Origin of the sequence: Leptolyngbya sp. PL-A3 (assembly GCF_039962325.1) — a bacterium.
Lineage (GTDB): Bacteria > Cyanobacteriota > Cyanobacteriia > Elainellales > Elainellaceae > Vacuolonema.
The window spans coordinates 57,672-148,836 of the sequence record NZ_JAMPLB010000015.1; the positions used below are offsets into that span (position 1 = coordinate 57,672).

At 51.1% G+C, this 91,165-nt stretch carries 86 protein-coding genes and 1 pseudogene; 32 read left to right on the plus strand and 55 right to left on the minus strand.

The window, feature by feature from the left end; all coding sequences use genetic code 11:
• Positions 1–82: 82 nt before the first annotated feature.
• The 5 genes from NDI52_RS13440 to NDI52_RS13460 all read left to right on the plus strand — a co-directional run bounded on the left by NDI52_RS13440 (position 83) and on the right by NDI52_RS13460 (position 4,595).
• Positions 83–304, plus strand: coding sequence for a hypothetical protein (locus NDI52_RS13440; RefSeq protein WP_190774429.1), 222 nt, complete (start codon positions 83–85; stop codon positions 302–304).
• Positions 276–1,805 (plus strand): hypothetical protein, encoded by a 1,530-nt coding sequence (locus tag NDI52_RS13445; RefSeq protein WP_190774430.1) that lies wholly within the window; start codon positions 276–278, stop codon positions 1,803–1,805. The genes NDI52_RS13440 and NDI52_RS13445 overlap by 29 nt, the downstream gene beginning before the upstream one ends.
• Positions 1,806–1,962: 157 nt before the next feature.
• The gene (locus tag NDI52_RS13450; protein ID WP_190774431.1) at positions 1,963–2,886 is read left to right on the plus strand and encodes a glycine betaine ABC transporter substrate-binding protein; all 924 of its coding nucleotides are present in this window, start codon (positions 1,963–1,965) and stop codon (positions 2,884–2,886) included.
• Between the two features lie 66 nt (positions 2,887–2,952).
• On the plus strand, positions 2,953–3,921 hold the full coding sequence (locus tag NDI52_RS13455) for an ATP-binding cassette domain-containing protein (RefSeq protein ID WP_190774432.1): 969 nt from the start codon (positions 2,953–2,955) through the stop codon (positions 3,919–3,921).
• Positions 3,921–4,595 (plus strand): ABC transporter permease, encoded by a 675-nt coding sequence (locus tag NDI52_RS13460; RefSeq protein WP_190774433.1) that lies wholly within the window; start codon positions 3,921–3,923, stop codon positions 4,593–4,595. Before NDI52_RS13455 ends, NDI52_RS13460 begins: the two co-directional genes overlap by 1 nt.
• 269 nt (positions 4,596–4,864) lie before the next feature.
• Here the strand turns inward: NDI52_RS13460 and NDI52_RS13465 are convergent, their stop codons facing one another.
• The 3 genes from NDI52_RS13465 to cbiB all read right to left on the minus strand — a co-directional run bounded on the left by NDI52_RS13465 (position 4,865) and on the right by cbiB (position 6,524).
• On the minus strand, positions 4,865–5,044 hold the full coding sequence (locus NDI52_RS13465; protein WP_190774434.1) for a DUF4278 domain-containing protein: 180 nt from the start codon (positions 5,042–5,044) through the stop codon (positions 4,865–4,867).
• Positions 5,045–5,103: 59 nt separating this feature from the next.
• Positions 5,104–5,280 (minus strand): DUF4278 domain-containing protein, encoded by a 177-nt coding sequence (locus NDI52_RS13470; RefSeq protein ID WP_190774435.1) that lies wholly within the window; start codon positions 5,278–5,280, stop codon positions 5,104–5,106.
• 257 nt (positions 5,281–5,537) lie between these two features.
• Entirely contained in the window at positions 5,538–6,524 is a 987-nt protein-coding gene (gene cbiB / locus NDI52_RS13475) for an adenosylcobinamide-phosphate synthase CbiB (protein WP_190774445.1), read from the minus strand.
• Between the two features lie 718 nt (positions 6,525–7,242).
• Between cbiB and bchL the strand changes: the two genes are divergently transcribed.
• From bchL to NDI52_RS13490, 3 genes are all read left to right on the plus strand, one after another.
• Entirely contained in the window at positions 7,243–8,109 is an 867-nt protein-coding gene (bchL, locus tag NDI52_RS13480) for a ferredoxin:protochlorophyllide reductase (ATP-dependent) iron-sulfur ATP-binding protein (RefSeq protein WP_190774436.1), read from the plus strand.
• 172 nt (positions 8,110–8,281) lie between these two features.
• On the plus strand, positions 8,282–8,725 hold the full coding sequence (locus NDI52_RS13485; RefSeq protein WP_190774437.1) for a DUF5331 domain-containing protein: 444 nt from the start codon (positions 8,282–8,284) through the stop codon (positions 8,723–8,725).
• A 96-nt stretch (positions 8,726–8,821) separates the two neighbouring features.
• Complete coding sequence (locus NDI52_RS13490) at positions 8,822–10,228, plus strand: ferredoxin:protochlorophyllide reductase (ATP-dependent) subunit N (protein WP_190774438.1); 1,407 nt, start codon at positions 8,822–8,824, stop codon at positions 10,226–10,228.
• A 167-nt stretch (positions 10,229–10,395) separates the two neighbouring features.
• On the opposite strand, the gene NDI52_RS13495 is transcribed toward NDI52_RS13490, so the two are convergent.
• Positions 10,396–12,447 (minus strand): hypothetical protein, encoded by a 2,052-nt coding sequence (locus tag NDI52_RS13495; RefSeq protein ID WP_190789224.1) that lies wholly within the window; start codon positions 12,445–12,447, stop codon positions 10,396–10,398.
• 226 nt (positions 12,448–12,673) lie between these two features.
• Between NDI52_RS13495 and NDI52_RS13500 the strand changes: the two genes are divergently transcribed.
• Positions 12,674–13,204 (plus strand): DUF2243 domain-containing protein, encoded by a 531-nt coding sequence (locus NDI52_RS13500; protein ID WP_242045974.1) that lies wholly within the window; start codon positions 12,674–12,676, stop codon positions 13,202–13,204.
• A gap of 10 nt (positions 13,205–13,214) precedes the next feature.
• Positions 13,215–13,436: a hypothetical protein gene (locus NDI52_RS13505; protein ID WP_190774441.1), complete on the plus strand. Its 222-nt coding sequence runs from the start codon at positions 13,215–13,217 to the stop codon at positions 13,434–13,436.
• A 254-nt stretch (positions 13,437–13,690) separates the two neighbouring features.
• Here the strand turns inward: NDI52_RS13505 and NDI52_RS13510 are convergent, their stop codons facing one another.
• The gene (locus NDI52_RS13510) at positions 13,691–13,831 is read right to left on the minus strand and encodes a hypothetical protein (protein WP_190774442.1); all 141 of its coding nucleotides are present in this window, start codon (positions 13,829–13,831) and stop codon (positions 13,691–13,693) included.
• A 58-nt stretch (positions 13,832–13,889) separates the two neighbouring features.
• Between NDI52_RS13510 and NDI52_RS13515 the strand changes: the two genes are divergently transcribed.
• Positions 13,890–14,651, plus strand: coding sequence for a class II aldolase/adducin family protein (locus tag NDI52_RS13515; protein WP_190774443.1), 762 nt, complete (start codon positions 13,890–13,892; stop codon positions 14,649–14,651).
• A gap of 691 nt (positions 14,652–15,342) precedes the next feature.
• Here the strand turns inward: NDI52_RS13515 and NDI52_RS13520 are convergent.
• Complete coding sequence (locus NDI52_RS13520; protein WP_190771035.1) at positions 15,343–16,689, minus strand: DEAD/DEAH box helicase; 1,347 nt, start codon at positions 16,687–16,689, stop codon at positions 15,343–15,345.
• A gap of 663 nt (positions 16,690–17,352) precedes the next feature.
• Here NDI52_RS13520 and NDI52_RS13525 point away from each other — a divergent pair.
• Positions 17,353–17,508 (plus strand): hypothetical protein, encoded by a 156-nt coding sequence (locus NDI52_RS13525; RefSeq protein WP_190771034.1) that lies wholly within the window; start codon positions 17,353–17,355, stop codon positions 17,506–17,508.
• A gap of 703 nt (positions 17,509–18,211) precedes the next feature.
• Here NDI52_RS13525 and NDI52_RS13530 read toward each other — a convergent pair.
• Positions 18,212–19,015 (minus strand): annotated as a pseudogene (locus NDI52_RS13530) (AAA family ATPase); the annotation flags it as partial.
• A 1,124-nt stretch (positions 19,016–20,139) separates the two neighbouring features.
• Here NDI52_RS13530 and NDI52_RS13535 point away from each other — a divergent pair.
• The 4 genes from NDI52_RS13535 (at position 20,140) to NDI52_RS13550 (ending at position 25,306) form a co-directional block, all read left to right on the plus strand.
• Positions 20,140–20,394: a hypothetical protein gene (locus NDI52_RS13535; protein WP_190771033.1), complete on the plus strand. Its 255-nt coding sequence runs from the start codon at positions 20,140–20,142 to the stop codon at positions 20,392–20,394.
• Between the two features lie 180 nt (positions 20,395–20,574).
• Positions 20,575–21,861 (plus strand): exonuclease SbcCD subunit D, encoded by a 1,287-nt coding sequence (locus tag NDI52_RS13540; protein WP_190771032.1) that lies wholly within the window; start codon positions 20,575–20,577, stop codon positions 21,859–21,861.
• A gap of 172 nt (positions 21,862–22,033) precedes the next feature.
• Positions 22,034–24,103, plus strand: coding sequence for an FAD-dependent oxidoreductase (locus NDI52_RS13545; protein ID WP_190771031.1), 2,070 nt, complete (start codon positions 22,034–22,036; stop codon positions 24,101–24,103).
• Between the two features lie 366 nt (positions 24,104–24,469).
• The gene (locus NDI52_RS13550) at positions 24,470–25,306 is read left to right on the plus strand and encodes a Tab2/Atab2 family RNA-binding protein (RefSeq protein WP_190771030.1); all 837 of its coding nucleotides are present in this window, start codon (positions 24,470–24,472) and stop codon (positions 25,304–25,306) included.
• Between the two features lie 188 nt (positions 25,307–25,494).
• Here NDI52_RS13550 and NDI52_RS13555 read toward each other — a convergent pair whose 3' ends face one another.
• The 5 genes from NDI52_RS13555 to NDI52_RS13575 all read right to left on the minus strand — a co-directional run bounded on the left by NDI52_RS13555 (position 25,495) and on the right by NDI52_RS13575 (position 33,161).
• On the minus strand, positions 25,495–27,834 hold the full coding sequence (locus NDI52_RS13555; protein ID WP_348256439.1) for a zinc metalloprotease HtpX: 2,340 nt from the start codon (positions 27,832–27,834) through the stop codon (positions 25,495–25,497).
• A 341-nt stretch (positions 27,835–28,175) separates the two neighbouring features.
• The gene (prfC, locus tag NDI52_RS13560) at positions 28,176–29,804 is read right to left on the minus strand and encodes a peptide chain release factor 3 (RefSeq protein WP_190771028.1); all 1,629 of its coding nucleotides are present in this window, start codon (positions 29,802–29,804) and stop codon (positions 28,176–28,178) included.
• A gap of 257 nt (positions 29,805–30,061) precedes the next feature.
• Positions 30,062–30,964, minus strand: coding sequence for a sulfotransferase family 2 domain-containing protein (locus NDI52_RS13565; RefSeq protein WP_190771027.1), 903 nt, complete (start codon positions 30,962–30,964; stop codon positions 30,062–30,064).
• A gap of 343 nt (positions 30,965–31,307) precedes the next feature.
• Positions 31,308–31,523 carry a photosystem I reaction center subunit IV gene (locus NDI52_RS13570; protein WP_190771026.1) on the minus strand — a complete coding sequence of 72 codons (216 nt, stop codon included), beginning with the start codon at positions 31,521–31,523 and terminating at the stop codon, positions 31,308–31,310.
• A gap of 207 nt (positions 31,524–31,730) precedes the next feature.
• Entirely contained in the window at positions 31,731–33,161 is a 1,431-nt protein-coding gene (locus NDI52_RS13575) for a 1-acyl-sn-glycerol-3-phosphate acyltransferase (RefSeq protein WP_190771025.1), read from the minus strand.
• Positions 33,162–33,604: 443 nt separating this feature from the next.
• On the opposite strand from NDI52_RS13575, the gene NDI52_RS13580 reads away from it, so the two are divergent.
• Positions 33,605–34,870, plus strand: coding sequence for an FkbM family methyltransferase (locus NDI52_RS13580; protein WP_190771024.1), 1,266 nt, complete (start codon positions 33,605–33,607; stop codon positions 34,868–34,870).
• Between the two features lie 429 nt (positions 34,871–35,299).
• On the plus strand, positions 35,300–36,862 hold the full coding sequence (locus NDI52_RS13585) for a polysaccharide biosynthesis protein (RefSeq protein WP_190771023.1): 1,563 nt from the start codon (positions 35,300–35,302) through the stop codon (positions 36,860–36,862).
• 178 nt (positions 36,863–37,040) lie between these two features.
• On the opposite strand, the gene NDI52_RS13590 is transcribed toward NDI52_RS13585, so the two are convergent.
• Entirely contained in the window at positions 37,041–38,015 is a 975-nt protein-coding gene (locus NDI52_RS13590; protein ID WP_190771022.1) for a cysteine synthase A, read from the minus strand.
• A gap of 330 nt (positions 38,016–38,345) precedes the next feature.
• Complete coding sequence (topA, locus tag NDI52_RS13595) at positions 38,346–41,060, minus strand: type I DNA topoisomerase (RefSeq protein ID WP_190771021.1); 2,715 nt, start codon at positions 41,058–41,060, stop codon at positions 38,346–38,348.
• Positions 41,061–41,505: 445 nt separating this feature from the next.
• On the opposite strand from topA, the gene NDI52_RS13600 reads away from it, so the two are divergent.
• Positions 41,506–43,074, plus strand: coding sequence for an NAD(P)H-quinone oxidoreductase subunit N (locus NDI52_RS13600; protein WP_190771020.1), 1,569 nt, complete (start codon positions 41,506–41,508; stop codon positions 43,072–43,074).
• A 222-nt stretch (positions 43,075–43,296) separates the two neighbouring features.
• Here the strand turns inward: NDI52_RS13600 and NDI52_RS13605 are convergent, their stop codons facing one another.
• The gene (locus NDI52_RS13605; RefSeq protein ID WP_190771019.1) at positions 43,297–44,658 is read right to left on the minus strand and encodes an aminopeptidase P family protein; all 1,362 of its coding nucleotides are present in this window, start codon (positions 44,656–44,658) and stop codon (positions 43,297–43,299) included.
• A 553-nt stretch (positions 44,659–45,211) separates the two neighbouring features.
• Between NDI52_RS13605 and NDI52_RS13610 the strand changes: the two genes are divergently transcribed.
• Positions 45,212–45,781 carry a GNAT family N-acetyltransferase gene (locus NDI52_RS13610; RefSeq protein ID WP_190771018.1) on the plus strand — a complete coding sequence of 190 codons (570 nt, stop codon included), beginning with the start codon at positions 45,212–45,214 and terminating at the stop codon, positions 45,779–45,781.
• Between the two features lie 360 nt (positions 45,782–46,141).
• Here the strand turns inward: NDI52_RS13610 and NDI52_RS13615 are convergent, their stop codons facing one another.
• Complete coding sequence (locus NDI52_RS13615) at positions 46,142–46,558, minus strand: hypothetical protein (protein ID WP_242035609.1); 417 nt, start codon at positions 46,556–46,558, stop codon at positions 46,142–46,144.
• A gap of 645 nt (positions 46,559–47,203) precedes the next feature.
• Here NDI52_RS13615 and NDI52_RS13620 point away from each other — a divergent pair.
• Entirely contained in the window at positions 47,204–47,860 is a 657-nt protein-coding gene (locus tag NDI52_RS13620; RefSeq protein ID WP_190789222.1) for an alpha/beta fold hydrolase, read from the plus strand.
• Positions 47,861–47,942: 82 nt separating this feature from the next.
• Here NDI52_RS13620 and NDI52_RS13625 read toward each other — a convergent pair whose 3' ends face one another.
• Positions 47,943–48,380, minus strand: a complete 438-nt coding sequence (locus tag NDI52_RS13625) for a VOC family protein (RefSeq protein ID WP_190771016.1) — start codon at positions 48,378–48,380, stop codon at positions 47,943–47,945.
• A gap of 143 nt (positions 48,381–48,523) precedes the next feature.
• Here NDI52_RS13625 and NDI52_RS13630 point away from each other — a divergent pair, with 143 nt between their 5' ends.
• Positions 48,524–49,282: a TIGR00297 family protein gene (locus NDI52_RS13630; RefSeq protein ID WP_190771015.1), complete on the plus strand. Its 759-nt coding sequence runs from the start codon at positions 48,524–48,526 to the stop codon at positions 49,280–49,282.
• A gap of 244 nt (positions 49,283–49,526) precedes the next feature.
• Here NDI52_RS13630 and prfA read toward each other — a convergent pair whose 3' ends face one another.
• From prfA to rplC, 31 genes are all read right to left on the minus strand, one after another.
• A complete protein-coding gene (prfA, locus tag NDI52_RS13635) occupies positions 49,527–50,630 on the minus strand; it encodes a peptide chain release factor 1 (RefSeq protein WP_190771014.1) in 1,104 nt (367 codons plus the stop codon).
• 87 nt (positions 50,631–50,717) lie between these two features.
• Positions 50,718–50,966: a 50S ribosomal protein L31 gene (gene rpmE / locus NDI52_RS13640; protein ID WP_190771013.1), complete on the minus strand. Its 249-nt coding sequence runs from the start codon at positions 50,964–50,966 to the stop codon at positions 50,718–50,720.
• Between the two features lie 90 nt (positions 50,967–51,056).
• Positions 51,057–51,470 (minus strand): 30S ribosomal protein S9, encoded by a 414-nt coding sequence (gene rpsI / locus NDI52_RS13645; protein ID WP_190771012.1) that lies wholly within the window; start codon positions 51,468–51,470, stop codon positions 51,057–51,059.
• The gene (gene rplM / locus NDI52_RS13650) at positions 51,470–51,922 is read right to left on the minus strand and encodes a 50S ribosomal protein L13 (protein WP_190771011.1); all 453 of its coding nucleotides are present in this window, start codon (positions 51,920–51,922) and stop codon (positions 51,470–51,472) included. Before rplM ends, rpsI begins: the two co-directional genes overlap by 1 nt.
• Before the next feature lie 44 nt (positions 51,923–51,966).
• Positions 51,967–52,878 carry a tRNA pseudouridine(38-40) synthase TruA gene (gene truA / locus NDI52_RS13655; RefSeq protein ID WP_190771010.1) on the minus strand — a complete coding sequence of 304 codons (912 nt, stop codon included), beginning with the start codon at positions 52,876–52,878 and terminating at the stop codon, positions 51,967–51,969.
• A 20-nt stretch (positions 52,879–52,898) separates the two neighbouring features.
• Positions 52,899–53,249 (minus strand): 50S ribosomal protein L17, encoded by a 351-nt coding sequence (rplQ, locus tag NDI52_RS13660; protein ID WP_190771009.1) that lies wholly within the window; start codon positions 53,247–53,249, stop codon positions 52,899–52,901.
• Positions 53,250–53,339: 90 nt separating this feature from the next.
• Entirely contained in the window at positions 53,340–54,290 is a 951-nt protein-coding gene (locus NDI52_RS13665) for a DNA-directed RNA polymerase subunit alpha (RefSeq protein ID WP_190771008.1), read from the minus strand.
• Between the two features lie 159 nt (positions 54,291–54,449).
• Entirely contained in the window at positions 54,450–54,845 is a 396-nt protein-coding gene (rpsK, locus tag NDI52_RS13670) for a 30S ribosomal protein S11 (RefSeq protein ID WP_190771007.1), read from the minus strand.
• A 151-nt stretch (positions 54,846–54,996) separates the two neighbouring features.
• Entirely contained in the window at positions 54,997–55,380 is a 384-nt protein-coding gene (gene rpsM / locus NDI52_RS13675) for a 30S ribosomal protein S13 (protein WP_190771006.1), read from the minus strand.
• Between the two features lie 88 nt (positions 55,381–55,468).
• Positions 55,469–55,582, minus strand: a complete 114-nt coding sequence (gene rpmJ, locus NDI52_RS13680) for a 50S ribosomal protein L36 (RefSeq protein WP_190771005.1) — start codon at positions 55,580–55,582, stop codon at positions 55,469–55,471.
• A gap of 112 nt (positions 55,583–55,694) precedes the next feature.
• Positions 55,695–55,919, minus strand: a complete 225-nt coding sequence (infA, locus tag NDI52_RS13685; protein ID WP_036002386.1) for a translation initiation factor IF-1 — start codon at positions 55,917–55,919, stop codon at positions 55,695–55,697.
• A gap of 187 nt (positions 55,920–56,106) precedes the next feature.
• Positions 56,107–56,661, minus strand: a complete 555-nt coding sequence (locus tag NDI52_RS13690; protein ID WP_190771004.1) for an adenylate kinase — start codon at positions 56,659–56,661, stop codon at positions 56,107–56,109.
• Positions 56,661–57,965 (minus strand): preprotein translocase subunit SecY, encoded by a 1,305-nt coding sequence (secY, locus tag NDI52_RS13695; protein WP_190771003.1) that lies wholly within the window; start codon positions 57,963–57,965, stop codon positions 56,661–56,663. The genes NDI52_RS13690 and secY overlap by 1 nt, the downstream gene beginning before the upstream one ends.
• Before the next feature lie 98 nt (positions 57,966–58,063).
• Positions 58,064–58,510, minus strand: a complete 447-nt coding sequence (gene rplO, locus NDI52_RS13700) for a 50S ribosomal protein L15 (protein ID WP_190771002.1) — start codon at positions 58,508–58,510, stop codon at positions 58,064–58,066.
• A 67-nt stretch (positions 58,511–58,577) separates the two neighbouring features.
• Positions 58,578–59,093: a 30S ribosomal protein S5 gene (rpsE, locus tag NDI52_RS13705; RefSeq protein WP_190771001.1), complete on the minus strand. Its 516-nt coding sequence runs from the start codon at positions 59,091–59,093 to the stop codon at positions 58,578–58,580.
• Between the two features lie 69 nt (positions 59,094–59,162).
• Positions 59,163–59,525, minus strand: coding sequence for a 50S ribosomal protein L18 (rplR, locus tag NDI52_RS13710; RefSeq protein ID WP_190771000.1), 363 nt, complete (start codon positions 59,523–59,525; stop codon positions 59,163–59,165).
• 2 nt (positions 59,526–59,527) lie between these two features.
• On the minus strand, positions 59,528–60,067 hold the full coding sequence (gene rplF / locus NDI52_RS13715; protein WP_190770999.1) for a 50S ribosomal protein L6: 540 nt from the start codon (positions 60,065–60,067) through the stop codon (positions 59,528–59,530).
• Between the two features lie 85 nt (positions 60,068–60,152).
• Entirely contained in the window at positions 60,153–60,554 is a 402-nt protein-coding gene (gene rpsH, locus NDI52_RS13720; protein WP_190770998.1) for a 30S ribosomal protein S8, read from the minus strand.
• Between the two features lie 23 nt (positions 60,555–60,577).
• A complete protein-coding gene (gene rplE, locus NDI52_RS13725) occupies positions 60,578–61,120 on the minus strand; it encodes a 50S ribosomal protein L5 (RefSeq protein WP_190770997.1) in 543 nt (180 codons plus the stop codon).
• Positions 61,121–61,166: 46 nt separating this feature from the next.
• Positions 61,167–61,514, minus strand: a complete 348-nt coding sequence (rplX, locus tag NDI52_RS13730) for a 50S ribosomal protein L24 (protein ID WP_190770996.1) — start codon at positions 61,512–61,514, stop codon at positions 61,167–61,169.
• Positions 61,514–61,879 carry a 50S ribosomal protein L14 gene (gene rplN, locus NDI52_RS13735; protein WP_190770995.1) on the minus strand — a complete coding sequence of 122 codons (366 nt, stop codon included), beginning with the start codon at positions 61,877–61,879 and terminating at the stop codon, positions 61,514–61,516. Before rplN ends, rplX begins: the two co-directional genes overlap by 1 nt.
• Positions 61,880–61,897: 18 nt before the next feature.
• On the minus strand, positions 61,898–62,149 hold the full coding sequence (rpsQ, locus tag NDI52_RS13740) for a 30S ribosomal protein S17 (RefSeq protein WP_190770994.1): 252 nt from the start codon (positions 62,147–62,149) through the stop codon (positions 61,898–61,900).
• Between the two features lie 6 nt (positions 62,150–62,155).
• A complete protein-coding gene (rpmC, locus tag NDI52_RS13745; protein ID WP_190770993.1) occupies positions 62,156–62,383 on the minus strand; it encodes a 50S ribosomal protein L29 in 228 nt (75 codons plus the stop codon).
• A 3-nt stretch (positions 62,384–62,386) separates the two neighbouring features.
• Positions 62,387–62,806 carry a 50S ribosomal protein L16 gene (gene rplP, locus NDI52_RS13750; RefSeq protein WP_190770992.1) on the minus strand — a complete coding sequence of 140 codons (420 nt, stop codon included), beginning with the start codon at positions 62,804–62,806 and terminating at the stop codon, positions 62,387–62,389.
• A 46-nt stretch (positions 62,807–62,852) separates the two neighbouring features.
• Entirely contained in the window at positions 62,853–63,608 is a 756-nt protein-coding gene (rpsC, locus tag NDI52_RS13755) for a 30S ribosomal protein S3 (RefSeq protein WP_190770991.1), read from the minus strand.
• A gap of 51 nt (positions 63,609–63,659) precedes the next feature.
• Entirely contained in the window at positions 63,660–64,025 is a 366-nt protein-coding gene (rplV, locus tag NDI52_RS13760; protein WP_190770990.1) for a 50S ribosomal protein L22, read from the minus strand.
• 19 nt (positions 64,026–64,044) lie between these two features.
• Positions 64,045–64,323, minus strand: coding sequence for a 30S ribosomal protein S19 (rpsS, locus tag NDI52_RS13765; RefSeq protein WP_190770989.1), 279 nt, complete (start codon positions 64,321–64,323; stop codon positions 64,045–64,047).
• Between the two features lie 75 nt (positions 64,324–64,398).
• Positions 64,399–65,262 carry a 50S ribosomal protein L2 gene (rplB, locus tag NDI52_RS13770; RefSeq protein WP_190770988.1) on the minus strand — a complete coding sequence of 288 codons (864 nt, stop codon included), beginning with the start codon at positions 65,260–65,262 and terminating at the stop codon, positions 64,399–64,401.
• A 78-nt stretch (positions 65,263–65,340) separates the two neighbouring features.
• The gene (locus NDI52_RS13775) at positions 65,341–65,643 is read right to left on the minus strand and encodes a 50S ribosomal protein L23 (RefSeq protein ID WP_190770987.1); all 303 of its coding nucleotides are present in this window, start codon (positions 65,641–65,643) and stop codon (positions 65,341–65,343) included.
• Complete coding sequence (gene rplD / locus NDI52_RS13780; protein WP_190770986.1) at positions 65,630–66,268, minus strand: 50S ribosomal protein L4; 639 nt, start codon at positions 66,266–66,268, stop codon at positions 65,630–65,632. The genes NDI52_RS13775 and rplD overlap by 14 nt, the downstream gene beginning before the upstream one ends.
• Before the next feature lie 71 nt (positions 66,269–66,339).
• Positions 66,340–66,981: a 50S ribosomal protein L3 gene (gene rplC / locus NDI52_RS13785; protein ID WP_190770985.1), complete on the minus strand. Its 642-nt coding sequence runs from the start codon at positions 66,979–66,981 to the stop codon at positions 66,340–66,342.
• Between the two features lie 578 nt (positions 66,982–67,559).
• Here rplC and NDI52_RS13790 point away from each other — a divergent pair.
• The 6 genes from NDI52_RS13790 to lptC all read left to right on the plus strand — a co-directional run bounded on the left by NDI52_RS13790 (position 67,560) and on the right by lptC (position 75,542).
• The gene (locus tag NDI52_RS13790) at positions 67,560–68,036 is read left to right on the plus strand and encodes an NAD(P)H-quinone oxidoreductase subunit N (RefSeq protein WP_190770984.1); all 477 of its coding nucleotides are present in this window, start codon (positions 67,560–67,562) and stop codon (positions 68,034–68,036) included.
• Between the two features lie 84 nt (positions 68,037–68,120).
• Positions 68,121–69,485: a circadian clock protein LdpA gene (locus NDI52_RS13795; RefSeq protein WP_190770983.1), complete on the plus strand. Its 1,365-nt coding sequence runs from the start codon at positions 68,121–68,123 to the stop codon at positions 69,483–69,485.
• Positions 69,486–69,644: 159 nt separating this feature from the next.
• Positions 69,645–71,480, plus strand: a complete 1,836-nt coding sequence (locus tag NDI52_RS13800) for a R3H domain-containing nucleic acid-binding protein (RefSeq protein ID WP_190771039.1) — start codon at positions 69,645–69,647, stop codon at positions 71,478–71,480.
• 307 nt (positions 71,481–71,787) lie between these two features.
• On the plus strand, positions 71,788–73,386 hold the full coding sequence (gene metG / locus NDI52_RS13805) for a methionine--tRNA ligase (RefSeq protein WP_190770982.1): 1,599 nt from the start codon (positions 71,788–71,790) through the stop codon (positions 73,384–73,386).
• A gap of 103 nt (positions 73,387–73,489) precedes the next feature.
• The gene (locus NDI52_RS13810; protein ID WP_190770981.1) at positions 73,490–74,092 is read left to right on the plus strand and encodes an NYN domain-containing protein; all 603 of its coding nucleotides are present in this window, start codon (positions 73,490–73,492) and stop codon (positions 74,090–74,092) included.
• A gap of 292 nt (positions 74,093–74,384) precedes the next feature.
• On the plus strand, positions 74,385–75,542 hold the full coding sequence (gene lptC / locus NDI52_RS13815; RefSeq protein WP_277874834.1) for an LPS export ABC transporter periplasmic protein LptC: 1,158 nt from the start codon (positions 74,385–74,387) through the stop codon (positions 75,540–75,542).
• Between the two features lie 118 nt (positions 75,543–75,660).
• Here the strand turns inward: lptC and NDI52_RS13820 are convergent, their stop codons facing one another.
• Positions 75,661–76,974, minus strand: coding sequence for a D-alanyl-D-alanine carboxypeptidase (locus NDI52_RS13820; RefSeq protein WP_190770979.1), 1,314 nt, complete (start codon positions 76,972–76,974; stop codon positions 75,661–75,663).
• Positions 76,975–77,269: 295 nt separating this feature from the next.
• Here NDI52_RS13820 and NDI52_RS13825 point away from each other — a divergent pair, with 295 nt between their 5' ends.
• The 3 genes from NDI52_RS13825 to NDI52_RS13835 all read left to right on the plus strand — a co-directional run bounded on the left by NDI52_RS13825 (position 77,270) and on the right by NDI52_RS13835 (position 79,596).
• Positions 77,270–77,947 (plus strand): cofactor assembly of complex C subunit B, encoded by a 678-nt coding sequence (locus NDI52_RS13825; RefSeq protein WP_190771038.1) that lies wholly within the window; start codon positions 77,270–77,272, stop codon positions 77,945–77,947.
• An 83-nt stretch (positions 77,948–78,030) separates the two neighbouring features.
• Complete coding sequence (locus tag NDI52_RS13830) at positions 78,031–78,540, plus strand: DUF456 family protein (RefSeq protein WP_190770978.1); 510 nt, start codon at positions 78,031–78,033, stop codon at positions 78,538–78,540.
• Positions 78,541–78,894: 354 nt separating this feature from the next.
• Complete coding sequence (locus NDI52_RS13835; protein WP_190770977.1) at positions 78,895–79,596, plus strand: HAD family hydrolase; 702 nt, start codon at positions 78,895–78,897, stop codon at positions 79,594–79,596.
• A gap of 151 nt (positions 79,597–79,747) precedes the next feature.
• Here the strand turns inward: NDI52_RS13835 and NDI52_RS13840 are convergent, their stop codons facing one another.
• Complete coding sequence (locus NDI52_RS13840) at positions 79,748–80,353, minus strand: CPP1-like family protein (RefSeq protein WP_190770976.1); 606 nt, start codon at positions 80,351–80,353, stop codon at positions 79,748–79,750.
• Positions 80,354–80,741: 388 nt separating this feature from the next.
• On the opposite strand from NDI52_RS13840, the gene NDI52_RS13845 reads away from it, so the two are divergent.
• Positions 80,742–81,461 carry a response regulator transcription factor gene (locus NDI52_RS13845; RefSeq protein ID WP_190770975.1) on the plus strand — a complete coding sequence of 240 codons (720 nt, stop codon included), beginning with the start codon at positions 80,742–80,744 and terminating at the stop codon, positions 81,459–81,461.
• 724 nt (positions 81,462–82,185) lie between these two features.
• On the opposite strand, the gene NDI52_RS13850 is transcribed toward NDI52_RS13845, so the two are convergent.
• The 5 genes from NDI52_RS13850 to NDI52_RS13870 all read right to left on the minus strand — a co-directional run bounded on the left by NDI52_RS13850 (position 82,186) and on the right by NDI52_RS13870 (position 90,763).
• Positions 82,186–82,611 carry a hypothetical protein gene (locus NDI52_RS13850; RefSeq protein ID WP_190770974.1) on the minus strand — a complete coding sequence of 142 codons (426 nt, stop codon included), beginning with the start codon at positions 82,609–82,611 and terminating at the stop codon, positions 82,186–82,188.
• A 380-nt stretch (positions 82,612–82,991) separates the two neighbouring features.
• Positions 82,992–84,275, minus strand: coding sequence for a hypothetical protein (locus NDI52_RS13855; RefSeq protein WP_190770973.1), 1,284 nt, complete (start codon positions 84,273–84,275; stop codon positions 82,992–82,994).
• A gap of 583 nt (positions 84,276–84,858) precedes the next feature.
• A complete protein-coding gene (locus tag NDI52_RS13860) occupies positions 84,859–85,671 on the minus strand; it encodes a DUF2382 domain-containing protein (protein WP_190770972.1) in 813 nt (270 codons plus the stop codon).
• Positions 85,672–86,026: 355 nt separating this feature from the next.
• Positions 86,027–87,007: a DUF2382 domain-containing protein gene (locus NDI52_RS13865; RefSeq protein WP_190770971.1), complete on the minus strand. Its 981-nt coding sequence runs from the start codon at positions 87,005–87,007 to the stop codon at positions 86,027–86,029.
• 999 nt (positions 87,008–88,006) lie between these two features.
• Positions 88,007–90,763 (minus strand): CBS domain-containing protein, encoded by a 2,757-nt coding sequence (locus tag NDI52_RS13870; RefSeq protein ID WP_190770970.1) that lies wholly within the window; start codon positions 90,761–90,763, stop codon positions 88,007–88,009.
• Positions 90,764–91,165 lie beyond the last annotated feature (402 nt).

A 91,165-nucleotide genomic window follows, 5' to 3' on the forward strand; every position in this document is an offset into this window, starting at 1 on the left:
GGCTTTTCTTAGGCCGCAGCGAAACGGAACACGAGTACAAGCCGTATCAAAAAAATGTGTGGTAAACGCCCCTGCCCCGATTATGCCCACCTTTTTGGGGAAGCTGCTAGTCTTCCATCATCTTCAAAAGGCCGTCATCCGCTCCCTGAGAATTCACTATTTAGAGCATTCCGCCTCTGAAGAAATTAGACACCGCCTCTCTGTTACAGCCAATGGCCTGCTCTGCCCCTTACAATTTAATCTTCCTCACTCTTCCACCCTTGATCCGCTAAAGTATGACGTCTCGGCCCTCAAAACCTTCTAAGCGCTGGCAACCGATTGATCGCATTGCTCTCATACTCATCATGATTTTTAGCCTTTTGATCGGAGGTTTGTCCCTATCAGGGGATCACACCGCGCCACGGGTGCGGGATTTTAGTTGGGGCGATCGCCAAATCGGAGCCGAAGACCGTGCCTTTTTGCTCACCTTTAGCCGTCCTATGGATCATGAAAGCGTGGAGCGAAATCTCAAGATTGATCCTCCCCTGGCGGGCAAGATGAGCTGGGCCGGTCGCCGTATGGCTTACACTCTGGAAAACCCTGCCCCTTATGGCACCCAGTTCAAGCTGCAATTGCAGGGAGCGCGAGATCTCTACAGCAAAAACAGGGATGGCCGGGAAATGTTGCTGTACGAAAGCACGTTTCAGGGCCGCGATCGCGCTCTGGTTTACCTGGGGGTGGAAGGCGATCGCGCTGGACGTCTCATCCTTAATAACTTCACTCGCAAAGAAGAGATAATATTGACCCCGCCGGATCTGGTCGTGATGGACTATGAGCCCTATCCAGCAGGCGATCGCATCCTTTTCTCTGCCACACAACGCAACTCCAACGATCCCTTTGGGTTGGATCAGAAGGTTTACACCGTCACAACAGGCATCCACATCAGCGCGCCAACCATAGGGCCGGGTGTGGAGGGCGATCGCCCCAAACCCAAAAGCAGCCCTCAACCGGCCGGTGTGATTGAACTCGTGCTGGATAACCGCGAGTATCAGAACTTGAAGTTTGACCTGGCCCCCAGTGGAGAATTTGTCGTCGCTCAACGAGCCAACCGCCAGAACCCTTCCGAATTTGGCCTCTGGGTGATCTATCCCGGCAAGGAACCCGAACGGGTTGAAACGGAACCCGGTGGCGATTTCCTGGTTGCTCCTGACAGTACCTCTGTTGCCATGGCCCAGGGGGAAGGGATGGCAATTCTGCCACTCCAGTCTGGAGCAGACCCGCTGGACTTTTTGCCTAAATTTGGCATGGTGCTAAGCTTCTCCTCCGATGGCTCAGCCGCCACCATGGTGAAATTCAACCGTGACCCTGAGAACCCTACCGAGTCGCTATTCCTGGTCACCAGCCAGGGTACCGAGAAGGATTTGCTCACCACCGATGGTTCCATCCTGACGGCTCAGTTTGATCCCAGCAAAACCTGGCTTTACTGCCTGGTTACCAAGTTATTGCCAGGTGATCAGTTTATTGAACAGCCTATTCTGACCACGGTGAATACAAAGAGTGGTGAACGGATCGATCTGCTCAAGCTACCCCTTCAGCGAGATATTCAAATGAGCCTTGCCCCTGACGGCTTGGGCTTACTATTCGACCAGACTGTCACGGCGGATAGCCCCGACAACCAGGAGGCCCTGCGGGGTTCTGATGGCTCGGCGATCGCCACCAGCCGCCTCTGGTTCTTCCCCATCCTCAAAGACAAGGACGGAAAGCCTACCGCTGTTGAACCCCAGCAATTACCCCTGGTTGGATTACGCCCTCAGTGGTTGCCCTGAACCAGGCCTGTCCGTATGATGAATAAGACTTGAGGGTAGGAATACGTCTGTCCCCTGTTTTGCGTTTCCAGCGTAGAGGCGATCGCCCAAACTGTCCGTCGTTCTGATTCCTGACCCCATCTGTAATTCCCCCTTCCCATTGCTCCAGGAGTTCGATATGCGATTTTTTCGGCGCTTTTTGATCCTGCCTCTGCTGGCGCTTATGACCGCTACCTTCATCGTGGCCTGCACCGGAGGTAGTTCTAATACCAGCAATAATGCCGCCTCATCCGGGCCTATCCGCGTAGGGTCTAAAGACTTTACTGAACAGTTCATTATTGGCGAAATGTACGCCCTGGCACTGGAGAAAGCCGGGTTCCAGGTCGAACGTAAGCTAAATCTGGGCGGAACCCCAGTCGCTCAAGCGGGTTTAGTCAACGACGAAATTGATCTGTATCCTGAGTACACCGGAACGGGGTTACTCACCGTTCTAAAACGCCCTGCCAACAGCGATCAACAACAGGTCTTTGATACCGTCTCGAAAGCCTACAAAGAGCAGTTCAATTTGGTGTGGCTAGACCCTGCTCCAATGAACAACACCCAGGCATTGGCCATGACCCGCGAGAAAGCCGATGAGCTGGGCATCAAAACCATTTCCGATATGGCGGCCAAGGCGAGCTCCTTAACCCTTGTCGGCCCACCCGAATTTCAGGCTCGAGAGGATGGTCTTCCCGGCATCCAGAAAGCGTATGGCGATTTTCAACTGAAGGAATACAAGGCCGTTGATCCTGGGCTGCGCTATAAGGCGATCGTTGATGGCGAAGCGGATGTGGCAGTTGCTTTTGCCACCGATGGAGAAATTAGCGCCTTCAATCTGGTTCTCCTGGAAGACGACAAGAAGCTGTTCCCTCCTTACCAGGTTGCTCCCGTTGTTCGGCAGTCTGCCATTGATGCCAACCCTCAGCTGGCCGATACGCTGAACGCTCTCGCTCCTAAGCTCACCGATGAAGTGATGCAACGCCTTAACTACGAAGTAAGCGGCAACCAAAAAGAGCCTGCGGATGTCGCGAAAACGTTTTTAACAGAAGAGGGGTTGCTTTAGCGTTTGATTTTTCGCGCGCCAGTACGAAAAATCAAACTTGAGTACACACGTTGAGGTCAACCTACTGTGAGCGCAATTCAGTTTAATCAAGTCTCACTGCGGTTTCCGGGGGCATCTCGACTGGCCGTCAATGAAGTGACCTGCGAAATTGAAGCCGGCAAACTCGTCGTGTTGCTGGGGCCGAGTGGTTGCGGCAAAACCACTCTGCTCAAGATGGTGAACCGGCTCTATGAGCCCACCTCTGGCACGATTTACCTGGATGGGCAGGATATCCGGCGAATGAAAGCCACAAGCCTGCGGAAACAAATTGGTTACGTCATCCAGCAATCGGGTCTCTTCCCCCACATGACGGTGGCCCAAAATATTGCCGTGGTGCCCAAGTTATTGGGTTGGTCACGTCCCAAAATTCAAGAGCGGGTGGATGAGTTACTCACGCTCGTAGCATTGGATCCAGGGGATTTTCGCGATCGCTATCCCGCTCAACTCTCAGGTGGTCAGCAGCAGCGGGTGGGTGTGGCCCGTGCTCTGGCCGGTGATCCGCAGGTCATTTTGATGGACGAACCGTTTGGGGCGATCGATGCCATTACCCGCACCGCATTGCAGGATGAGATTTTGCGATTGCAACGACAACTCAAGAAGACGATTCTATTTGTCTCTCACGATGTTGAAGAAGCGTTGCGCCTGGCTGACAACATTCTGATTATGCGGACCGGGCAGGTCGTGCAATATGACACCCCGTTCCACATCCTGACGCAACCAGCAGATTACTTTGTCCACGAGCTGATGGGAGCTGATGACATGGTGCGGCAACTCAGCCTGCTGCGTGTGGAGACGGCCATGATGGATATGCCCCCCAACTACGCCCACACCGATGCCGAACCCACCATTACCCGCGACGACAGCCTGCGCCATGCGCTTTCCCTCATCCTCCGGACGGGGGCCCGTCGTTTGACTGTGCTAGAAGACGGCAATGCCGTTGGGTTCCTGACTCTGGAGCACATTCGCGATTCAGCCAGTGTCGGGGCAGGTGCTTGATGGGTTACATTCTCCAAAATCCCGCCGTGGTCTGGAAGTTGGTGCTGGAGCACCTGAGCATGACGCTGTTGACGTTGGCGATCGCCGTCCTCGTCGCCCTCCCCCTGGCCCTGCTCATCTACCGCTACCGCTGGCTCAATGTACCCGTTCTCGGCACCCTGGGCATCCTCTATACGGTTCCCAGCCTGGCCCTGATCATTCTGCTGGTGCCCTTTTTTGGGTTGAATGATCGCTCAGTGATTGCAGCGATGGTGATCTACACCCAGGTCATTCTGGTGCGAAATTTGGTGGTAGGCTTGCAGGCCATTTCCCCATCCGTCATTGAGGCAGCACGGGGGATGGGGATGAGTGTGTGGCAGCGCTGGTGGCAGGTGCAGGTACCGCTAATTCTGCCCATTTTCTTAGCAGGACTGCGGTTGTCGGCAGTGGTGGCGATCGCGATCGCCACCATCGGAGCCAAGTTTGGTGCGGGGGGGCTGGGCACGCTACTCTTCGATGGCATTGCTCAAGCCGGACGCTATGACAAGATCTGGGCAGGGGCGATCGCTGTCTCGGTTCTAGCCTTTGCCCTCAATGGCGCATTGCTCTCACTAGAATGGGCCACTAACCCAACCCGGAAGCTTTACAAAGGCTCCCGTCGCTCCCAACAACACCTCGCCTCCGCAACAGAATAAGAACGGAATTGTCATAGACCCGTGGATGGGATGTGGTGAGAGGAGCGCTTCGTATCCCTCTCACCACATCCCATCCACATAGCCATACACTACGAAGCGATCAAAAAAGAGCGCAGCTTTTCTCCTAATTGACCCAAGAAAAAAGCCTGAGATACCTCTCAGGCTCGTGTGTGTTCAGAGTAGGAGCAGTTGATTGTAGACGCACAGCGCACTTGCCTTAGCGGATGCCGATTGGATGGGGGTTCTTTGCATCAGCATCGCAGGCAATATCAGGTACTCGGTTCAACACCGCGATACTTCAGATTGGATACAACCCCAGTCCGTTGGGCAACCGTTGTTTGCTGGACCTTAAAGCGGTTACTCACGGAGAGAGCAGTCTGATCCGTTTCGGTGAGCTCAATGGCAGGGGTCGTGATTCTGTAGGAAATCGCTCGGTAGGAAAGGTGCATGGTGAGAACTCCGAGATTGAGGGGGGCAAAGCGGAAACTGGAGAACGCGGAGAATGGGGTTAGGCGTTGTAGTCGATACCACGATATTTGAGAGGAGCGGAATTTTGGTGCTGGACGACTCTGGCTTGTAAGACTTTGTAGGGGTTACCCAGGAAGCGGGCCGTTTGAGTCGTCTCACCCGGTTCGACTACAGGAGATTTAGATTGGTATGAAATGCCACGGTAGGAAAGGTTCATGAGGGCTTCTGGTGTTTGATGGGGGGTGTTTTAAGGCGTTGGGTTTAGCTGGCGGGGGTTGCCGTTCTCTGACCATGACGTTAGTTTGCCGCTTAAGCCCGGTTTGAACCACCGGCGTTTAGGAAGTTAAGCCAGAAGTTAAGAGAATTTTGAATACCTCAATTTGGGATAAGACCAAGAGCTCATTTTGTCGTGCGCTATGCGTACGACAAAATGTTTTTTTTGGGGCGCGCCTCGCGCGCCTCCCGAAAAAGCCCTTAACCCAAACTCAGATTGAATAAGGCGTTTCCGGAGATAAGGGCGATCGCCCCACTCAGCCATCCCAGAAATGCCCACCGTGTCAATCTCATTGCCTGATGAATAATCTGCGTTGTAATGGGCTGTGTGCCATCACCTAACAGTGGCTTCTGTTTAACGATCCCTCGATAGACATTCGTGCCACCCACCTGCACTCCCAACGCTGCGGCATAAGCACACTCACTCCAACCTGCATTGGGACTTGGATCTTGAGGTGCATCGCGGCGGCAAATGCGAAGTACATGCCCCGGTCGGCCAGAGAGTAGTGCAATGGTCAGAACCGCGAGACGACAGGGAATCCAGGTCAGTCCATCTTCAAAGCGGGCGCTACTCCACCCCAAATAGGTGTAGGGGGCTTCTCGGTACCCCACCATAGAATCGAGAGTACTGGCGGCTTTATAGGCCAAAGCTAAAGGTGCCGGGCCTGTGGGCAGGAAAAGCCCAGCGATCGCCCAAAATAACGGCCCCATCACTCCATCCGTTGCGTTTTCCGTCACGGTTTCCAGCACCGCCCGCCGCACTTCTGTTTCTGATAGCTGAGCGGTATCTCGGCCCACATAGCGGCTCAACGTCAACCGCGCTGTTTCCAAATCACCTGCATCAAGGGGCCGCAAAACGTCTTCTGCGGCTGCTCTTAAGCTGCGTCCAGCAAAGCAACTGGCGAGTAACACGCTTTGCACAGCCAGGCCAAAGAAGGGATGCAGTTGGTGAGCAGCGATGATGATCAGCCAGGCGATCGCGCCACTCCCCACCACCAGCAACAGGGTTAAACCGACACCAGCTATTCGTTGGGCTGCTGGATTATCGAAGGTTTTCAGCACCCATCGGCTGTATTGGCCAATTACCCAGCCCATCACCTGCACTGGATGCAACCATCCCCATGGGTCGCCAATCAGGTAATCCAACAAAGCGGCAATGCCCAAGGAAAAGACAGCGCCTTGTGCCAAATTACTCTGGGCAGGCTGTAGAAAAGCCTCTATTCCAGCAAAACCAGTCAAAATACTCAACGCGTCTCCTTCTCCAGACCCTGCATCTCAAAAAATTCATCATAATTTACAGGGAATTCTGAAATGCCCATTTTTCGTCGTTTTTAAGGACAGGTTGACCGACGATCCTCAGCAAAGTTAAGGATGATTTTTGCGGTTCATCCCTCTGGTTCGAAGCTATAGGGAAAGGGCTGTCTCCTTGAATAGGAAGGGATCCAGGGCGATCTGAAGTGGGGGGCGATCGCTTCATTCAAAGACTGGCTCAGCCGCTTGAAGCTCTTCGAGAGCATGGCAGCTAGGCTCTAGACGAAAATCAATCGTAATTCTAAAGATTTGAAGCTTTAATCTATTTGTCTATTGTTCCTCTTTCTACAAAAGGAAGACACAAAGAGATTCTGTTTATCGCTTAAGCTCTAATAAACTCTCTTGCACCTTTAATGAGCTTCAATGTACTTGATGCTGCTTTTTGCTTCCATTTGCTCGCATTTCCAAATTTCAGTACCCTTCCCACAGCCCATTCTTCCGTGAATAATGCAAAGTGTGACCGGAAGGTTAAAGGACTAAATGGTTTTTCCATTTACACCCGCAGGCTTTCCCGATTGCTTCCGGGAAAGTCTGCACTCTCTCCTCTCTCTAATCCCCTCAATCGCCCTCTACACGTACTACGGAGAACCCGCTCGTGAAACTAGCCGTCTATGGAAAAGGTGGAATCGGTAAATCCACGACCAGTTGCAATATCTCCGTTGCACTGGCACGGCGAGGCAAGAAGGTTCTACAAATCGGATGCGACCCGAAGCACGATAGCACCTTCACCCTGACAGGCTTTTTGATTCCCACCATCATCGACACCTTGCAGGAAAAGAATTTCCACTACGAAGATATTTGGCCCGAAGATGTGATCTACAAGGGCTATGGCGGTGTGGATTGTGTTGAGGCCGGTGGCCCTCCTGCTGGGGCTGGTTGTGGCGGTTATGTAGTCGGTGAGACAGTGAAGCTCCTGAAAGAGCTCAACGCCTTTGACGAGTACGATGTCATTCTGTTCGATGTGTTGGGTGACGTGGTGTGCGGTGGTTTTGCGGCACCTCTCAACTACGCTGACTACTGCATGATCGTGACTGATAATGGCTTTGATGCGCTATTTGCCGCCAACCGGATTGCAGCCTCTGTCCGAGAAAAAGCCCGCACGCATCCATTGCGTTTGGCCGGGTTGATCGGTAACCGTACTGCCAAGCGCGACCTGATCGACAAATACATCGAAACCGTTCCCATGCCAGTGCTGGAAGTGTTGCCGCTGATTGAAGACATTCGCGTATCGCGGGTCAAAGGCAAAACTTTGTTTGAAATGGCAGAATCTGATCCCTCGCTCAACTATGTCTGTGACTTCTATCTGAACATTGCAGACCAAATTTTGGCTTCCCCAGAAGGAGTTGTTCCTAACGATTCTCCCGATCGCGAGCTGTTCAGTTTGCTATCTGATTTCTATCTCAATCCAGAAAAGCACGCTCCAAAAAGCGAGAGTGAAGACATGGATTTGATGATGGTTTAATCCTTACGATTGGTTGCGGTTATGTTCAAGCCTGAAACCAATTCAATGCAAAATCTTAGAGGTGTTTGAGAAGCGATTTTTTTCGTACTTCCAGTGCATAAAAATCAATTCCTTACGGAACTTCTCAAACATAATCTTAGATAGTTCCTTTGCTTGTTAATGGTTCAGGTGCGTGAATATTCAATACTTGCGTCAATCTCTAAAACGTCGTTGGCTAAGCTACTACCAGGAAAATCGTGAATGGATTGATCAGCTGGGGGTTTGGGTCGATTGCGGAGGCCAACGCCGTCCCTCCTCCAGTTTCATTTTGGGAACTCTGGCATCCCTCGAACCCCAACTCACTCAACTCCTTCCCCTGGTCGTTAGCCTTAGCAATAATCCCGATCGCATCATCCTGGCCCTGGGTCTAAACTTCAACCCTAACGAGGAATTACAAACCCTCCAGGCCGTTGAGGAAGAAAACAAACCCGTTAAGATGCTTCCGTCCCAATCCCCTCCCGCCCTCGAACCTCTCGAATCTGCAAAATCCCAAAAGCTACCCTCTCTGATCGATGAATCTTGCGAAGGTGCCCGGTATAGCGGAGCAGCTCGCGATCGCGAATCCAGCAAAAAGTAGGGGACAGAAGGAGCAGGAGGCAAGGAAGCGAAAGGTAGAAGAAAAAGAATTTACTCATCCACGCATTGACTCATCCACCCCAAGGATTCCAACACTATGACCCTTGCTGACGCTCAACCCCAAGCTCTCAACTTTGACTGTGAAACCGGGAACTATCACACCTTCTGCCCGATTAGCTGTGTAGCGTGGCTTTACCAGAAGATTGAGGATAGCTTCTTCCTGGTAATTGGGACTAAAACCTGCGGCTACTTCCTGCAAAACGCGATGGGGGTGATGATTTTCGCAGAGCCTCGTTATGCAATGGCGGAGCTGGAAGAGGGTGATATTTCCGCACAGTTGAATGATTACGACGAGCTGAAGCGGTTGTGTGACCAGATTAAGCGCGATCGCAACCCCTCCGTTATCGTCTGGATCGGCACCTGCACCACCGAAATTATCAAGATGGATTTAGAAGGGCTGGCTCCCAAGCTGGAGGCAGAAATTGGCATCCCCATCGTGGTTGCCCGTGCCAATGGGTTGGATTACGCCTTCACCCAGGGCGAAGATACGGTGCTGGCTGCGATGGCGGCCCGTTGTCCCAGTCAGGCTCCCGCCTCTGAGGAAGAGAAGGAGGAACGGGGTGGTTTGCAAAAGCTGCTGAACTTTGGCCGCAAGAAAGAAGACGTCGCGGCTGAAGCCTCCGAATATGTGGATCATCCATCTCTGGTCTTGTTTGGCTCTCTGCCCGATCCCGTCGTCACCCAGTTGACGTTGGAATTGAAGCGGCAAGGTATCAAGGTTTCTGGTTGGCTCCCGGCCAAGCGCTACACAGAGCTACCGGTATTGGAAGAAGGCTCCTACGTGTGCGGCGTCAATCCCTTCCTGTCGCGCACAGCAACCACCCTCATGCGTCGCCGTAAGTGTAAGCTCATCGGTGCGCCGTTCCCCATCGGCCCGGATGGTACTCGCGCCTGGGTGGAGAAAATCTGCTCCGTGTTTGGGGTTGAACCGAAGGGCCTGGATGAGCGGGAAGCTCAGATTTGGGACAACCTGGAAGATTACCTGCAACTGATTCGCGGCAAATCCGTGTTCTTCATGGGCGATAATCTGCTAGAAATTTCTCTGGCCCGCTTCCTCATTCGCTGCGGTATGACGGTGCCCGAAATTGGCATTCCCTACATGGATAAGCGCTATCAGGCTGCGGAACTGGCTCTACTCGAGCAAACCTGCCGCGATATGGGCGTGCCCTTCCCCCGGATTGTGGAGAAGCCCGACAACTACAATCAGGTGCAACGCATCCATGACCTGAAGCCGGATCTCGTGATTACGGGCATGGCCCACGCCAACCCCCTGGAAGCCCGTGGTATCAATACCAAGTGGTCGGTAGAATTCACCTTCGCCCAAATTCATGGCTTCGGCAACGCCCGAGACATTCTGGAGTTGGTAACACGTCCCCTACGCCGTAACACCGCTCTCAAAGATTTGGGTTGGGACAAGCTGGTGAAAGAAGACGCAACCGTTTAATCGCATCCAAAATCTGAGAAGCCGTAGTTCTGTGAGAGCTGCGGCTTCTTTTTGTCGCCCCCTAGTACTCTGTCAAGAAGTTTTTGAGGGGTCTGCGACCCCTCAAAAAATCCTCAAGTTTCATGTTCAAGTGTGGGATAACCCCACACTTGAACATTGACAGACCACTAGCCTAAACGTTGCAATTGCTGGCGAATGCGCTGTTGCAGTGCAGGAACTTGTTGTTGCAGTTCGGCAATCTCGCGCAGGAGGCGATCGCACTCATCTTCCAATTCTTGAATTTTCGCCACAAACCGTCGCCGTAAATTGCCTTCCTCTCCATCACGGCCTAAGGGATTAAGTTTGTCAGCCGCTTCCTGTTGTTGTTGAGCGAAGCGTTCTTGCTGTTGAGTCCGATGTTTCACTTCTCGTTCAATTTGGCGTACTTGTTGGTAGAGATCGAGAATATCGTGCAGTCGCTCGTAGAAGTTTTTATCGATAAATTTTTCATCCAAATACCGTTGCAAAGTTTCATAGCTGAGATCGCTAACACGTTCCTGCCGGGCAATCTGTTGCCGTTCTTTTACAATGAACGTTTGTGAGCTGCGAGCTGGGACAGTCATGCGCCAGCGTTGAAATTCTGCCGTTATTTCAACAGGCTCAGGAGTATCAAATAATGTGTTCTGGGGATGAATCCGCTGTTCGATCACCAACTTGATGGGATAGGGATTGCGGTTTTCGATGGTGTAAGTGGTTTGCGTGATGCGATACCAATCGTGGATCAGGTAGTCATTCTGGCCGAAGGCGATCGCCGCTGTCTCTTCCTGGCTACTCACATCGGGCGTTATTTGGACCCCCAAATCCACTGCATAGGGCACAAAAAATTCTCCCTGATCTGACGTAAATGCCAGTACCGCTTCTCCTACATAATTATCGGCTTCCAAAACGGTGGCAGGGCCACGCTCCAGAATGAGCCCTGTCGTGTTGGTCGCAGAAATCGTGACAACCGGATGATCGGGCAGTTTTTCAGAGTTGAACAAATGCTGTTTCCGTCCTGCCAGTGTCGCCCCGAGGATCGGCACCATAGCGCTTTGACCTCGCTTGATGGTGACTGGAATGCCTACGTCGTACTGAAATAACTCGCCTCGGGCAACACCTGTTGCCTGCACTTGCGTAGCATTCTCCAAACTACGTCGCATGGGAGCTGCTGGCGCTGACGACGCCTTACCCATGAAAGAACGGCTCATCTCAAAGTCGATACTGGGTTCCTCAAAAGCATAAAAAGCATCAGGAGCATCAGGAGCCATTGATGCGGGAGCCATCAAAGCTTCCTGAAACATCACAGGACCAGGAACCGTACGCTCCTCGTCCTGTATTTGAGGGCGATCGATAAAGCGTGGTGTGTAGAGGTCGTAGACGAAGCTGATGGGTTGCCCAGCAATCAGTGTCAACGAGACGTTTTCCAAATCTTCGTCCAGCTGGTTATCAACAATGCCCCAACCTTGAATCAACAGTTGCCCCGTTTCGGCATTGCCTGCGCCACCTTCAGGAGCTTGATCAGGGGTATAGACCAGACGATAGCTAACGCGCCAGGTTGGCGTGGGAGCGACGTAGGTTACCAGCAGATTTTCATTGGGGCGATCGAGCAGCACCGTCACACTACGCTTGTCTTCACGGGCCTGGCTCAGTTCCAGCACATAGCGCAAGTCATTGCCGCTCTGGGGGTCGAGAATATCTAACCCTCGCACTTGGGACAAGGGGTAGGTGCGCAAGTTCGGGGTACTATCCGCTTCAGCACCCACCGTCATGATCGAAATTAGCGTGCTCTCCGGCTGCGCCTCCAGTTGGTCCACACCGACCAGGCAACCACTCACGACAAACTCGGAGCCTGGTGTTGTAAGGGATTGCGGGCGGCTCGCTTCATCGCCATTTTCCGCCAGGTGAAAGCGAACAGCACGACCTCGGAGCGATCGCACCAGATCCAGCAACGCCTCATTCTCACTCAATACAATTGGCGCTTTCGCCAAGGCTGCCTGCTTCTCCTCCGGCGTCTCATAAGACACATTCACCACGTGCCCTTCCCCCTGAGGAAACGCTGCCAGGCTTTTGAGGATGTCATTCATCTCCTCTTTCTTGAAGGTGAGCGTCACCGCCGCACTGCTCCCCACCGAGCCATAACGCTCAAAGAAACCCACCCCATGCTTGTAAAGCACCATCCGTTTCACAGGCAAGTTGGGCATCGTCGTCTCCTCTCCATCATTGGGTCGTTCTATCCACACTATCCAGCAGGATTAGGCATTGTCCATAACTTCTGTACGTTGAGGAGGGGCGCACTGTGCCCCTCCTCGGCCAAACGATATCTCCTACCATCGACAGTTCCAGCGATCGCCTCGCACCTCCTACCGTAAGCACAGACGGGAATTCTCCTATATACTTCAAATCTCCACCATGACTGTTCCCAACCCCATGGCTTCCGACTCTGAAGCAGTCAAAGAAACTGCTTTAGTCAAAGGCGATCGCCGTCCTCTGATCTTCGCTGGCATCCTGTTGGGAGCCAGCCATGCTGGCTTCTTTGATGGGATTGTGTTGCATCAACTGTTGCAATGGCATCACATGTTTTCTAACGTTGATGCCACCAACACCATTGCCGGAATGGATCTCAATACTTTAGGTGATGGCCTATTTCATCTGTGGAATTGGACGGTGGAGATCACAGGCCTGATTATCCTTTGGCAGGCCTTGAAGCAGCCGGATGCTAACCGATCCGGAGCGATTTTTTGGGGAGCTTTAATGCTGGGATTTGGGCTCTTTAACGTGACAGAAGGGATTATCGACCACCATCTCTTACAAATTCATCACGTTAAGTCAGGTCCCTATCAATCCCTGTATGACATCGGCTTCTTGTTGATTAACACGCTAATTGCTGGACTGGGGTGGATGCGGGTGCGGCCCAATTCCATTCCCGTAGGAGAATCTTCCGCTCGTACATCAAGTTGAGGACTGTATTATGCCCGGTGGACAAGCTAGCCATAAAGGCCATTCTGCAAAACCCAATGTAAACGCCCCCGGCGTTATTGGTGAAGCATCTGACATGTCGCAAGACCCCATGGATGAATTGCCCGAAGAGCTGACCAATAATGCAGCCCATCGCGCCGAAGTGGAAACTCTTCACTATCCCCCTGCGATGGAACGGCCCAAAACAGGCGATGAAAATACTCCATCTGAGTAATATCAAATCTGGTTGAAGAACCCAAATATAGAAGTGCGCGGGGCTTTGCCCCGCGCCCCCCCCCCCCCACTTCTATATTTGGGTTTTATAGTTGATACCGTTTTTATATAAAGCTGCCGGAAGGGTGTGATCTACTTCATGAGAATTGCTGGAGTCTTAACAGAAGATAGCCGAAGCTTGGGAAACCTCCTATCATCTGACAACATAATGGTCTCTTACATAGGTTCTGGTCGAATGGTGTCTACAACCAAAATTTAAGTTTGAGAACTGTCTGCAACCGCCGCCACGCTAACCCAGACTTTCATGCCCTTGCTGGGTAGCTCCAGGCTCTCTGGGGTTGATGGGATGGAGCGACCGCCGTCTGGAAACGTACCCAAAAACTTGACCCTAGGCATCCTCTAGCTCATAACTGCTTGAGCGCATTGCAAAAACTCGCCACCCCTTAATCTCACCATGATTCAACCCAATCTGCCCCAACCTCCCGTCTTCGGTTCGGTCCAGGAAGAACGCTTACATCGGCAACAGCGCTTGGCAGCAGCCTTTCGATTATTTGCCCGCTATGGCTTTGATGAAGGGGTAGCCGGTCACATTACAGCCCGCGACCCAGAGCTAATTGACCACTTCTGGGTAAACCCATTTGGAATGTATTTCGGGCACATCCGCGTATCCGATCTGCTACTGGTGAACCATAAGGGAGAAGTGGTGAAGGGCGATCGCCCCGTCAACGCCGCAGCCTTTGCCATTCACTCTCAGATCCACCAGGCCCGCCCAGATGTTGTCGCCGCTGCCCATGCCCACTCACTCTACGGCAAAACCTGGGCTTCCCTGGGGCGTTTACTCGATCCCATCACCCAGGACGCCTGCTCCTTCTACGAAGACCACGCCCTATTCGACGACTACACCGGAGTCGTGCTAGACACCTCCGAAGGGCAACGCATCGGCACCATCTTGGGCGAGCGCAAAGCCGCCATTCTCCGCAACCACGGCCTGCTAACAGTGGGCCACTCCGTTGACGAAGCCGCCTGGTGGTTCATCACCATGGATCGCTCCTGCCAAACCCAACTTGCTGCCGAGGCCGCCGGAAAACCCGTCGTCATTCCCCATGAAGTTGCACAACTCACCTTCAGCCAGGTAGGTTCCCACTACATGGGCTGGTTCTCTTTCCAATCCTTGTACGACAAAATCGTCCGAGAAGAACCCGATCTCCTGGAGTAAGGAGATTTCTGAGAAACAATATCCCCATTATTTGGAAAAAAGGCGCGGCTTCGCCGCGCCTTTTTTCCAAATAATGGGGAAGTTCTTATCTGGAAATCTCCTAAGTCTTTATAGAACTTAACAAGCCACTGTACTTGATGCATATTTGTTGTTGTGGTGTGCAAAGCACATCACAACAAACGAAAGCTCTGTTTTTGCGTGATGCAGTATGCAGTAGTGGGACGCGTTATGCGTCCCACTACTGCATACTAGGGTTCTTCAACCAGATTTGATAGAAGGATCCAGTTGCCCCTATAACTGCACAGGCCACCATCACCCCAGCCTGAATCCAACCCCCACAAATGCGAAGCGGCCTAACGCATCTCCTGCAAAATCCCTTTAACCGAAGGGGGACTGGGGGAACGGGCTGCCGTTTCCCCAGTCGGGGGGTTTGGGGGGCGACGCGCCCCCAAGCCAAACCTCATACTACAACCCAATTGATTCAGAGCTCAAGCAAATCCACAACACCTCAAGTATTCTTGTTAACCTCAGTTCGGGACAAGCTGAAGTGCTCATTTTGGCGTGCGTTTCGCGCACACCAAAATGAGCTTTTTCGAGTGCCGGGCAATGCCAGCACTCGAAAAAGCCCTTAACTTGAACTCCGATTTGTTACCTGTGGTGCACAAAATGCACCACCCACAACACCGTAGTTCTAATGAGCCTTCCGCCGCTCAGAAACAGAACGAGACGAGGGCACAGGCTTAGCATGAGCCTGCCCCGATCGCGCAGATTTCCGGGGAGATGAATCTTGAGAACGAAGCTTTGGCTTATGAGAGGATGACTGGTTGGGTTGCGATCGCCCCTGCCGTCCAGCATGACCAGACTGCCTACCTAAATTTGCTGCCACAGCAGAGGAATCCGGCTCAAATCCTTCAACCACCTCCTGAGGCACCGAGCGTTTCATCAGTTTCTCAATGTCTGACAAATACTTATATTCATCAGCACAAACCAGAGACAGCGCTTCTCCCTCAGACCCAGCGCGCCCCGTTCGCCCAATGCGGTGCACGTAGTCCTCCGGCACATTGGGTAACTCGTAGTTAATCACCATCGGCAGCTCCGTGATATCAATACCCCGAGCTGCAATATCTGTAGCCACCAGCACCTGTACATTACCGCCCTTAAATTGAGCCAGGCTGCGGGTCCGTGCGGCCTGGCTCTTATTTCCATGGATTGCCAGAGAGGTAATGCCTGCCTGAGCTAGCTTCTTAGAAAGGCGATCGGCACCGTGTTTAGTACGGGTAAAGACCAATACCTGATACCAGTTGTTTTGCTTAATCAGATGGGTGAGGAGGTCAGATTTGCGATCGCTCGCCACCCGATATACCTTCTGAGTAATCAACTCCGCTTTTGGATGCACGGGCGGCACCTCAATCAATACCGGCTCATGCAACAACGATTGAGCTAAAGATTTGATTTCCGGAGAGAAAGTAGCCGAGAACAGAAGATTTTGGCGCTGTTTTGGCAGAAGGTTGAGAACACGGCGAATATCGCGGATAAAGCCCATGTCTAACATGCGGTCAGCTTCATCTAGCACCAGGATCTCTACCTGAGACAAATCCACAGTGCCTTGCTGCACGTGATCTAGCAAGCGGCCCGGTGTCGCCACTAAAATATCAACCCGCCCTTTCAACTGGCGTACTTGGGGATTCATATTGACTCCACCAAATACCGTAATGGACTTCAGGCCGAGATGGACACCATAGGCTTTAACGCTCTCCTCTACCTGAGCAGCCAGTTCGCGAGTGGGAGTTAGAATCAGGGTTCGAATGGGAGGACGGCGATGCCCCAAGTTCGAGACAGGTTGAGTCGAAAGCCGTTGCAAAATTGGCAGAGTAAACCCAGCGGTTTTTCCCGTTCCTGTTTGAGCCCCAGCCAGCACATCGCGGCCCGACAAAATAGCTGGAATGGCCTGAGCCTGAATGGGTGTTGGCTCCGTGTAGCCCCGTGCAGTAACCGCACGGACAATCCCATCGGATAGACCGAGGTTAGAAAAGGTCATGAAACTCCAGAAGTAAAATCGGTCTGTCGCCGCAAACGGCACCAGTCTTAGGCAGACGGATAGGAACTTGAAACGCAATCGGTCGTAGTACGAAGACTGGTAGCGAACACCGACACTTTATTCTACCGCACTAGCCTTGGAGCTCGCGATATTCAGCCCAGTTCGCCAGTAATTCTCAGCTTTGAAGCCCGAAAATAGCCCGCCTTCGGCGGACTATTTTCGGCTAGATTCCAAAATGAGAATTGCTGCCAGTTCGCCAGCCAGATACTGTTCTAAGCGTATGGCTGGTTCAAGACTTAGGCATTCTTGTGGCGCGCAAAAGCACAAGAATGCTTAAGCTATATGTTACTGCGAAGGCATTTGCAACCCTTTCACCACACTCCATCCAAATGTTTAGAACACCACCCCAATGAGTTGCTTCTATCCTTCATTTCAAGATGAAACGGATAGTCTATCGACTGGAAGAGGAGCAAAAAGCCTCAAGGTAGCCCATTAGGGTGAACTTTCCTATTTTCATTTCTCATCTTAGCCATTAAAATAGCTGAAGTTATTGTGTAGCAAGGGCTACGAATTTTATTTATTTTTTGTATAGATGGTTACAGAAAAATCTAGAAAATGATAATCTGAGAAATGAAGACACTATATCGTTCATCCCCGCGTCCTATGTTGAGAAATCCCAAGCAATCCCGGAACGAAATCGCTCAGGCTCACCGCGAAAACCTGCGCCAAAATCTGCAACGCCGCATGGAAGCAGCTCAAGCACGGGGTGATGAAGATCTTCTGCGTCAACTGCAAGCCGAAGCTCAGTACATCGGCTAGAAACTTTCAGCTCCTAAAGAGGTGGGTGCGGTACTGAGTGCCGCACCCACCTCTTTAGGTAATCCTAACTAGCCCAAGTTTGGGTTAAGGGCTTTTTTGAGGGGTGCGCGAGGCGCACCCCTCAAAAAAGCCTATTTTTCCATACACTCTGCGTATGACTCAATAGGCTCTTGGGCTTATCCCGAATTATGGTTAATTAGCCCTAAACTAACATTGTTTAACCTCAGTTCGGGATAAGCTGAAGTGCTCATTTGGGGTGCGCTTTGCGCACCCCAAATGAGCGTTTTCGAGTGCTGCGCGTTACGCAGCACTCGAAAACGCCCTTAACCCGAACTCAGGTTATTTATAACGGAAAGTCAGTAGACCAGGTAGGCACATCATCCTGGAGCGATCGCCCATATACGACCACCTGCTGCATCCCATCCGGCAGCACCGTTGCCAGGTAAGGTTGTAGGGCTGCCATCACCGCATCGGACGCGGGAGTTTCCGGCGCACTCACCAGCACGCTGAGGGTCGATTCCCGTTGGCGTACCTGTACCTGAAGTTGGGAAGCATTGAGGGTTTCCTGAAGCCGGGTTGTGAGGGCTGCTTCCAGTTGAGCGATCGCCTTCTCACCATCATCCCCACTAACCGAACCCGACGATCCGGGACTAGAAGCCTGCGTTCGCCAATGCAACGTACCACTAGCCGATGCGGGTGCAGGAATATCGTCCTCGGTCAGGGTTGTCAGCTCCTCGTCAGTCAGATTCATGGGAGAGACCGCTAACCGATTGGCCTGCTTTTCCAGAGTTTTCTCAAACAGATTACGGACAAGGCGGCCGTTGCCAAAGGTGCGATCGCGCTCGTCATACAGCGCATTCAACACGGCCAGTAACCGCTGCCGGGCACCATCCGTCAGGTGGAAATGGCTCTTACTGGCCATCTTCTCGTAAATTTGCAATAACTCCTGGGGTTCGTAATCATTGAAGAAGTAGTAGCGATTAAAGCGCGACTTCAGGCCAGGGTTAGATTCGACAAAATTCTCCATCTCGTCGGTGTAGCCTGCAACGATCACGACGAGGCGATCGCGATAATCCTCCATCCGCTTCAGTAACGTATCTACCGCTTCCTGACCAAAATCTCGGCTACCGCTTGAATCACGAGGCACCAAGGCATAAGCTTCGTCAATGAACAGCACCCCATCCAAAGCCGTCTGTACCAGGTCATCAACCTTCTTTGCCGTTTGTCCGATGTACCCGGCCACCAGTCCGGAGCGATCGGTTTCGATCAGATGCCCCTTCTTCAAAAAGCCCAGTCCCTTGAAGATACGGCTTATCAGCCGAGCAACCGTCGTCTTCCCGGTTCCGGGTGGCCCTCCAAATACAGAATGCAAGGAAACAGGGGTTTGCGCTAATCCCCGTTCTGCCCGAATCTTTTGTACTTTGAGGAAGTTCGTCAGGGTTTTGACTTCCTCCTTAATGTTCTCCATACCCACCAGCTCGTTCAGTTCTGCCAGGGCTTTTTCGAGAATTTCCTCTGGCTTTTCATCAGTAGTGGGGGGGGCTGGAGAAGCCGCATTGGGGGGAGCTGATGTTGTGCCTGCCGTGGCAGCAGCGGGTTGTTTGGGGGCGATCGCCGTCATCAGCTCTGTCAGTTTCTTGTCGTAGCTCTCAATGGGCTGAAACTGGTGCAGTAGTTGCCAAATTTGCGACAGGGCCTCCATTTCCTGCATGGTGATAGTACCATCAGCTTTCACCAGCACCTGGGCAAACTTGTAAATGCCATTGACCGCAGCTTCCCGATAACGGCTGCCCGTCTCAGTATCCAACTTGTTGAGCAGTGTAGGCAGATTGAGCACGTCGCCGGGTTGCGTCTGGTTCAACTCCAGCAGGGTTTGCAGCGTCACTTTTTGGTACTTCAGTCGATCTGCTGCTGAAAACTCCCAGGTTTGCACAGCGTTGAGTTTGTCAGCATCCTGCTTAATCTGAGCATAGATGGTCAGGAAGGCCAGCAATTCTGTGGCGCTGATTTCCTTATTGCTGCGTCCACAAATCTGGACAATCTTGGCCAGATCGACCGTCATCAAGTCGGCATAGCGCGAATCCAACTTGAGGATGGGTTCCAGAGTTTTGTACAGCAGGTTTGCTTCATCTTTAACCTGCCGAAAGCCAACAATTTGTCGAAAATCCACGGGCTGCTCCTGAACGGTGGACGACGGGCCGCATCGTCATCATACCGAACCTCCCCCCATTGGATGTATCCCACTTTGGAGCATCCATCGGTCATTCCTTTAAAGTTTCTGGTTTTACGGGTATGTTGCAGGCGTAGAACCAGGACTTTCAGAAGAATAGATCTCCTGCATGAATCGACTTCTGAGGGTGTGAATCGCCACGTGGCTTCGTCGCGCAGCGATTTACGTAACCTCAGTTCGGGATAAGCTGAAGTGCTCATTTTGGCGTGCGCGAAACGCACGCCAAAATGAGCGTTTTCGAGTGCCGCGCGACGCGCGGCACTCGAAAACGCCCTTAACCCGAACTCAGGTTACGTAGAAGGTCTGAGGGCCTTGCTGGTGGAGGTCCATTCAGCAACGGAAATCATTGGGCTAGTTTTAAGGCAAAATCCAAGTAGAAACATAGTGCTGTGGGTGGAAGGATGAAAGATAAATTGCTCGGGTGGCTAAATGCTGCTCTGATGTGGAACTTGTTTTTTGTGTTTGTAGCCTTTGGTTGGTTTGCGATCGCCGTCCTTGGCCGCTACACCGATACACCCTTAGGGTTGGAACTCTGGTACAAGCTCTGGCAGCCCTTGTTTCAGCCAGCCATTGGCATTCTGATGCTGGGGTCGATCGTCAGTGGAGTTGCCAGCTGGGTAAATAAACGGCTGTCACAACGAGCCTCTAATTCATAAAAGGAACTCTTCGCGCTACACACTCATTAAACGTGAATTTAATAAAACCCCGTTTTTTTGGAAAGCTTGATGTAGTCGAGCTTTCCAAAAAAATCAGGGTTGTATTTTGGACGATACACCCTAGCAAAGGCCTGTGTTTCTGGACTACAATGCGTTCATTTGTTCGGGTGGATAACCACGATGGCTCGATTTCTCCATGTGGCGGACGTGCATTTGGGCTTTGACCGCTACGACAGCAAGGAGCGCACGCGAGACTTCTATGAGGCGTTTCAGGATGCCCTGTATCGCTATGCGATCGCTGATCCGGTAGACTTCGTCCTCATCGTCGGAGATCTGTTTGAGCATCGCACCATCCAACCCAATATCCTGAACCAGGCTCAGCTTTGCATTCAAGAACTAGAGGAAGCAGGCATTCCAGTTCTAGCCATTGAGGGCAACCATGATAATCGGCCCTATGGTACGCGTACGAGCTGGTTACGTTATCTGGCAGAGTGGGGCAATTTGATTTTATTGGAACCGGGAGACGTATCTGGGGGAGAACCCTTCTACGCACCCTGGGATCCTGAGGAGAAACGGGGCGGTTACATTGACCTACCCTGTGGTGTGCGGGTATTGGGTTCTCACTGGTACGGTGCGACAGCGTCTCAGGCGATCGTGCAAATTGCTGGAGCCATTCGGGAACTGCCTCCGGGCCCCCCAAATACTGTGATGATGTTCCACCATGGTCTTGAGGGGCAGATTGCACGGTATCAGGGAGCTTTACGTTACAACGAGTTACTGCCCCTAAAAGAAGCCGGGGTAGATTATCTGGCTCTGGGGCACATTCACAAGAGTTATAGCGAGGGCGGTTGGGTTTTTAACCCCGGCTCGATCGAGGCGAATAGCGTCGAGGAAACAAACTTCGATCGAGGAGTTTATCTGGTTGAGATTGATACTGAAGGTGTTCGAGCCGAGCTAAAGCAGGATTATCAGCAGCGACCGATTGTGCGGCTACGGCATCGAGTGACCGAGAAGGAGACGATGGAGGAGGTGGAGCAAGGGGCGATCGCCATCCTAGAACACGCCACCCACTCCGGCTACCTCCGCCCCGACACAGCTCCCATTGTGGAATTGCGAATTGAAGGAAACATCGGTTTTAACCGGCTAGATTTAGATGTTCGCCAACTCAAGTCCGACCTGCAAGAAAAGTCCAATGCTCTGATCTTCTTGCTGAAGTTTGAAGCGGAGCAAACGGAGTTTGAATCCTATGTGCCAGATGGAGCCGATCGCCAGCACATTGAACGAGAAGTATTTTTAGACTTCCTATCTGCCAGTGCTGCCTATAAAAAACGGGCTACAGAACTGGCTCAAGGTCTGATCCATTTGAAGGGGTACCAGTTAGATCAGCGGCCTGAATCAGAGCTTTATACCTTTGTGGAAAACCTACTCACATCGGAAGGAAGACAAGATCCGGATGGGGGGCGCTAAACTCTAAGCAACCAAATAGTTCGCACTTTCGTCGCCTGTATCCACGGGGGATCGTTTGTGTACGTTTGGTTTCAGAAAAAGATATCCGGCTGCCGCCCCCACAAGCCTGAATTAAGATTTCTGGTGGAATCGCTATCTACCGCTGCTTTCCCATAAGCCCCAGGTGAATTTCATGTTCAAGAAACGCTTTACATCGTCCCTTTCAGCCGTACTGGGATCGATACTGACTGCGTCCGGATTAAGTATTTGGCCTGTGGCGATCGCCCAGGCCCAGCCCCGTTCCACTACTACCACCGCTACCCCGGATCAAACCGTTGAGTGTGAAATCTTGATCGTCGGTGGTGGAATTTCTGGAGTGAGTGCAGCCATTGAATCTTTAAAGATGGGACGAACGGTCTGTATGACCGAACTGACCGACTGGGTTGGCGGGCAGTTGACCTCGCAGGGCACGTCAGCCCTGGACGAATCCCGGAAGCAGCGGGAGCTGCTGTATTTTCCGCAAGGATATCTGGAGTTTCGTCGCCGCATTGAGAAAAACTATGGGATTCGTAACCCGGGGGATTGCTGGGTGAGCCTGTCCTGCTTCTTGCCCCACGATGCCCAAGACATCCTGCGGGACATGTTAGAGGAAGCTGAGGATGAGGGGGATGGAGAACTCAAGTTATTTCCCTCAACCGTTATTAAAGAGCTGCAATATAACGCGGCAGGTAATCTCATTACGGCGGCAACGGCTATTCAGCACTCCCCTGCCCCTGGGACACCACCGCTGAACACAGAAACGTTGTCCTCTATGATTCAGGACGCGTATCGGTATGAGGATAGCGATCGCCTTTCCAAATCCGTTATTCGCTTCGTTCCCAAACCACCCGACGACGATGAGACAGCGCCTCAACCTGCGCCCTGGTACGTCATTGAAGCTACTGAGACTGGGGAACTGGTCGCTCTCACCGATGTACCCTATCGCGTTGGGATTGATCCACGCTCCTCAGTCAACCCATCTTCTCCAACAACGACTGCAGATCCCTACTGCACCCAGGGCTTTACCTACACCTTTGCCATGGAGCGTACGGAGGAGCCACAGCAGTACGAAGAGCCTAGCTTCTACCAGCGTTATCGCCCCTACTATGGTTTCGATCCAAACCCACGCTTAGCAGATGTGGATGTGATCTTCACCTATCGCCGTATCTGGAGCCCAGAGCCGCGCTCTACAGAGAAAGTGTTTGGGGTATCCCGGCCCAAACCCGGGGATATTTCTATGCAGAATTGGGTGTGGGGAAATGATTATCGCCCCGGTACTTCCGAAGATAACTTAATTCTGACCCACGATCAGCTTCAAGCCCAGGGCCAACTAGAACCGGGTGGTTGGCAGGGTGGATTACGGACAGAAACCTTGCGCTCTGGGGAAGAACTGGCCCTCGGCTTCTTTTATTGGATCGTGGCAGACAACACGGATTCTCAACTGGGAGACGGCGTGAAACAACCCGCTCCGAACCACCGCTTTCTGTCAGGCTTTGACTCACCGATGGGGACGGCACATGGGTTATCCAAATATCCCTATATTCGAGAGTCGCGCCGCATCATTGGTCGTCCGTCCTATGGCTATGATCAGGGTTTTGCCATTAACGAGATCGACATTTCCTGGGCAAACTTTCAGGATGAGTACTACCGCAACACGCTATCGCCCCAGGAGTACCAGAGCCTATGGGTTGGATTAGCAGGGTTAGAGACGACCTCGGCTATTCTTAATCAAACTCCCCCAGAGCAAATTCAGCGACGCACTCGGGCTACTATTTATCCGGATTCTGTCGGCATTGCCCAATACGCGATCGACTTCCACCCCTGTATGGCCTATGGGCCGCCAGAAGCACCCGGCAACATTGAGCGGCCTGGTGTTCGGCAAGCGCATGGGGCATCGTATCCAGCTCAAATTCCATTGTCTGCACTGATTCCTCAAAAAATCGACAACATGTTGGTAGCCGGAAAGAACATTGCCACGAGCTACAGTGCAGCAGCGGCCTATCGCGTTCATTCTTTTGAGTGGTCGTCAGGCGTAGCAGCGGGAACAACGGCATCCTTTGCGCTTTCCGAAGGTATCTTGCCCTACGAATTGGTCGATAATTTGCCCCGCCCAGAGCCGAAGCTGGCCGAACTGCAAGCCATGTTGCAGCGGAATGGCAACCCGACAGCGTTCCCCAATACCTCCATCTTTAATCTGAATTGGGACGAATGGCGTCCCTGGTAGGTTGAGACGATGGGTGCATCCCACTTTTGTAAGTGAAGCGGGCGAAGCCCGCTTCACTTACAAAAGTGGGATGCACCCCAGACAATTGGTGATTCCAGAGCCGGTTCTACAACGTTGTTTTCAGACGCTTCGCGCTTAAAAACAACGCTTCACGCAACTAGCAAGCATGGCCTAGTAGACATCTAAATTCTTCTAAAACGGGAGGGTGAATCTTCATCCTCCCGTTCCCTTGAGATAATTTATCGGGTAATACCAATTAAAGTTAAATGTTTATGATGAAAAGTGGCGCGGCGCAAAGCGCCGCGCCATTTTTCATCATAAACATTTAACCCGACATGATATAAACTCCCCTGGATGGAAGCAGCTATGACCGTTTGGCAAGTGGATTTTTATCGACGACCGTTGCAGGATGAAGCTGGGCAATCTCTTTGGGAACTGGTAGTTTGCGAAGCGACAGGGGCGGATTTTGGAGGACTATCCCTATGCCCCCAACAAGAAGCAAATGCGGCCTGGATCGCCCAACAGTTGCAATATATGGCAGGGGGTAAACTGCCTGAAAAATTACAAGTATTTCGCCCCCAAGCATTGAGTTTGGTGACTGAAGCAGCTCAGCGCTTGGGTATTGAGGTTGAGGCGACTCGCCATGTACCCGTTCTAAAGCAGCTTCTACAAAGGCGAGCAGCAGATTATGTACAGATGCCAGGATATACAGGGCAGGCATATGATCCCTTAGCTCTTGAGATGCCGCCGCCAGTGCCGGTACCTGAAACCTTGTGGGGCGATCGCTGGCGTTTTGGGTCGATCGCTGCGGCCGATCTCGAACCCGCTTTTGCAGCCAAGCCCATTCCCATCTTCTCCATGCCAAAGGATTTGATGCCAGCCAATCTGGGTCTTGCTTCGACGCTGGCTATCCCTGGAGTCATTATTGATGGGGGACGGGTTTCAATGCGGTTGGCGCAATGGCTCGGTTCTATCAAACCAGCATTTTTGTCTTACATTCCTGGATCTCCAGATGGTCTGATTCTGGATGCTGGGTTAGCCGATCGCTGGGTCTTGGCCACGTTCGAGGATCCCGATGTACAAGCTGCTGCTAAAAGTTTTCAAGAGCGACAGACAAAAGCTCAAGGATTACACTTCTTACTGGTACAACCCGATGACTCGGGAGTAACCTATAGCGGTTTGTGGCTGTTGCAGAAGGTTTAGATATAGCGCTGTGCGCGTTGATTCAGTACAGTGATGTGGGGCACTTCGTGCCCCACATCACCATTTCTAGACTTAACGCATTCGCACATAGGTACTACAGAGCGGGTGAATCCCAGTTTTGTTAATATGGTGGACTTCGCTCGCCATATTAACAAAATTGGGTTTTCAGCCTGGGAGTAGGATTACCTCTACAGATCACCATGAACGATGGTGTAGCAGCTCCACAGGATAAGTAAACCGGCCAAAACAGTAGACCAGAGTGGGTGCCCGGCCCGAAGTGGCTTGCTGCTCTGGGACTGTAGGACATCCAGATCTAACCAGGGAGTAACACCCCGACGAAACCAGCCGGTTGCCATCACAGAGCAATGTAGAAAATCCTGCAACTGGCGCCAACCTGCCAGTGGGTTTTGCTTAGACGTAATAGCAGGCAAAAAGTGCAGCCGCAGTAAACCTGCATCAGTTTTTAGAATTAAATCCTGGCCTATAGCATTAGCAACGCCACGACGCCCCAGCAACGTTCCCTGAAAGCGCACAGCCTTAGCATTGGCTGGAAGGGCTCCAGGAGGAGAAAGCAGCTCAGGCAGATTGCCCAGTGGTACGTCGTTCGGACGTTTGATTTCAGGGAAAAAGGGATTAATTCGCAGGAATGTGGTGATGCCAAAGCCAATGCACAGGCTAACCATATGGATAAAATCACTGCGGAACCAGTCAAAGGAAAGCCAACCCATGCGGTCCGCCATCAAACCAAACCACCACAGCCCCTGTCCCACCATGAGCCCTATCAACAGACCCAACGCAGGCAGGGCTTGAAGTGCCATCGGTTGCCATTCTTGAGGGGTAGGCCGGGACGGACGTGTTAGTGGAGAAAACTCCACTTCAGCATCAATCCCCCAGCGCTGAGCATAGCGAGCCAAGATGTAGAGACGATCGCCCAAAGGTGGGTGGGAATCCCGCATTGCAAGCCAGCGACGGAAAGGATTGCTGCGATCCCACTCCAGGAGTGCAGCGCCTGGATAGGTTGGATACAGGCTCCCAAGGGTCAGGGCTGACTGAACACCAATGGGGGAAAGCAGATCAAATTGCTCTAGGAATGCCGGGGTTTGACCCTGATGTTCGACCTCCTTGGCAGTACCAATTGCCATTTTCAGCAGAGCCCGCGTGAGGGCATTGGGGTTACTTGTCATCTCAGAAGCAATGCGATCGCTATAGAACAACCGCATTCGAGATAGCCACAGGCCGGTCAAGCGAATGCTCCAAAAAATGCCATAGCTCACAACCGAAATGACAACAGCCAGCCCCTTCAAAATTACATTGCTACGTCGATTGCCCCATTGCGCCACTATCCAGTAAATACCAAAAGGAATCTGGGCCAGGGTAACCAGCGCTGACAACACGGCTGCATCTCGAAATCGCAAATGAGCCAGTTCCGCTGCCACTACAGCCGCAATTTCTTCCTCACTTAACTGCTCAAGTAGCCCCCGACTGAGCACTAACTGAGCTTTTTTCGACCAAAAGCCGCCATAGGTAAAACTAACGGGTACAGAATCCGTAAGATAGCCAAGAGTGGGAGTTAAAGACCGTCGTTGTCTGGCAAACGTCTGCAATACCTGGCCAGCTTCCGGGCTGTACTGCTTCAGCTCCTCGAACGTCAAAGGTTTGAGCCCCTTTGTTTGTCTCAACTGGAACCGGAGAGCCCAGAAGGGCGAGAGGAGAGCGATCGCCACCAGGGGAAATACGACCCAGCGTGGATCGGTATCATTGACCCATCCTCGGAGGCTAAAGTCGCCAAAGGCCATACGGTTGATGATGCCGTTATAAATGCTCTGGAGGAAATGAACCAGCGCAATGAGCCAGACGACAAGCCCCACTAAAGTAACCGCTTCCAATACCCATAACTTTGCCTGGTCAATATTCCCTAAAGAACTCTTCTGCTGAGCGCGGCCTGCTTGCCGCCAGAAGGAATCGGATGATGTAGAGCCGGGATACCGAGGGGGGATGGTTGGGGTTGAGGTAGTGACACTTGCAACCTTGGCATGCACCGTCTTGGGCACCGAGGTTGGTACTCTGGTTTGTTGCACCGTCTTGGGCACCGAAGTCGGTATACCCGTTGGTTGCACAGTTTTAGGTGAGGAGGTTGAACGCCGTATTGTTAACCCTGCGGCCAAGTCGTCATCTAGTGCGGTATTGGAAGTAGTAGCAGTTCCCTTATCTCGTGCAGTACCCTGAAGTTGCCGGAGCATCTGGTTTGCCCACTGGTACACCGAGGGGTTGGGATGCGCCGTCAATTGTTCGCAAAGTGTAACGGCCTCCTGTGTACGCCCCAGACCGGCGTAGGCTTTCACTAAACCCACTTGTGCTTTGACCTGGCTGTCGGGGTCCCGTGCTCCCTGGGCGACCCCTTGCAGTAGAGCGATCGCTTCGCGGTATTCCTTCTTCTGAACAGCTACAAGCCCTGCTTTAAGAGCTGACGGTCGGCGATGTGGCCGAGAAGACCGACGTTTGGCAGATGAATCAGACGGATCGACCATATCCCCTAAGTGGCGTACCTCAAAAAGCCAGTATAGTTCAGCGATCGCCGATCGTCAGTACGCCCTAAGAATACTCCAGAGCGATAAAAAATCTATTTGTAGAGGCTGGTCAACGCATTCAAAAACAGCCAAGAGTTTGCATAGCAGGGTTTATCAAGCCCGCATCAAGAAGGGAGAGATGAGGCTTTGCTTTACCTCTCCCCTTTTGGCAAGTAGGTGGTTGTCGTTAAACATAGGTCTCAAAAGGTTGTGCCGTACGCTGCAAGCACTCAAAGCTCTGTTTTGACGTACGCCTCGCGTACATCAAAACAGGGCACTTCAGCGTTTGCAAGAAACCTGTCTCAAACTTGAACAGGTTCTTGTCCCGATACCACAGGCGCGACCCGTCGCAAGTCTAGGATTGGGTGCTCGCCTTCCACTTGTTGGCAGTTCCATTCATTTTTGAATAGAAGCACTGGGCGACCCCAGCTATCCTTCACCGTCGCGGTGTTGAATAGACGCCCTACTTTCTCCATAGCGGCCCAACCACCGCCGACCCAACGGGCCACACTGAAGGGCAACGGGTCAAGCAGTGTCTCGACGCCGTACTCATTTTGTAGACGAAACTGGACAACTTCAAATTGCAGTTGCCCAACGGCCGCAAGAATGGGTTCTCGTTTGGCCTCATCCGTAGAGTACATAATTTGAACCGCACCCTCTTCGCGCAGCTCTGTAACGCCCTTTTGGAATTGCTTGAATTTCGAGGGGTTGGGGTTACGCAGGTACGCAAAGAGTTCCGGGGAGAAAGAGGGAATACCTTCAAATTCCAGCTTGGAACCGACGTAAATGGTATCGCCAATAGCAAACATCCCTGGGTTGTTTAAACCAATTACATCACCGGGATAGGCTTCATCTAGAGATTGCCGCCCCTGGCCAAAGAGCTTTTGCGGGTGAGACAATCGTACGGTCTTGCCCGTACGAGCGTGTTTAACCACCATGTCTTTCTCAAACTTGCCAGAGCAGACTCGAATAAAGGCGATGCGATCGCGATGTTTCGGATCCATGTTGGCTTGCAACTTGAACACAAACCCCGAAAAGTCTGGCTCCGTGGGTTCGACATCTCCTCGGGTACTGCGCCGTGGCGCCGGTTTCAAAGCATAGTCCAGGAAGGATTCCAGGAATAGCTCTACCCCAAAGTTGGTCATGGCACTACCAAAGAAGATAGGAGTAAGTTCCCCAGCGTGAATCTTTTCTAGATCAAACTCAGTTCCGACCCCTTCCAGTAACTCCAATTCCTCTTTGAACTGGTGATAAAGCTCCTTCTCCAGCAGGTCCTCAATCCGGGGGTCGCCCAGATCAATAACCGTGTCAAGAGCTTCGCGGCTACCATGCGCGCTGCGTTCAAACAGGTGGATCTGACGTTTGCGGCGATCGAAGACGCCTTTGAAGCGATCGCCCATCCCAATCGGCCAGTTGACGGCGTAGGTCGCCAGCCCCAACTCCTGCTCAATCTCATCCATCAGCTCAAAGGGGTCACGCCCCGGACGGTCGAGCTTGTTGAAGAAGGTGAAGATGGGGATACCCCGCATACGACACACTTCAAACAGTTTGCGGGTTTGAGGTTCTAAACCTTTGGCGGCGTCTTCCAGCATCACCGCGTTATCGGCGGCGGCCAGGGTACGGTAAGTGTCTTCGCTAAAATCTTGGTGACCGGGAGTATCGAGCAGGTTAATGTTGTAACCGCCATACTCAAACTGCAACACGGTAGAGGTAATCGAAATACCCCGTTGCTGCTCCATCTCCATCCAGTCGGAAGTGGCATGACGTTGTGCCCGACGAGCTTTCACCGCTCCGGCTTCGTGAATGGCCCCTCCGTATAGCAGCAGTTTTTCCGTAAGGGTTGTTTTACCAGCGTCTGGGTGAGAGATGATGGCAAAATTCCGACGCTGCTCAACGGCGGAGGCAATCTCAGTCTGGAGTTCGGTGGTCATGGTAACGACAGTGAAAAAGTAAGGAGACGCTAAGACTCCACCCTACATTATAGGAAGTGGCTGAATTTGCTGACAGTTATGGACTTTATCTGCCATTAATTTATTAGACAGAGCCTCTTGCAGAAATTTTTCTACAAGAGGCTCTGTCACAAGCAATTAAGGCTAGTAGGCTGCGGCCTAAGTTCGCAACCTATGTTTTGCGTGGGGTGCGAAGCACCCCACGCAAAACATAGGTGATGGATTTCTGCCTCAGCGTACTAGTCTTCCCAAACGAGTTTGAAGAAATTGCGATCGAGTTTTTCCTGCCAGTCTTTTGGAAAGGAGCGACTGAACTTGAAGAATCGAGTATACAGCCAATTCAAGCTGCGAAACCAGGCGAGTTTGAGCTTGAAGAAAGGCACATGCTTAGCAATCAACTCATCCAACAACTCATCGACGTAGCGGTAAAGTTCCACATCCATGGAATTGTGCTTATAGATGGCCTCCGCCACATCCAGTGGCACATCTTCCCGTTTCATGCGGTTATGGCTGACGTTCCAGCTCATGTAGAGGGGCATCGACCATCCCATAATTTCTTTGGCAACAATGAGGGTTTCGTCAAACCGCTCAGAGGTACCCACCACAGCGAAGTGTTCTCGCAGGTTTTGCTTGGCCCGCTCTAAAAACTCAGGAGGGCATTGTCCAAAAGGCGTTGTATCGCCTTCCGGCCCAACCAGCATACGAGTTTGACCGTTGTCCATCTCCAGAGAAATGCCATTAACGACATACTCTTTGAGCCCGAGATTCTGGGACATGATCTGCTTGTGCAGGTAGTGATCCTTCCGCTTTCGCGCGTAATGATAATGCGACACGGCGCGGTCAAGAGGATCACGTAGTACGGTCACATAGATGGCAGGCTCACCAATGGTTTCATGCATGCCATAGCCAAAATGCCCCCGTACGACCCGGTACCGCAGGCGTTCCTCAGCAGGCATTTGCTTGAAATCTTCAGGGGTTTTCCCAACAACGCTAGGGTCCGGATGGCAGGCAAAGATATTTTTTCGACCATACTGCCGAACCATAATGGATCCGAGCGTAGTTCCGGCCGTTTTAGGAATGTGCACAAAAAAAATGATGGGTTCTGTGCGTTGGCCGGACGGCGGCGCTGAGGAATCGTGCATGAAAAACCGTGGAAAGCTATTAGATCACATGGATTAGCCAACTGGCCCCAATGTTCCCCAAACTATATCACACCGCCGTTAACCCTAATTCCAACCGTAGACTTCCCAGCAATTCTCATTATGAGCTTCAAAGCCAAGATTGCGCGCCTGTCGGGCGCGCAATCTTGGCTTTGAAGCCCGAAAACTGCTTGCCGAAGGCAAGCAGTTTTCGGGTCTGATTCCATACCGAGAATTGCTGGGTTCTAACGCTAGGATAAGCACATTTCAAAAACAAAGGGGCACAGAAGTGGTTAGCCCAGCTCTGTCCCCCTTGGTTAGTTGTATTGAAAAAACAACGAGCCGATTAGCTCTTGGCAGGAGCTTTCTTAGGTGCTTCCACTTCAACAACTTCACTGAGGGCAAAGTTGTTGGTGTTCACACCGGCATAATTGACTTTTTCAAAACGAACGATCACGGGGTACTTAATGCCGCTTTGGTCAATGGAGGCCACAACACCTGTGTCCTGGAACCAGTAGGATTCGGGACGCAGGATGCGTACTTTAGAACCACGTTGAACCATGAGTGCTCTTCCTTAATGTATGAATCTAAGGTTTCCAAAACCAGCGGAGCGATCGCCCTCTGCGAGGTCGCCGGGTTCCGGTGGACTATCTCAAAGAAGTAACCCCATTATGGGGGGAAAGGGCGCAGCCGAAAAGGATTCCAGCGTTTCCGGGTATTAAGTTTTATTGCCGAGTATGTCTAGAGAGATGGGTGCAAGCGGATGTTTCTATGCCTGAATCATGGCTTCTAGAGCAGTTTGAAGGTCTTGAGTGAGGGCTGCAACAGCTTGGCGACGGTTAGCGTGGTAGTCGGGCATGCGATCGCTCACCGACAAGGGCTCCCCAATACTAAGACGGGCCCGACGCTGCCCCAGCATAGGATAAGGAAAGGAGTGCTGTCCCTTTAAGCGGGACACCATATCCCAGAGGAGAGTTAGAGTTTCTCCGAAACGCTCGGCCGAGGGCTTTTCTCGCACATAGTTGCCTGTCACGCTGACAAAAGTTTCCACCAGTCGCATGTGCCAGATGTGAAAGTCAGATTCCTCGGCAATGCGATCAGCCAACCCGCGCTCAACAGCAGGTAAGGCATCCAGGTCCTTAATATCTTCACGAAAGATACGATCCCAAGCGGCCTGCTCAAGCCGACGGCAACGGTCTGCGAGTGACCCTTTGGGTTGTAATCCAAAAAACTGTTCAGCAACTCCCAAGGCGCTATTGAGTAGGGCTTGAAGCCGCTCGGCCAGAGCCTCGTTGGAAATATTTTCAGGAACTCTCAAGCGTGTGCCAGCCGAGGCTTGCAAGGTCGCTACCGGTTGTCGATAAAACCGGGAGTAATACTCTTCCATCAGGCCCAGCAAATAAACTCCCAGACGGAAAAGCCGTTGATAGAGTTGGGTTTGCTGTTCGGAAGTAGGCGTTACACCATCCTGCACAGCAGAAACCGAGAGGAAATCAGATTCTGGAACTAGACCACTATCCACCTCTAGCTGATGAAGAAGTTGGGCCATGCGGTGCCAGGGAGGACTGATGAAGTCATACTGCAATCCCACAGGCAAGATATAGACCAATTCAGAGCGATCGCCCTTCTTCAAATCCTCAGCGCACCAGAATCCAAATTGGGCAATTCCTGGTTCAATAGGGCTGACCAGCTCGTTATGTCCATTCGTCGCCCCTTCAGGAGCGGCGGCGATCGGAAAGCGGCCCTCTACAAACAACTGCCGAATCGTCCGTAACCCTGTGGTATCAACCTTTCCTCGTCGGATGGGAATTCCTCCTAGCCGTGAATAAAGCCAACCCACATACTGCCCGGCCCAGAGAGGAATGCCACGGTCGTAAATGAAGTGAAAATGGGTCGGATTCGATAAGGACACACCCTGTTGTCGAGCAGCAGCGGGTAATACGTAAGAGCTCAAGTGCAGCAGGCACTCAGGATCGCTCGTGCTGGGATGGCGAAAGGCCAGGAGAAAGCGTGCTTTGCCCTGTTCAAACTGGTGATACAGATCCACCAACCGCTCAATATGCTGAACCTGGACGTCGGCAATGTTATGGCTGTAGCGCAGGCGGTAGGGGAGGAGCGATCGCGCCCCCCACCAAACCCAGGTTTGAAAGTTGGGAGGAATGAACTCCAGCGGGGGCTGCACAGAAAGAGGCTTGGCCATAGAAAAAGGAGTGAATGATAGAAAATTGGCGGGCTGTCAGTAGAACTTGAACCGTAATTTCTGAATCGGCTACATACTTTTGCGGGAGCTGCTCCATTTCACCATTCAAGGCCGAAAACTACATTGTGAAGGAGCAAAATCTTAGTCCTGATTCGTCAAAAGAGCTTAAAAAGCTATTAGAAAAGGTTGATGTTTCCTATCTAAATAGTGTGGAGCATGAGCCTTTTCAATAGCTTTTCAAAGAGTTTTCAAAGAGCTTCTAAGTTGGTCTGAACCATTTGCAGTCAAATCTGATCTGTGTTTTCAGTCATAGCGTATCTAGCTCATGTTGTCAGGACAGCACCTGCAAACTTTCGTAGCATTACAAGCTATAAAACAGAGCGAATTTTTCGTTTTTTGGGCAACCTATTTTTGTTCAGTGATGCAGTCCTGCCAGCAGAGCCATGAATAACTCAACGATGTCAAGATCCAGAATATTCAGCGGATTGCTGCATCTTAAACAAAACAAAGGCTTTGAACCCAAAACGGTGATTGATGTTGGTGCAGCCCTGGGAACCTTTGAGCTATATGATGCTTTTCCCCGCGCCAGACATTTCATGATTGAGCCAGTCAGTGAAAACGAACCCTATCTGGCAACGCTCTGTTCCAAATTACCCAATGCAGAATATATTATTGCGGCCGCGGCAAGTCAGTCAGGCATAGCAGAATTGCACATCAGCCCCGAGCTTGCTCACTCCTCTGTTACCAACGTACATCAAACTCAAAGCCAAACTTCGCCTCCAGAACCTGTTGCTGATCCTTATCTTCGTAAGGTTCCAGCCATTACCGTGGATGAAATTTGCCAGCAGTATGAGTTAGAACCGCCCTACCTAATAAAGCTAGACGTAGATGGTAATGAACCCGATGTACTACTAGGAGCAACTCAAGCGCTAAAAGATACGGAGTATCTGATTATTGAGGTTAGCCTCTTTGGGCAAATTCATGACGTGATAGATGTGATGCGATCGCAAGGATTTGTTATCTATGACATTGTCGACTTAGTATACCGGCCTACTGATGGGGCCCTCTGGCAAGCTGACATGGCATTCGTTAAAGAAGAAGGACTGTTTAGGCAGAGTAAAAGCTTCGTCCCTGAGGCGCATCAAGAAAACTTGAATGTCCACCTTAGAGCGTGGCGCGACGAATACATTAAAGCCATTGAGGAACTTTCGCTCGACGAGTATTGCTCTCCATCTGGCTTAGAAACAGAAGCGTTTGAACAAATCAAATCTGATTGTGGAGAACTATTCAACTTAAGAGCAATTAATTTGCTGGTTCGGCCAAATTGGGAGATAGATGAAACCGTATTGAATCAAAAACTTATCCAGCTGTTAAAGACTGTGCTGACGCACCCTCAAAAGCACATGATGACCATGCTAATTACAGCAGAAGATGTAGAGTCTGAAGCTGCCAACCTACTCCTGGCAAGCCTCATGATGTCGGTTTTAGAGGAAACTGAGGTGGATGAATCGGAAGGCGAACCAGATTTTATCCTGCTCACCCCCGAGCAAATGTCACAACTAGAATCAATCACTCCTCGTATTACCGCCCAAGTTCTATTGGAGTGCGATCGCCCACTTCACGAAGGCGTTGAAGCTGTTCCGTTTACCTCCTTAAAGGATTTAGAGAATGCTCAATATCCCATTTCTTCGGAGCCCAGAGCTAATTGATAAAGAAAACCCAATGGTCTTCATTTAATCAGCTGGGATGGATACACTCACTCCATTCCTAAAAGCACTGCCCAAGCTGCTTAGAAATGGCCTAGTTTAACAGCGGGTTTTATAAGTTTTGTTAAGGATGTAATTCTCTTTACCGCCCCAAGAAGCTGAGTCTGCTGTTTATCAAGTCTTTAAAGTAGCAATGAATTTTTTAAAGAGATTGCACGGTTGAAGATTTACCCATAAGGGATTTTTTCGTGCTTCTGCTAAATTTCAAGTGGCTTAGGCAACTCCTGGAAACAGGCTTTATGAAGCCTTTACAATTCCTGGGGTTGGTTCAGTAAAAGAATCATGTATTTATTTTCATTCTCAAATCACAGTGAACTTTAAACGCACTTAGTAAGGCTTGAGATTTACTGTCCTTATAACTGGGAGCTGAGCATGTATAGTCCAGACCTTGACCGCTCTAGCACGGCATCTAATTTTCAGTCCTCCTCTTCAAATGGGCTAGCGGTTGGTGCTTCCGACCCAATAGAGCGGAAGGCGGATGTAATCGCCAAAATTCAGGCATTGGTTCCCATTGGGGCTCCCGAACCAACTGACCCCGATCTATTGCAACAATTACGAGATTTGACCCAACGGCTGATTCGTGCCTACAAGAATGAGGGGTGTCTTCAAGGCGATCCCTTCTACGATGCTTGGACACGTAACATTCACCTCTATGAAGACGATGCCCGTTTGGAACTGAAAGACAAGCGGGTACTAATTACGGGAGGAGAGGGATATGTTGGGCGTCATTTGTTGGAAGCCGTAGCCCGGTTGGGTGCTGCCCGCATTGTCTCCGTCGATAAAGAACGATGTAGTGATGCGACTACTGAGGTAAAACCTCTAGATGAAGGGGTCATGGGGGATACAGCGATCGCCCACTACGCCGTCGATATGCGTGACGCTACATCTCTCGAACAGGTGTTTGCGGCAGAAAAGCCCGAAGTGGTTTTTCATTTGGCAGCTCAACGCCTACCCGGGTTGGCCGAGGTACAGATCCACGAGACTGTTACCAGCAATATCTTTGGTACGCGCAATCTGATTCGCATGTGTGAGGCCTATGGCGTCAAGAAGTGCGTCTTCTCCTCCACGGGTAAAGCGTCTCGCTATTACACCGCAGAGGTTTATGCGGCATCCAAGAAGCTCTGTGAATGGCAGTTTGCCCACGCTTCTGAGCATGGTACCGTCACCTATGCCATGGTCCGCTTCACTCACATGCTGAACAACAGTTCCTTCTGTGAACAGTTCGACACTAAAATCTCTCAGAATCGGCCCATCAATGTCCATGCCCCGAATCGTTTTATTGTGGGCCAGAACATTGGGGAGGCCGTTCATCTGCTACTGAACGCTCTGGTCTTTGCCGAGCCGAAAAAACTGAAGTTTGTCCTGTGCCGCAACCTGGGATGGCCAACAGAAACCCTTGAAGTGGCCCTTCACAAGATTCTGGAGTCGGGCAAGGATCTATGCATTTACTTTCAGGGAATTTTGCCAGGTTATGAGGAACCCCTCTTCCGGGGACAAATCGACTGGGACAATCCCTCCGAACTCAACACCTTGATTAATGCTGCTGAGATCCTGTCTCGCCATTATGATCCGGTCGGTCACATGCTGGTCGCTGAGCTGACGCCCTTCTGCTACGACACGCTGTTCGATCAGTTGGCGCAGATTGAAGCGTCTACCCTGGATCCAGCACTGCCCCAAGCAGAAATTAAAAAGGTAACGGGAGAGGCTGTGTTGGCGATCGCCACCACTTCCTTTGCCAATGTTCCCCCTGAAGTCATTATCAAAATCCTCAAGTGGGGCATGAATCCCCAGTACTTCCAGGAGGAAAAGATTCCGCCTGACGTGCTGCAAAATATTGTTAATGCGATGATTCAGGGTCTCAATCAAGGATTGAACAACACGTTGAATCGTTGCGTTGACTTGGTGTCTCGTCACTACGCTCCCAAGGCAATCTAATAAACTTGAGTTCGGGTTGGGGCATTTTCGAGTGGTATGCGTTGCGCAGCACTCAAAAATGCCCCTTTTGGCATGCGCGAAGCGCGTGGCTATCATTGCTTGGCACTCTTCAAGAAAAAGAAGTAGAGACACACGGTCTCTACTTCTTTCTCTTGGAATGCTATTTCTCAAACGTTCGCTAAGCAGGTGTCAGCCCCTTCTCAGCAAGCCACTGGGAGTTATACAGGCGCGATTGGTAGCGAGTACCCCCATCGCATAGGACAGTCACGATGGTATGCCCCGGTCCCATTTGTTTTGCCAGGGCCACCGCCGCTCCCACATTAATTCCCACAGAGCCACCCATAAACAAGCCTTCCTTTCGGAGTAGTTGGTAAATGACGCGGATAGCCTCCGGGTCCTCTACCTGAATTGCATCGTCTACAGGCGCTCCCTCCAAATTAGCCGTAATGCGGCTACTGCCAATGCCTTCGGTAACAGAACTGCCCTGCACCTGAATTTCCCCAGTTTTGAAGTGGCTGTAGATACCACTCCCCATTGGATCGGCTACAACACAACGAATGTGTGGGTTCTTCTCTTTAAGGAACATGGCAACCCCGGCGTAGGTACCACCTGTACCTGTAGCTGTAACCCAAGCATCCACTTTGCCTTCCGTTTGAGCCCAAATTTCGGGGCCTGTTGTCTCATAGTGGGATCGCCGATTAGCCAGATTATCAAACTGGTTAGCCCAGATAGCGTTCTCCATTTCCCCGGCGATCCGGCCCGACAATCTCACGTAGTTGTTGGGATCCTTGTAGGGCACTGCAGGTACAGGACGTACTTCGGCTCCCAGAGTCCGCAGCAGATCCATCTTTTCCTGAGACTGGGTTTCCGGAATGACGATCAGACAACGGTAGCCCTTGGCATTACAAATGTGGGCCAACCCGATCCCAGTATTGCCCGCCGTACCCTCAACGACAGTACCCCCAGGCTTCAGCAGCCCCCTCTTTTCGGCATCTTCAATAATATAAAGGGCCGCACGATCCTTCACGGAACCGCCAGGATTGAGGAACTCGGCCTTGCCCAAAATTTCACAACCCGTTTCTTCACAAAAGCTTGTAAGCCGGATTAAAGGCGTATTTCCGACGGTGCTCACAAAGCCGTCTTTAATGTCCATGCTGCTTTCTCACGTTCTGCACTCTTGCCATTCTGACACGGCTGACTCAGACTACGACGGGCTAACGGGGGTCTACTAGCCTTTCGGATGGTTTAACGTGCGAAGTATACACACCACACAAACACTACAGTTGACCAACCACGAGGGCTCCGTCAAGAAATTAAAAACATTTCCAATCTTTTCAGTTTCAGAATTCTATTTCAAAGCTATATAAGGTTGCTGCAGGGGCCAGGGTGACCTTTCTACAACAACCCTACACCGGTCTATTTCGCGTATCCCTTCACGCAAAGATAAACACCAAACAACAGCAGGCCCTTATAAAGTAAGCCACTATGTTGTCTGTTTACGGTTGCTGGTGCGGGTGCTTTTACCCGTACTTGTAGATTTCGCCGCTGCACGGGTGCTCTTCGTCGTGCTCTTCTTTGTGGTGGTTTTACCGGTACTACCTTTTGCTGTGGTGGTTTTACCAGCTGCGGCCCGAGATGTACGACCACTCGACTTCTTAGTGCCTGCTTTAGCGTTAATTAGCTCCAGTGCTTTCTCCATCGTGATAGATTCCACTGTTTCCCCTTCAGGTAAGGTCGCGTTAACCTTACCGTGTTTGACATAGATCCCGTAAGGTCCCTTGTACACGTTTACGGACTCTCCATCCGCCGGGTGCGGGCCTAATTCCCGTAGAGGTGTAGAAGAACGGCCACGGGTTCCTTTTGGCTCGGCTAATAATTCGAGTGCCCGATCTAGAGTTACAGTCAGGACATCATCCCCAGCTTTGAGGGAACGGTATTCTGGCTTGCCCTCCGCCCCTTTAGAATGCATAACGTAAGGGCCAAACCGCCCCAAGTTTGCCTGAATTTTGGCCCCGGTCTCAGGATGGGTACCCAGATTGCGTGGCAGCGAGAGGAGACCAACAGCCATCTCCAACGTCACGTTCTCAGGCTTGACCCCTTTCGGGAGAGACGTACGCTTCGGCTTGGGATTAGCCTCCGACTCATCCCCCAGCTGGACATAGGGGCCATAGGGACCAATGCGCATGTAAATCGGTTCGCCTGTTTCCGGATAGAGGCCAACTTTGTCTGGTCCTTCGGTTTTCTGCCGCAGGATCACCTCGACCTGTTGGGGATCCAAGTCCGCCGGGGTCAGGTCTTGGGGAATAGAAGCTTTGACGGCCTCTTCGCCATTCTCAGTTTCTAAATAGGCTCCGTAACGGCCAATTCGAACTCTGGCCTCCAGCCCTTCAAGATCAATAGTGCGAGCTTCGCTGGGGTCGATCTGGTTTTCCCGCTCTTTGACCAGAGTTTCTAATCCTGTTTGTCCCAGGTAGAATTCCCGCAGGTAGGGCAACCACTCAGCTTCCCCCGTAGAAATTTCATCAAGGGTGCGCTCCATACGAGCGGTGAAACTGGTATCCACCAGATCGGGGAAGTGCTGCTCCAGTAAGTTCGTCACCGCGAAGGCTGTGAATGTGGGGATCAGGCTATTGTTCACCATCTGGGCATAGCCCCGATCCTGAATGGTCCCAATAATGCTGGCGTAGGTACTGGGACGACCAATACCTTCACTTTCCAGGGTTTTCACCAAAGTTGCTTCAGTGTAGCGGGCAGGGGGTTGGGTTTCGTGGGCGATCGCCTCCAATTCCCGACACTCTGGGTGATCCCCCTGCCGCAGAGTCGGCAAAATGACCTCTTGACTCTCGATCGCTGCATCAGGATCATCTGATCCCTCCACATAGGCCCGGAAGAAGCCGGGGAAGTCAATCCGCTTACCAGAGGCGCGGAATCCAGCGTCTTCGACTTCAATCTGAACGGTAATATGCGTTTGACGCACTTCGGCCATCTGGGTTGCGACGGTACGCTTCCAGATCAGGTCGTAGAGTTGCAGGTCGCGGCCACTTAGCCCTGTTTGCTGGGGAGTACGGAAGGTGGTTCCAGCCGGACGGATGGCTTCGTGAGCTTCCTGAGCGCCTTTGCTCTTGGTGGTGTACTGACGCTCTTGGGGGCTGAGGTACTCAGCACCGTACATAGCTTCAACACAGGAACGGGCAGCAGCGATCGCCTGTTGCGATAGGTGTACCGAATCCGTACGCATATAGGTAATGTAGCCCTGCTCGTACAAGCTCTGAGCGGTACGCATCGTGTCCCGAGCAGAGAGCCGCAGCTTTCGGTTAGCCTCCTGTTGCAAAGTGGAGGTGGTAAAGGGAGGAGCGGGTTTACGGGTGGAGGGGCGTTCCTCCAGGTTTGTGACCGTCCAAGTGCTTGTTTGTAAGCGCTCCTGAAGGGCGTAGGCAGCAGCTTCATCTAATAAAAGGACGTTGCGGCCTTCAATGACGTGGCCGGTGGCTTCATCAAAGTCAGCACCGGTGGCAACCCGGGTCCCACCTACCGAAACGAGCTTCGCTTCAAAGGGAACTTTTTCCTGAGCCAGTAGAGCTTTTAAGTCCCAATAGCTACCTTTCCGGAAGGCACGCCGCTCCCGCTCCCGTTGTACCAGTAGGCGCACCGCGACGGACTGTACCCGGCCAGCGGACAGGCCCCAGGCAATCTTTTTCCAAAGCAGGGGCGACAGTGTGTAACCTACCAAGCGATCGAGAATTCGTCGGGTTTCCTGAGCCCGAACCAATTGCTCATCAACGTTGCGACAATTTTCTAGAGCGCCTTGAATGGCCTCTTCAGTAATCTCGTGGAAGACCATTCGCTTGATAGGCACCTTAGGCTGTAGCACCTGTAGCAGGTGCCAGCTAATGCTCTCTCCCTCGCGGTCTTCGTCAGTTGCCAGTACCAACTCATCCGCCTCTTTCAGGGCGTCTTTCAGGCTCTTAACAACCTTCTTTTTGTCTTGTGGAATGATATAGAGGGGGTCGAAATCATCCCCTACATTGACGCCAATCTTTGCCCACTCTTCGCCTTTGAGGTTGGTGGGAATGTCGCTTGCCGACTGGGGCAAGTCTCGTACGTGCCCCATAGAAGCTTCCACCCGGTACCCCGGCGGTAAGTAGTTGCGGATGGTTTTTGCTTTTGTGGGAGATTCAACAATAACGAGCTTAGACATGAGCTTGGATGCAGTTCAAAGATACGAGGCAGGGGTTAAGAAGCAGCGGGGCAGGGCCCGGGGGCTGGCTTTGGGTGAGGCAAGAAAGGTTAGGGATGAAGCGAGTGCCTTCTGAAGCCTAACCCAGGTTGCTTCCAACCTAGCCATGAATCGTGCCAGAGTGCAACAACACGGCGATTGTTTTTTCCATAATAGACATGTCCTTATGGAACGTATGTGAATAACAAAAGTTCATCACAATTCAAAACCCCTTTTCTACCGATATAGCAAGGTATGATGCACTTGTGACGGTATTGCCGTTGTGAGACGAGGGGACAAGGACACGGTGCCAGCTCGATTCTGACCTGATCTGTCGGAGTTCTGGTCTGGGTTCTCAGATAATACGTCTGATCCGTCTTCCTCAACTGCCTAATTCTGTGCTCACCCGTTTGATCCCGCAACCTGTATGGATTTCGCAAACCTTTCAGCCCAACTCAACGCAGGAGCTATCCTGCCCGAGGGCATCGTCATCATTACTCTGATGGTGACCCTTGTGGGTGATTTAATTGTTGGTCGCAGTTCGACGAAATGGACGCCCTATGTGGCGATCGCCGGCCTTTTGGCAGCGGTCGGTTCCCTCTACTATCAGTGGGATACCACCGCCCCCATCTCCTTCCTGGGCAGTTTCAACGGCGATGCTATCAGCGTAGTTTTCCGGGGAATCGTGGCGCTCTCTGCGGCAGTCACCATCCCCATGTCGATTCGTTACGTCGAACAATCTGGCACCTCCCTTGCGGAATTCATCACGATTCTGCTTACGGCCACTATCGGCGGCATGTTCCTCTCGGGAGCCGATGAGTTGGTGATGGTCTTCGTTTCACTGGAGACTCTCAGTATCTCCTCCTATTTACTGACGGGCTACATGAAGCGAGATCCCCGCTCGAATGAGGCAGCCCTGAAGTATTTGTTGATTGGTGCTGCCAGCTCGGCGATCTTCCTGTACGGTATCTCCTTGCTGTATGGCTTGTCTGGTGGTGAAACCCGTCTGAGCTCTATTACGGCCAGCATTGTTGAGAACGGCGTCCAAGATTCTCTGGGTCTAGTAGTCGCGCTAGTTTTTGTAATTGCTGGGATCGCCTTTAAAATCGCAGCAGTGCCTTTCCATCAGTGGACTCCTGACGTTTACGAAGGGTCTCCTACCCCAGTAGTAGCTTTCTTATCTGTAGGTTCTAAAGCGGCAGGTTTTGCTCTGGCGATCCGGCTGTTGGTAAACGCCTTCCCGCTGGTTGCGGAACAATGGCATTTTGTATTGACGGCGCTGGCTATCCTCAGCATGGTGTTGGGGAATGTGGTGGCACTGGCTCAAACCAGCATGAAACGTCTGTTGGCCTACTCCTCAATTGCCCAGGCCGGATTCGTAATGATTGGATTGGTGCTGGGAACCGAGGCTGGCTACTCCAGCATGGTGTTCTACCTGCTGGTGTACCTGTTCATGAACCTGGGCGGCTTTGCTTGTGTGATTCTGTTCAGTCTGCGAACTGGAACAGATGAAATTAATGAGTACAGCGGCCTTTATCAGAAAGACCCTCTGTTGACTTTGGCACTGAGCCTCTGTCTACTATCTCTGGGGGGTATTCCTCCCCTGGCTGGTTTCTTTGGAAAGCTGTACCTGTTCTGGGCGGGTTGGCAATCGGGTGCCTATGGTCTCGTCCTAGTGGGTCTAATTACCAGCGTGGTTTCTATCTACTACTACATCCGTGTGGTGAAGATGATGGTGGTGAAAGAACCGGATGAAATGTCCGAAGCCGTTAAGAACTACCCACCAATCCGCTGGAACTTGACAGGGATGCGGCCTTTGCAAATCACCATTGTGATTGCTCTGATTTTTACGTCTTTAGCAGGAATTCTATCCAATCCACTCTTTACCCTGGCAGATGGTTCCGTAGCAAAGACTCCGATGCTGAATGCATCAACTACATCAATTCCCGTTGTTAGCCGTCCGGTGGATGTTAATCCAACAGATATGGCGCTGTAATAACAGTAGACCGGTCTTGTTTGTAACCTCGAATATTATGTAGGGCTGGCAAATGCCAGCCCTTTTCGTTATGAGGCTTGTTCAGCACTTTTGATAACCTGAGTTCGGGTTAAGGGCGTTTTCGAGTGCCGCGCGTTGCGCAGCACTCGAAAACGCTCATTTTGGCGTGCGCAAAGCGCACGCCAAAATGAGCACTTCAGCTTATCCTGAACTGAGGTTATTTCAGGCTCCACTTTGCACCAGCGCTTCGATGGCGTGGGCATCGGTAGGCAAAGCATCGGTCAGTACATCGTGCCCTGTTTCTGTGACGAGAACATCGTCTTCAATACGGATGCCACGAACGTCCGAGAAGGTAGACAGGCGCTCCCAGTTCACGACCTCATGGTAGCGATCGCGCCGCTCAGGGTCCTCCAAAATAGCACTAACTTGGTAAAAGCCTGGTTCAATCGTAACGGCCATACCCTGCTGGAGGGGGCGGTTGAGGCGTAAGTAACCAAGGCCAAAGCGATCGCTCCGTTTGCGCCCAGGAGCATATCCTGCCAGATCTCCGAAGTCCTCCATGTCATGGACATCCAGACCCAACAAGTGCCCTAAACCATGAGGGAAGAAGAGAGCATGGGCATCCTGCTCCACCAGGCTGGAGGGATTGCCGCGTAAGATGCCAAGATCGACTAGGCCTTCGGCTATGGTTAGAGCACCCAGTAGATGTAGGTCTTGATACTCCACACCCGGGCGGATTTGGGCAATGCAGCGATCATGGGCAGCAAGCACCAGGTCGTATATGTCGCGCTGTGTAGGGGAAAAGTGGCCCGAGACGGGCCAGGTACGAGTTACATCAGAAGCCCATCCGGTGTTGGTCTCGGCCCCTGCATCAACAAGCATCAGGTCACCAGCCTGTAAAGGGTGGGGAGAGCGATCGTTGTGGAGTACCTCCCCATGCACAGAAACAATACTCGTGTAGGCTGGAACTGCTTCATGAGCAGTCATCACCGCCTCAATAGCAGCTCGCACCTGGGCTTCACGCTTGGCACAAGCGGTGCTGACCATACCTGCTTTGTGAGCTTCCACTGTGATCGCAGCCGCCCGACGCATTTCTGTTACAGCTAATTCGTCATGGCAGAGCCGTAGTTGAACCAGGGCTAAGGCCAGTTCCCGATCAACCCCTTGAGATTGATGAGCAGGAGTTAACTCCCGCTGTAAGAGATGGGTTTGTGTATGGCGGGTAGCAGCATCCTGCACAGCTACACTTGCTGCACCTGCGACATTGGAAGGGAGCTGCTCTAAAGGATAGGCCGCATCGGCTCCGATAGTCTCAGCAATTTGCGATCGCGTTGGCATCGGCCCATGCCACAAAATATCTGCTGGAGTCGGATTGTCCATGAACAACTCCAGACGTCCCTGTTCCATCCGAACAGCAGCATTAGCCAAAGGCATTCCTACAAAGTATAAGAAATGGCTACTGGCCCGGAAGGGATAGGTATTGGCCGGATAGTTACGGGATACACTTAGCCCTGACCACAGCACTACGGGGAACGCAACCCGTTCCGCCAGTTTCTGCCGTCGCTGTAACAGGATATCTTTCATAACTCGGCGTTTTTACAAAAGAGCCACTATTTCAACCATAAGGCATGAGGTTTATGCCGGCTGCTCCACCATAAAGGCTATTACAAAATCAAGCTTGAGTCCCTTCATCTACTGCTCTTACATTGCAGCAGCTCGGAGATTTGGATTGATGGAAGAAGTGGTAGCAAAACTCGTATCTAATTGAGCAGCATTGACCTTAATTTATCTTTCTCCAAATGGAGAAGTTACCGTTTCACTTTAACTCTTAAAAACCACTAAAAAGCTTATGCTCTGTACATTCCAGAACAATATGCCAAGCTCTTCAATACTCTTTCAAATAGTTTCTTAGACTCAAAACATAAAACTCATAGCTTCTATCGATACAAAGCCTAAAAAATGAGAGATCTTAAGGCACTCCCCATACTGCAGTAGCTATGCAAATAAGGTTTGTATAATGCTTTGGAAAGAATAGAGCAAGTTTATTTAGCACCAAGATAGTATTGTCATCTCTCTTTAGTGTGAAATAGTGCACAGAATTGGGCATGATAAGTAGGCTGTGAGAGAACACCTGATTATGGCACTCACCTACTGGATTGACCGCGCAACCCGACGTGATATCAGGAGTTTGATTGGCCAGGGGCTTCTGCTGAGCTCGGTCTTTCTGTTAATTCCAATCGTTGGAAATATGGTTGCGATCGCCTTCAGTGGCTTAAAGGATCTGCTATTACTGACCGTCGCCATGGTTCCATTTTGGCTCATTGGTATTGCCGGAACCACGTACAATCTGGGTCGCTTATGGGGTTTCTTTCCAAGTCAGCCCAGCGATATGCAAACTTGGGTTGCAAAGCGCCAAGGTAAAATTATTGCCCGAGCAGATATTCGTCAGAAGCGAGGCTATTCTCTTCTAGAAACGTTATACGTTGCTCCTGATTTTCGTAGACAGAAAATTGGCTCCTCCTTAGTTCGTAGGCTTTCCCGAGAAGAGCGAACCCCTATCTATGTGCAATCTCCTCGCAGAACTGTCGAATTTTATAGAAACCTGGACTTTATGATGGTTCCTATGGAAGATTTGCCCTCTGAGCTCAGAAGCCAAGCGAACCGAGGACCAAATCGTTATATGGTTCTGTTACAAGAGCAGAATTAAGAAGATATAGCGATCGCCAGCAGCTTCCATTAGAAGAGGGTAGGGAAACATCCCCACCCTCTTCTAATGGTGTAGGTCACGTCTCGACACAAACTTTGAATCCAAAAGACTTAGAACAGGTGCATTCTCCCTAAGAGAAATGTAGCGATCGTTGAATAGCCTATATAAAGGCTATAAGCAAGGCTCATACAAAAAAAGGAGAAAGGCAGTGCTCTACCACGCCACTCTCCTTCACCTTCAACGAAAATGCACTGAACTGAACTTGATGTGCGAGCTTCTATAAGAACTCAAATCATTAGGCTACGAGATGTTCCCATTTCCAGAAGGACACATTGCAGCTCAAATATCAGTTTGAGTTACTTATACAGCACTAAACCGAGGGTGTGTGCGGAGAATAGAGGGTTCAAAATCTAGAGACCAGGCCAGGAAACCCTCAGAGATTACTTGCAGTTCCTCCTTCCGCACCAGAAGGGCCATGTATCGAACCCGTTGCCGCACTACAACTGCTAGATAGTCTTGACCATGGATAACAGCGTGCCGAAACCCTTCTAAACGAAGGGAGGAAATGAGGAGCGATTGTAAGCCCAAAGCTTGAAAGATTGTCTGTACCCAACTCACATCACTACTTTCGCTCGTAGTGAAGTACTCCTTGGGTAAACCACTCAAATCAAAAATGGCAGCACCCACAATGGAATTGGAATAAGACACGCGAGCATCCTGTTCAGGTAGGGTTGCCATTACAGTGGGACTTGATTGAGAGTCTACAGGGGAAGGCATAGTGGCAGTAAATCCTGAGCGGTCGTGCCAAGGTAAGGTTACCCAAGTTCTGAATGGCATTACACCTGTTAAGGGTAGCGAGCAAGTGTACCGTCAGGAAGAGGGGTAAGGTACAGCATTGCATATCCTCATTCTCTTACGGGGGTGAGAGCAATAGATAGACCTAGCTTAGTAATCCGTGCTAGCAGGAACGACCGTGAATTTGCCTGTTCTCGTAGAACACTAACCTAGTATCTGATAAAAATGTGTATGGAAGAATCAGGGAAATTCCTGAGGATTTAAGAGTCTTATAGATAAGTAAAGATTTAATGGAAGATTGCTCAAACTTGTTTATTATTAAGCAACTTTTTTTAAAGCTTCATTCGAGAAAATTGTGTTCTATTCCTTCTTAACAGAAATGAGAAGCCAAATAAATTCTTGAGGAGTTCGGATTCACTAAAGTTTGCTAGAAATTTTTTATTTCGAATGCTTTTGACTTATAAAATCAAGCCTTTCAGGAGCAATGTTCTGTTCGCTTATTCCACTGTTCACTTACCTCAAGATATGGGATTTATAGCACTGGACATTTGATAAAGCGGCCCACGCTTAAGAGTAACTGGCAAACTCATCCAATATTTTAGGAAAAACTTCCCACAAATACTCTCTATGCAGACTCGAAATCCCGTCCTCCTGATCCATGGCATTGATGATACCGCTACTTTGTTTTCGACCATGGCTCCTTACCTTGAAGCACGAGGCTGGCAAACACACAGTCTTGACCTAATACCCAACGATGGAACCTATGGTCTTGAGGTACTGGCGCAACAGGTTGCAAACTATGTGAACTGTACCTTTACTCCTGATCAGCCGTTCGATTTAGTGGGGTTTAGCATGGGAGGCATTATCAGCCGTTACTATTTGCAACGGTTAGGAGGACATCAGCGAGTAGAGCGTTTTGTGACGATCGCCTCCCCCAATCAGGGAACCTGGACCGCTTACCTGCGTTGGAATCGTGGAGCCAGCCAGATGCGGCCTGACTCTGCGTTCCTCAACGATCTGAACCAAGATGTAGCTGAGACATTAGGTTGCATCAACGTCACTTCGATCTGGACACCATTAGATGCCATGATCCTGCCACCCCAAAGTTCTCAGCTGCCTGTTGGGAATGAAGTTGTAGTCAATGTAGCCGCGCATGCCTGGATGGTCACGGACCTGCGGGTGATGAATCAGGTGGCTATTGCCCTCAGTGACGCCGGTTTCAGTTCCAGACATACAGCAGCGACCGCTGGATCTGATCTGACTGCCATCCACTCAGCTCAATAGCTTATTTCCTCAAACAGTTTTGCATTGAAGCCATTGGATTCGGCGTTCGCTTCACCCATGCAATGAGTCGTTCCAGTAGAGCTTATGCGTGCGTGCGATCGCCCACTTGAGCAAACTCGGCCTCTCCAAAAATAGCGGCTGGGTAGCGGTAGAACTTGAATTCCAGCAAGTTGTGAAATGGGTCTTCCAGGAAAAAGGTTCGGTGCTCCAGGGGCGAGCCGACGAATCGTTCCTTAGAGGTTTCGTAAAAGGTTAGGTTCTGTTGCTGAGATCGCTCTAATAGTGCTTCCCAGTCTTCTTCAACAGTAAAAATTAGGCCAAAGTGGCGGGGATAAATTCCTCGTTGCGGGGTTAGAGGATCTTTGGTCATGTGGCCAACAATCTGATGCCCCCGGAGGTTGAGGATGATGGAGTGGGAGTTTTCACGTCCCACTTGGCATCCCAGGCCTAATACATAGAATTGTTTAGCTTTAGCAATGTTGTTAATCGGAAAAGCCAGATGAAAAATCGTAGGTTGCATAGTCAGAGCACATGAAGAGACGAAGAAAAAAGCGAGAGGTGTTAACGTAAAGGTCAGGTGAAGGCAAAATGATTAATCTGCTTTCTACCATAGGGCGTGTTACTCAGCCTGTGCGCTTTTGTACTTCATAGAGATTTTTCGGCATGGAAACGTTAATGCCCTGGTTGGTGGCAATTGCCCTCAATACGGTGCTGCTGGCGATCGCCTGGTTTTCTCCCAAAAAACTTCTTACACCGGCTGGACTAATCCATGCTTGGTTCCTGGGGGTGATCATTTGGGGTACTTTGGGCTGGAGGGGATACAGCGTTATGCTGTTCTACTTCCTGGTAGGAACATTGGTAACACGGCTGGGCATGGCTCGTAAGGAAGCAGCAGGGATCGCTGAAAAGCGCTCAGGTGTTCGTGGGCCGGAGAACGTGTGGGGCTCGGCCCTGACGGGAGCCCTCTGTGCTTTAGGAGCTTATCTCTTTAGCAGTCCCGGCATGGAGCCTCCCATTGCGCAGCTCTTAGTTTTGGGATATGTAGCAAGTCTCAGCACCAAGTTAGCAGACACGTCCGCCAGTGAAGTGGGTAAAGCTTATGGTAAGCGTACATTCCTCATCACAAACCTGAGTCCGGTGCCACCTGGAACGGAAGGGGCAGTCAGTTTGGAAGGAACGCTGGCAGGCTTGGTAGGTGGAGCAGCGATCGCCACAGTGGCCTGGGCCTTAGGCATCATTCCCCCTATCCATATTCTCACTTCTGTCATCGCAGCATTTATCGCCACTAACCTGGAAAGCCTTATTGGAGCTACTCTTCAATCCAGATATCGATGGTTAACGAATGAGATGGTCAATATTATCAACACGATGTTAGGGGCGATCGCAGCAATTTTAATTGCTGCGATTTTTATGCTCAAGTAACCAGATACAGTACTACCATATCCCTCTTACCCTACTAATCCGGTTACCTATAGCGCTGTGCACGTTGGTTAAGTACGGTGATGTGGGGCACTTCGTGCCCCACATCACCGTTGCTGCACTTAACGCACTTGCACATTGCTATATGCCTATATCTTTAAGGGCACTCTAAAAATTTTGCATAAAAATAAGCGTGCTGGACAATTCCTAGCACGCTTATTTTTATGCAAATTCAAGGGAGTCAATATTAAATCGAAACTGTAGTCGAAGCGGCCAGTTCCTCCAATCGCTCCTGCTGATCCTGAGTAATACAGGACTGAATCATGGTTTCAATATCCCCTTCCAAAGCAGGCGCTAGGGAGAAGTTCTGCCCCAGACGATGGTCCGTCACCCGATTGTCCTTGTAGTTGTAAGTGCGGATTTTCTCAGAACGTTCGCCGGAACCCACTTGCGATCGCCGCCTAGAAGATACTTCTTCCTGCTGCTCCCGCAACTTAATCTCATAAAGCTTCGCCCGCAAGATTTGCATAGCCCGCTCACGGTTCTGGAGCTGCGATCGCTCCTCTGTGCAGAACACACGAATCCCAGTAGGCTTGTGCAGCAAATCTACGGCCGTCTCCACCTTGTTTACGTTCTGACCACCAGCACCGCCAGATCGAGCTGTCTTTAGCTCAATATCTTTCGGGTCAATCTCAATTTCCACATCATCCACTTCGGGCATCACCGCCACTGTTGCAGTCGAAGTATGGACTCGGCCACCCGCCTCCGTAGCAGGCACCCGCTGGACTCGGTGGACCCCAGCTTCGTACTTCAGTTTGCTGTAGACCTGACCGCCCTGAATTTCTAAAATGGCTTCCTTAAAGCCTCCCATATCTGCCGGAGACTCACTCACCATCTTGACTCGCCACCCCTGCGTCTCTGCATAGCGCGAGTACATCCGCAACAAATCACCCGCCCAGATGCCGGCTTCATCACCACCAGCACCCGCCCGGATTTCCAACATGATGTTCTTATCATCGTTGGGGTCACGAGGCAGCAACAGAATCTTCAGCCGTTGCTCCAGTTCCTCAATACGGGTGTCCAGCTCCTCAATCTCCAGAGCAGCCATCTCCCGCAGCTCATCATCACCACCTGCCTCCTTAAGGACTTGGCGGGCTTCGGCTAAATCAGACTGCGCTTTTTTCCAATCTCCATAGGTTGCGACCGTCTCTTCTAGGGAGGAGCGAGCCTTCGCCACTCTCTGAAACTCACCCGGATCCTTCGCAATGTCAGGATCAGCCAAGCGTCGCGTCAGTTCATCAAAGGTCTGTTCAACGGACTTCAACTTATTAAGCAGGTAGGCTTCCGCCATGGAACTTTACCAGGTAAAAAACAAAAACGGACAGAGACAACACATCTGGCTACCCCAATGGGATAACCAGATGAATCACTCTATCCGCTAGTTGTCTGCTTTCCCAGAGTCGGCTGCACCCTGCCGCGTATCGGTCATACCGTACTTCCGCAAGAAGCGTTCCACACGACCTTCGGTATCAATAATCTTCTGAGTTCCAGTGTAGAAAGGGTGGTTACCAGACCACACGTCAACGTGTAGCTCAGGCTTTGTAGAGCCTACAATCGCTACAACTTCTCCGTTGCAATAGACCTTAGCTTCGGGATACCACTCCGGATGAATACCAGGCTTCGCCATAGGTTTGTCTCAACTGCAAAATGTCATTATTACTATTCTAGACAATTGGGATAAAAAGCCCATTGCCTAAATCAAGGTAGCAACCAAGAATTAACGCTTGGAGTACTGAGGTGCCTTACGAGCTTTATGCAAACCGTACTTCTTACGCTCTTTAGCGCGAGCATCCCGACGCAGATAACCTTCAACTTTAAGGGGCTTACGGTTCTCAGGATCCAGTTCGCACAACGCACGAGCCACACCCATACGGATGGAATCTGCTTGCCCAGTCAAACCACCACCGTGAGCATTAACCAGAATGTCATACTCATTTTCCAGGCCCAGAGCTTCTAAAGGAGCCTTAGCAGCTACAAGGTAGGAGGGGTTGAACTGAAGATACTCTTCTCCAGGCTTACCGTTGATCGTCAATTTGCCAGAACCTGGCACTAGACGAACTCGAGCAACGGCAGTCTTGCGGCGACCCGTTCCCCAATAAACTGCACGACCCGATTTCTCAGTAGCTTGCATTACTTACCTCCAGGAATGGTTTGAATAGTCAGAACTTCAGGTTGTTGAGCCTGATGGGGATGCTCAGTACCTGCGTATACCTTCAGCTTGGTAAACTGTTGGCGACCCAAAGAATTCTTGGGCAGCATACCTTTCACAGCAGTCTCAATGATCCGCTCAGGAATCCGAGCCTGTAGCTTGTCAAAGGTTTCTACCTTCATCCCACCGGGACGACCGGAGTGGCGACGGTAGAGCTTCTGAGTACGTTTGCGCCCCGTCACTTCAATCTTTTCGGCATTGATCACAATGACGAAATCTCCAGCATCCAGGTGAGGAGTAAAAATTGGCTTATTCTTGCCCCGCAGGATGGAAGCAACTTCGGAAGCCAAACGGCCCAGGCGTTGGCCTTCAGCATCAACCACATACCATTTGCGGTCAGCTGTTTCTTGCGTTGGGAGGTAGGTCTTAGTCATGACAGCGTTAATGGAAACAAAATTGTAAGGATAGGAAAAGAGCACTATCCCAAGACGGGAATGGCCTGAGAATCCACTGAACCGGAATCGAACATTGAAGGCAAAAGGAACTGAGGCTGGCTATCAAACCAGAGACTGCGGGAAAAGGGAAAATCGTCTTCATACCCAATCCGCAACAGGCACAACCCCTGGGGAGGAGCAGCGTATTGTACCTCATTACGCCGTTGCTCCTGCCAAAGGCGCGTAAAGTCGTCAGGCGATCGCACGCCTCGACCTACTTCCACCAGCATCCCGACCAATAACCGTACCATTCCATACAGAAAGCCACTGGCCTGAATCTCGATCTGAACAAAAGGCCCACGCTGAATGCATTCAGCCTCATGTACATCGACCCATGAATGAGCACGACGAGAACCAGCCCGATGGAATGCCGCCAAATGATGCCGCCCAACTAAGGGGGATAAGGCAGCCTGCATCCGTACTGTATCCAGGGGAGCATAGTAATAATGCCAGGAGAAGGGACGGACAAACAGATTCGGGCGAGGGTCTGTATACAGGGTGTAGCGGTAGCGCCGCCACAATGCCGAGAACCGGGCATGCCAACTGGAGGGCACTGCCGCCGAACCACGAATCACAATGCCGTCAGGAAGACGATGGTTAAGGATATCCGCCCAGCGATGGGGAGGAATACGAGTTACCACATCGAAGTGTGCTACCTGAGCCGCTGCGTGAACACCAGCATCCGTTCGGCCAGCTGCATGCACAACCACGGGATAACCCACCACATCCCGGATCACACTTTCTATCACTTCCTGAACACTGCGATGATTCGCCTGACGCTGCCAACCATGGTAGTCCGTGCCCAGATATTGAATCACCAGAACTACCCGCGTCGATGTTATCGATACGGGAGCCGCGTCAGAGGGATCAGATGAGCTGGGCACGATAACGGTCATGGTTAACAGGAGGAATCCGATCAGGTCAATTCGATAATGGCCATTTCGGCATTATCACCACGACGGCTTACCGTGCGTACCACACGGGTATAGCCACCATTACGATTGCCATAACGCTCTTGAGCCTGCTCAAACAGCGCATGAACCAGTTGCTTGTCGTAAATAAAACCCATCGCTTGACGACGGGCAGCCAGAGACCCATCCTTAGCCAGAGTAATCATCCGATCCGCTTCAGAACGAACCGCTTTGGCCCGTACTTTAGTGGTGGTGATGCGGCCATAGCGAATCAACTCTGTGGTTAACGCTCTGAGGAGAGCGCGCCGCTGATCCGCTGGCTTGCCTAATTGGGGGACACGACACCGATGACGCATAACTCTACTCTCTACGGTCAGGAATAAAACGACACTCAAGACATTGCAAGCGTGAGAGACTTGCTCGATAGACTCAAGACTGAAACAAACCTACGGGGTTGGCTTAGCAGACTTCTCACGAGGCAAGGTAATTCCCAAACGGGTTTGCAACGCTTCAATTACCTCTTCTGCAGACTTCTGCCCGAAATTCTTTATCTCAAGCAGATCTTCTTCGCTGAAGTCCAAGAGGTCAGCCACCGTATTGATCTGAGCGCGCTTCAAGCAGTTATAAGCACGAACAGACAGATTGAGTTCTTCAATCGGAATCTGGCTATGGGGATCTTCCTCTTCAGGGAAGATACTCTTCAGATCCTCAATGGTGATGTCCTTCAAGGGATTAAAGAGATCCACTAGGATTGCAGCAGCTTGGCTCAAGGCATCTTGAGGAGTCAAGCTACCATTTGTCCAGATCTCCATAATCAAGCGATCACGCTCTAGTGAACCACCTACCCGAGCATCCTCAATGGTGTAGTTCACCTTACGAACCGGCATGAAAATTGCATCAATCTGAAGAAAATCGAGAGCAGAGGTATCATCACGACCCCGCTCAATCGCCCGATAACCTACCCCTTTCTCAACCCGGAATTCCATCTCCAGGACAGAGCCTGCCGATACCGTAGCAATATAGTGGTCTTCATCAATTACGGCCACTTCCGAAGGTAAATCGAAGTCAGCGGCTGTAACGACTGCCGGACCTTCTACCCGCAACCGACCAATCTGAGGATGAGAGGTATAGCTCTTGAGAACCACTTCTTTCATGTTCAAGAGAATGTCCAAGACATCCTCCTTCACACCCGGCACGGTCATAAATTCGTGGGTTACCCCCGCGAGCCGTACAGCAGTTACAGCGGCTCCTTCCAGGTTCGACAGCAAAACCCGACGCAAGGCGTTACCAACGGTGATCCCTTGGCCCCGTTCTAAGGGTTCCAGAACAAAGCGACTATAGACGCCATGTTCATTTTCTGAATCTGTTTCAATGCACTCAACCTTGAACTGTGCCATACCAGCCTCCCTTCTCCTTGGCTTCAGATCATTCCAGCTCTCTGAGGCAATTCTCTAGAACTGGCAATTCGTCAGGAACAAAACCCATGCCTTGCCAAATGATTGTTTCTGCCTATCAACAATTTCCAATCTGGCTAGCAGGGCCAGAAATTGCCCAGACTAAACGCGACGACGCTTGGGAGGGCGGCAACCGTTGTGGGGAATGGGTGTAACGTCACGAATCAGAGTAATTTCCAGACCCGAAGCTTGAAGTGCCCGGATGGCAGTTTCCCGGCCAGAGCCAGGACCGCTTACCATAACTTCCAGTTGTCGCATGCCTTGATCCATTGCCCGACGCGCAGCATTATCTGCCGCCGTTTGAGCCGCATAAGGGGTTCCTTTTTTGGCACCTTTAAAGCCGCTTGAACCCGCTGAGGCCCAGGAAATCGCTTCACCATTTACATCAGTAATAGTGACGATGGTGTTATTGAAAGTTGACTGGATATGAGCAACCCCGCTGGGAACATTTTTCTTTTGCTTCTTCGGTCCAGTCTTTTTTCCAGTCTGCCGCGCCATGTTTAATAGTCCAACTTACTTTTGAGATCAACGATGTAGTGCTACGGATCCAGGGAAGGCGGGTTCTAATTTAAGAACGACTGACCTGGCTAGAAGTAAACGCCAAAAATCGAGGCCAGACGAGCCGTCACAACCTCGAATGGCGTACTCCCTACTTCTTACCAGGAGCCTTCTTCTTACCAGCAACGGTGCGACGAGCGCCTCGACGTGTCCGTGCATTAGTGCGGGTACGTTGCCCACGAACAGGGAGTCCCATCCGGTGGCGCCGACCACGGTAGGTGCCAATGTCCATCAAGCGCTTAATATTGAGCGCTTCAAGACGACGCAGATCCCCTTCAACTTCGAAATTCGTCTCAACAGCTTCACGCAGGGATGCCACATCCGAATCATTCAGATCTTTGACACGGATATCGGGATTGACACCCGTAGAGGCCAAGATTTGCTTGGACCGCGTCAAGCCAATTCCATAGATATAGGTCAGACCAATCTCAATCCGCTTATCGCGCGGTAGGTCCACTCCGGCAATTCGTGCCACGCTCTATGCTCCTAAATAACCCACTCTTCAACCTGATTTCGTTACCCAACCAACGTTCTGACGAGCAATCTCTCCAGAAACTTGGCAATTAACCCTGACGCTGCTTATGCTTGGGATTAGAACAAATCACCATTACTTTGCCATGACGGCGGATGACACTGCATTTATCGCAGATTTTCTTGACGGATGCCCGGACTTTCATCCTAAAATACCTAGCTATTACAAACTCAACATAGTATCAACTCAGAAGCGCCTTTGTCAAGGAATATCTAAAGCTTTCCTAAACATCGGCTCATCATCGCCCCGATACTGAATTACTTCTTACGCAGGCGATAGGTAATGCGTCCCTTTGTAAGGTCGTAGGGTGTTAGCTCCACTTTGACGCGATCGCCTGGCAAGATTTTGATGTAGTTCCGACGAATCTTCCCAGAGATGTGGGCTAGCACATTGAAGCCATTATCCAAATCAACTCGGAACATAGCGTTAGGAAGGGAATCGGTGACCGTTCCTTCCATCTCAATCAAGTCCTGCTTAGACAAACCAATATCCTCCTAAGGATGTTCAACAACAAAATAGTTAAGCGAAACTAGAAAATCCGGACACCTAAGAATGAAGCTATAAGTTTTTACAAATGCTCCATTCTTAAGCGTAGCAAATCTCTCATAGATCAGGTTGTGACATAAAAATCAAGCTTCCTGGCTGGGATTTGCAAATCCGAATCATCAATCACGCTGCCACAATTTGTTCTAAGGCTGCTGAAACATCATCAATCGGTTGATTGCCATCCACAGAAACCAGAAGCTGGCGTTCCCGATAAAAATCAATGAGGGGGGAAGTTTGTTCGCGGTATACCGACAAACGATGACGAATCACCTCTTCATTATCATCAGAACGCCCACGTTCTAGAAGGCGCGTAACGATGATGTCGTCAGGCACATCCAGATTAACCACACAGTCATACTGATGATTAATTTGTTCCAACAGGACATCCAGGAACTTAGCCTGAGATACGTTGCGGGGGAAACCATCCAAGATCCAGCCAGACTTTGCGTCATCGTTATCGAGACGGCTTCCTACGAGGTCAAGAATCAGGTCATCGGGAACAAGTTCCCCTCTGTCCATGAAGCCTTTTGCCTTCAGGCCTAATTCCGTCTCGGCGGAAACAGCTCCCCGCAAAATATCACCGGTTGAGATGTGGGGAACTGAACACCGATCAGCCAGAACTTTAGCCTGTGTGCCTTTGCCTGCACCAGGCGGCCCCAAGAAGATTAGACGTACCACTATTGCTTGACCATCCCTTCGTAACGTTGAGAAATAACGTAGGTCTGAATTTGCTTTGCCGTGTCAATTGCCACACCTACCAGAATCAGCAGTGACGTTGCACCCAATCCCTGGAAAGTACGCACCTGCGTCGCCCCTTCAACAGCAGTTGGAACAATCGCAACCAGGCCCAAGAAAATAGCACCCAGGAATGTTAGACGATTCAAAACCCGTTCAATGTAGTCGCTGGTGGCTTTACCTGGACGAATACCCGGAATACTAGCTCCCATTTTCTTCAGGTTCTGCGACATATCAACGGGGTTCACGATGATAGAAGCGTAGAAATAGCTGAAGAACAAAATGAGTAAGAAATAAACCAGAATATAAGACCAGGTACCCGGACGCAGATAGGTAGACACCGCAATCAAAACACCGTTACCCGGCAGCAAATTGCTCAGGAAAACTGGAAGCAGAAATACAGTCGAGGCAAAAATGATTGGCATTACCCCGCCTTGGTTCAGGCGGAGGGGTAAGTAACTACTCTTTTCCAGATAGAGCCGACGCCCAACCTGGCGACGAGCCGAAATAATAGGAATCCGGCGCTGACCTTCTTGAACGAAGACGATACCAACAATCATCACCAGGAAAACCAGAGTTAACATGATGACGCCAGCAACAAAGCTGCGATCGCCACTCTGAGCTTGTTGGATCGTCAGGTTTAAGTCCCGAGGAAGAACAGATACGATGCTAAGGAAAATTAACAACGATGCGCCGTTTCCTACACCACGCTCTGTAATCAGTTCACCAGCCCACATTACAAAAAGAGAACCAGCCGTTAGAGCTAAAGCTGTTTGAGCAATGAACCAAGGGCCAGGACTCAATGCATAGTTGTTAACCAGAATTGAGATACCTGTGCTCTGCAGCAAAGCCAAACCAAGGGTGACGTACCGCGTGATCTGAGCCAGCTTACGGCGGCCAACTTCGCCTTCATTTTTTTGAAGGTTTTCCAAGCTGGGCAGCGCAGCTGTAAGCAACTGGATAATAATGGACGCGTTAATATACGGCACGATGCCTAACGCAAAAATGCCCAGGGTTGATAAACCCCGACCTGTAAAGTAGTCCAGAAAACCAATTAGATTTGACAGTCCCGCGGAGGCAATCCCGGCCTGAAATGCGGCCCGGTCAATCCCCGGCACTGGAATGAAAATGCCCAGGCGCACCAGAATCAACATTCCTAAGGTGACCAGCAAGCGCTGCCGCAAACCAGCAGCCTGGGCCATTTGGATAAATGTTTCCTGGGCCGTTGGAGTCTTATCTCGAACCATTCAGAAAACCTCGCTGTCAGACCATCATGATTGCCCCAGCGATCGCCTCCCTGGGGCAAAAGAAACAAGAAGTGAAGGTTAAGTCACCCCTCTTCAGTTTAATCTAGCAGTTCACAGGTGCCGCCAGCAGCCTCGATTTTGGTACGGGCACCAGAGGTGAATGCAGCAGCCTTTACATTCAAAGCCACCGGCAATTCGCCATTACCCAGCACTTTCAAAGGACCATCATCTTGGGTCAGAATGCCTGCTTCCAACAAAGAAGCCAGAGTTACCTCAGAGTTAGCGGAAAGATCTTTCAGATCTTCTACATTAACAATGGTGTACTGAATCCGATTGACCAGTGGGAAGTGCTTTAACTTGGGTAATCGACGGTACAGGGGCATTTGGCCCCCTTCAAAACCAGGCCGGGTAGGACGGCCCGAACGGGACTTCTGACCCCGCATCCCGAAACCACCGCTCGCCCCTTGGCCAGCCGCGATACCCCGGCCGATACGGCGTTTGCGCTTTTTAGAGCCTTTTTTAGGGGCTACATCTTCAAGTCTCATAATGCTTTAGAGGTAATAGAGAACTCGTGGGAATAAACTCAATTCCAGAAGCAGAACTTACAAGGAATTAAGAATAAATACGCTCAAGGGGAACGCCACGCTCTTCCGCAACATCGGAAAAGGTCCGCAGAACAGACAGCGCTTCCGTTGCCGCACGCGCATTGTTCAAGGGGTTACCCGAGCCCAAACGCTTCGCCAGAATATTCTTAACTCCGGCCAGTTCCAGCACGGTTCGTACTGCACCCCCAGCAATTACCCCAGTACCAGGAGCCGCGGGACGCATGAACACCCGTGCACCGCCACTGTCACCCTGGGTGGGATGGGGGATCGAGTTCGCTTTGGTCAGAGGCACCTCGATCAGGTGCTTCTTGCCATCAGCAACGCCTTTTTTCACAGCGCCGATTACGTCGCTAGCTTTGCCAACACCAACGCCAACCTGCCCTCGCTCGTTACCCACAATAACGATCGCCCGGAAGCTCAGTTTTTTACCTCCCTTGACGACCTTGGTTACCCGGCGGATTTGTACAACCCGCTCTTTCCAATCGGTTTCTTTTTCTTTAACCCGACCGCCTTTTCTCGCCATGGTCCAGTCCTTGAGATGATCTCCTTTGAAATTATCGAAAGCGGTGACCCCACATGGAGGGCGTTCACCTTAGAATTCCAGACCCGCCTCCCGAGCGGCATCAGCCAGAGCCTGAACACGACCATGGTAGAGGTTACCACCGCGATCGAATACGACCTGTTGAATTCCTTGAGCGATCGAGCGCTGGGCAATTAACTTACCGACTTCCGTAGAAGCTTCACAGTTAGACCCAGTGCTCAGCTTTTCGCGAACTTCTGGCTCCAATGTAGAGGCAGAGACCAGCGTGCGATGCTGGGTATCGTCAATCAGCTGCACATAAATATGCTGATTGGAACGAAAAACACTGAGTCTGGGACGTTCGGAAGTTCCAAAAACCTGGCGGCGAATTCGCTTGTGGCGACGACGTACCGATTCCTTGCGCGAAAGTTTCATCGTTATTTCTTCCCTGCTTTACCAGCCTTGCGTCGTACAAACTCGCCAGAATACCGAATACCCTTACCTTTGTAAGGCTCAGGAGGACGGGTCGCCCGGATCTTGGCAGAAATGTTACCCACTTCTTCCTTATCGATGCCGCTGACGATGATGTTGGTGTTGTTCTCCACCGCAAATTGAATCCCTTTGGGCGCTGCAATTTGCACGGGGTTGCTATACCCGACGTTCAGAGTCAGGTTAGTACCTTGAGCCTGAGCCCGGTAACCAACTCCCTGAATTTCAAGGCGGCGCGTAAAGCCCTGAGAAACGCCTTCAACCATGTTGGCAACGAGGGTCCGGCAAAGACCGTGACGCTCACGGGCAGGGCGGGAATCATCCCGGCGCTTCACCAGGAGAGTTTCATCTTCCTGGACGATTTCAACCTCAGGCGGTAATGTGCGGGAGAGCTCACCCTTTGGTCCCTTTACCGTAATGTCCTGCCCGGAAATAGCGACAGTGACTTTCTGTGGCAGGCTAATGGGACGTTTACCAATCCGAGACATTGCTCATTGCTCCTACTGAAAAGACCGTTAAACGGTTCAAAGTAATGATTTATAGCCAACAGAACCCGAAGTCAGAGGCTCTGCACTACCAGACGTAACAAAGGACTTCGCCACCAATCTTCTGCTGCCGAGCATCGCGATCTGTCATGATGCCCTTCGAGGTGGAGAGGATGGCGATGCCAATGCCGCCCAGGACGCGGGGGAGTTCTCGAGAGTTCGAATAAACCCGCAGACCCGGCTTGCTGACACGCTGCAACTGATTGATGATCGGCTGGCGACCTTTGCCCTTGTACTTCAGCGAGAGAACCAGGGTCTTCTTGGGATCTTCGCCCGTTTCACTGATATCGCTAATGAAACCTTCCTCCAGAAGTACACGGGCAATACTCCGCGTCATCTTTGTGGAGGGAATCTCAGTTGTCTGATGGCGCGCCAAATTCGCGTTCCGAATGCGCGTCAGCATATCTGCAATTGTGTCATTTACCGCCATAGTTTCCTCTTTGTCGAAATGCCTCAGTTATCGCGGAAGGGCATCCCCAGTTCCTTGAGCAGCGCGCGACCTTCCTCATCGGTGGTTGCGGTGGTGATGATGGAAATATCCATGCCTCGAATCTGGTCAATGCTGTCGTACTCGATTTCCGGGAAGATGAGTTGTTCCCGCAGCCCCAGGGTGTAGTTACCACGACCATCAAAGCTCTTGGGGCTAATACCACGGAAATCTCGAATACGCGGCAGAACCAGATTCACCAGACGATCCAAGAATGCATACATGCGATCGGAACGCAGGGTGACCATGATACCAACAGGCATTCCCTGGCGAATTTTGAAACCGGCGATCGCCTTCTTTGCCCGAGTCACCACAGGGCGTTGACCCGTAATCACAGCTATCTCATTAAGAGAAGCTTCCAGCGCCTTCGCGTTCTGAGCCGCTTCTCCAAGACCCCGGTTTACGGTGATTTTGATAACCTTGGGGACCTGGTGAATATTGGTGTACTGAAACTGTTCCATCAGTTTCGGCACTACCGTCTCTTGATATGTTTCTTTCAGCTTTGCCATCTCTGTCTCCTGTTAGGGTTCTGGGCTTGGTCAGAACCACTGAAGTCTATTTATCGAGCACTTCGCCAGTCTTTTTCAGCATCCGTACTTTGCGACCTTCAGAGTTGAAGGTGTAACAAACCCGGCTGGCAACCTTCTGCTTGGTCGAGTACAGCATCACTTTGGAGCTGTGGATGGGCCCTTCAAAGGTTTGAATCTGACCTGACTCGCCTTCTTGCTGAGGCTTGACGTGGCGGGTTTTCACATTTACGCCCTGGACGACTACTTTGCTCGTTTCGGGATAAACCTTGGTAACTTCGCCGATTTTGCCTTTCTCTTTACCGGAGATGACCTGAACGGTGTCTCCCTTCTTGACATGCATTTTGAATTTCCGCTTGGGAGTCGCTAAGGACATCAGAGCACCTCCGGAGCCAGTGAAACGATCTTGGTAAAGTTCTTGTCACGCAGTTCCCGAGCAACTGGCCCGAATACGCGTGTGCCTTTGGGGTTACCGTCGGCATTGATGATAACGGCGGCGTTGTCATCGAAGCGAATGCTCATACCGCTATCTCGACGGAGCCCTTTGCGGGTGCGCACGACAACAGCACGAACCACATCAGACTTCTTCACACCCATGTTGGGCAGGGCATCTTTTACAACGGCGATGATGACATCACCGACCCCGGCGTAACGGCGGTTACCACCCAGAACCCGAATGCACATCAGCTTACGGGCACCGCTGTTATCAGCCACATTGAGGTAAGTTTCTTGTTGAATCACGGTTCACCTCGTGTTGCGTTAGGATTCTGCGGTTTGGGTCAAAATATCAACCACCGTCCAGCGCTTCGTGCGGCTCAGGGGACGGGTTTCACGAATACGGACGCGATCGCCCGATTTGCATTGATTTTCCTCGTCATGCACCTTATATCGCTTGGTTCGCACCATAATCTTGCGATATTTTGGGTGAGGAGCTCGGTTTTCGACCGCTACGACAACCGTCTTGTCCATTTTGTCGCTGACAACGACACCAACCCTCTCTTTTACTGCCATTGCACCTTACTCCTTGCCTGACTCAGTGGCCTGTGCTGCCAACTGGCGCTCCCGCTCAACCGTCATCAACTGGGCCAGACGATGGCGCGTTTGCTTGAACAGGTGGGGTTTCTCAAGGCGACGGGTCGCCTTTTGGAAGCGCAAGTCGAACAGTGTCTTTTTAGCTTCCAGAACCTGATCGCTCAGTTCCTGATCGCTCAAATCTCGAATATCTGCAATCTTAGGAAGAGGCATTGTTTAGGACTCCTCCGCTTCACGCGTAATGAACTTGGTCTTAATCGGCAGCTTGTAAGATGCTAAGCGCATCGCTTCCCGTGCAGTCGCTTCCGGTACCCCGCCGATCTCAAACAAGATTCGACCAGGTTTTACAACAGCAACCCAAAACTCAGGGTTACCTTTACCAGAACCCATCCGGGTTTCCGCAGGGCGCATAGTAACAGGCTTGTCAGGGAAAATACGAATCCAGATTTTTCCACCCCGACGAATGTAACGGGTCATCGCACGACGACTAGCTTCAATTTGTCGGGAGGTAATCCAGGAGGGTTCTAATGCTTGTAGTGCAAAATCACCGAAGTTCAGGTCACTACCACGGGTTGCCTGTCCCCGCATCCGGCCCCGATGTTGTTTGCGAAATTTTGTTCTTCTTGGACTTAACATCTCTCACTACCTTGACTTGGGATCGATATCCAATGGATTCAGGGCCTTAACCTTCGTTGGAACGGTCTTCAAACTGCTGACGACGGCGCTGTTGCTGACGGCGGCGGGGTTGAGTACTGGGAGCAGACTGAGTCGTGTCTTCCTGACCGGGGATAATTTCACCCTTGAAGACCCAAACTTTAATCCCCAGAATTCCGTAGATAGTTTGAGCGGTGCGATAGTGATAATCAATATCCGCGCGCAGGGTGTGGAGAGGTACTTTACCTTCGCGGGTGTACTCCGTCCGAGCAATTTCAGCACCGTTCAAACGACCGCTGACCTGAATCTTGATTCCCTGAACACCAGCACGCTGTGCCCGTTGAATTGCCTGACGAACCACACGACGGAAGGAAACCCGACGCTCCAGCTGCTGCTGCACATACTCGGCAATCAGAGCAGCGTCCGCGTCAACTTTCTGCACTTCGACCACGTTGACACGAATCTTACGCTCGCTGTTACCCAGGGATTTTTGAAGCCCTTCACGGAGCTTTTCAATCCCTTCACCACCACGGCCTACGACCACACCGGGACGGGCTGTATGAACTTCCAGATCCACTTGATCGGCTTTGCGCTCAATCCGAATCTGAGAGATGCTGGGGTTTTCCAGGCTCTTGAGTTTTAGAGGGTTGCTCTGGAAGAACTTGCGGATTTCATGGTCTTCCTGAAGCAGTTTTGAATAGGTATTGGAATCGGCAAACCAGCGAGAGCGGTGCTCTTGCGTGATGCCAAGGCGAAAGCCAACTGGATGTATCTTCTGTCCCACGGTGCGTCCCCTAGTTGATTGTCAGAGATAGCGAGTGATGAATGAGGCTCATTATTCGTCGTCAGCAGCAGGTGCAACAGCGATCGTAATGTGGCAAGTCGGCTTGCGGATTTGGTAAGCCCGACCTTGAGCACGAGGGCGGAAGCGCTTCAGCACCGGACCCATATCGGCATAAGCCTGAGTGATCACCAGATCTGCTGGGGTATAACCCTCGTTGTGCTCAGCATTGGCGACCGCAGAACGGAGCACTTTCAGAATGGGTTCGCACGCACGGTAGGGCATGAACTCCAGAATGATCAGTGCTTCCCGGTAGGAGCGACCGCGAATTTGATCCAGCACGCGCCGCACTTTGAACGGGGACATGCGGATGTAACGGGCGATCGCCTTAACATCTTTACCAGTGGTTGTGACAGCCATCGTTTTCTCCTAGATCCCCTTATCGGCGTGCTTTTTTATCGCTCTTGGCGTGTCCCCGGAAAGTACGGGTCGGGGCGAATTCGCCCAACTTGTGACCCACCATTTGTTCTGTCACATACACTGGCACATGCTGACGACCGTTATGAACAGCGATGGTGTGGCCAATCATTTGAGGCAGGATGGTAGAGGCCCGAGACCAGGTCTTGATTACCTGCTTTTCGTTCTTGGCATTCAGCACTTCGACTTTTTTCAGCAGGTGATCGGCAACAAATGGGCCTTTCTTGAGAGAGCGAGCCATAGGTCTAAACCTTGAAATTTTGAATTCTTGAGGGTCGTAGTCTTAAACGTGAGCGAACAATGAGAAGCCGAAGCCTTAGGCCTCCCGTCCACCCCGTCCCCGCTTCGATGCGCGACGACGGCGACGAACAATGAGGGAATTGGAAGCTTTTTTCTTCTTGCGGGTCTTCATACCCAGCGCTGGCTTACCCCAGGGAGTTACAGGGCCAGAGCGACCGATGGGTGCCCGTCCCTCACCACCACCATGGGGGTGATCCACAGGGTTCATTACGCTACCACGTACTTCTGGACGACGGCCCTTCCAACGGGTACGGCCCGCTTTACCCAGGCTGATGTTACGAGCATCAGCGTTGCCCACCTGACCGATTGTGGCGTAGCAATCCTTACGAATCATGCGAACTTCCGTAGAAGGCAGACGCAAGGTTACATAGTTACCCTCTTTCGCCACAATTTGAGCGGAAGTACCCGCCGCGCGCACAATTTGACCACCCCGACCGGGAACCAATTCAACATTATGAACCTGGGTACCCAGAGGCATGTTGCCCAAAGGCAGTGCATTACCGACTTCAAAGGGAGCATCAGGACCAGCGGTGACAATGGTGCCGATAGCCAAGTTGGCGGGGTGAAGGATATAACGCTTCTCACCATCCTGATAAAAGAGCAGGGCAATCCGGGCGTTACGGTTGGGGTCGTACTCAACTGCAACAACTTTGGCGGGGATGTTGCGCTTGTCGCGGCGGAAATCAATGATGCGATAGAGCCGCTTGTGGCCACCGCCCCGGTGACGGGTAGTAATTACCCCACGATTATTGCGACCCTTGACCCGGTGAATAGAAACAACCAGGGACTTCTCAGGCTCAGACTTCGTAATCTCCGCGAAGTCAGATACTGAGCGTTCGCGAGTTGCCGGTGTATATGGTCGGTAAGAACGAATACCCATGATTTACTCTCGGTTACGGTTCCAAACGGCGATCGCCATCAAATGTACAAATACTCAATCAACGCAAATCTCGAAGCCTTAAACCTCGGGGAAGAGACCGATGGAATTGCCCTCAGCCAAAGTAATGATGGCACGCTTATAGGTTGGCTTATGCCCCTGGAAGCGACCTACCCGCCGTTGCTTACGAGGAGGGTTTTGGGTATTGACATCGGTTACCTTCACATCAAAGAGTGCTTCAATCGCAGCTTTGATTTCAGGCTTGGTGGCTTTAGGAGCAACTTCAAAGATGTACTTGTTCTGCTCCAGTAGCATGGTGGCCTTTTCGTTGATGAGAGGACGGCGCACCAAATCAATCAGATCGCGGGTATCAAGCTTCGTCACCGTACACCTCCTTAACCATTTCGAGAGCGGAGGCCGTCACGACAACGCGGTCAGCCGCCAGCAAATCATAGACATTCAAGTTGTTGGCCGAGATCAGACGCAGGTTTTCGACGTTACGAGCGGAGAGATAAACGGTATCGCTCCGTTCTGAGACAATCAGCAACACCTTCTCGTCCTTTTCGACACCCCAGCGGGACAGAGCTGTCGTCAACTCTTTGGTCTTAGGACGAGACAGCTCAGAGGTGAAGTCCTGCACCACAATCATGTCTTCAGAGCGACCCTGAAACGCGGTACGGAGAGCCAGACGACGCTCCTTGCGGTTCATCTTGACGGAGTAATCCCGAGGCTTAGGGCCAAAGATGACACCGCCACCCCGCCACAGGGGAGAACGAATCGAACCGGCACGAGCACGACCCGTACCCTTTTGTCTCCAAGGCTTGCGGCCACCCCCACTGACTTCAGCACGGGTCTTGGTGCTGGCATTTCCCTGACGTGCATTGGCCAATTGGCGAACCATGGCGCGGTGCACGATGTGAGCAGCGTTTTCTTCTTTAGCAACTTTCAGGTCAAGGGTGGCGGTTCCAGACTCTTCACCCTGCCAGTTTTTGACTTTGCATTCAACCATGATCTTTATTCCTAACCCCTCCAAACCGGCGGCAACGGAGCGGCCACCTCAGGACTAATGCTCAACAACCCTTACTTCGACCGTCCAACCACTTTGGCGGGGACAATACTGACCAGAGCACCCGGCTTACCCGGCACTGCTCCTTTTACGAGCAACAGATTGCGCTCACTATCTACCCGCACAATGGTCAACTTGCGAACTGTGGTACGAGTACCGCCCAAACGACCTGCCATCCGCTTACCGGGATAAACACGTCCGGGGGTTGTCCCAGCGCCCGTCGAACCGGGGAGGCGGTGGTTCTTAGAACCGTGAGCCATCGGACCTCGCTTGAAGTTGTGGCGCTTTTGATAACCTGCAAAGCCCCGACCGATGCTGGTGCCAACGACATCCACCACCTGATTGGGAGAAAACATCTCAACATTAATCTCCTGACCCAGCGTGTAATCACCTGTAGCATCGAGGCGATACTCTTGCAGGTGCCGCACGGGCTCAGACTCGGACTTAGCCAAATGCCCCAGTTCGGGCTTGCTCAGAGCTTTTTGAGCTACAGCGCCAAAGCCCACCTGAATCGCAGAATAGCCATCTGTTTCCACGGTCTTGACCTGAGTCACCCGGCAGGGGCCAGCCTGCACAATCGTGACCGGAACCGCTTTTCCGGACTCATCAAAAATCTGGGTCATACCCAGCTTGGTGCCTAGTATTCCGACTGACACGGTGACACGTCTCCCTTAGTCAACACACCGAAAAAAGCTGAACCGACGATTCAGCTCATGAAATGCTAGCAGCACAATGTCTGCCAACAAACTCGAAACCAATCTATCCAACGAACCAGTGGACAAATGGACGCAGAGCAACTCTGCAAAACCTCAGGCAAACCGAGACAGAATCCTAACTCTGAGGACTCTGTAACAGCGGATGGTCGAACTCTGCCTGCTTTTCACCAGGACTTGAGCAGATCGCCCACTCAGTATCCTTACGGACTTATCACCCTTCTACCGAAGTCTCGGAGTCGTCCCGAGAAGTTCGGAAGTCCGTTTGGCGACAATATAACAGTGTAGCTGAACGGTAAGTGCTTGTCTACTAAAAATTTGTTTTTTGCTAGACAGCCGTTGATACGAGAATTGGATACGTCATGTACCCGTTTCTTACGATAGCAGCAATAAAGGACTTCTATATATAAAGTGGGTTGATGCAGCCGTCAGGAATGATAGGATGCGATCGCAAGTGCAAAGCGCAGAGAGCGCCACACTAGGCCCAGGTATTAAGGACGCAGCTTACTCGGGAGATCGCTATGGCTCTGATTGTGACGGGAAAAACGTTTATCCGAGACTTAGAACAGAACGGGGCTCTGGGAGTCTATGTTCCTCTGGAGGGTGGCTATGAAGGCCGCTACCAGCGTCGGGTTCGGGCCGCAGGTTATAAGGTTGAGACGCTATCATCTCGTGGATTAGGAGATTTAGCCTCGTATTTATTGCAAGTACACGGTGTACGTCCGCCCCATCTGGGTAAGAAGAATTTGGAGCGGGAAGGTGCTGTGGGTTATCGCTACTATGTTCCGCCCATTGCGACTTATCACATAGATACTCTACCGGCAAAATCGAAAGGGCTGGTATTGTGGCTGCTCGAGGGTAACATCTTATCTCAGCAAGAGTTGGAGTTTTTGACTTCGCTGCCTACTACCGATTCCCGGATTAAGGTGATTGTGGAGATGGGGGGCGATCGCCAAGTGAGTTGGAAGCCACTGAAAACTCTACTTGCTGCTGCCTGACCTGATCCCACGCCGGATTAGGGAGGAATGCGGTACACTAGCGGTAGATTACGATCCCACCCAGCTAATTAATTCCGTAACGGAGTGAGTCTACTCGACGCCAGGGTATCTGATTCTATTCACCCCCTCCGATCCCTAGATGAAGGGCATTGGTTTAAGCTGATCTGCGGTGCTAGCTTTCAATCTCTTCCGGATGTGCGGAATCTTGCGCTGGCTTATGCGCTGGTAGGTGCAGATTGTGTGGATGTTGCCGCTGACCCAGCAGTGGTGGCGGCAGCCCGAGAAGGATTACAGGTGGCGCGTGCCTGGAAACAGAAGTTAGGCGTGGAGCCCTGGGTTCAGGGCTCCCCTTGGCTTATGGTGAGTTTGAATGATGGGGAGGATCCCCATTTTCGAAAAGCAGCCTTTGACCCAGCTTTTTGCCCGTCGGATTGCAATCGTCCTTGTGAAACAATTTGTCCTGCTCACGCAATCGTATTTGAGGGGCAGGCAGATGGGTTTCAGGGGGTTTTGAATGAGCGCTGTTACGGCTGCGGTCGGTGCTTACCCATATGCCCAGTTCAGCACATTGGAGCACATTCCTACGTGTCTTCGCCAGATACCATAGCGGCCCAGGTGTTGCCGCTGGTTGATGCGGTGGAGATTCACACGCAGGTAGGGCGGTTGGAAGATTTTGAGCGGTTATGGCGGGCGATCGAACCATTCAGTCAGGGATTGCGGGCGATCGCCGTCAGTTGTCCTGACGGTGGGGGGCTTGTTGATTATCTATGGGCTATTCACACATTAATCTCACCGTCGGGCTGCCCGATAATTTGGCAGACGGACGGTAGACCGATGAGCGGTGATATTGGAAAAGGAGTTACCCATGCCGCCATCAAATTGGGTCAAAAAGTTCTAGCCATAGGCCTACCCGGATATGTGCAATTGGCGGGAGGGACAAACCTCTACACAGTTCCGAAACTAAAGGAATTAGGGTTGCTGCGAGCCAGACGGGTGCCAGAAGCACAACACCAGACGCACACAGACCAGTTCTATCAACCACGTGACACGATTAGCGGGGTTGCCTACGGTAGTGCAGCGCGAGTATTACTGACCCCGGTATTGGAGCAACTTGAAGAGCGAGCCAAGGCTGTCCCACAGTCTGCTTCTATTTCGTTAGCATCAAACAGTGTGGCTAGCGAAGGAAGCCAGCACTCCTCTCTGTCATCCAAGAACCACGAATCTTTAATTGAGGCTGCTGTTGTTGGGAGTACAACGGTGAAGGTCTCCAACCCTGAATTTCCATCTCAGCAGCTTGAGGCCTTTCCCGAGCTGCTTCAGCAAGCAATACAACTGGCCTCATCCCTTGTGAGGCCACTGAAAGAGGTTTCTCCTCTTCCTTCTACGTCTCATCAGAGCCATGATTGCTACAATCCTGCCGCCCACGTTATCCGGACTGGGCCTGATTGATCTGACCGTTACCCCGTGGCCCGGTTCCCTGCCGTCAGGGGTTTCACCGCACTCTACCGTGGACATCCATTAGCTGAATTACTCATGACGTTTCAACCTCGTCCGTTAGTTCATCAGCCCGATCAATCCAAGTCTTCCAGCGAAGTACAAGCAGCTGAAATGGCTGTTCAGCCACTGCAGATTACTGACGATCTCGACAAATTATTAGCGATTCTGCCAGAGCCGATTCGTCAGCGTCTCGACGAGCATCCGCAGCGCAGCATTTTAGTGGAAGTGGTCATGGATTTAGGACGGCTTCCCGAAGCTCGGTTCCCCGACAAAAGCGAGTATTTGTCTGAGGTGCCGATCACGCGGGAGGATTTGCAATTTAGCGTTGACAAAGTCGGGCTCTTTAGTGGCGATAATCGGGCGGGTATTGAGCGTACCCTGCATCGAATTAGCGCGATGCGGAACCGCAGCGGAGATATTATCGGCCTGACCTGCCGGGTCGGGCGCGCAGTATTTGGCACCATCGGGATGATCCGCGACCTGGTGGAGACTGGAAAATCGATCTTAATGCTGGGCCGTCCGGGGGTTGGGAAAACGACGGCTCTACGGGAAATCGCTCGAATTCTGGCCGACGAGCTGGGCAAGCGAGTCGTTATTATTGACACCTCCAATGAGATTGCGGGGGATGGAGATATTCCTCACCCAGCGATCGGTCGGGCCCGACGGATGCAGGTGGCGCGACCCGAGTTGCAGCATCAGGTGATGATTGAGGCCGTGGAAAACCATATGCCAGAGGTCATCATTATTGACGAGATTGGAACCGAGTTGGAGGCACAGGCCGCCCGCACGATCGCCGAACGAGGTGTGCAACTGGTAGGTACTGCTCACGGAAACCGCATCGAAAACCTGATGAAGAACCCAACCCTCTCGGATTTAGTGGGGGGTATTCAGTCCGTGACGCTAGGTGACGAGGAAGCACGCCGTCGGGGCAGCCAGAAGAGCGTGCTGGAGAGAAAGGCCCCACCTACGTTCGATATTGCAATCGAAATGCTAGAACGGCAGAGCTGGGTCGTGCATGAGGATGTCTCAGTCACCATCGATATGCTGCTGCGGGGACGGCAACCTGGATTCCAAGTACGGACCGTGATGGATTCAGGTGAGGTTCGCATTACTCAGGAGAATCCAGAGACGGATCGCAATCGGATTCGTAGTTTGCCATTAGGTTCTGGGGCATTAACCGGGCGACCAGAACCGTCGAGGCCAGGACCGAGCGGTTGGCGGTCTTCAGGACAAATGACTCCGGCTCCTTTAACATCCCAGCCTCGGTTGGATGGGGAGTCCCGCTGGGAGAGTCGGACAGAGCGTACAGAACGTGTACCATTGAGTCCGGTTCACTCGGACTTTGAGATGCTGCTGGATGAATCCATGCAGGACAACACTGTGATGTTCAACCCCGATAGTGCGTTCGGTCAGATTCCGACCACCGGGCCGAATGGAGAGGAGTTGCCACTGCATGTGTATCCTTACGCAGTAAGCCGATACCAGTTGGAGCAGGTGATTCAGACAATGAATTTGCCTGTGGTGGTGACAAAGGATCTGGATGAAGCGGATGTGGTGTTGGCATTGCGATCGCACATCAAAAACCACTCCAAATTGCGTCACCTGGCTAAAACTCGGCAGCTCTCCATCTACACCATCAAAGCCAACACGGTACCCCAAATCATTCGTGGGCTTCAGCGCATGTTGCGGATGGATGAAGAGGAAGAGAGCGATGCCCTGAACCTGAACCTGTTTTCGCGAACTGGAGATGAGGATGAGCTAGAAGCGTTGGAAGAAGCGCGTCTGGCCGTTGAGCAGATTGTAATTCCGAAAGGACAACCGGTAGAATTGCTGCCGCGCTCGGCCAAGGTGCGGAAAATGCAGCATGAGTTGGTTGAACACTACCGACTTAAGTCGTCCAGCTTTGGGGAAGAGCCCAACCGCCGCCTTCGGATTTATCCAGCGTAGGTCTGGCAAGCCCAAATCCCAATCATCGAGTGTAACGGCTTCGTTACATTCTTCTTTTCAAACCCCGCAGTCTTTTGGCTGTGGGGTTTTCAGTTGAAGCATTGTAAACCCCTTGTATTACGCAATAATCAGGCTTTTCTTCATGTTTAGACTGAGAAGCACCGTAAACGCACGGAGAGCGTTCTAGAACACACTCCGTGACTTTGCTGTCATGAATTTCTGCAATGCAGTTAGATTAGTAAAATAATTGAGCCCATTTTGCACAGCGATCGCCCTTTTGGCGGATTGCACGCCTATCGAGTGCTCCATGAATCCTTCTTTAGAAAATATCTCTGCATCCACTCCCTTCGCCATTACGACGCCCCTGTACTACGTCAATGACGTACCCCATATTGGCAGCGCGTACACGACTATCGCTGCCGATGTTGCGGCACGCTATCAACGACTTCAAGGACGCCCAACCCTGATGATTACAGGGACAGATGAACACGGGCAGAAGATTCAGCGTACAGCGGAAGAGAAGGGGCGATCGCCCCAAGAGCACTGTGATCTGATTGTGGAAGGGTTTGAATCCCTTTGGAAAATCCTTGATATTCGCTTGGATCGCTTTATTCGTACTACCAGCTCACGACATGAGGCCATCGTCAAGGAATTTTTCCAGCGGTGTTGGGAACGGGGTGATATCTACCTGGGCCAACAGCAGGGTTGGTATTGTGTCGCCTGTGAAGAGTACAAGGAAGAGCGTGACTTAATCGAAGGCCACCGCTGCGCAATTCACACCAATCGGGAAGCCGAGTGGCGAGATGAAGCCAACTACTTTTTCAAGCTGTCGGCTTACCAAGAGAAATTAGAAACCCTGTACCGGGAGCGGCCTGATTTCATTCAGCCCGAGATTCGCCGCAACGAAGTCTTGAGCTTTGTCGGACAGGGGCTGCAAGATTTTTCCATTTCGCGGGTGAACTTGAATTGGGGTATTCCGTTACCAACCGATCCGAAACATACACTTTATGTTTGGTTTGACGCGTTGCTGGGCTATGTGACAGCCCTGCTAGAGCCTGACGACGAGCCAACGTTAGAGAATGCGTTGGCACGGTGGTGGCCGATTAATACCCACTTGATTGGCAAAGATATTCTGCGCTTTCATGCCGTGTACTGGCCTGCCATGCTGATGTCGGCAGGTGTGTCTGTACCCAATCGCGTCTTCGGCCACGGATTCCTCACAAAGGACGGGCAAAAGATGGGGAAGAGCCTCGGAAATACAATCGACCCCATTGATTTGGTGAAACGTTATGGTTCTGATGCCGTACGGTATTACTTCATGAAAGAGATTGAGCTGGGGCGAGATGGTGACTTTAACGAGACCCGGTTCATCAATATCTTGAATGCTGATCTGGCAAATGATCTGGGGAACTTGCTGAACCGAACGTTGAAATTGGCCCATAAGTATTGCGATCGCGCTGTTCCTCCGGTTGAGGGAGAGGCGATCGCTGCAAATGATGGGCTAAAATCTCTAGGTATCAGTCTTGTGGCAGATGTCCACCGCCACTATGGTCAGTTGGCTTTTAGTCAAGCCTGCGAACCGATTCTTGCCATGGTGCGAGCGGGCAATAAGTATGTTGACGAACAGGCTCCCTGGTCTCTCTACAAACAGGGCCAAACTGAAAAGGCTGCGACAGTTTTGTATAGCGTGCTGGAAACTGTCCGACTAGCCGCTTACTTGCTCTCCCCAATCGTTCCGAATTTAAGTACCCGTATCTACCAACAACTAGGTTACGACGTTGATTTTAACGGTTCTTCAGATTCCTTAGCATCCTTGCAACATCATGCAAACTGGGGAGTTTTGGCCGGGAGTCAACCCTTACGAGATCCTGAACCTGTTTTTCAGCGCTTAGAGCTTCCAGCCTGAGCTTTTGCCATTGTTTCGTCTCCTAAATCCCACTCCAAACACTGTTTTGCCCATGCGACGATGGAGACAATAATTCCTTACTTCATAACAAACGAGGATAATAATGTTCAATCACATAGATAGTGACGCGGTGTTCACGCCCGAGCAGGTTTTAGAGAACCGAGGGCGTGTCGCCATCTTTATCGATGGATCGAATTTGTTCTATGCAGCATTGCAACTGGGGATCGAAATTGATTACACCAAACTGCTCTGCCGCTTAACCGCTGGTTCTCGATTACTACGGTCCTTCTTCTATACAGGGGTCGATCGTACCAATGAAAAGCAACAAGGCTTTTTACTCTGGATGCGACGCAACGGGTATCGGGTCATTTCCAAAGACCTGGTGCAGTTGCCGGATGGTTCGAAGAAAGCCAATCTGGATGTAGAAATTGCCGTCGATATGATGGCTCTGGTGGGGGCGTACGATACGGCTGTTTTAGTAAGCGGGGATGGAGACCTGGCTTATGCTGTTGACGCCGTCAGCTACCGTGGTGTTCGGGTCGAGGTTGTCAGCTTACGCTCTATGACAAGTGACAGCCTCATCAATGTTGCGGATCGCTACATTGACCTGGAAAACATCAAGGAAGACATCATGAAGACTCCACGACAGAGCTATACCTATCGACCCCTGTCGGGGATCACGGTAGAAGATCCTGAGACTCCATGAGTTATGGCTGTGTTCAGTTTCATTGCGACAAAAGAGGAGTGGGGGGCAGCCCCCATACTCCTCTTTTACCGCAATGAAACTGAACATAATCTCTTCTTAAAATTATTGCGCTTAATGTTCAACGGCTCGCCCAGGCGGGCATTGAACATTAGGCGCATCTCCATATTAAACTGCACTCACATCCAGCAGAACTAATTGGTCTGGCTTTCGTCTAAGCTAGGTAGTGCCCATGGCTCCTGTCGCTCACTTCGATAGCGGGTAAGAGGGAGTGTTCTCGTTTACTGGGGATGTAATGCGATCTAGATTTCAACCGTGGCACCATTGCGTTCGACCGGGAATCTTGGCTTTGTTTCTCCTGAGCCTGATGACACTTCCTGCTTGTCGATCCAGTAGTCGAGGCTCTGATCGGTTGGCAGAAGATAGCTCAGCCATTGAACAGATCGACAATAGCCTTAGCTTCAACAACATCACCTTGGAGCAAGCTGACGAGAAAGGTCAAGTTGTATGGCAGGTTTTCGCTCGACAGGCCGCGTACAACGAGAGCAAGCAGTATGCAATCGTCCGTGTGCCCAATGGGCAACTGTTTCAGGATGGCAAAGCCATTTATCGAGTGAGATCTCAAACAGGACAGGTGTTTGAGGATGGCGAAAAAATTCTTTTGAAGGGCCAAGTGGAAGCCACCGATCTCCGCACGAAGGCTGTTTTACGAGGTGAAGAAGCAGAGTGGCGACCTCAAGAAGGAATTCTAACCATTCGCAATAATGTTCGAGGTAACCATCCTCAAATACAAATAACTGCACAGGAAGGACGGCTCTATGACCGGGAGCAGCGGATGGAGTTGAAGGGCCAGGTGCTTGCCGTGACGGCCCAAAATCCGGTTCTGGCAGTTCGTACAGATGCGTTGACCTGGTTTATGAAGGAGGAACGAGTCAGTAGCGATCGCCCCACCCAAATTCGCCGCCTCATTCAAAACCGCGTCACCGACATCGCGACTGGACAGAAAGCCGAGGTCAACCTGAAAACTCAGCTGGTAACCCTGCGGCAAAATGCCCAGATTGCTACGTCAGATCCTCTCATGCAAGTCACCAGCAACGAACTATTTTGGGAAGCAGCACAAGGGCTGTTGCGGTCAGAGGTGCCTTTGACTGTGCTGCAACCACAACAACAGATTGCGTTAAGAGCCAATCGGGGTGTCATGAATTTGAACACGCGCCTGGTAGATTTAGCAGGCAATGTGCAAGCTCTGGCTCAGCGCGATCAGTCCTCCTTAAAGTCCGACACTCTAAACTGGAACCTTAATACTCGAGTGTTTCGGGCTAATGGCAATGTAAATTTGCGGCAGACGAACCCGCCGATGGTTGCAAATGGCCCACAGGCTGTTGGCCGTCTTGAGAATCAGACCATTGTGATGAGTGGTGGACGAGTCGTGTCAGAGTTTATTCCCCAATAAACTAATCTCAGTGCCCATTTTGGCGGGCGCGAAGCGCCTGCCAAAATGGGTGTTTTCGAGCGCCGCACGTTGTGCGGCACCCGAAAACACCCTCACAAAAAGTGTTTTATTTGTGATTTTAAGGTGCTTCATTACGGGCAGGATTGCCTAATTCTGCCTGGTAGCTGGGGAGGCGATCGCTCGGCCGAATCTCTGCTGGGAGGGTATCAGGAATTCCCCACTGTCCCGATAGAGTTTGCAACACGCGATCTTGCTGTTGATGCAAGATCGCCAAATCCCCGGCACCAATGTCGATCAAGGTGAACCAGACGAGAGAGCGATCACGCGTTGGCACGACCCCCGCCAGGGAACTGACTCGATCCAGTGTCCCCGTCTTTACGGCTGAGCCCGGAGTCAGTTGACGACGACCAATCGTACCTCGCTCTCGTCCTACCACGGGGAGGAAATCGGCCACCGTCAGTTCATGGGATCGCAACTGCTCCTGCAATGCAATCAGCATCGCTGTTACCCCACGGGGTGAAATGCGGTTTTCTTCTCCTAAGCCTGAACCGTTGATCAATTGCACCTCAGCGACGGGAATGTTGGCGGCAGTCGCAGCCAGTTGAGCGACGGCTGGCCCACCGCCCAATTTCCGTGCCATATCATCCGCAATAAAGTTATTGCTATAGATGTTCATGGCCTTAAGGATTTGAGTCAAGGATAGGGATCGATGGCGCAAGAAAGGCGTCGCCTCAGCTTCAGGCGCAACTTGAATATTTCCGGTAATCGAGAGGCGGGGCCGTGGTGTACCCGTGGGCATTTTGGCAAACTGCTCAGAAATTTCTGACGTCCATAAGTCAGTATTAAAACTTTGCCGCAGCAGTTCACCCGATCGCTGGGGATCACCCTGGAAATTCATGGCAAAATCACCTGTGATGATCAAATTGCCCGTCACTTGGCGAATTCCCCTTTGTTGAAGGGCATTGGCGAGGGCGATCGCCTCCTCCCACACAAACAGGGGATCGCCTCCTCCCTTGACCACCAAATTACCCTGCAAGATTCCACCCGGTTGCAAAGAGCCTTGAATTCCGACTAACGTATCAAACTGGTGGTCTGGCCCCCACGTGCTGAAGGCAGCCAGAGTAGTCGCAATCTTCGTGAGGGATGCAGCAGGAATTGGTACTGTTCCCCGGTGGCTAGCCAGAATCTCATTGCCAGATTGAATCCAGATGCCTTGATTAGCAGCAGGCATTCCCATTGCGGCTAGCGCTTGCAGATGGTAATTGCGAGCAGCGATCGCGATTGTATCGGGCGCATCGACAGGTTCCGGTCCGGGCAGCACCCAGCGGCTCTCAGACCAGGGAGACCAATCCACCGCACGCATTCCTGTGAAACCCTCGCTTTTGGTATTCAGTAATGTCGTTAAAAAGCCAATGGCTAGCAAGTCGAACACGGGGTCTATCTCCCTCAGAGGATTCGCTCCATCGCTATGGTACACAAAAGGTTTGAGATTTTTGGGAAATCGGGAACGGAGATGGAGCGAGGCAGTCGGGGAGCAAGAAGGGCCATTGGAAAAAGGGGTTAGAGGGACTTTAGACTAGTAATGGAGAGGGAGCAGGAGAAGGCGGAGTAGCCCTTCCTTTACTCCCATCTCCTCAACCTCGTGTTTAAGATTTGCGATGACGGGACTCTCTACCGTCATGTTCTCGCCTTTCATATTCCCCCTGCCCGCTGCGTTCCTTTCTCCTATGGCCAGTGCTGATCCCAATCGAGTTTTGCGCCAGATGCCCATTGTTGTCGGCATCCTGGCAGGTACGTTGCTCCTGGTTAACCGTTTAATGACAGCAGATTTAACAGGGTCACAGTCTCGCTCGGATGCGCTGGGTGTGATTTTGAGTGCGTTGCTGATTCTGACGGGGTTGCTGTGGCAGCGAATTCAGCCGCGATCGCCTGACGCTGTTGTTCTGACGGGTACCGAAGGCTTTGAGCTGGATGAAGCATTACCCGATGATGTGCGGACTGAATTGGCATGGGCTTCCCACTTGTTATTGACAAATACAGCAACGCGATCGCTCCTTGTCTGGTACGACAATCGTATTCTGTTACGTCGTGGCATTCTGGGGCCGAAATCGCTCACTCAACCTGGGGCGATAGTACAACGGGCTTTAAAGACACAGAAACCTATTTATCTGGTGAAGTTGCAACTCTATCCCGGCAAAATTGAATTCGACTATTTGCCTGAGAATACTCAGGGGATCATTTGTCAGCCCTTAGGCGATCGCGGCATTCTCATTCTGGGAGCCAATGCCCCACGCAGTTACACCCGGCAGGATGAGATTTGGATTGAGGGTATTGCCGATAAGTTGGATAACTCATTGCGATCGCACCTGTCATTAAACCCAAAAGAAGTCAGCGCTGAACCCTGACTCCTGACACATCCCAATTACGGTTCTGCACGAGATAATGCGAAGAGTAGGTACAAACCCCGCTGCTTCGTAGAAGGGACGCCATGATAGCGCTGTATTGGATTCTCATATTAGTCATGCTGGTTGGAATTATCGGGGCCGTGGTGCCTGGAATTCCAGGCCTGGGGTTGATTGCAATTGCGATCGCAATTTGGGGTTTTACAGCGGGTTTCTCGGGCCTATGGATTCCCCTTACCGTTGCGATCGTTGCTCTAGTCTTCACGACCGGCTTAGACTTTCTGGCGACCTATTGGGGTGCCAAAAAGGCGGGAGCGAGCCGCTGGGGTGTCATTGGTTCGATGGTAGGGCTAGTTTTAGGAGTCCTGGGTTTACTCCCTGCTTTACCCGTCGGTGGCCCACTGTTGGGGCTCCTGATTGGCCCGTTATTAGGAGCTATGGTCGGTGAGTTTCTTTATCGACGTGACTTGATGCTGGCAATGAAAGCAGCCGTTGGTATTTTGGTTGGCAACTTGGTAGGGGTTGTGATTCATGTGCTGTTGGCGATCGCCACGGTCATTGTCTTCCTCGCCACAACACTACCAACTGTTCACTAATTTCAAACAACACACTTCACTAACCTCTAAGCCTCAAAGCATGTGAGAGCGGCAGGTATACCTGCCGCTCTCACATGCTTTGAGGCTTAGGCTCATTCAGTTCTCTTATGAGATACATATCTTGTGTCTTTTGGGCGGACAAGATGCCTATTTCACTACCTGTTCCTGCTAGATGGCGTAACCCTATAAAGCCACCTCTCAGCCCAAAGAAGAACCACCATAAAGCCTATTCTTACCTCAGGATGAACTTCCTGCAAGAAGTCTCATTATTGAGCATTAATGCTTATTTTACAGTCAAAATTAAAAGTCAATGTGTTATAAAAGTTTATAAAAGCATTCCTTTGCAATCGCCAAATGATAAGACTTATTACAGATTTTGATGGCCCTATCATGGACGTCTCTGAACGTTACTATCGGGTCTACCAGTATTGTCTAGCAGCAACTCGGCAACCCGATCAGGCCGTACAAACTTTAAGTAAGAAAGATTTTTGGCGGTTAAAGCGATCACAAGTTCCCGAAGTCGAGATTGGGGTCTTCTCTGGCTTAGAGCGGGAACAGGCCAAAGCCTTCGCCAAACTGCGGAAGGAAACAGTACACACAATCCCCTACCTACGCTACGATATGCCGGTTCCTGGAGCTGTTGAAACGCTAGAGCGCGCACAGAGGCTAGGATTTGAACTAACCGTGATGACTATGCGTCGGGTGCGAGAGTTGGATGAGGCGTTTGAGCGGTGTAATCTGGGCCGCTTTTTCAAACCCGAGCGGCGGTTTTGCCTGAGCGATACCTACGTTAAAACTGTCGACGTGAAAGATAAGCCCTTACTGATGCAAAAAGCTCAAGCAGAGCTTCCCCCAGCGCCAACGTGGATGGTTGGAGATACGGAAGCAGATATTGCAGCCGCCAAGAGCGCGGGGATTCCGGTAATTGGCGTACTCTCAGGGATTCGCGATCGCCAGAAGTTACTTGATTACGAGCCCGACTGGATTGCCAGCAACCTGGTAGAAGCTCTGGACATTATTTTGGAGAACATGGGCCTGGGCCAGGTATCGGCATAATATCAAGCTTGCCAAGTATGCTTTAAAACTCCCTCAAAGCCCATTCGCTCGTACGAGCGAATGGGCTTTGAGGGAGTTTTAAAGCAGAACCTAATAGAGGTAAAAGGGGCCTGATACACCAGTCCCCTTTTACCTCTATTTACAAGTGTCGTTAGCGCAGGAAGCTTGAGATGAGCCAGAGCAGCACAAAAGTCACGATCGCTGCAAAGGTATCTTGTGTAAGCCCAAGGCCCAACAATTGCGCTGAAAACAGACCCGCAATCCACAAGCCAACCGTAATACCCACTGTTAGCCCTACCAGGGTTAACAGAAAAGCCCGCGCGAACTTATTCTCTTTACGGTTCAGGAAGTAGAAGCAAAGCCCTGTGCCTAATGCAAGAGCCCCAGCGGGCGATGCTAAACTGATGAATGCTGCCGCCAGAAGCAATCCACCTGGTAACAAGATGTCGTTACGGCTGGGTGTGTCAATCATACGTTGCAACCAATTGGGCGAGGTTGTCGCCGGCTTCGGCACAAAATCTGGGGGTGGTTCTGCCGCCCGCTCAGGGAAACGAATTCGATCAGGTACTTTAATCTTGCCTTCCTGTCGGAGACGCAGCCGATCCATCAGGATCGAATCGTAGGCTGATTCAATAGCCTCGATCCGGCGGCGATCGCCCGCATGCTCCTGCAATAGTTGATTCCGGGCTTCCTGAATAGCCTCAAAGGAAGCTCCTTCCTCAACCCCTAGTTGTTCATAGTGACTTAGATCGCTCATGTGCCGCCTCCAAAAGAACCCCCGCCCTACTCTGGAGCAACGTCCTTATGATTTATACCGAGATACGCAAGCCAGAAAATTTCTGCGATCGCAGGAAATATTTCATCAAAACCGACTAGCCTTTAGTGTAACCGTCCCAACGGGTTTCGCAAAATAAGATCCCCTAAAGATTTCTGGCAAATGCAAGATGGTTTACGTAATTTATGAGGCTAAGACTATTTGCAATGGGATTTATTGTGAAGATAATTGATTTAATGCCTAGCAAAACTTAAGGGTGCACCCTGTTGTCGAGATCGAGCGAAATCAATCGTGATTTTGCAGCAAAGCTAGAATGTGTGTTGGCTGAATTAGAGAATCTGCTCGTTTCTGATTGAGGTAAGTCTTAACTATGGCTACAGCCAAAATCCTCGTAGTTGATGACGACCCCGCCATCCGTACTCTGATCCACCGCTTCCTCACCCGCCATGAATATCAGGTAGAGTCAGCAGAGGATGGGAAGGCTGCCATGGCAAGCTTTGACCAGTTCAACCCCGATCTGGTCATTTTGGACGTCAATCTACCTGATGCCACAGGATACAACCTGTGTCAGGAGATGCAAAACCGCACTGGGGTATTTGTTCTTATGCTCACAAGTCGGGCTGATGAGGCCGACAAAATCCGGGGGTTCTCCCAGGGAGCTGACGACTATCTCACCAAGCCCTTCAGTTTAGGGGAATTGGAAGTGCGCGTTCAAGCTATCCTGAAGCGACAACGTCCCGTTACGGCCGCAGAACAGCAATGTTTGCGGTTTAACGATCTATCCATAGATCCGGTACGTCGCGAGGTGATGTTGAAGGAAGACCCCGTTGTCTTGACGGCACTGGAGTTTGATCTGCTTTACTTCCTGGCGAGCCACCCCGGAAGAGTATGGCGGCGGGCCGAATTGATTCAGAAAGTTTGGGATTATGAATACGTAGGAGACCAGCGTGTTGTAGATGTTCACATCGGCCAGATCCGTAAAAAGATTGAGATTGACACAAGCCAGCCAGCCTTGATCCAGACGGTGCGCGGCGTCGGCTACAAATTTGAAGCCCCCGATGAAGCTGGAGCCGTTGAGGCTGTTCGCTAAGGTAAAGACATCATAGCCCCGTTATTTCCCCTGGCATTTTCACAACCCATTAGACTGACAGCAGCTGCCTCATCAGGATGGAACCTAAGATTTCAAGCCATAGCGGTTAACCTGCTTATATTGAAACCTAGGTGTGGTGCGGTTGCTAATCATAGCCGCGATCGCTGTAGCCATAAAGCTTAAATAAAAGGAGGGCATGAAAACCAAGCCCCATTCTCTCCTTTTATACGTGTGTTCACATCTTGCGCTTGTCTAAAGCATCAGCTCAGAACTCTTATTTTTGTCGTAGTCAAGCAACGATAAAAATAAGAGTTCGCTATTTACGGCGCTTTTCAAACGCTTAAAATCCGGTTGTTTTTGTGGGAGCGCGGCTCCCACAAAAACAACCGTGACTAATTCAAGCGCAAAGCGCTGTATAGCCTTAGCCCGATAGGTTAGGACTTTAGAAGTTATTGAACGTCAGTTCGGGAGAAGCCGAACCGCCCATTATTGCGTGCGCGACGCGCACGCAATAATGTTTTTTTCGAGTGCCGCGCGAAGCGCGCGGCACTCGAAAAAGCCCTTAACCCGAACTGAGGTTATTGAAGGCATTGCTTTCAATAACTTCTGATGTCCTAACCCATCGGGCGATCGCAGCAATCTATAACCATAGAAGAAGGGCTGGTGTTCGCACCAGCCCTTCTTATGGCCCAACAAAAAGGCCACGACTATAAGCCAGTCAACACTATTCAGGCAAGACGGAGAGGGTAAACGGATTACGAACACCCTGATTACGCTCACCAACGAACAAGGAGTAGGTACCCTGCTCCCACACACCTGTCACTTCAATGGCGCCACCGGAAAAATCACTAGCTCGGGCACATTGGCTACGACCACCAGGACCAGTAATCAGCAGAGTACTGGTATTTTGGCTCTGCACCTCAAAACGTAAGGCAGCAAATTGTTCGGACACACGTACGGTCTGTACGGGAGCACCGGGAATGAAACCACAGGAACTTGATTGGGAGCCACCTGAGTTGCCCCGCACGACCACTGTAGAGTTGATGGGAGTCTGCACCTGAGCATAAACGGCACCCGCCAAGGTTAACATCATGGCTAAAGATGCCGGAACACTAACCCATTTCTTCGATAGAAGCTGCTTCCATTTCATGACCTCACCACTCCGTCCGTATACTGGGACACTCCTTAATAGTTGAATCCTAACGAGCCAAAATCGATACCACAGAATTTATATGACAGTTCCTCGAGCGGCTGAATTTTCTATAGTTCAGTGCACTTCGATGACTTGAAGCAAAATGAACATTGAGGCAACTCTGGGTGAGCTGCGTTAGCTCCTCAGCCTACAAATCCTAATCAAGGCTAAAGCCCAAAGGTATACAGAGCATCCATCATCCCGGACTAGTAGGCCACAGCCTAAGTTCGTCACCTATTTTTTGTGTGGGGTGCTTCGCACCCCACACAAAAAATAGGTGATCCATTTACGCCTCAGCGTACTAAGCTCTGGTCCCATGACTCGAGGGGACTCGAAAATTATGGTTGTTGGGGAGCCTCAGGCTCAGCAGGAGCGTTATCAACACTGGGCGCTACAACTGAAGGGCGGGGGTTTGTACGGAACGAGCGAGGAGCTGCCGTTTCAGGAGGTGGAGCCGGGATATCGACGGGTGGAGACATGGGTTTCGTTATTGGAGCAGGTTCAGTCTCAACGACCGCTGCAGAAGAATTAGCGCTTCCTTCATCCTGGATAGGTTCTGGATCAGAAACGGCAGCAGGCTCAGAGACGACCACTGGTGCTTCTTCCCGAGCATTCCTGACAGGTGCAGGTTCATCTAAAGAACTATAGCTATAGTCGGGTTCTGGAAGAGGCTCAGATCGGACAGCAGTACCTGACCCATAATCAATCCGGCGGGGTTCGATAGGTGGCTCTTCTACAGCACGACGTCGTCGTTCTTGCCGATTGGTAGTGGTACGTTGCTGCAATACCTTATCCAAATCCGTTCCTGAGCCGGGAATATCAGAGGCTTTAGAAGCAGGCCATCCATCAATCGGCGGGAATGACTGATCGACATCAACTTTAGGCCCGACAACCGGAACGACTTCAGATAGCGATTTGCCCTGCCGAAGCTGCCAACCAAAGACAGCTCCGGCACAGCCTCCAATTAGAGCAGTAAGCCCCAGAGAAATCGGCAACCAGGAGGGCGATCGCCGCAGTGGAGTAGATACAACCACACGAGTAGTGGACAGTTTACTGCCATTTTTAGTAGAAGTCGGAGATACAACCTGAGTCACTGTTGTCACACTATCCTTCTGAGTCTTTGAGGAGGCGTTGCCATTAGTAGGAACGCCTAAAGGTGTTTCCAGAACGGGAGGTATAGTCACCAGCTGCGGTTGTTTAGGTGGAGCTGTAGCAGCCTCAGTTACAGGGTGATCTTGAATAGGAGTTTCCTGAATAGGAGTTTCCTGAATAGGAGTTTCCTTTAGATCTGGAAGCCACGTTAGGGCAACACTGGGAGGTTTTGCATCAGCGACCATGTCCAGCACGACGAAGGGCTGGCCGAATTCCATGAAGCAATCTAAAACACGAAATGGACCGTCAGAAGGGGCAAGGCTCTGGCGGCGTACCTCAACCATAAAGGACTGCAAGATTTGGGCAGCATCAGGGCGATCGCCTAGGGCTGGCGCTATAGTTTGAATGACAACAGAGATATCCAGGTTACGGTGCTGGGCACGATAGCTGATCCCCGTTTCATCCTGCTCTAGGATGCCCTCAACCCAATAGCGTCCCTCTTGGAGAAAGGTGCCTGCGGTTAACAGCATAAGCCCATATCCAATCCTAAAATTCCCATTAATCCTACCGTGTTTGTGATGGAACAGCTCGGTACAGTAGACAGTCAACCCACAGTCCTAAATCCATACAAAGGGTGTTTATTACCATCCGAAGGCTTTTGAATAAAGTTAATTTTGTGGCAGTTTTTCCATACACGATTAACTCTATCCAAAAGAATATCGAGACGCTATCTTACGCCCCCTTCCGGATCTAATGAGGTACGAGAGAGGGGCTGGGGCTTCATCCTACACTCCTCTCTCCTACACCACTAGAGTTTAGTTTTGAAAAGAGCCGCTTCGTGAGTCCCTTTAAAACTAAACCTCCCAGTTCAAACAGCATGAGGCTATAGAATCCCGCATTCTGTATACGTTTCATAGCCCAGGACTGTGTGAATTGATTCAGTACAGAAGGGTTAGGGGGTAGCGTGTTTCTACACCCCATTCCTTTTGTACTGAATGTACTTACATGCGTTATAGAAACAAGGATTTTAGAACGGAGAAGTAGTTATACAAAAAAGTTGCTGCTCATGACGTATTGGGTCATGAGCAGCAACTTTTTTAAGAGAGCGTAGAATTAACGGGTGATGACGCGCGAGTACTCGTCAAACCATCGTTGGTAGCGGCTCTGAGCAGTCTCGTCTTCTAACACCAAGTCTAACGTCACAGGCTGATCATCTTGAACACTTTGAGGAGCGATCGCCCCCAGAATACTGGCGGCTGTTCCGGGGGTTTCAAACTCCAGATGAACGGTTTCACCAGATGGGCGATCGATAGGCTTTAAGAACAAAGTAGCCCGAATTCGGCGACAGCCTGCACTGGCACTGCGAGCCAGCACCGTGAGGCACCGCACTGCATCCTGTATGGTTTGCAACTGGCCTCGAGCTATATAAGGATCGACCGAGGATTGCCGTTGAAGCGCTGATTCTTGACCATGCAGGTTTGTTTCACCCAAGGGCAACTCAAACAGTGACTGGTTCTCCCCTATCTTTTGCACTACCAGTTTTTCACGCTGCACCGGAATCTCAACCATCTGGGTTTCAATCACCTTACGAATGACTACTTCCCCCAGCTTTACTCGTTTCCGGTTGACAACTAGCTGTTCCTCAAGCAACTGAAAACATTGTTCCCTGGGTGAAACCAGCTCATTGTAATCAAAGTTGGTACGGACTTCCCGTGTTGCAGAATCAACCTGGGATAGTAGGCTGCCATCAATAGAAATTTGGCCTCGCCCCGGGTCTGTATGAGGAGGATCTACGATAAGAGAAAACTGATCCGCGGTTGTCTCGTTAACACCAACAACTTCACCCACGAGATAACCATTGCGGTCATAGACCAGGTTCCCTGTCAAATCCGATCTTGAATTTAAGCGGCCATCCTTCGCTTGCATAGTTCCTCCTTGTAGCTGCGATCGCCCATCTAAAAACAATTTAGAACTTACACATTTCCACCTATTGAACGCGACGAAAAACGCCAAATTCAGTAAACAGAAACGGTTTTAATCTAGAGAAGTTGCATATTCTTTAACTGGGAGGAAACCAATTCTTCATGTAAGTTATGCATGAAAATTGTCTTCTCCAACGACTTATCTAAATGAGATTTGAAAAGCCCTGGAACGTAAACAACCTCCATGCATGAGATGCATGAAAAAATGCTTCAAATCTTGTTATTTTCTGAGGGGGTTAACCCCCTCAGAAAATTTACTTTCTTAAGGGTTAGTAATCAAACCCTTAAGAGTCAGCATCCTACTGGCGCAGGATATCGGGATTACCGTGGGTATCCACATCCAGTTCTTCGCGGCGAACCTGATCCTGTACGTGAACGGTATCCTGCTCTTTTTCCTTACGGAGCGATACTTCTTCCCGTACGACAGCTTGCTTTTCAACGTTGACTTCTTCACCGTATACGTCAACGCGAGCAATTTCCTGATCACGGAAGTCTACATCAGCAGCAGCAACGGGTTGAGAGCCCACGTCACGGCGCTCAATTACAACGCGCTCCCGCTCAACAGGAACATCAGTTTGCACGGCTTTGGTTTCAACGTGCTTACCGAGGCTAACTTCCCCAGCCTTAAACCGATTGCGGTGGGTGATCAAGCGCTCTTCGTACAACCGCAGCGGACCATGGTTGTCTTCTTCGCTCAGACCATAGAAGCCAGGTTCACGATCGTAATCGTATGCCTTAGCATTTACGTTAGCACCGGCATTTACGTTAGCGCCAGCATTCACGTTTGTATTACGCTGCTGTTCCAGCCCTTGCATTGCAGTACTGGAGCTGCCCAGAGTAGCAGATTGATCCTCTAGAGGCTGCATGGGCATGTCTTGACGGCTGATAAACTGCCGACTGGAACGCTGAGATGCTATCGGCTGGTACTGGTTCCGAACATTGGTTTCGTATTTTTCGTCAATGCTCTTGTAGTCTTTGTATTCAGGCAGGTTTTCTACCTGTTCTTTAGACAAACCATTAACGTAAATACGCTCATTGTTGTAATCAAAATTGGCAAGACCAATGGGCAGCAAAACAGTTTTGCCGAAGATCCAAGGACCAGTGTCAACTACAACATATCGAAAACGACCGGACTCATCGACTAACAAATCTTTAACTGACCCAACTTTCTCTTGACCGGGTTCAGTGTAAACAGAGAAGGAATCGATTTTATCCAGCCTGTTATCCCCAGTAGATTCACTGTAGTTGGGATAATATTCTTTAAGTCTGTAGAGAGCCATAATGTTCTTCTACCTCTTGGCATCAACAACTCCCATTCTTCAAAAAAGCCTTTAATTCTTCATCGCTCAATAGATGGATCAGTCTGTTTTCCAAATGCTTACTTATTGATATGAAGCTATAAAACTATAGGGTTAGGCTCTAGAAAACTTATAATCAGAGGTAAAAAACTGTTAAGAAAGCGAGCTTATCCGCTAGATGCTTTGCCTCAAAATGCTATTCAGCATTTCATCCCATAAAGCTCTGGAAAAATTGAATCTTGTACACTCCAAGGTTATAAAAATTGTGTTTTAGGGAACCCATAAATCTACTCCTTTCATAAGGAGTTTTGGCAGCAAAATCTTTTCCTTTCTCTTCCGATCAGAGCGCTTCATCCACAGGGTTTATGAAGCTTTTCTATCAAAACAATAGAAACATTCGCACAACCCTACTGAATATAGATCTAAATAGACCTATGTACGCTGAGGCGGAAATCCATCACCTATGTTTTTGTGTAGGGTGCTTCGCACCCTACACAAAAACATAGGTTGCAAACTTAGGCCGCAGCCTACTAGTTAGGATAAATTGTTTTGACAAGTTGAGTAGGATGCAGCCTTTCAAAACAATCATTTTGGCTCTCATATCTTTTAATATGAAGATGCGCTCTACATTAGAACGTTATTGATTCAATCAGGTTTTCTAAAGTCTTTTTACATGGACAAAGCTCATACAAAAGCAGGGGCTTCAGTAAACCTAGATCAGAGTAAGGGTTGAGGAAATAAGACTCAGAACTTTAGAAACGTTATAGATAGTAGGACTCACACAAACTCATCATGTTTAGTTCATTCTTGTTGTATGTGTTTCGCACACTACACACAACAAGAATACGTAAGCTCTGAAGATTCCATCTATCTTGCCCAGCGATGTTCTAGGCATGTGATTGGGTGTCGTGGAGGAAACACGAAGCGCCCCTTCCATAACCTCCAATCACATGCCTTTTTTCTCAACATCAGGTCCTTGCCTCACTTTTCTTGAGGAAAACGCGATCGCACCAATACCTCAGCCTCATCTGTAGTGGCGATCGCCCCATCTAAAGCCGCCTCTCGCACAGTATCGAGAATGGTTTTGAAGTCCTTTCCGGGCTTATATCCCATACGCTTCAAGTCATTACCATCCAAAAGAGGCTTCATCGGTAGCCACTCGACCAGATAGTGCCAGAGGGTTTGCCGGATGCTACGGCTGCTTCGGGCTGCCACCAACACTAATGAATGGGCGTCGTAGGGGCTGAGCGTATGGAAGATTTGGCTGGGGCGATCGCACTCCGGCAAAGCCTGGGTAATCGTAGCTTCTGTGTCAGCTAAGCTGCGCAGACGTTCAATACTATCAGTAGGAAGTTGCAGTCCTTCAGCGACCATAGCCCGATCAGCCGACTCCAGAGCAGCAATGAGAATTTCGAGTAATACCTGCCAGTGTTCAGCAATTTCTGGGTCTGGAAATTCAGGGCTGGCAAACCGTTTGAGCCAGCGCTCAGCCCGTCGCAGTTGTCGCCACAGATCAGGGGTCATTTGAAGACTGTCATGCAGGCAACGCAATGCGTCTAAATCCGCTAAAGATCGCAAAGCAGCCCGCCAGTAAGGAGCCTCCAGCACCAGCTTCAGTTCCCGTTTGAGCCGGGTTTGCAGGGCAGGGGTATGCTCCATTTCAGCCTGAATGCGCCGATAGATACCGCTGGCGATCGCATGGTGAATATAGCTCTCTGTCTGAGGCTCCAGAGAAAAGCCCAGCCGCACGGCGAAGCGCACAGCCCGATAAATCCGGGTTGGATCTTCAATAAAGCTGTTGGCATGAAGCACCCGAATGCGCCGTTCCCGTAGATCGAGCACCCCACCAAAATAATCCAGCAATTCGCCTCGTCGGGGAGTCGTTAGCCTGACTGCTAAAGCATTGATGGTGAAGTCGCGACGGTACAAATCCTGACGAATTGAGCTGGCTTCCACTTCCGGGTTAGCGGCTGGGTAAGGGTAAAATTCTGTGCGGGCTGTGGCAATGTCTACCCACAGGGAATCTAGCTCGGGGTCTTGATGCCAAAGCAGGGCAGCCGTCTGAAATTTCCCGTGCACCTGAAGTTTTGCATTGGGGTAAAACTCTTGAAGTGCCCGAGCCAATTCCACGCCTGCAGCCTGATCGGCAGAACGATGGAACCCATCCACGACCAGATCAATGTCGTCGAAGAGTAGGGGTTGACTAGCGTTGATGCGTTCTTGATCCATCAACAGCAAGTCGCGGACGGAACCACCCACCAGATACAGCTGCCAGCCTCGCTGCTCGGCCAGTTGGGCTGCCTTCATCAACACCATCCAGAGATTTGGGTTGAGGCGATCGCGCACCATCCCCCACATCACCACTGGCATAGGGCAATCTGCTGGGGCACTCGTCCAATTCCCCGGCTCTCGATCGGAGAGTTCCTGATGCAACTGCCGCAGCACATCCGTGCGGGTCACAATCCCAACCAGTTCCCCCTGCTCTAATACTGGAAATCGTCCAATGTCATAGGTCACCATCAGAGACTCAATCTCGGGCAGCGTCGTGTCGGGGGTAATCGTCTTCAGATTACTGGTCATGTAGCCTTTGACAGGCGCATGGCTAAAACCATGATGCAGAGCAATATCCAGATCCCGCCGGGAAATAATTCCCAACAACTCACCGTGGGCATCCACCACAGACAGACCTGAGTGCCCGTAACGTAGCAAAATCCGCTGAGCTTCTTCAATAGTGGTGTCGGGACGAATTGTGCGCACCGGAGACGACATCAATTCACGTGCCGTCGGGGGGTGGGGAACCTGCTCCCGTACGCCTTTGATCAGTTGGCTCAAGATTTCGCCAGGATTAACCGTGCGCAAGGTCAGCGAGGCCGCTCTTGGATGCCCTCCGCCTCCCAGAGGGCTGAACAGGTCGTGAAGGTTGATGTCAGGGTTCAGGGCAGAACCGCGCGATCGCCCGATTACCGTCATCCGTTCCTCACCATTCTCCATTCGCCCATATCGCGCGCCCAACAGCAGCACATCGCTCTCTGTCAGGTTCGCAACATAGCTGGCCAAGCTCGATAGACCAGGGACGAACTCCGACAACGACAACATGACATAAGACAGGGTAAAGCCGTGAATCGTTTCACTTTGCAGATCCTCCAGCACAGTGCTGAGGATGTCCTGCATATCCAGCGGCAATCCCGGTTCTACGTACTCAGCGATGGCTCGCAGGTTTGCGCCTTGTTCCATCAACCAGGTCAGAGCAGCTGCATCCCGAACCGTTGTGTGGTCATAGGTCAGGGAGCCCGTGTCTACATGGATCCCCAGAGCCATGACGGTTGCTTCAATCGGTGTGATCGTTAGCTCAGCCTGACGCAATTCCTCCACCACAAGCGTGGTCGTGGCTCCCACCGTATCTACGCAAGACTCGGCAGCAACAATATCTCCTGGCTCTTCCAAGTGGTGATCATAGAGGGTGATGGGCACATCGGGCAGTTGCAGCCACTCAGCGGCGACACCCAGGCGTTCACCCCACTGGGTATCCACCACCGTGATGGAATGAATCTGATCCGGATTCACGGCCCGCCGCTCAATCAAGGGATATTCATCCCGGTGCAGCGCCAAAAAGTTTTTTACTCCCGGATGGGAGCCCCCAGTCAGCACAATACGTGCCCCTGGTCGCAGGCGGGACAGGCCCACAGCAGCCCCCAGGGTGTCAAAGTCAGCGGTCGTGTGGCACAGAATCAGATCCATATATCCAGATCTACAGCAAGTTTTAGAACCGACCTAGGCCCGGGCGATCGCGCTCCCATGTCCCACACCCTAAACTCTGTCCAGGATTGCGGGGGCGATCGCAACAAAAATCCAAGCCTTCTTTCACGGGAGAATTGCCCCCAGGGTACCTTTCTTCTTCGACCCGGTAAAACCCACTATTGTTAGAGCTGTATTCATTTTCCTGAGAATCTCATACCGAATCAGAACCAAAATTCTCTGTAGGGGTGCAGTTTAGCCACACCTTCCACAAAAAATCCGGCTCTTATTCAACCTCAGTTCGGGATAAGCTGAAGTGCTCATTTTGGCGTGCGCTTTGCGCACGCCAAAATGAGCGTTTTCGAGTGCCGCGCAACGCGCGGCACTCGAAAACGTCCTTAACCC

What these genes read in the sequence shown, in the direction of transcription:
- NDI52_RS13440 (WP_190774429.1), top strand. Translation starts at nt 83, where the DNA reads ATGCCCACCTTTTTGGGGAAGCTGCTAGTCTTCCATCATCTTCAAAAG.
- NDI52_RS13445 (WP_190774430.1), top strand. Translation starts at nt 276, where the DNA reads ATGACGTCTCGGCCCTCAAAACCTTCTAAGCGCTGGCAACCGATTGAT.
- NDI52_RS13450 (WP_190774431.1), top strand. Translation starts at nt 1,963, where the DNA reads ATGCGATTTTTTCGGCGCTTTTTGATCCTGCCTCTGCTGGCGCTTATG.
- NDI52_RS13460 (WP_190774433.1), top strand. Translation starts at nt 3,921, where the DNA reads ATGGGTTACATTCTCCAAAATCCCGCCGTGGTCTGGAAGTTGGTGCTG.
- NDI52_RS13465 (WP_190774434.1), bottom strand. Translation starts at nt 5,044, where the DNA reads ATGCACCTTTCCTACCGAGCGATTTCCTACAGAATCACGACCCCTGCC.
- NDI52_RS13470 (WP_190774435.1), bottom strand. Translation starts at nt 5,280, where the DNA reads ATGAACCTTTCCTACCGTGGCATTTCATACCAATCTAAATCTCCTGTA.
- NDI52_RS13490 (WP_190774438.1), top strand. Translation starts at nt 8,822, where the DNA reads ATGACCCTTGCTGACGCTCAACCCCAAGCTCTCAACTTTGACTGTGAA.
- NDI52_RS13495 (WP_190789224.1), bottom strand. Translation starts at nt 12,447, where the DNA reads ATGCCCAACTTGCCTGTGAAACGGATGGTGCTTTACAAGCATGGGGTG.
- NDI52_RS13500 (WP_242045974.1), top strand. Translation starts at nt 12,674, where the DNA reads ATGGCTTCCGACTCTGAAGCAGTCAAAGAAACTGCTTTAGTCAAAGGC.
- NDI52_RS13505 (WP_190774441.1), top strand. Translation starts at nt 13,215, where the DNA reads ATGCCCGGTGGACAAGCTAGCCATAAAGGCCATTCTGCAAAACCCAAT.
- NDI52_RS13510 (WP_190774442.1), bottom strand. Translation starts at nt 13,831, where the DNA reads ATGCCTAGGGTCAAGTTTTTGGGTACGTTTCCAGACGGCGGTCGCTCC.
- NDI52_RS13515 (WP_190774443.1), top strand. Translation starts at nt 13,890, where the DNA reads ATGATTCAACCCAATCTGCCCCAACCTCCCGTCTTCGGTTCGGTCCAG.
- NDI52_RS13520 (WP_190771035.1), bottom strand. Translation starts at nt 16,689, where the DNA reads ATGACCTTTTCTAACCTCGGTCTATCCGATGGGATTGTCCGTGCGGTT.
- NDI52_RS13525 (WP_190771034.1), top strand. Translation starts at nt 17,353, where the DNA reads ATGTTGAGAAATCCCAAGCAATCCCGGAACGAAATCGCTCAGGCTCAC.
- NDI52_RS13535 (WP_190771033.1), top strand. Translation starts at nt 20,140, where the DNA reads ATGAAAGATAAATTGCTCGGGTGGCTAAATGCTGCTCTGATGTGGAAC.
- NDI52_RS13540 (WP_190771032.1), top strand. Translation starts at nt 20,575, where the DNA reads ATGGCTCGATTTCTCCATGTGGCGGACGTGCATTTGGGCTTTGACCGC.
- NDI52_RS13545 (WP_190771031.1), top strand. Translation starts at nt 22,034, where the DNA reads ATGTTCAAGAAACGCTTTACATCGTCCCTTTCAGCCGTACTGGGATCG.
- NDI52_RS13550 (WP_190771030.1), top strand. Translation starts at nt 24,470, where the DNA reads ATGACCGTTTGGCAAGTGGATTTTTATCGACGACCGTTGCAGGATGAA.
- NDI52_RS13555 (WP_348256439.1), bottom strand. Translation starts at nt 27,834, where the DNA reads ATGGTCGATCCGTCTGATTCATCTGCCAAACGTCGGTCTTCTCGGCCA.
- prfC (WP_190771028.1), bottom strand. Translation starts at nt 29,804, where the DNA reads ATGACCACCGAACTCCAGACTGAGATTGCCTCCGCCGTTGAGCAGCGT.
- NDI52_RS13565 (WP_190771027.1), bottom strand. Translation starts at nt 30,964, where the DNA reads ATGCACGATTCCTCAGCGCCGCCGTCCGGCCAACGCACAGAACCCATC.
- NDI52_RS13570 (WP_190771026.1), bottom strand. Translation starts at nt 31,523, where the DNA reads ATGGTTCAACGTGGTTCTAAAGTACGCATCCTGCGTCCCGAATCCTAC.
- NDI52_RS13575 (WP_190771025.1), bottom strand. Translation starts at nt 33,161, where the DNA reads ATGGCCAAGCCTCTTTCTGTGCAGCCCCCGCTGGAGTTCATTCCTCCC.
- NDI52_RS13580 (WP_190771024.1), top strand. Translation starts at nt 33,605, where the DNA reads ATGAATAACTCAACGATGTCAAGATCCAGAATATTCAGCGGATTGCTG.
- NDI52_RS13585 (WP_190771023.1), top strand. Translation starts at nt 35,300, where the DNA reads ATGTATAGTCCAGACCTTGACCGCTCTAGCACGGCATCTAATTTTCAG.
- NDI52_RS13590 (WP_190771022.1), bottom strand. Translation starts at nt 38,015, where the DNA reads ATGGACATTAAAGACGGCTTTGTGAGCACCGTCGGAAATACGCCTTTA.
- topA (WP_190771021.1), bottom strand. Translation starts at nt 41,060, where the DNA reads ATGTCTAAGCTCGTTATTGTTGAATCTCCCACAAAAGCAAAAACCATC.
- NDI52_RS13600 (WP_190771020.1), top strand. Translation starts at nt 41,506, where the DNA reads ATGGATTTCGCAAACCTTTCAGCCCAACTCAACGCAGGAGCTATCCTG.
- NDI52_RS13605 (WP_190771019.1), bottom strand. Translation starts at nt 44,658, where the DNA reads ATGAAAGATATCCTGTTACAGCGACGGCAGAAACTGGCGGAACGGGTT.
- NDI52_RS13610 (WP_190771018.1), top strand. Translation starts at nt 45,212, where the DNA reads ATGGCACTCACCTACTGGATTGACCGCGCAACCCGACGTGATATCAGG.
- NDI52_RS13615 (WP_242035609.1), bottom strand. Translation starts at nt 46,558, where the DNA reads ATGCCTTCCCCTGTAGACTCTCAATCAAGTCCCACTGTAATGGCAACC.
- NDI52_RS13620 (WP_190789222.1), top strand. Translation starts at nt 47,204, where the DNA reads ATGCAGACTCGAAATCCCGTCCTCCTGATCCATGGCATTGATGATACC.
- NDI52_RS13625 (WP_190771016.1), bottom strand. Translation starts at nt 48,380, where the DNA reads ATGCAACCTACGATTTTTCATCTGGCTTTTCCGATTAACAACATTGCT.
- NDI52_RS13630 (WP_190771015.1), top strand. Translation starts at nt 48,524, where the DNA reads ATGGAAACGTTAATGCCCTGGTTGGTGGCAATTGCCCTCAATACGGTG.
- prfA (WP_190771014.1), bottom strand. Translation starts at nt 50,630, where the DNA reads ATGGCGGAAGCCTACCTGCTTAATAAGTTGAAGTCCGTTGAACAGACC.
- rpmE (WP_190771013.1), bottom strand. Translation starts at nt 50,966, where the DNA reads ATGGCGAAGCCTGGTATTCATCCGGAGTGGTATCCCGAAGCTAAGGTC.
- rpsI (WP_190771012.1), bottom strand. Translation starts at nt 51,470, where the DNA reads ATGCAAGCTACTGAGAAATCGGGTCGTGCAGTTTATTGGGGAACGGGT.
- rplM (WP_190771011.1), bottom strand. Translation starts at nt 51,922, where the DNA reads ATGACTAAGACCTACCTCCCAACGCAAGAAACAGCTGACCGCAAATGG.
- truA (WP_190771010.1), bottom strand. Translation starts at nt 52,878, where the DNA reads ATGACCGTTATCGTGCCCAGCTCATCTGATCCCTCTGACGCGGCTCCC.
- rplQ (WP_190771009.1), bottom strand. Translation starts at nt 53,249, where the DNA reads ATGCGTCATCGGTGTCGTGTCCCCCAATTAGGCAAGCCAGCGGATCAG.
- NDI52_RS13665 (WP_190771008.1), bottom strand. Translation starts at nt 54,290, where the DNA reads ATGGCACAGTTCAAGGTTGAGTGCATTGAAACAGATTCAGAAAATGAA.
- rpsK (WP_190771007.1), bottom strand. Translation starts at nt 54,845, where the DNA reads ATGGCGCGGCAGACTGGAAAAAAGACTGGACCGAAGAAGCAAAAGAAA.
- rpmJ (WP_190771005.1), bottom strand. Translation starts at nt 55,582, where the DNA reads ATGAAAGTCCGGGCATCCGTCAAGAAAATCTGCGATAAATGCAGTGTC.
- secY (WP_190771003.1), bottom strand. Translation starts at nt 57,965, where the DNA reads ATGGTTCGAGATAAGACTCCAACGGCCCAGGAAACATTTATCCAAATG.
- rplO (WP_190771002.1), bottom strand. Translation starts at nt 58,510, where the DNA reads ATGAGACTTGAAGATGTAGCCCCTAAAAAAGGCTCTAAAAAGCGCAAA.
- rpsE (WP_190771001.1), bottom strand. Translation starts at nt 59,093, where the DNA reads ATGGCGAGAAAAGGCGGTCGGGTTAAAGAAAAAGAAACCGATTGGAAA.
- rplR (WP_190771000.1), bottom strand. Translation starts at nt 59,525, where the DNA reads ATGAAACTTTCGCGCAAGGAATCGGTACGTCGTCGCCACAAGCGAATT.
- rplF (WP_190770999.1), bottom strand. Translation starts at nt 60,067, where the DNA reads ATGTCTCGGATTGGTAAACGTCCCATTAGCCTGCCACAGAAAGTCACT.
- rpsH (WP_190770998.1), bottom strand. Translation starts at nt 60,554, where the DNA reads ATGGCGGTAAATGACACAATTGCAGATATGCTGACGCGCATTCGGAAC.
- rplE (WP_190770997.1), bottom strand. Translation starts at nt 61,120, where the DNA reads ATGGCAAAGCTGAAAGAAACATATCAAGAGACGGTAGTGCCGAAACTG.
- rplX (WP_190770996.1), bottom strand. Translation starts at nt 61,514, where the DNA reads ATGTCCTTAGCGACTCCCAAGCGGAAATTCAAAATGCATGTCAAGAAG.
- rpsQ (WP_190770994.1), bottom strand. Translation starts at nt 62,149, where the DNA reads ATGGCAGTAAAAGAGAGGGTTGGTGTCGTTGTCAGCGACAAAATGGAC.
- rpmC (WP_190770993.1), bottom strand. Translation starts at nt 62,383, where the DNA reads ATGCCTCTTCCTAAGATTGCAGATATTCGAGATTTGAGCGATCAGGAA.
- rplP (WP_190770992.1), bottom strand. Translation starts at nt 62,806, where the DNA reads ATGTTAAGTCCAAGAAGAACAAAATTTCGCAAACAACATCGGGGCCGG.
- rplV (WP_190770990.1), bottom strand. Translation starts at nt 64,025, where the DNA reads ATGGCTGTCACAACCACTGGTAAAGATGTTAAGGCGATCGCCCGTTAC.
- rpsS (WP_190770989.1), bottom strand. Translation starts at nt 64,323, where the DNA reads ATGGCTCGCTCTCTCAAGAAAGGCCCATTTGTTGCCGATCACCTGCTG.
- rplB (WP_190770988.1), bottom strand. Translation starts at nt 65,262, where the DNA reads ATGGGTATTCGTTCTTACCGACCATATACACCGGCAACTCGCGAACGC.
- rplD (WP_190770986.1), bottom strand. Translation starts at nt 66,268, where the DNA reads ATGGTTGAATGCAAAGTCAAAAACTGGCAGGGTGAAGAGTCTGGAACC.
- NDI52_RS13790 (WP_190770984.1), top strand. Translation starts at nt 67,560, where the DNA reads ATGGCTCTGATTGTGACGGGAAAAACGTTTATCCGAGACTTAGAACAG.
- NDI52_RS13800 (WP_190771039.1), top strand. Translation starts at nt 69,645, where the DNA reads ATGGCTGTTCAGCCACTGCAGATTACTGACGATCTCGACAAATTATTA.
- metG (WP_190770982.1), top strand. Translation starts at nt 71,788, where the DNA reads ATGAATCCTTCTTTAGAAAATATCTCTGCATCCACTCCCTTCGCCATT.
- NDI52_RS13810 (WP_190770981.1), top strand. Translation starts at nt 73,490, where the DNA reads ATGTTCAATCACATAGATAGTGACGCGGTGTTCACGCCCGAGCAGGTT.
- lptC (WP_277874834.1), top strand. Translation starts at nt 74,385, where the DNA reads ATGCGATCTAGATTTCAACCGTGGCACCATTGCGTTCGACCGGGAATC.
- NDI52_RS13825 (WP_190771038.1), top strand. Translation starts at nt 77,270, where the DNA reads ATGGCCAGTGCTGATCCCAATCGAGTTTTGCGCCAGATGCCCATTGTT.
- NDI52_RS13830 (WP_190770978.1), top strand. Translation starts at nt 78,031, where the DNA reads ATGATAGCGCTGTATTGGATTCTCATATTAGTCATGCTGGTTGGAATT.
- NDI52_RS13835 (WP_190770977.1), top strand. Translation starts at nt 78,895, where the DNA reads ATGATAAGACTTATTACAGATTTTGATGGCCCTATCATGGACGTCTCT.
- NDI52_RS13840 (WP_190770976.1), bottom strand. Translation starts at nt 80,353, where the DNA reads ATGAGCGATCTAAGTCACTATGAACAACTAGGGGTTGAGGAAGGAGCT.
- NDI52_RS13845 (WP_190770975.1), top strand. Translation starts at nt 80,742, where the DNA reads ATGGCTACAGCCAAAATCCTCGTAGTTGATGACGACCCCGCCATCCGT.
- NDI52_RS13850 (WP_190770974.1), bottom strand. Translation starts at nt 82,611, where the DNA reads ATGAAATGGAAGCAGCTTCTATCGAAGAAATGGGTTAGTGTTCCGGCA.
- NDI52_RS13855 (WP_190770973.1), bottom strand. Translation starts at nt 84,275, where the DNA reads ATGCTGTTAACCGCAGGCACCTTTCTCCAAGAGGGACGCTATTGGGTT.
- NDI52_RS13860 (WP_190770972.1), bottom strand. Translation starts at nt 85,671, where the DNA reads ATGCAAGCGAAGGATGGCCGCTTAAATTCAAGATCGGATTTGACAGGG.
- NDI52_RS13865 (WP_190770971.1), bottom strand. Translation starts at nt 87,007, where the DNA reads ATGGCTCTCTACAGACTTAAAGAATATTATCCCAACTACAGTGAATCT.
- NDI52_RS13870 (WP_190770970.1), bottom strand. Translation starts at nt 90,763, where the DNA reads ATGGATCTGATTCTGTGCCACACGACCGCTGACTTTGACACCCTGGGG.